Origin of the sequence: Nocardioides sp. YR527 (assembly GCF_900101045.1) — a bacterium.
GTDB lineage: Bacteria > Actinomycetota > Actinomycetes > Propionibacteriales > Nocardioidaceae > Nocardioides.
On record NZ_FNFN01000008.1, the window covers coordinates 1 to 114,010 of the forward strand.

At 70.3% G+C, this 114,010-nt stretch carries 106 protein-coding genes (1 of these 106 cut by a window edge); 58 read left to right on the forward strand and 48 right to left on the reverse strand.

Features of this window, described 5'->3' with window-relative positions; translation table 11 throughout:
* The first annotated feature begins 258 nt into the window (after positions 1-258).
* The 4 genes from BLT25_RS22575 to BLT25_RS22590 all read left to right on the forward strand — a co-directional run bounded on the left by BLT25_RS22575 (position 259) and on the right by BLT25_RS22590 (position 2,733).
* A complete protein-coding gene (locus BLT25_RS22575; RefSeq protein ID WP_091050862.1) occupies positions 259-639 on the forward strand; it encodes an ATP-binding protein in 381 nt (126 codons plus the stop codon).
* Positions 640-688: 49 nt separating this feature from the next.
* The gene (locus BLT25_RS22580; protein ID WP_256328741.1) at positions 689-1,438 is read left to right on the forward strand and encodes a SigB/SigF/SigG family RNA polymerase sigma factor; all 750 of its coding nucleotides are present in this window, start codon (positions 689-691) and stop codon (positions 1,436-1,438) included.
* Between the two features lie 214 nt (positions 1,439-1,652).
* Complete coding sequence (locus BLT25_RS22585; protein WP_091050867.1) at positions 1,653-1,913, forward strand: hypothetical protein; 261 nt, start codon at positions 1,653-1,655, stop codon at positions 1,911-1,913.
* A gap of 22 nt (positions 1,914-1,935) precedes the next feature.
* A complete protein-coding gene (locus tag BLT25_RS22590) occupies positions 1,936-2,733 on the forward strand; it encodes a hypothetical protein (protein WP_143033830.1) in 798 nt (265 codons plus the stop codon).
* Here the strand turns inward: BLT25_RS22590 and BLT25_RS22595 are convergent.
* The gene (locus BLT25_RS22595; protein WP_091050873.1) at positions 2,730-3,101 is read right to left on the reverse strand and encodes a hypothetical protein; all 372 of its coding nucleotides are present in this window, start codon (positions 3,099-3,101) and stop codon (positions 2,730-2,732) included. The genes BLT25_RS22590 and BLT25_RS22595 overlap by 4 nt on opposite strands.
* Positions 3,102-3,394: 293 nt before the next feature.
* Here BLT25_RS22595 and BLT25_RS22600 point away from each other — a divergent pair, with 293 nt between their 5' ends.
* Positions 3,395-3,649 carry a WhiB family transcriptional regulator gene (locus BLT25_RS22600; protein WP_008362075.1) on the forward strand — a complete coding sequence of 85 codons (255 nt, stop codon included), beginning with the start codon at positions 3,395-3,397 and terminating at the stop codon, positions 3,647-3,649.
* Positions 3,650-3,685: 36 nt separating this feature from the next.
* Here the strand turns inward: BLT25_RS22600 and BLT25_RS22605 are convergent, their stop codons facing one another.
* Positions 3,686-5,176: a sensor histidine kinase gene (locus BLT25_RS22605; RefSeq protein ID WP_091050876.1), complete on the reverse strand. Its 1,491-nt coding sequence runs from the start codon at positions 5,174-5,176 to the stop codon at positions 3,686-3,688.
* A gap of 84 nt (positions 5,177-5,260) precedes the next feature.
* On the opposite strand from BLT25_RS22605, the gene BLT25_RS22610 reads away from it, so the two are divergent.
* Together BLT25_RS22610 and BLT25_RS30725 are read left to right on the forward strand one after the other, a co-directional pair.
* Positions 5,261-6,100, forward strand: a complete 840-nt coding sequence (locus BLT25_RS22610) for a DUF2785 domain-containing protein (protein WP_091050877.1) — start codon at positions 5,261-5,263, stop codon at positions 6,098-6,100.
* A 91-nt stretch (positions 6,101-6,191) separates the two neighbouring features.
* Entirely contained in the window at positions 6,192-6,266 is a 75-nt protein-coding gene (locus tag BLT25_RS30725; protein ID WP_369797015.1) for a 50S ribosomal protein bL37, read from the forward strand.
* 89 nt (positions 6,267-6,355) lie between these two features.
* Here the strand turns inward: BLT25_RS30725 and rsrA are convergent, their stop codons facing one another.
* The 5 genes from rsrA to BLT25_RS22635 all read right to left on the reverse strand — a co-directional run bounded on the left by rsrA (position 6,356) and on the right by BLT25_RS22635 (position 9,502).
* The gene (rsrA, locus tag BLT25_RS22615; protein ID WP_091050880.1) at positions 6,356-6,619 is read right to left on the reverse strand and encodes a mycothiol system anti-sigma-R factor; all 264 of its coding nucleotides are present in this window, start codon (positions 6,617-6,619) and stop codon (positions 6,356-6,358) included.
* Positions 6,616-7,233: a sigma-70 family RNA polymerase sigma factor gene (locus tag BLT25_RS22620; RefSeq protein WP_091051406.1), complete on the reverse strand. Its 618-nt coding sequence runs from the start codon at positions 7,231-7,233 to the stop codon at positions 6,616-6,618. Before BLT25_RS22620 ends, rsrA begins: the two co-directional genes overlap by 4 nt.
* Before the next feature lie 118 nt (positions 7,234-7,351).
* Positions 7,352-7,990, reverse strand: a complete 639-nt coding sequence (locus tag BLT25_RS22625; RefSeq protein WP_091050883.1) for an alpha/beta hydrolase family protein — start codon at positions 7,988-7,990, stop codon at positions 7,352-7,354.
* Position 7,991: 1 nt separating this feature from the next.
* Positions 7,992-8,735: an SOS response-associated peptidase gene (locus BLT25_RS22630; RefSeq protein WP_091050884.1), complete on the reverse strand. Its 744-nt coding sequence runs from the start codon at positions 8,733-8,735 to the stop codon at positions 7,992-7,994.
* Positions 8,736-8,779: 44 nt separating this feature from the next.
* The gene (locus BLT25_RS22635; RefSeq protein ID WP_091050887.1) at positions 8,780-9,502 is read right to left on the reverse strand and encodes a hypothetical protein; all 723 of its coding nucleotides are present in this window, start codon (positions 9,500-9,502) and stop codon (positions 8,780-8,782) included.
* A gap of 292 nt (positions 9,503-9,794) precedes the next feature.
* On the opposite strand from BLT25_RS22635, the gene BLT25_RS22640 reads away from it, so the two are divergent.
* The 5 genes from BLT25_RS22640 to BLT25_RS22660 all read left to right on the forward strand — a co-directional run bounded on the left by BLT25_RS22640 (position 9,795) and on the right by BLT25_RS22660 (position 16,168).
* The gene (locus BLT25_RS22640) at positions 9,795-12,290 is read left to right on the forward strand and encodes a sigma-70 family RNA polymerase sigma factor (RefSeq protein WP_176884190.1); all 2,496 of its coding nucleotides are present in this window, start codon (positions 9,795-9,797) and stop codon (positions 12,288-12,290) included.
* Between the two features lie 65 nt (positions 12,291-12,355).
* Entirely contained in the window at positions 12,356-13,681 is a 1,326-nt protein-coding gene (gene aroA / locus BLT25_RS22645) for a 3-phosphoshikimate 1-carboxyvinyltransferase (protein WP_091050892.1), read from the forward strand.
* Between the two features lie 4 nt (positions 13,682-13,685).
* Positions 13,686-14,708: a ribosome small subunit-dependent GTPase A gene (gene rsgA, locus BLT25_RS22650; RefSeq protein WP_091050894.1), complete on the forward strand. Its 1,023-nt coding sequence runs from the start codon at positions 13,686-13,688 to the stop codon at positions 14,706-14,708.
* 98 nt (positions 14,709-14,806) lie between these two features.
* Positions 14,807-15,679 carry an inositol monophosphatase family protein gene (locus BLT25_RS22655; RefSeq protein WP_091050896.1) on the forward strand — a complete coding sequence of 291 codons (873 nt, stop codon included), beginning with the start codon at positions 14,807-14,809 and terminating at the stop codon, positions 15,677-15,679.
* Between the two features lie 54 nt (positions 15,680-15,733).
* Positions 15,734-16,168, forward strand: coding sequence for a CBS domain-containing protein (locus BLT25_RS22660; RefSeq protein WP_091050899.1), 435 nt, complete (start codon positions 15,734-15,736; stop codon positions 16,166-16,168).
* On the opposite strand, the gene BLT25_RS22665 is transcribed toward BLT25_RS22660, so the two are convergent.
* Complete coding sequence (locus tag BLT25_RS22665; RefSeq protein WP_091050901.1) at positions 16,101-17,321, reverse strand: MFS transporter; 1,221 nt, start codon at positions 17,319-17,321, stop codon at positions 16,101-16,103. The two genes, BLT25_RS22660 and BLT25_RS22665, sit on opposite strands and share 68 nt — an antisense overlap.
* A 184-nt stretch (positions 17,322-17,505) precedes the next feature.
* Here BLT25_RS22665 and BLT25_RS22670 point away from each other — a divergent pair, with 184 nt between their 5' ends.
* The 3 genes from BLT25_RS22670 to BLT25_RS22680 are packed head-to-tail and all read left to right on the forward strand — an operon-like array spanning position 17,506 to position 21,207.
* Positions 17,506-18,201 (forward strand): response regulator transcription factor, encoded by a 696-nt coding sequence (locus BLT25_RS22670; protein WP_256328742.1) that lies wholly within the window; start codon positions 17,506-17,508, stop codon positions 18,199-18,201.
* Complete coding sequence (locus BLT25_RS22675; protein WP_091050906.1) at positions 18,198-20,828, forward strand: DUF4153 domain-containing protein; 2,631 nt, start codon at positions 18,198-18,200, stop codon at positions 20,826-20,828. The genes BLT25_RS22670 and BLT25_RS22675 overlap by 4 nt, the downstream gene beginning before the upstream one ends.
* A 4-nt stretch (positions 20,829-20,832) precedes the next feature.
* Positions 20,833-21,207, forward strand: coding sequence for an FKBP-type peptidyl-prolyl cis-trans isomerase (locus tag BLT25_RS22680; protein WP_091050909.1), 375 nt, complete (start codon positions 20,833-20,835; stop codon positions 21,205-21,207).
* A gap of 64 nt (positions 21,208-21,271) precedes the next feature.
* Here BLT25_RS22680 and BLT25_RS22685 read toward each other — a convergent pair whose 3' ends face one another.
* Both BLT25_RS22685 and BLT25_RS22690 read right to left on the reverse strand, forming a co-directional pair.
* Positions 21,272-21,514, reverse strand: coding sequence for an RNA-binding S4 domain-containing protein (locus BLT25_RS22685; RefSeq protein WP_091050911.1), 243 nt, complete (start codon positions 21,512-21,514; stop codon positions 21,272-21,274).
* A gap of 17 nt (positions 21,515-21,531) precedes the next feature.
* Complete coding sequence (locus BLT25_RS22690) at positions 21,532-22,809, reverse strand: DUF445 domain-containing protein (protein WP_091050914.1); 1,278 nt, start codon at positions 22,807-22,809, stop codon at positions 21,532-21,534.
* A gap of 250 nt (positions 22,810-23,059) precedes the next feature.
* Between BLT25_RS22690 and BLT25_RS22695 the strand changes: the two genes are divergently transcribed.
* The 10 genes from BLT25_RS22695 (at position 23,060) to BLT25_RS22740 (ending at position 33,622) form a co-directional block, all read left to right on the forward strand.
* Positions 23,060-23,359 (forward strand): hypothetical protein, encoded by a 300-nt coding sequence (locus BLT25_RS22695; RefSeq protein ID WP_091050916.1) that lies wholly within the window; start codon positions 23,060-23,062, stop codon positions 23,357-23,359.
* A 100-nt stretch (positions 23,360-23,459) separates the two neighbouring features.
* Positions 23,460-24,308: a nitrilase-related carbon-nitrogen hydrolase gene (locus tag BLT25_RS22700; protein WP_091050918.1), complete on the forward strand. Its 849-nt coding sequence runs from the start codon at positions 23,460-23,462 to the stop codon at positions 24,306-24,308.
* Positions 24,309-24,317: 9 nt separating this feature from the next.
* Positions 24,318-25,748: a dihydropyrimidinase gene (hydA, locus tag BLT25_RS22705; RefSeq protein WP_091050919.1), complete on the forward strand. Its 1,431-nt coding sequence runs from the start codon at positions 24,318-24,320 to the stop codon at positions 25,746-25,748.
* Between the two features lie 4 nt (positions 25,749-25,752).
* Positions 25,753-26,778, forward strand: a complete 1,026-nt coding sequence (locus tag BLT25_RS22710) for a TIGR03842 family LLM class F420-dependent oxidoreductase (RefSeq protein WP_091050922.1) — start codon at positions 25,753-25,755, stop codon at positions 26,776-26,778.
* Positions 26,779-26,780: 2 nt separating this feature from the next.
* Positions 26,781-27,659: an ABC transporter permease gene (locus BLT25_RS22715; protein ID WP_091050924.1), complete on the forward strand. Its 879-nt coding sequence runs from the start codon at positions 26,781-26,783 to the stop codon at positions 27,657-27,659.
* Positions 27,656-28,561 (forward strand): ABC transporter ATP-binding protein, encoded by a 906-nt coding sequence (locus BLT25_RS22720; RefSeq protein WP_091050925.1) that lies wholly within the window; start codon positions 27,656-27,658, stop codon positions 28,559-28,561. The genes BLT25_RS22715 and BLT25_RS22720 overlap by 4 nt, the downstream gene beginning before the upstream one ends.
* On the forward strand, positions 28,558-29,325 hold the full coding sequence (locus BLT25_RS22725; protein ID WP_091050928.1) for an ABC transporter permease: 768 nt from the start codon (positions 28,558-28,560) through the stop codon (positions 29,323-29,325). Before BLT25_RS22720 ends, BLT25_RS22725 begins: the two co-directional genes overlap by 4 nt.
* Positions 29,326-29,395: 70 nt before the next feature.
* Entirely contained in the window at positions 29,396-30,529 is a 1,134-nt protein-coding gene (locus BLT25_RS22730) for an ABC transporter substrate-binding protein (protein WP_091050930.1), read from the forward strand.
* Positions 30,530-30,761: 232 nt separating this feature from the next.
* The gene (locus tag BLT25_RS22735) at positions 30,762-32,099 is read left to right on the forward strand and encodes an aspartate aminotransferase family protein (RefSeq protein WP_091050932.1); all 1,338 of its coding nucleotides are present in this window, start codon (positions 30,762-30,764) and stop codon (positions 32,097-32,099) included.
* 23 nt (positions 32,100-32,122) lie between these two features.
* Positions 32,123-33,622, forward strand: a complete 1,500-nt coding sequence (locus BLT25_RS22740) for a CoA-acylating methylmalonate-semialdehyde dehydrogenase (RefSeq protein WP_091050934.1) — start codon at positions 32,123-32,125, stop codon at positions 33,620-33,622.
* Here BLT25_RS22740 and BLT25_RS22745 read toward each other — a convergent pair.
* A complete protein-coding gene (locus tag BLT25_RS22745; protein ID WP_091050936.1) occupies positions 33,619-33,813 on the reverse strand; it encodes a hypothetical protein in 195 nt (64 codons plus the stop codon). The genes BLT25_RS22740 and BLT25_RS22745 overlap by 4 nt on opposite strands.
* A 77-nt stretch (positions 33,814-33,890) precedes the next feature.
* Here BLT25_RS22745 and BLT25_RS22750 point away from each other — a divergent pair, with 77 nt between their 5' ends.
* Positions 33,891-35,132 carry an FAD-binding protein gene (locus BLT25_RS22750; protein WP_091050938.1) on the forward strand — a complete coding sequence of 414 codons (1,242 nt, stop codon included), beginning with the start codon at positions 33,891-33,893 and terminating at the stop codon, positions 35,130-35,132.
* 12 nt (positions 35,133-35,144) lie between these two features.
* Here BLT25_RS22750 and BLT25_RS22755 read toward each other — a convergent pair whose 3' ends face one another.
* The 6 genes from BLT25_RS22755 to BLT25_RS22775 all read right to left on the reverse strand — a co-directional run bounded on the left by BLT25_RS22755 (position 35,145) and on the right by BLT25_RS22775 (position 40,886).
* On the reverse strand, positions 35,145-35,435 hold the full coding sequence (locus BLT25_RS22755) for a chorismate mutase (protein WP_201451241.1): 291 nt from the start codon (positions 35,433-35,435) through the stop codon (positions 35,145-35,147).
* Between the two features lie 43 nt (positions 35,436-35,478).
* Positions 35,479-35,847, reverse strand: coding sequence for a thioredoxin (trxA, locus tag BLT25_RS22760; RefSeq protein ID WP_091050942.1), 369 nt, complete (start codon positions 35,845-35,847; stop codon positions 35,479-35,481).
* A gap of 105 nt (positions 35,848-35,952) precedes the next feature.
* On the reverse strand, positions 35,953-36,093 hold the full coding sequence (locus BLT25_RS30010; protein WP_176884193.1) for a hypothetical protein: 141 nt from the start codon (positions 36,091-36,093) through the stop codon (positions 35,953-35,955).
* Positions 36,094-36,164: 71 nt separating this feature from the next.
* The gene (locus tag BLT25_RS22765; protein ID WP_091050944.1) at positions 36,165-38,372 is read right to left on the reverse strand and encodes a DEAD/DEAH box helicase; all 2,208 of its coding nucleotides are present in this window, start codon (positions 38,370-38,372) and stop codon (positions 36,165-36,167) included.
* 329 nt (positions 38,373-38,701) lie between these two features.
* Positions 38,702-39,460, reverse strand: a complete 759-nt coding sequence (locus BLT25_RS22770) for an alpha/beta hydrolase family protein (RefSeq protein WP_091050947.1) — start codon at positions 39,458-39,460, stop codon at positions 38,702-38,704.
* A 43-nt stretch (positions 39,461-39,503) separates the two neighbouring features.
* Positions 39,504-40,886, reverse strand: a complete 1,383-nt coding sequence (locus BLT25_RS22775) for an NAD-dependent succinate-semialdehyde dehydrogenase (RefSeq protein WP_091051408.1) — start codon at positions 40,884-40,886, stop codon at positions 39,504-39,506.
* A gap of 134 nt (positions 40,887-41,020) precedes the next feature.
* Here BLT25_RS22775 and BLT25_RS22780 point away from each other — a divergent pair, with 134 nt between their 5' ends.
* Positions 41,021-41,869 carry an acyl-CoA thioesterase domain-containing protein gene (locus tag BLT25_RS22780; protein WP_091050948.1) on the forward strand — a complete coding sequence of 283 codons (849 nt, stop codon included), beginning with the start codon at positions 41,021-41,023 and terminating at the stop codon, positions 41,867-41,869.
* A 55-nt stretch (positions 41,870-41,924) separates the two neighbouring features.
* Here the strand turns inward: BLT25_RS22780 and BLT25_RS22785 are convergent, their stop codons facing one another.
* Complete coding sequence (locus BLT25_RS22785; protein WP_176884194.1) at positions 41,925-44,135, reverse strand: Eco57I restriction-modification methylase domain-containing protein; 2,211 nt, start codon at positions 44,133-44,135, stop codon at positions 41,925-41,927.
* Positions 44,136-44,249: 114 nt separating this feature from the next.
* On the opposite strand from BLT25_RS22785, the gene BLT25_RS22790 reads away from it, so the two are divergent.
* Complete coding sequence (locus BLT25_RS22790) at positions 44,250-45,365, forward strand: MGDG synthase family glycosyltransferase (RefSeq protein WP_256328743.1); 1,116 nt, start codon at positions 44,250-44,252, stop codon at positions 45,363-45,365.
* On the opposite strand, the gene BLT25_RS22795 is transcribed toward BLT25_RS22790, so the two are convergent.
* From BLT25_RS22795 to BLT25_RS22805, 3 genes are all read right to left on the reverse strand, one after another.
* Positions 45,362-46,270 carry an amidohydrolase family protein gene (locus tag BLT25_RS22795; protein WP_218131453.1) on the reverse strand — a complete coding sequence of 303 codons (909 nt, stop codon included), beginning with the start codon at positions 46,268-46,270 and terminating at the stop codon, positions 45,362-45,364. The genes BLT25_RS22790 and BLT25_RS22795 overlap by 4 nt on opposite strands.
* A gap of 14 nt (positions 46,271-46,284) precedes the next feature.
* A complete protein-coding gene (locus BLT25_RS22800) occupies positions 46,285-47,127 on the reverse strand; it encodes an RNase H family protein (protein ID WP_091050955.1) in 843 nt (280 codons plus the stop codon).
* Positions 47,128-47,367: 240 nt separating this feature from the next.
* Positions 47,368-49,218: an AMP-dependent synthetase/ligase gene (locus tag BLT25_RS22805; RefSeq protein ID WP_091050957.1), complete on the reverse strand. Its 1,851-nt coding sequence runs from the start codon at positions 49,216-49,218 to the stop codon at positions 47,368-47,370.
* 184 nt (positions 49,219-49,402) lie between these two features.
* On the opposite strand from BLT25_RS22805, the gene BLT25_RS22810 reads away from it, so the two are divergent.
* The 10 genes from BLT25_RS22810 (at position 49,403) to BLT25_RS22855 (ending at position 60,815) form a co-directional block, all read left to right on the forward strand.
* Positions 49,403-50,578 (forward strand): 4-hydroxybenzoate 3-monooxygenase, encoded by a 1,176-nt coding sequence (locus tag BLT25_RS22810; RefSeq protein WP_091050959.1) that lies wholly within the window; start codon positions 49,403-49,405, stop codon positions 50,576-50,578.
* A complete protein-coding gene (locus BLT25_RS22815; RefSeq protein WP_091050962.1) occupies positions 50,579-51,757 on the forward strand; it encodes an MFS transporter in 1,179 nt (392 codons plus the stop codon).
* A 96-nt stretch (positions 51,758-51,853) separates the two neighbouring features.
* Positions 51,854-52,519, forward strand: coding sequence for a DUF2470 domain-containing protein (locus tag BLT25_RS22820; protein WP_091050964.1), 666 nt, complete (start codon positions 51,854-51,856; stop codon positions 52,517-52,519).
* Positions 52,520-52,604: 85 nt separating this feature from the next.
* The gene (locus tag BLT25_RS22825) at positions 52,605-53,645 is read left to right on the forward strand and encodes an AurF N-oxygenase family protein (protein ID WP_091050965.1); all 1,041 of its coding nucleotides are present in this window, start codon (positions 52,605-52,607) and stop codon (positions 53,643-53,645) included.
* Positions 53,646-53,688: 43 nt separating this feature from the next.
* Positions 53,689-55,146, forward strand: coding sequence for an NADP-dependent phosphogluconate dehydrogenase (gene gndA, locus BLT25_RS22830; protein WP_091050968.1), 1,458 nt, complete (start codon positions 53,689-53,691; stop codon positions 55,144-55,146).
* Positions 55,147-55,212: 66 nt separating this feature from the next.
* A complete protein-coding gene (locus BLT25_RS22835) occupies positions 55,213-55,968 on the forward strand; it encodes a class I SAM-dependent methyltransferase (RefSeq protein ID WP_091050970.1) in 756 nt (251 codons plus the stop codon).
* 82 nt (positions 55,969-56,050) lie between these two features.
* Entirely contained in the window at positions 56,051-56,494 is a 444-nt protein-coding gene (locus BLT25_RS22840; RefSeq protein ID WP_091051413.1) for a MarR family winged helix-turn-helix transcriptional regulator, read from the forward strand.
* Positions 56,495-56,594: 100 nt separating this feature from the next.
* Complete coding sequence (locus BLT25_RS22845; protein ID WP_091050972.1) at positions 56,595-58,964, forward strand: MFS transporter; 2,370 nt, start codon at positions 56,595-56,597, stop codon at positions 58,962-58,964.
* Between the two features lie 6 nt (positions 58,965-58,970).
* On the forward strand, positions 58,971-59,789 hold the full coding sequence (locus BLT25_RS22850; RefSeq protein ID WP_091050974.1) for a YceI family protein: 819 nt from the start codon (positions 58,971-58,973) through the stop codon (positions 59,787-59,789).
* 135 nt (positions 59,790-59,924) lie between these two features.
* On the forward strand, positions 59,925-60,815 hold the full coding sequence (locus BLT25_RS22855) for a LysR family transcriptional regulator (protein ID WP_091050976.1): 891 nt from the start codon (positions 59,925-59,927) through the stop codon (positions 60,813-60,815).
* Here BLT25_RS22855 and BLT25_RS22860 read toward each other — a convergent pair.
* Positions 60,812-61,756 (reverse strand): AraC family transcriptional regulator, encoded by a 945-nt coding sequence (locus tag BLT25_RS22860; RefSeq protein WP_091050978.1) that lies wholly within the window; start codon positions 61,754-61,756, stop codon positions 60,812-60,814. The genes BLT25_RS22855 and BLT25_RS22860 overlap by 4 nt on opposite strands.
* Positions 61,757-61,956: 200 nt before the next feature.
* On the opposite strand from BLT25_RS22860, the gene BLT25_RS22865 reads away from it, so the two are divergent.
* Complete coding sequence (locus BLT25_RS22865) at positions 61,957-62,532, forward strand: flavin reductase family protein (protein WP_091050980.1); 576 nt, start codon at positions 61,957-61,959, stop codon at positions 62,530-62,532.
* Between the two features lie 34 nt (positions 62,533-62,566).
* Positions 62,567-64,165: a 4-hydroxyphenylacetate 3-hydroxylase family protein gene (locus BLT25_RS22870; protein ID WP_091050982.1), complete on the forward strand. Its 1,599-nt coding sequence runs from the start codon at positions 62,567-62,569 to the stop codon at positions 64,163-64,165.
* Positions 64,166-64,216: 51 nt separating this feature from the next.
* On the opposite strand, the gene BLT25_RS22875 is transcribed toward BLT25_RS22870, so the two are convergent.
* Positions 64,217-64,552: a hypothetical protein gene (locus BLT25_RS22875; protein WP_091050985.1), complete on the reverse strand. Its 336-nt coding sequence runs from the start codon at positions 64,550-64,552 to the stop codon at positions 64,217-64,219.
* 57 nt (positions 64,553-64,609) lie between these two features.
* Here BLT25_RS22875 and BLT25_RS22880 point away from each other — a divergent pair, with 57 nt between their 5' ends.
* Complete coding sequence (locus BLT25_RS22880) at positions 64,610-65,068, forward strand: MarR family winged helix-turn-helix transcriptional regulator (protein ID WP_091050987.1); 459 nt, start codon at positions 64,610-64,612, stop codon at positions 65,066-65,068.
* A gap of 47 nt (positions 65,069-65,115) precedes the next feature.
* Here the strand turns inward: BLT25_RS22880 and BLT25_RS22885 are convergent, their stop codons facing one another.
* Both BLT25_RS22885 and BLT25_RS22890 read right to left on the reverse strand, forming a co-directional pair.
* Entirely contained in the window at positions 65,116-66,225 is a 1,110-nt protein-coding gene (locus BLT25_RS22885; RefSeq protein WP_091050990.1) for an NAD(P)-dependent alcohol dehydrogenase, read from the reverse strand.
* A 16-nt stretch (positions 66,226-66,241) separates the two neighbouring features.
* The gene (locus tag BLT25_RS22890) at positions 66,242-67,687 is read right to left on the reverse strand and encodes an aldehyde dehydrogenase (RefSeq protein WP_091050992.1); all 1,446 of its coding nucleotides are present in this window, start codon (positions 67,685-67,687) and stop codon (positions 66,242-66,244) included.
* 154 nt (positions 67,688-67,841) lie between these two features.
* Between BLT25_RS22890 and BLT25_RS22895 the strand changes: the two genes are divergently transcribed.
* Both BLT25_RS22895 and BLT25_RS22900 read left to right on the forward strand, forming a co-directional pair.
* Positions 67,842-68,735, forward strand: coding sequence for a helix-turn-helix domain-containing protein (locus BLT25_RS22895; RefSeq protein ID WP_143033831.1), 894 nt, complete (start codon positions 67,842-67,844; stop codon positions 68,733-68,735).
* Positions 68,736-68,860: 125 nt separating this feature from the next.
* On the forward strand, positions 68,861-69,619 hold the full coding sequence (locus BLT25_RS22900) for an SDR family NAD(P)-dependent oxidoreductase (protein WP_091050994.1): 759 nt from the start codon (positions 68,861-68,863) through the stop codon (positions 69,617-69,619).
* Positions 69,620-69,631: 12 nt separating this feature from the next.
* Here BLT25_RS22900 and BLT25_RS22905 read toward each other — a convergent pair whose 3' ends face one another.
* On the reverse strand, positions 69,632-69,979 hold the full coding sequence (locus tag BLT25_RS22905; protein WP_091050996.1) for an ArsR/SmtB family transcription factor: 348 nt from the start codon (positions 69,977-69,979) through the stop codon (positions 69,632-69,634).
* Positions 69,980-70,068: 89 nt separating this feature from the next.
* Between BLT25_RS22905 and BLT25_RS22910 the strand changes: the two genes are divergently transcribed.
* The gene (locus BLT25_RS22910) at positions 70,069-71,394 is read left to right on the forward strand and encodes an NAD(P)-binding domain-containing protein (protein WP_091050999.1); all 1,326 of its coding nucleotides are present in this window, start codon (positions 70,069-70,071) and stop codon (positions 71,392-71,394) included.
* Here BLT25_RS22910 and BLT25_RS22915 read toward each other — a convergent pair.
* Positions 71,381-71,797: an arsenate reductase ArsC gene (locus BLT25_RS22915; RefSeq protein WP_091051001.1), complete on the reverse strand. Its 417-nt coding sequence runs from the start codon at positions 71,795-71,797 to the stop codon at positions 71,381-71,383. The genes BLT25_RS22910 and BLT25_RS22915 overlap by 14 nt on opposite strands.
* Before the next feature lie 33 nt (positions 71,798-71,830).
* Positions 71,831-72,478: an arsenate reductase/protein-tyrosine-phosphatase family protein gene (locus tag BLT25_RS22920; protein ID WP_256328744.1), complete on the reverse strand. Its 648-nt coding sequence runs from the start codon at positions 72,476-72,478 to the stop codon at positions 71,831-71,833.
* Between the two features lie 70 nt (positions 72,479-72,548).
* Here BLT25_RS22920 and BLT25_RS22925 point away from each other — a divergent pair, with 70 nt between their 5' ends.
* Positions 72,549-73,241, forward strand: a complete 693-nt coding sequence (locus BLT25_RS22925; RefSeq protein ID WP_091051005.1) for an MIP/aquaporin family protein — start codon at positions 72,549-72,551, stop codon at positions 73,239-73,241.
* On the opposite strand, the gene BLT25_RS22930 is transcribed toward BLT25_RS22925, so the two are convergent.
* The 7 genes from BLT25_RS22930 to benA all read right to left on the reverse strand — a co-directional run bounded on the left by BLT25_RS22930 (position 73,228) and on the right by benA (position 83,909).
* Positions 73,228-73,956, reverse strand: coding sequence for an alpha/beta hydrolase family protein (locus BLT25_RS22930; RefSeq protein WP_091051008.1), 729 nt, complete (start codon positions 73,954-73,956; stop codon positions 73,228-73,230). The two genes, BLT25_RS22925 and BLT25_RS22930, sit on opposite strands and share 14 nt — an antisense overlap.
* A complete protein-coding gene (locus BLT25_RS22935; RefSeq protein ID WP_091051009.1) occupies positions 73,953-75,191 on the reverse strand; it encodes a benzoate/H(+) symporter BenE family transporter in 1,239 nt (412 codons plus the stop codon). The genes BLT25_RS22930 and BLT25_RS22935 overlap by 4 nt, the downstream gene beginning before the upstream one ends.
* The gene (locus tag BLT25_RS22940) at positions 75,188-77,851 is read right to left on the reverse strand and encodes a helix-turn-helix transcriptional regulator (RefSeq protein WP_218131455.1); all 2,664 of its coding nucleotides are present in this window, start codon (positions 77,849-77,851) and stop codon (positions 75,188-75,190) included. The genes BLT25_RS22935 and BLT25_RS22940 overlap by 4 nt, the downstream gene beginning before the upstream one ends.
* Before the next feature lie 20 nt (positions 77,852-77,871).
* The gene (locus tag BLT25_RS22945; protein ID WP_091051012.1) at positions 77,872-79,167 is read right to left on the reverse strand and encodes an MFS transporter; all 1,296 of its coding nucleotides are present in this window, start codon (positions 79,165-79,167) and stop codon (positions 77,872-77,874) included.
* Between the two features lie 70 nt (positions 79,168-79,237).
* Positions 79,238-82,003 (reverse strand): benzoate 1,2-dioxygenase electron transfer component BenC, encoded by a 2,766-nt coding sequence (gene benC / locus BLT25_RS22950; RefSeq protein WP_091051015.1) that lies wholly within the window; start codon positions 82,001-82,003, stop codon positions 79,238-79,240.
* 8 nt (positions 82,004-82,011) lie between these two features.
* Complete coding sequence (benB, locus tag BLT25_RS22955; protein WP_091051018.1) at positions 82,012-82,539, reverse strand: benzoate 1,2-dioxygenase small subunit; 528 nt, start codon at positions 82,537-82,539, stop codon at positions 82,012-82,014.
* A 2-nt stretch (positions 82,540-82,541) separates the two neighbouring features.
* Complete coding sequence (gene benA, locus BLT25_RS22960; protein WP_091051021.1) at positions 82,542-83,909, reverse strand: benzoate 1,2-dioxygenase large subunit; 1,368 nt, start codon at positions 83,907-83,909, stop codon at positions 82,542-82,544.
* Between the two features lie 196 nt (positions 83,910-84,105).
* Here benA and BLT25_RS22965 point away from each other — a divergent pair, with 196 nt between their 5' ends.
* From BLT25_RS22965 to catC, 4 genes are read left to right on the forward strand one after another with little or no spacing between them, the layout of a single operon-like run.
* On the forward strand, positions 84,106-85,017 hold the full coding sequence (locus tag BLT25_RS22965) for a LysR substrate-binding domain-containing protein (protein ID WP_091051023.1): 912 nt from the start codon (positions 84,106-84,108) through the stop codon (positions 85,015-85,017).
* Positions 85,014-86,117, forward strand: coding sequence for a mandelate racemase/muconate lactonizing enzyme family protein (locus tag BLT25_RS22970; protein ID WP_091051026.1), 1,104 nt, complete (start codon positions 85,014-85,016; stop codon positions 86,115-86,117). Before BLT25_RS22965 ends, BLT25_RS22970 begins: the two co-directional genes overlap by 4 nt.
* Positions 86,118-86,153: 36 nt before the next feature.
* The gene (gene catA / locus BLT25_RS22975) at positions 86,154-87,029 is read left to right on the forward strand and encodes a catechol 1,2-dioxygenase (protein ID WP_091051029.1); all 876 of its coding nucleotides are present in this window, start codon (positions 86,154-86,156) and stop codon (positions 87,027-87,029) included.
* The gene (gene catC, locus BLT25_RS22980; RefSeq protein ID WP_008361945.1) at positions 87,029-87,307 is read left to right on the forward strand and encodes a muconolactone Delta-isomerase; all 279 of its coding nucleotides are present in this window, start codon (positions 87,029-87,031) and stop codon (positions 87,305-87,307) included. The genes catA and catC overlap by 1 nt, the downstream gene beginning before the upstream one ends.
* Here catC and BLT25_RS22985 read toward each other — a convergent pair.
* Complete coding sequence (locus BLT25_RS22985; RefSeq protein WP_091051031.1) at positions 87,304-90,510, reverse strand: BTAD domain-containing putative transcriptional regulator; 3,207 nt, start codon at positions 90,508-90,510, stop codon at positions 87,304-87,306. The two genes, catC and BLT25_RS22985, sit on opposite strands and share 4 nt — an antisense overlap.
* Before the next feature lie 252 nt (positions 90,511-90,762).
* Between BLT25_RS22985 and BLT25_RS22990 the strand changes: the two genes are divergently transcribed.
* Positions 90,763-91,803: an isopenicillin N synthase family dioxygenase gene (locus BLT25_RS22990; RefSeq protein ID WP_091051033.1), complete on the forward strand. Its 1,041-nt coding sequence runs from the start codon at positions 90,763-90,765 to the stop codon at positions 91,801-91,803.
* Here the strand turns inward: BLT25_RS22990 and BLT25_RS22995 are convergent.
* The 7 genes from BLT25_RS22995 to BLT25_RS23025 are packed head-to-tail and all read right to left on the reverse strand — an operon-like array spanning position 91,787 to position 100,881.
* On the reverse strand, positions 91,787-93,859 hold the full coding sequence (locus tag BLT25_RS22995; protein ID WP_091051036.1) for an MMPL family transporter: 2,073 nt from the start codon (positions 93,857-93,859) through the stop codon (positions 91,787-91,789). The two genes, BLT25_RS22990 and BLT25_RS22995, sit on opposite strands and share 17 nt — an antisense overlap.
* Before the next feature lie 49 nt (positions 93,860-93,908).
* Positions 93,909-94,907: an SDR family NAD(P)-dependent oxidoreductase gene (locus BLT25_RS23000; RefSeq protein ID WP_091051038.1), complete on the reverse strand. Its 999-nt coding sequence runs from the start codon at positions 94,905-94,907 to the stop codon at positions 93,909-93,911.
* On the reverse strand, positions 94,904-96,250 hold the full coding sequence (locus BLT25_RS23005; protein ID WP_091051041.1) for a TIGR01777 family oxidoreductase: 1,347 nt from the start codon (positions 96,248-96,250) through the stop codon (positions 94,904-94,906). The genes BLT25_RS23000 and BLT25_RS23005 overlap by 4 nt, the downstream gene beginning before the upstream one ends.
* Positions 96,247-97,596, reverse strand: a complete 1,350-nt coding sequence (locus BLT25_RS23010; RefSeq protein WP_091051044.1) for a cryptochrome/photolyase family protein — start codon at positions 97,594-97,596, stop codon at positions 96,247-96,249. Before BLT25_RS23010 ends, BLT25_RS23005 begins: the two co-directional genes overlap by 4 nt.
* Positions 97,593-98,861, reverse strand: a complete 1,269-nt coding sequence (locus BLT25_RS23015) for an SAM-dependent methyltransferase (RefSeq protein ID WP_091051046.1) — start codon at positions 98,859-98,861, stop codon at positions 97,593-97,595. The genes BLT25_RS23010 and BLT25_RS23015 overlap by 4 nt, the downstream gene beginning before the upstream one ends.
* Positions 98,858-99,613, reverse strand: coding sequence for a DUF1365 domain-containing protein (locus BLT25_RS23020; RefSeq protein ID WP_256328745.1), 756 nt, complete (start codon positions 99,611-99,613; stop codon positions 98,858-98,860). Before BLT25_RS23020 ends, BLT25_RS23015 begins: the two co-directional genes overlap by 4 nt.
* Positions 99,610-100,881, reverse strand: coding sequence for an NAD(P)/FAD-dependent oxidoreductase (locus BLT25_RS23025; protein ID WP_091051050.1), 1,272 nt, complete (start codon positions 100,879-100,881; stop codon positions 99,610-99,612). The genes BLT25_RS23020 and BLT25_RS23025 overlap by 4 nt, the downstream gene beginning before the upstream one ends.
* 103 nt (positions 100,882-100,984) lie before the next feature.
* Here BLT25_RS23025 and BLT25_RS23030 point away from each other — a divergent pair, with 103 nt between their 5' ends.
* On the forward strand, positions 100,985-101,422 hold the full coding sequence (locus tag BLT25_RS23030; protein ID WP_091051053.1) for an SRPBCC family protein: 438 nt from the start codon (positions 100,985-100,987) through the stop codon (positions 101,420-101,422).
* Positions 101,423-101,430: 8 nt separating this feature from the next.
* Positions 101,431-102,330, forward strand: a complete 900-nt coding sequence (locus BLT25_RS23035; RefSeq protein ID WP_091051056.1) for a MerR family transcriptional regulator — start codon at positions 101,431-101,433, stop codon at positions 102,328-102,330.
* On the opposite strand, the gene BLT25_RS23040 is transcribed toward BLT25_RS23035, so the two are convergent.
* Positions 102,327-103,505: a dipeptidase gene (locus tag BLT25_RS23040; protein ID WP_091051059.1), complete on the reverse strand. Its 1,179-nt coding sequence runs from the start codon at positions 103,503-103,505 to the stop codon at positions 102,327-102,329. The two genes, BLT25_RS23035 and BLT25_RS23040, sit on opposite strands and share 4 nt — an antisense overlap.
* 135 nt (positions 103,506-103,640) lie before the next feature.
* Here BLT25_RS23040 and BLT25_RS23045 point away from each other — a divergent pair, with 135 nt between their 5' ends.
* The 5 genes from BLT25_RS23045 (at position 103,641) to BLT25_RS23070 (ending at position 110,166) form a co-directional block, all read left to right on the forward strand.
* On the forward strand, positions 103,641-104,699 hold the full coding sequence (locus tag BLT25_RS23045) for an Lrp/AsnC family transcriptional regulator (protein WP_091051061.1): 1,059 nt from the start codon (positions 103,641-103,643) through the stop codon (positions 104,697-104,699).
* Between the two features lie 22 nt (positions 104,700-104,721).
* Positions 104,722-105,105, forward strand: coding sequence for a DoxX family protein (locus BLT25_RS23050; RefSeq protein WP_091051063.1), 384 nt, complete (start codon positions 104,722-104,724; stop codon positions 105,103-105,105).
* Between the two features lie 728 nt (positions 105,106-105,833).
* A complete protein-coding gene (locus tag BLT25_RS23060; protein WP_091051067.1) occupies positions 105,834-107,108 on the forward strand; it encodes an HNH endonuclease signature motif containing protein in 1,275 nt (424 codons plus the stop codon).
* 105 nt (positions 107,109-107,213) lie between these two features.
* Positions 107,214-107,792, forward strand: a complete 579-nt coding sequence (locus tag BLT25_RS23065) for a hypothetical protein (protein ID WP_143033832.1) — start codon at positions 107,214-107,216, stop codon at positions 107,790-107,792.
* Positions 107,793-107,940: 148 nt separating this feature from the next.
* Positions 107,941-110,166 (forward strand): MBL fold metallo-hydrolase, encoded by a 2,226-nt coding sequence (locus BLT25_RS23070; RefSeq protein ID WP_091051071.1) that lies wholly within the window; start codon positions 107,941-107,943, stop codon positions 110,164-110,166.
* 10 nt (positions 110,167-110,176) lie between these two features.
* Here BLT25_RS23070 and BLT25_RS23075 read toward each other — a convergent pair whose 3' ends face one another.
* Positions 110,177-110,626: a MarR family transcriptional regulator gene (locus BLT25_RS23075; protein WP_091051075.1), complete on the reverse strand. Its 450-nt coding sequence runs from the start codon at positions 110,624-110,626 to the stop codon at positions 110,177-110,179.
* Between the two features lie 60 nt (positions 110,627-110,686).
* On the opposite strand from BLT25_RS23075, the gene BLT25_RS23080 reads away from it, so the two are divergent.
* Positions 110,687-111,271 (forward strand): hypothetical protein, encoded by a 585-nt coding sequence (locus BLT25_RS23080; RefSeq protein WP_091051078.1) that lies wholly within the window; start codon positions 110,687-110,689, stop codon positions 111,269-111,271.
* 16 nt (positions 111,272-111,287) lie between these two features.
* On the opposite strand, the gene BLT25_RS23085 is transcribed toward BLT25_RS23080, so the two are convergent.
* The 3 genes from BLT25_RS23085 to BLT25_RS23095 form a co-directional block, all read right to left on the reverse strand.
* Positions 111,288-112,058 (reverse strand): enoyl-CoA hydratase/isomerase family protein, encoded by a 771-nt coding sequence (locus tag BLT25_RS23085; RefSeq protein WP_091051081.1) that lies wholly within the window; start codon positions 112,056-112,058, stop codon positions 111,288-111,290.
* A gap of 76 nt (positions 112,059-112,134) precedes the next feature.
* Positions 112,135-113,484 carry an ATP-binding protein gene (locus tag BLT25_RS23090; RefSeq protein WP_091051083.1) on the reverse strand — a complete coding sequence of 450 codons (1,350 nt, stop codon included), beginning with the start codon at positions 113,482-113,484 and terminating at the stop codon, positions 112,135-112,137.
* Positions 113,481-114,010, reverse strand: partial view of a response regulator transcription factor gene (locus BLT25_RS23095; RefSeq protein WP_091051086.1) — the 3' portion only. The gene runs 148 nt beyond the window's last position; 530 of the gene's 678 nt are visible here — the last part of the coding sequence; its start codon lies off the right edge, out of view — the gene reads right to left on this strand; its stop codon occupies positions 113,481-113,483. Before BLT25_RS23095 ends, BLT25_RS23090 begins: the two co-directional genes overlap by 4 nt.

The following is a 114,010-nucleotide window of genomic DNA, read 5'->3' on the forward strand; positions in this document are numbered from 1 at the left end:
GCTCGCCGGCGCCGCCGGCACCAAGGGCACCCTCGACCTCGAGACCGCCGACAAGCTCCTCGCCAAGATCGACGAGATCGCCGAGATCTTCTGGGCGACCAAGAAGGCCTGAGGAACGAAGGCCTGAGCTTTCTCGAAGCTCGGCCCCGCGCACCACAGCCGCTCCGTTCCCGGAGCGGCTGTGGTGCGTTAACGGGGCGGCGAGACCGGTCTCGTTGCATAATCATCGGGACTCCCACAGAAGGACTGACAACCCAGATGCCCCAGGTCGAGCTGCGCCTTCCCGCAGAAGGCGCTTACGTCTCCGTGCTGCGTACGACGACGGCCGCGCTGGCCGCGCGCCTCGACTTCACGCTCGAGGACATCGAGGACCTGCGGATGGCGGTCAGCGAGGCGGCGGCGATCTGTCTGGAGTGCGCCGCGGAGGCCGCTGACCTGGACGTCGTCTTCGACCTCGGCGAGGACACCATCGGGGTCACCGTGACCACGACCCGCGATGTCGAGGCGGAGATCGACGAGGAGAGCTTCGCCTGGCAGGTGCTCACCACCCTGGCCAGGGAGGTCACCGCCACCCCCGACGGTGATCAGCTCAGGATCTCCCTGGTCGCGGGAGCGACCCCGCTTGGAGCCGCGCGCTGACATGGCGCAGGAGACGATTCGGTCGTCGAGGTCCAGGAGCACCCGCGAGGTGGATGACGCCCGCACACGCTCCCGGGAGCTCTTCAGGGCCCTCGCCGGGCCGGACCTACCCGATGCGGAACGGACCGCCGTCCGCGACGAGCTGGTCCACCTCAACATGGCGTTGGTCGAATACTGCGCCTCGCAGTTCTACGGTCGCGGCGAGCCGCACGAGGACCTCGTCCAGGTCGGCGTCGTCGGCCTCCTCAACGCCGTGGACCGCTACGACCTCTCCCGCGACGTGGAGTTCTCGACGTACGCGGTGCCCACGATCCTCGGCGAGATCAAGCGCTACTTCCGCGACAGCCGGTGGGCCGTCAGCGTTCCCCGTCGCCTTCGCGATCTGCAGCAGAACCTCCGCGACGCCACCGCCGAGCTCTCCCAGGAGCTCGGCCGCTCCCCCACGGCCCGCGACCTCGCCACCCGGCTCGGGGTCAGCCTCGAGACCGTCGTGGAGGGCCTGGAGTCCAGCAACGCGTACGCAGCGCTGTCCCTCGACTCCGAGAGCGACGAGACCGCGCCGATGCTCGACTCGCTGACCGCCCACGACCTGCGCCTGGACGACGTCGAGGTGCGGGAGTCGATCAGGCCCGTGCTCGACAGCCTCTCCGCCCACGAGAAGCAGGTGCTGATGCTGAAGTTCTTCCGCAACAAGACCCAGACCGAGATCGCCGCCGAGCTCGGGGTCTCCCAGATGCAGGTCTCCCGGCTGCTCAACCGATCGCTCCTCCAGCTGCGCAAGGCGCTGGAGGAGGACTAGCGCCGTACCCGAACAGCTCGGGCCGACCTGCCGCCGATGACGCCGTCAGCAGCGCCACGATGATCCAGGTCAGCTGCACGACCGTTCTGACTCTCCACCAGCGACGTCTCGGACGCCCGGATGAGGACTTTGGCGCTGTGCCAACGGCGACCTTCGGCACTGTATGGAGATCTCGAGCACTGCCTAGCGTGATCAGTGATCGTAGGAGGTCGCCATGGAGGAATTCTTCATCTGGGGAGCGTTCTCCGTCGTGGTCGCAGCGTTCTGTGTCTGGAAGACGCAGGCAGCGCGGATCCTCGTTGGCCCCTTCTTCGGTGCGATGGACCTGGGTAGCCACGGAGAACTCATTCTCACGAACCCAGAGACGTGGACGCCAGCACGGCAGATAGAGGATTGCTCAAAGGTCGAGGAGGCCAGCTCCTCTTCGATGACCCAGCGGCGGGTGCGTGAGGGCAATGCGAACGCCGCGGAGTGAGGGCCTCCGACCGTCCGCCGCGGTGAGCCCCAGGACCCGACGCCTCTGCGTCGCCGTTGCTGCGCTGGCGTTGGTCGCGGCCGTTCCCACGTTCTTCGTCGACGGAGTTCTCAACGGGCCGCCCGTGATGAACGGCTCCGCACGCGGCACGGCGCTCACCATGTTCGCCCTGGCGCTTCCTGTGCTCGCGGTCGGCGTGGTCACCTCGATCCTCGGCTCGGTCTGGGGGCGGGCCGCGCTCATCGGCGCGCTCGGCTACCTCACCTACAACGCCACCCTCCTGGTGTACGCCACCCCGTTCAACGAGCTGTTCCTCGCCTACGTCGCACTGCTCGGGCTATCGCTGTGGTCGCTGGTCAGCGCGTTGCTCGACCCTCTGCCGGTCCTTTCGCCTGACAGCAGGCTGCCAGCGCGTGGGATCGCCGCGTTCATCCTGACCGTGGTCGCCCTCAACGCACTGGCCTGGCTGCGGTTCGTCGTACCCGATCTGGGAGAGGATCCGCCGGACTTCCTGGCCGGGACCGGCCTGACCACCAACCCGATCTATGTACAAGACCTCGTGGTCTGGCTGCCAGCCCTGGGGGTCGTGGCCGTGCTGCTCTGGCAGCGCCGGCCCGCCGGCATCTTCCTCTGCGGAGCCGGGCTGTTCTTCTGGGAGATCGAGGCAATCGGTGTCGCGGTCGACCAGTGGTTCGGTCACCGCGCCGACCCTGCCTCAGACGTGGCGACCCAGGGTGGCGTCGTGTTGTTCGTCGTGCTTGCCGGGGTGACCCTCGTCCCGCTGGTCCTATGGATACGCGCGGTCCTGTCGCGGCCCTAGCGCTCCTCGAGCGCGGCGATGCTCGGCGGCGCGAAGATGCCGACGAGGGCGACGACCGCGACCAGCGCCAGCCCGCCCGCGATCGCGAGGTCCTCACGCAGGTTCCAGGCCAGGCCGAGCACGATCAGCTGGACGAGCACCAGCGGCGCCCGCGCCCACGACTCCAGTCGCCAGAGCATGTAGGAGCACCAGCCGATGCCGGCGGCGCAGAGCAGGAAGAACAGTCCGCCCGCGATCGCGGTCGTGAGCGAGGCGGCGTCGGGGATGCGTACGAACTCCAGCGCTCCCCACACCAGCATCGCCGCGGTCTCGACGCCTGCGGCGATCAGGGTCAGCAGGAGAGTCCAGGGGCGGTGCGGCGCGGTCACCTCAGCAGCCTAGAACCCTCGCCAAGCGTCAGAAAATCCGCAGTAGCATACACGACCGGATTTTCCGGTAACTCACCGCGTTACCGAATTGTCTAGCCCCAGGAAGACTGAGTGTTACGGTCCGGTGACGAACCAGACACTGGTTAGGGGTTGTTTCGGCGTCCATTTCTTGGAACTCTAGAGACCAGCACGCACGTGAAGACATTCACACATCCCCGCCACGTGCCGACTCGCAGGGTCTCGAATCACCAGGGCCTTGCCCATCCTACGTCAGAAAGAGGGTCTACCCAGCCATGGATTGGCGCCACCGTTCGGCTTGTCTCGATGAAGACCCGGAACTGTTCTTCCCCATCGGAAACACCGGTCCGGCCATCCTCCAGATCGAGGAAGCCAAGCAGGTCTGCCGGCGTTGCGACGTCCGGGAGCAGTGTCTTCAGTGGGCTCTTGAGGCCGGTCAGGACCACGGCGTGTGGGGTGGACTGAGCGAGGACGAGCGTCGTGCGCTGAAGCGCCGCAACGCCCGCTCCCGTGTCCGCACCGCCGTCTGACCAACCCCTAGAGGCCATCAACCCCTAGCGATCCACCTAGAGCTCCAACGGCAGCTCGACCGCAGCTCTCGCCCCATGGCCGTCCGGCCGGGGCCCCAACGAGAGCCGGCCCCCGAGCTCGCCTTCGACGAGAGTCTTCACGATCGACAACCCCAAGTTTGTCGATGTGTCGAGACTGAACCCGTCGGGTAGTCCATGACCGTCATCCTCGATGGTCACCTGGAGATGCCCGGCGGGTTGCTGTCGTACGGACATCACGATCTTGCCGGTCTCGGGATCGCCCGGACCGTTGCCGCGGTACCCGTGCTCGACCGCGTTCTGCAGCAGCTCGGTGACGACCATCGCCATCGGCGTGGCCACCTCCGAGGGCAGCGACCCGAACGAGCCCTCTCGGCGTACCCGCACGGCGACGCCGACCGAGGTGACCTCTCCCACCATGGAGGCGAGCCGATCGGCGATCTCGTCGAACTCGACGGTCTCCTCGACGGCCTGCTGGGAGAGGATCTCGTGGACCAGTGCGATGGACCCGACACGCCGTACGGCCTCGTTCAGCGCATCCTGTGCGACACCGGAGTCGACCCGGCGAGACTGCATCCGCAGCAGGGCGGCCACGGTTTGTAGGTTGTTCTTCACTCGATGGTGGATCTCGCGGATCGTGGCGTCCTTGGTGACGAGCTCACGATCGCGTCGACGCAGGTCGGTGACGTCGCGCAGCAGCACCAGCGCACCGATCGCCTCGCCACGTGGCCGCAGCGGGATCGAGCGCATGATGATCGCCATCACCCCGGTGTCGATCTCGGTGTCGCGGTGCGCCCGACCGCCGAGGACCGCGCTCAGCGTCTCCTCGTCGGGGCGCTTGCGCGGCGGCACCAGGGCCCGGGTCATCCCGGCCAGGGACTGGCCGGCGAGGTCGCCGGAGAGCCCCAGCCGGCGGAAGACCGAGAGCGCGTTGGGACTGGCGTAGTCGACGACGCCGTCGGCATCCACCCGCACGAACCCGTCCCCGACCCGAGGGGTGTCGGTGTGGTCGCTGCGCTGGCCGACCGCCGGGAAGTAGCCGTTGGCCACCATCTGGGTCAGGTCGGCGGCGGTCTGCAGGTAGGACAGCTCGAGCTTGGACGGCGTGCGTACGCCGAGCAGGTTGGTGTTGCGGCTCAGCACCGCGATGATGCGGCCGGCCCGGCGTACGGGGATGGTCTCGACCCGCACGGGAAGGTCGTCGCGCCACTCCGGGTCGCCCTCACGAACGAGCCGGCCGGCGTCGACGGCGTCGTCCAGGGTGGCGTGACGCCCCTTCGGCACGAACATGCCGACGATGTCGTCGACATAGGCCGTGGGACCGGTCGTGGGACGCATCTGACCGGCCGCCCAGAAGCCGTTCCCGGACTTGTCCGGCAGCCACAGCACCAGGTCGGCGAAGGAGAGGTCGGCCAGGATCTGCCAGTCGGCCATGAGCAGCTGAAGCCACTCGACATCATCGTTGTCGAGCTCGGTGTGGCTCTGGGCGAGCTCGCTCAGGGTAGGCACGCCGACAGCGTAGATGTAGACCTTGGTATGCGCATTGCGCGGGTCGGTGGTCGGCGCGTGGCCGGGTTTGGCAGGATGTTCCCCATGTCGGAGGCGTACTGGCGCGAGGTTCATTCAACCGGTCTCGCCGTACCCACCGACCGGCCGCTGGGTGACCTCACCATCGAGCTCACCCGGATGCTCGGCGACCCGGATCCGGACGTACGCAGCGGGCTGGCCGTGCCGGCCCTGTCGACGTGGATCCAGCGCGGCGTCTACGACGACCTGCTCGGGGGTCTGGGCGACGGTATGGCGGCCGGGCTGGTGGTCGGTCTGGGCGACTCGGGCAACAACGGCGTCTTCCGCCGGGCGTCCTCGGTCGAGGCCCTGGCCGAGTGCATCGCCCGCGACAACGCCCGCTCGCTGGTGCGTGCGGAGAAGGTGCTGGAGTGGGGCGACCGGATCGCCACCTGGCTGCTGCGCGAGCGCGACCTGCGGGCCTTCGTTCCTGAGCGTGGCTGGGCGCACGCGGTCGCCCGCGGCGCCGACGCGCTCGGCACCCTGGCCGCCTCCGAGCACCTCGGCAAGCCCGAGCTGACGGTGATCCTCGACGTGGTCGCCGACCGGGTGCTCGCCCGCGGGGACACCATCTACGCCCACGGAGAGCCCGACCGGCTGGCCGCAGCCACGATGTCCGTGCTGCGCCGCAACCTGGTTCCGCTCAACATCATGGAGCCGTGGATCAACCGGATCGTCACCGTCGCCACCGCCACCCCGGAGACGCCCGACCGTGACCCGTTCCTGCTCACCGGCAACGCCGAGGCCTTCCTGCGGGCCCTCTACATCCAGCTCGCGCTCAGCAACGACATCCCGCAGATCCGCGGCGACCTGCTGCTGGTCGTCGTCGCGGCCCTGAAGAAGTCGAACGCCACGTACCTGACGTGACTGCGGGTCGAGATTCGCCCTCCCGCGCATGGTTTTGAGAGACTGTCCCGAGGCCCCTCGGGGTCCACGTACCCCAATGGAGGAGATCATCATGGGCAAGACTGGCCGCAAGCGCCGCGCGCGCCGCAAGAAGGGCGCGAACCACGGCAAGCGCCCCAACGCCTGACCGCTGACCCTCGTCACGAGGTCAGAGCAGTCAAGAGACGCAAGAGCCCCAGCCGATCGGCTGGGGCTCTCGTCGCGTCTGTGGCCGGTTCAGGACCTCGTGCGGAGCTCCTGGATCTGGACCATGATCTTCGCGCGCAGCTCGCCCGGGGCGACCTCGGTGCACGAGCGCGCCACGACCGCCTTGACGATGCGCTGCTGGTCGTAGGTCTCCAGGCAGGGGTTGCAGCTCTGCAGGTGGAGCTTGACCTGGTCGGCGTCGGCCGCGGCGAGCTCGTTGTCGATCAGGAAGACGATCTGCTCGAGGAAGTCCGCGCAGTCGGTGGGTGAGGCGTCATGTTTGTGGGCACTCATGACGCACCTCCACGAGCGCCGGTGAGGTCGTTGGTGCGAACGTAGTCGGAGAGAAGATCGCGCAGCTGGCGCCGGCCGCGGTGAAGCCGCGACATCACGGTGCCGATCGGGGTTTCCATGATCTCGGCGATCTCCTTGTAGGCGAATCCCTCGACGTCGGCGAGGTAGACAGCGAGCCGGAACTCCTCCGGGAGACGCTGCAGGGCGTCCTTCACCTGAGAGTCGGGCAGGTGCTCGAGCGCCTCCATCTCCGCGGACTTCAGACCGGTCGAGGTGTGCGACTCGGCCCGCGCCAGCTGCCAGTCCTCGACGTCCTCGGACATCGACTGCTGCGGCTGGCGCTGCTTCTTGCGGTAGGTGTTGATGAAGGTGTTCGTGAGGATGCGGTAGAGCCAGGCTTTCAGGTTGGTGCCGGGCTTGAACTGGTGGAAGGAGGAGTAGGCCTTGGCGAACGTCTCCTGCACCAGGTCTTCCGCGTCGGACGGGTTGCGGGTCATCCGCATCGCCGCCGAGTAGAGCTGGTCGAGGAAGGGCAGCGCGTCCCGTTCGAAGCGCAGTGCACGCTCCTCGGGTGTCTCTGTGGCCAGGTCGACCTCTGCGTCGTTGTCGCTCATCACGTCCCAGGGTACGCGCGCGAGCAGCGGGGCGCTCATCTGCGACACATTCGCGGCGGGGCGTTCGAGCAGGATGGTCATGTCGAGTGAACGCCACGGCGGCCAATAAACATTCCCGCTAGACGATGACCTCGCGGACCAGCCACTCCAGGGTGGACTCGACCAGGATCGCGTCGGCGTCCGCCTGCGTGATCGGGCCGCGCTTGCCGACGACGAGGGAATGGTCCGCTCCCGGGATCGGGGTGACCTCGATCCCCTCCGGGAACTCCTCGGGCTTGCCGAACCTGTCCCGGGTGCCCTGCAGCACGAGCGTCGGCACCCTGGACTCCAGCAGCTCGTAGGCACGCGAGATGCCCGGCTTGGCGATCGGGTGCAGCGGGAAGGCCAGGCACAGCGCCCCCGCGGCGCCAAAGCCGCGCGCCGTACGGACCGCCGAGCGGGCCCCGGCGGAGCGGCCTCCGACCACCAGCGGGGTGCGCACCCGCATCCAGTTGGCGGCCAGGGTCAGCGCCGTGTCGAGCGACTTGGGCGGCGTGGCCACCGGCTTGCCCTTGACGCGCCAGGGCTGCTCGAAACGGACCACGGTGATCCCCTGGGCCGGCAGCGCGTCGTTGAGCGCCATCAGGTCGTGGGTGTCGATGCCGTTGCCGGCACCGTGTGAGAGCAGCAGCGTCGCCTGTGGTCGCCGCGCCCGGCGGGTGTAGAGCCGCCCCTGTCCGTAGGGCGTGTCGATCATCTGCGTCGTGGTTCCACCCATGTCATCCCCAGGCTTCCTCGATCGGCAGCGGCTCGACGAGCTCACGGCCGTTGTTGCGTACGTTGCTCACCAGCGTCGAGACCGGGTAGGCCTCCAGCCGGCCGGGCGCCGCCGGGGTCAGCAGATCCAGATCGCCCGGACGCGTCGGGTCGAGCCACTGGTCCCAGCGCTCGGGTTCCACCATGAGCGGCATCCGGTCGTGGATGCGGCCCAGCGCATCCTCGGCCTCGGTCGTGATCACGGTGCACGACCACAGCCAGCGCGCTGGGTCGTCCTCGGCCTTGGCGGGGTCTGGCCAGAGCTCGTAGAGGCCGGCCATCGCCAGCACGCCGCCGTCCTTCGGGGTGATGAAGTAGGGCTGTTTGCGCGGCTTGCCTTTCGCGTCCTTGGCCTCGGTGGCGTACCACTCGAAGTAGCCGTCGGCCGGCAGCAGGCAACGCCGCTTGGCGAACGCCCGTCGATAGGCCGGCTTGTCGCCCACCGTCTCCATCCGGGCGTTGATCATCCGGTTGCCGATCTTGACGTCCTTGGCCCAGGACGGGACCAGGCCCCAACGTACGGAACGGAGCTGGCGCTCGCTGGAGGCTGCTTCCTCGCGCGGCGGGCGCTCGAGGACGGCATAGACATCGTCGGTCGGGGCCACGTTGTAGCTCTCGGTGAGCGGCTCCTGCAGGCGCAGCTCATCGATCTCGAACTCCTCGGCCAGCTCGTCGGGTTGGCGGCTGGACGCGTAACGACCGCACATACGTTCACCTTAGCGCCGGGGGCCGGTGGTGTTCGGAGGTATTTCTAGGCTCCGCGGGCGAGCTCGTCGAGCAGGTGGCCCGCCGACCTGTCGTTCTCGGGGAGTCCTTCGATCCAGATCCGGTCGGCGCTGTGCTCGACCATCCGCTTGAGGAGGCCGAGCCGCTTGACCAGCGTCTCGTCACGCGGGGCGACCACGACCATCCGGCTGTGGCCGACCTGTCCGACGGCAGCCGCGGTCGCGAAGACCGACCGGGCGGTCTGGCCCAGCAGCGACATCCGGCGGGCGGTGGCGATGCTGTCGGTCTTCCCGCCGGGGGCGCCCGGGAGATGGGCGTCGGTGACGACCAGCGCGTGACTGCGCGCCGTGGCCTCACGGTAGAGGTCCGAGATGCGTTCTCGCAGGTGCGCGAGGGTGGCGAGACCGGTGAGCGGGTCGGCGCAGGAGATGGTGTGCAGGTAACCCAGCGTCGCCTCGCTCCAGGCGACGGACAGCGCGTGCACCTCGACGAACGCCGGGTCGCGGTCGTCCACGGTCTGCGTGGTCATCCGAAGATCCTCGAGGCTCTCCCCCAGGGGCACACCTGACTCGGCAAGGTCGTGGCCGACGACCCAGCAGGCCTCGGCGACGTAGTTGCTGTGCTCGGCGAGCGCCTCGGCGACGGCCTCGAAGCGCGGCGGGAGCGCCGCGCGCTGCCCGTCGGAGAGCTCTGTGATCTCAGGCGAGGTGGGTGCAGGCGCACGCCGACCTCGGGAGAACAGCCGCACGACTCACCTCTTTTCTCGTGTTTCCTGGCGTTGGTGTCGTTCCTTGTCCGAAGTTGCTGGGTCGTGGATACAGTGGTGCGCGCGCAACCGATCGCGCTGCACATGGACTTGACGTACCAAATCAGCAACCATGACGCGGTCGAGACCCACATTTTCTGGGTTTCGCGAAAACTTGTTGTCAGATCCGGGGAGAGGGGCGTGACGTGCGGGCTTCCGCGGTCGTTAGCACAACGCATGTCTCCCGTTGGCGCAACCCGCGTCATACCTCCGTCCTTCTAACGTCTCTGGTGCTGTGAGCGAATCGACCCCCACCTCTCTACCTACCCTCGACGCCCCTGGCGACGCCGAGCTGATCACCGCTGTCCGTGGTGGTGATCTGGATGCGTACGGGACGCTGTTCGAGCGCCATGTCGAGGCTGCCCGCCGCCTCGCCCGCCAGCTGGTGTCGCCCGGCGATGCCGACGACCTCGTCTCCGAGGCGTTCGCCAAGGTGCTCAACGTGCTGCAGCGGGGCGGCGGCCCGGACCTGGCGTTCCGCGCCTATTTGCTGACGTCGTTGCGCCGGCTCCACGTGGACAAGATCCGCGCCGCCTCGAAGCTGACCACCACCGACGACCTGACCCCGTTCGACCCGGGCGTGCCGTTCGAGGACACCGCAGTGTCGGGCTTCGACAACCAGGCCGCCGCGAAGGCGTTCCAGCAGCTTCCGGAGCGCTGGCAGCAGGTGCTGTGGCACACCGAGGTCGAGGGCCAGAAGCCGGCCGAGATCGCGCCGATGCTCGGCATGTCGGCCAACTCGGTCTCCGCGCTCGCCTACCGCGCGCGCGAAGGCCTCAAGCAGGCGTTCATCTCCATGCACGCCCAGGACGCGGGCGAGGAGGCGTGCGCGACCACCCGTGCCAACCTGGGCGCCTACATCCGCAACGGCCTGTCCAAGCGTGACTCGACGAAGGTCGACGACCACCTGCAGGACTGCCGCCCGTGCACCGCGATCTACCTCGAGCTCACCGAGGTCAACTCCGGGATGGGCGCTTGGCTGGCTCCGGCCCTGCTCGGCGCCGCGGGCGCGGGCTACCTCGCCGTCGGAAGTGGCGTCGCCGCCAAGGGTGGCGTGCTGTTCTTCCTCGGTCGGGCCAGGGACTGGGTGCTGGGCGATCCGGTGGGACGTACGGTCGGGGTCGGCGCCGGTGTCGCCACGGCGGCTGCCGCGGCGGTGGTCGCCGGCTTCGCTCTCACCGGCGGTGACCCGGCTCAGAACGAGCCGGTTGCCGATGAGCCCGCCGCCGAGGCACCGGCCGTTGCCGACCCGGCTCCCGCTGACCCGGCAGCACCGCCGGCCGCACCGCCGGCCGCGCCACCCGCGAAGCAGCCCGCTGCCCCTCCTGCCGACCAGCCCGCTGCCCCTCCTGCCGACCCGCCCGCCGACCCGGCACCTGCTCAGGCGCAGCAGGCGCCGGTCATCAGCGCCCCGATCGCCGACGTGAAGGGCACGCCGGGCGGCAAGTCGGTCATCGACCTGACCCAGGGGGCCACCGACGCCAACGGCGACCCGCTGACGGTCAAGTCGGCCTCCGTCGCCGCGCCGGCGCACGGCACCGTCACCAAGGGCGGCAGCGCGCCGTCAGGCGGTAAGGGCGGCAGCGTCAGCGGCGCCGTCTTCGCTGGCCTGCGGATGGCCGGCGAGCCGATCACCACGGTGACCTACCAGGCCGACAAGGGCTGGCGCGGCACCGACACCATCGAGTACGTCCTGACCGACGGCAACGGCGGCGACGTCGCCGGCTCGGTCGATGTGATCACCCCCAACGCGCGACCGAAGGCCGTCGGTGACAGTGCGACCGCTCCCTACACCGGCAGTGAGCCCGAGCCCACGCCGATCGACGTGCTTGCCAACGACACCGACGACAACAACGACGCCCTCGAGCTGGTCGAGATCACCGAGGCACCCACACACGGGTCCGCGACCATCGAGAACGGCACGGTCGTCTACACGAGAGACCCGGCCCCCGACGGTGCCACCGACTCCTTCAGCTACCGGATCTCGGACGGACACGGCGGCAAGGACGTCGCCACGGTGGACCTCACCCTCGAGCAGGCGCCTGAGCACGACGCCGGGATCGCGCTGGATCACCTGGCCTACGACGGGTACGAGCACGTCCAGGTGACCGCCGACGGCATTCCCGAGGGCGACTTCACCGCGACCTTCCGCTACCGGGCGACCGGCGTCGCCCAGCCCTACCCGGAGGGGTCGAACCCGCAGTCGATGTGGGCCTGCTCGCAGCTGAGCCCGCCGGCCGTTCCCCAGGGCGGCGTCGTCGAGGGTGAGTGCACGCTGACCAGCACCGACAACGGCCAGGGCGTGCTCCACTTCGACTTCACCACCGACGGCGCGTGGACGTTCGAGGCGAGCCTCACCGCGGTGGGCTATGCGGACCCGGAGCCGGGTAACGACACGGTCGGAGCCTCGGGCGAAGGCTCCGCGGAGCCCACGCCCACCCCGACCGTCCCCCCGACCCCGGACGTACCGCAGGTGCCCACACCACCCGGGACCCCTGACGTACCGCAGGTGCCAACACCACCCGGGACCCCTGACGTGCCCCAGGTGCCCACGCCGACCGGCCTCCCCGGCCTGCCCGACCTCCCGAGCACGACCGGCAACCCGTCCGCACCGGGCAGTAGCAACAGTCCGGTCGAGGACCCCGACGACGAAGCCTCCGAGTCGGAAGCCAACGCCAGCACGAGCGGCCTGACCTGGAAGGGCTTCCTCAAGGCGATCGGCCTCGGCTGACATCAGACACCCTGACCGACGGACGCGCTGAGGTTCGGCAGGTCGCAGACACTAAAGTTGGACCTGTGACTACGACGACCGACCGTGCCGCTGACCCTGCCAACGGGCCGGCCGACCCCTGGCCGGCGCCCCGAGCGCACGGTCCGGTGACGGCGACGGTGTCGCTGCCCGGCAGCAAGTCGCTCACCAACCGAGCGCTGGTGCTCGCCTCGATCGCGGAGGGGCCCAGCGTCGTACGTCGTGCGCTTCGGTCCCGCGACACGCTGCTGATGGCGGCAGCGCTGACGTCGTTGGGGTCGCAGGTGGACACCTCGGAAGACGACTGGGTCGTGACGCCTGGGGCGTTCGGTGCCGATGCCGATGTCGACTGCGGGCTGGCGGGGACGGTGATGCGTTTCGTACCTCCGGTGGCCGCGCTCTCCACCGGCACGGTCGCCTTCGACGGCGACCCGCACATGCGCAAGCGGCCGGTCGGCGAGGTGCTGCGTGCGCTTCGCGATCTCGGCGTGGACATCGACGGGGACGGGCTGCCGTTCGCGATCCACGGCGCCGGTGCCGTGCCGGGTGGGACCGTGGTGGTCGACGCCTCGGCCTCGAGCCAGTTCATCAGCGCGCTGCTGCTCGCAGGGGCGCGCTACGAGAACGGTGTGGACATCCGCCACGAGGGCAAGCCCGTGCCCTCGCTCCCCCATATCGACATGACGGTCGCGATGCTGCGTGAGAACGGGGTCGCGGTCGACGACGCTGACGCCAACCGGTGGACCGTGGCACCAGGACCGATCCAGGCGCTGGACCGCACCATCGAGCCGGACCTCTCCAATGCGGCTCCGTTCCTGGCCCTGGCCGCGGTCTCGGGTGGCACCGTGACCGTGCGCGACTGGCCGGAGGCCACCGACCAGCCGGGCGACCAGCTGCGCGAGGTGCTCTCGCTGATGGGCTGCGAGGTGCGCATCACCGACGACGGGCTGACCGTGACCGGGCCGGAGCGGCTCACCGGGATCGACCTGGACATGCACGACATCGGCGAGCTGACCCCGGCCGTCGCGGCGCTGTGCGCGCTCGCATCGACGCCTTCTCACCTGACCGGCATCGGCCACATTCGGGGCCACGAGACCGACCGGCTCGCCGCGCTCGCGCGCGAGCTGGGCGCGCTCGGGGCCGACGTCACCGAGCACCCCGACGGGCTGACCATCCGCCCCGCGACGCTGCACGGCGGCGTGTTCCACACCTACGCCGACCACCGGATGGCCCATGCCGGCGTGATCATCGGGGCTGTCGTCGAGGACGTACTGGTCGAGAACATCACCACCACCTCCAAGACCTTCACCGACTTCGCGCCCTTCTGGGCCCAGCTGTTCGTCTCGGGCTCCGCTTCGACAGGTTTGATCTGACGCCATGGCGAAGGCACAGCGGCGCTACGGGACCGAGGACGTCGAGCACTACGACCGTCCCCGGCGCCGCACCCGGCCGCGGACGAAGGACCGGCCCAGCTATGACGACGCCGACCTCGGACGAGTGATCACCGTCGACCGTGGTCGGTTCACGCTGGTCATGGACGAGGCCCCCGATGTCGAGGTGTGGGCGGTCAAGGCCCGCCCGCTCGGCCGCAAGGGCGTGGTCGTCGGCGATCGGGTGAAGGTCGTCGGCGACACCTCGGGCGCGGAAGGGGCACTGGCGCGGATCGTCGAGCTCGAGTCCCGGGAGACCGTGCTGCGACGTACGGCCGACGACGACGACCCCGTCGAGCGGGTCGTGGTGGCCAACGCCGACCAGCTGGTGATCGTCACCGCGATCGCCGACCCCGAGCCGCGCACGGGGTTCATCGACCGCGCTCTGGTGGCTGCCCTGGAGGCGGGCATCGACCCGCTGCTGTGCATCACCAAGGCCGACCTGGCCGACCCGGAGTCGCTCGTCTCGATCTACCGGTCGCTGGGGGTGCCGTGGGTGGTGACCCAGCAGGGCGGGGACATGAGCGCACTGCAGGCCAGGCTCGAGGGACGTACGTCGGTCCTCCTCGGCCACAGCGGGGTCGGCAAGTCGACGCTGGTCAACGCCATCGTTCCCGACGCCGGGCGCGAGGTCGGGCACGTCAACGCCGTGACCGGGCGAGGACGGCACACCTCCACGTCGGCGTTGATGCTGCGGCTTCCGGACTCTGCCGACGGTGGGGGCTGGATCATCGACACCCCGGGGATCCGTACGTTCGGGCTGGCTCACGTCGAGCCGGAACGGCTCATCGTCTCCTTCCCCGATCTGCAGGAGGCGACGGCGGAGTGCCCGCGCGGCTGCTCGCACGCCGCGGATTCGCCGGAGTGCGGGCTCGACATCGCGATCGAGGACGGCAGGCTCGATCCGGAACGGGTCGCCTCGTTCCGGCGCCTGCTCGAGGCGCGGTCGGTGCCGACGTACGCGCTCTGACCTGGTCTGGTCCGCCATGCCCCGGGCGGTGTTTTCGTGGGGAACCGGTTACCAGGGGAGGGTTCGCTCCGACGGCGGAGCCACTAGAGTGGACCTTCGTGGCGAGCACTCCTGACTTCAACGACGACCTGCGGCTGGCGCACCTGCTGGCCGACGACGCCGACTCGCTGTCGACGTCGCGGTTCAAGGCGCTCGACCTGCACGTCATGACCAAGCCCGACCTCACTCCCGTCTCAGACGCGGACAAGGCCGTGGAGGAGTCGATCCGGCGCACGCTCTCTCGCGCGCGTACGCGGGACGCGATCACCGGCGAGGAGTCGGGATCCTCTGGCTCGTCCAGCCGCCGCTGGATCGTCGACCCGATCGACGGCACCAAGAACTTCGTGCGCGGCGTGCCGGTCTGGGCAACCCTGATCGCGCTCGCGGTCGACAACGAGGTCGTGATGTCGGTCGTCTCCGCGCCCCAGCTCGGGCGGCGCTGGTGGGCGGCGAAGGGCCAGGGCGCCCACACCGGCAAGTCGCTGATGAAGTCGACCCGCTGCCAGGTCTCGGACGTACGCCGCCTGGAGGACGCCTCGATGTCCTACTCCTCGCTGCACGGCTGGGAGGAGCGCGAGCGGCTCGAGGACTTCCTGGCGCTGATGCGCAGCTGCTGGCGCACCCGTGCCTACTCCGACTTCTGGTCCTACATGCTCGTCGCCGAGGGCGCTGTCGACATCGCGGTGGAGCCGGAGCTCGAGCTCTACGACATGGCCGCGCTGGACATCATCGTGCGTGAGGCCGGCGGCCAGTTCACCTCGCTGGCCGGCGACCCGGGACCGTGGGGCGGCAACGCGCTGGCCACCAACGGTCACCTGCACGACGCCGTGCTCTCGTTCCTCGGCGGGCTGCCCGACGGCAACAACGACGCCGACTGGCCGGCCGCGCAGCCGGGGTCGGTCACCGCCTTCCGCCGTCCTGGGACCGAGTAGGCGTTCCGGAACAGACCCTGGCGTGACGTGCGTCACGGCCGCTACCGTTGGTGCATGAAGATCGCGGACGTACTCACTCGCAAGGCGATCGCAGAAGTCGTCACGATCGCATCAACCGCCACCGTGCGTGACCTGCTCGGGGTGCTTTCCGAGCACGGCATCGGGGCCTGTGTCGTCAGCGGAGACAGCACCGCCGTCGCCGGGATCGTCTCCGAGCGCGACGTGGTCCGGCGCCTCCACGAGAACGACGCGCTGCTCGCCGCCGAGGTCTCCTCGATCATGACCACCGAGGTCGAGACCTGTGTCCCCGAGGCCACCATCGACGAGATCCTGGCGATCATGACCAAGCGGCGGATCCGGCACATGCCGGTCGTCTCCCCCGACGGCGGCCTGGTCGGCATCGTCAGCATCGGCGACCTGGTCAAGCACCGCATCGACCAGCTCGCCTTCGAGCGCGACCAGCTCGAGGCGTACGTCCACCAGACGTAGCTGCCAGTCCGATGGCAGCAGCGGCGACCAGGGCGGTCATGGGCCAGCCGAACCACTCGACAGCCGCGACACCACAAGCGGTTCCGATGCTGCCACCGACGAAGTAGACCAACATGTACGCGCTGTTGAAGCGCGCCGGCGCCGCCGGGTCGATCGCCAGGACGGTGCTCTGGTTGGCGACTTGAGCGGCGAACAGCCCGGCGTCGAAGATCGCAAGGCAGATCAACGTCACCACCGTGTTCGAGAGACTGAACCCCACAGCAACCGCGGCCGCTCCGGCGAGGCTGAGGCCGACCACGATCACCCGCCGAGCGCCCACCCGGTCTGCCCACCTCCCGGCGACCTGGGTGGACAGCAGACCCGACAGGCCCGCCAAGGCGTACAAACCGATCTGTTCGGCCGGCAAGGAGTACGGGGGCTCGGACAGAGCGACAGCGATGCCGGCCCACACCGTGCAGAACGCGAAGAACCACAGCGAGCCCCGCAGAGCGGCAGCACGCAGAACGGGGTGCCCCACGATCAGTCCCGGCACCGACCGCAACGAAGCGAGATAGCCACGCTCGCCGGCCGCTGTCGCGTGGGGCAGCACCAGGACGCACCCCATGGCGATGACTCCGCAGGCGGCGGCGAGCACGAGCAGCATCGCGCGCCATCCGAGCTCGTCGGTCAGCCAGCCACCGACGATTCGACCGGCGAGGATCCCCACCGAGATGCCGGCAGTCACCGTCCCCAGAACGGTGGCGCGCCGTCCCGCCGGCGCCAGCCGCCCTGCGAATGAACTCAGACCGGCCCCGACGGACGAGCATGCCCCGACCACGACCATCACCGCCCCCAGGAGCGTCACGGTACCTGCGGCAGCGCTGACGGCGAGCCCGAGCGCCAGAACCCCGAACTGCGCCGCGAGAACGCGTCCCGGCGGGAGCCGGTCGACCAGTGGCACAAGAAGTGCGAGCCCCAGCATGTAGCCGACGGGGCCGCCGGCAAGAGCCAGTCCGATGGAAGCGACGTCCGTATCGAGCGATTCGGCCACCGTCGTGATCGCGGGCTGCATCGGGTAGATGGTCGAGGTCCCGAGCGCGGCCGCCAGCGCCATGAACACGATCGTGGGGACGCTGAGCCGCACCGGCACCTGTGCCTCGGTATCGATCTGCATGCTGCCACCGTAGGGAGCCGAATCTCCCGACACCGGCGGGAATGCGACGTCACCGTCGTGCCGGAGCCACCCCGGCCGCCGGCGCCGAGTCGACGCATCCGGATCGCGGCACATGCCCCTTCCTTCACAGGACCTGCACAACTTCTGCAGCCTTTCCGGCGACTCGGGCTTCTAGCCTGGGCATGTGCCAGAACAAGTGACGCGCCGGGTCCTCGTCGTCGAGGACGAGCCGGTCATCAACCAGGCCGTCTCCGACCGGCTCGCGGCGGAGGGGTACGACGTCGTCCGAGCGTGGGACGGCCCCGGGGCGGTCTCCTGCTTCGAGTCGACTGCTCCCGACCTGGTCGTGCTCGACGTGATGCTGCCCGGCTACGACGGCCTCGAGGTGTGCCGCCGGATCCAGGCCGTACGCCCCGTGCCGGTCCTCATGCTCACCGCGCGCGTCGACGAGGCCGATGTGCTCGTCGGGCTCGGCGTCGGGGCCGACGACTACCTGACCAAGCCGTTCCGGGCCCGTGAGCTGGTCGCCCGGGTCAACGCGCTCCTGCGGCGGGTGGAGCGGGCCGCCGAGCTGGCGGGGGCGCCGCGGCGTACGGCTGAGATCGGCGGGCTGCGGATGGATCCGGCAGCCCGACGTGTGTGGGTCGACGAGTCCGAGGTGAGGCTGACCCCGACCGAGTTCGACCTGCTGGTCTGCCTGGCGGCCGACCCGGGCGCCGTGGTCACCCGCGAGCGGCTGCTCTCCGAGGTCTGGGGCTGGAACGACGCCTCGGGCACGCGCACCGTCGACAGCCACGTGAAGGGGCTGCGGGCCAAGATCGGATCCGAGCGGGTGCGGACCGTGCACGGCGTCGGCTACGCGCTCGAGGCCGGCGAATGACCCCGTTGGAGCGGGTCTCCTCGATCAAGGTCAAGCTCGGTCTCCTGGTCGCCGCGAGCGCCCTGGTCGCGGCGATCGTCGGCTCGGTCGGGCGGGTCGCCGGGGTCTCGCCGTGGATCTCGATCCCGGTCACGATCGGGATCGCGCTCGCCGTCACCCAACTGCTGGCCGCGGGGATGACCTCGCCGCTGCGGCAGATGACGCGTGCGGCGCGGCGGATGGCGCGGGGTGACTACTCGGTCTCGGTGCCTGCCGTCGGTGCCGACGAGGTCGGTCAGCTGGGGCGTGCGTTCAACACGATGGCCAGCGACCTCGGCGCCGTCGACCGCCAGCGCCGCGACCTGGTCGCCAACGTCTCCCACGAGCTGCGTACGCCGCTGGCCGCTCTCACCGTCGTGCTGGAGAACCTCGTCGACGGCGTCGGATCCGACCCGGCCGCGCTGGAGACCGCGCTCGGCCAGGCCGAGCGTCTGAGCCGGCTGGTCGAGGACCTGCTCGACCTGGCACGTGTCGATGCCGGCAAGGCACCGCTGAGCACCGCCTCGGTCGAGCTCGGCCCACTGCTGGAGGCCTGCGTCGCGGAGACGCGGGTCAACGGACGGCCGGTCACCTACGAGATCGACGTACCGGCCGACCTGGTCGTCGACGCCGACCCCGATCGCCTCAGCCAGCTCGTCGTCAACCTGCTCGACAACGCCTCCCGGCACAGTCCGCGCGGCGGCATCGTCACCGTGCGGGCCGGAGTCGACGGCGAGCGCTACCACCTCGAGGTCCTCGACTCCGGACCCGGCATCCCGTCCACCGACCGGGGACGCGTCTTCGAGCCCTTCGGCACGCTCAGCGCCTCCGGCGAGGGCGGCGGGACCGGGCTCGGGCTCGCCATCGCCCGATGGGTCACCGACCTGCACGGGGGATCCATCGCCTTTCTGGACCCGCTTCCCGGCGCCTCGGGCGCCCGGGTGCGCGTCGACCTTCCGCTGCGGCCACCGGCACGAACTCTCGCCAGTCATCTCACCCCCACCCACGAGGAGATCCAGATGCCCACCACTCCCGCGGCGGCCGATCCCGCCGATCCCGCCGAGCCGGCCGTGCCGGCCGTGCCGGCCGTGCCGGCTGCTCCCACCGAGACAGCGCCCAAGCCTGCGTACGGCGCCCCGTCCGTCCTCGACGACATCTTCGGCGCCTACTGGCCCGACTCCGCTGTTCCGGGCAGGTTCGGGCTCTTCATCGGCGCGGTGGTCGCCGGTCTGCTCGGCGGGCTGCTGATCCCCGACCGCAACGCCGGGCTCGGCACGGTCATCGTGATGCTGGCGGCCGGCGGGGTCGTGATGCTGGCGAACGAGAAGCGTCGAAGCTGGTTCCCGGTCGTCTGCTACGTCCTGTTCGCGCTGCTCTCCTCGGTCGCGGTGCTCCGCGACGCCGAGTGGCTGGTCGCGCTGTGCCTGCTCACGGCGGTCGCGGTGATCCTGTGCGCCTCCACCCAGGCGAAGACCCTGCTCGGGATCGTGCTGACCGGGATCTCCTGGCCGCTGGCCGGGCTGCGCGGGATCCCGTGGCTGGGCCGCACGCTGACCAGCGTCTCCGGCAAGGGTCACGGGGCCGCGGTCGCCCGCACGACGGTGCTCTCGCTGCTCGGCCTGGTGATCTTCGGGCTCCTGTTCACCACCGCCGACGCGGTGCTGGGCAGCTGGGTCGACCGGTTCGTGCCGGACGTACGCCCTGACACCGTCGCAGCCCGGATCTTCATGACCGTCTTCGTCTTCGGGGTTGTGATGGGCGCTGCGTACCTGGCCGTGAACCCGCCCCGGATCGACCGCGGCGAGCGTACGTCCCAGCCCGTCGCGAACCGCTACGAGTGGCTGGCTCCGGTCGGTGTCGTGGTGGCCGTCTTCGCCGCGTTCCTGGCCGCCCAGGCGGCCGCGGTCTTCGGCGGCGAGGACTACCTGCGCGAGACGACGGGACTGACCTACGCCGAGTACGTCCACCAGGGGTTCGGTCAGCTCACCGTCGCGACCGCACTGACCCTGCTGGTGATCTGGGCGGCCGCGCGCAAGGCACCGGTGGAGACCACGGCCGACCGGCTGTGGCTGCGGATCGCTCTCGGGCTGCTCGCTGCCGAGGCCCTGGTCGTCGTCGGGTCGGCGCTGTACCGGATGCACCTCTACCAGGAGGCGTACGGCTTCACCCAGCTCCGCCTGCTCGTCGACGTCTTCGAGGCCTGGCTGGGTCTGCTGGTGATCGCCGGGCTCGTCGCCGCGGTGACCGGCAAGGCCATCGGCGGCGGTCTCTGGCTCGGCCGGTTCGCGCTGGTCAGCGGGGCTGTCGCGCTGCTCGGGATCGCCGCGATCAACCCGGACGCGTGGATCGCCGAGCACAACGTCTCGCGCTATGAGAAGACCGGGAAGATCGACACCGACTTCCTCGCCGAGCTCAGCGACGACGCGGTGCCGGCCCTGAATGAGCTCCCCGACGACCTGCGCAGCTGTGTGCTCGGGACCAATGACCGCGACGGCGACTGGCTGGAGTGGAACCTCGGCCGCGAGCGTGCCGACGGCCTGACCCCGGTCTACCCCGGGACGGCCGACACGACGGTGGTGTGCCCCAGCGAGAATCGATACGTAGACTGAATTCATGAGCCAGAAGCCTGAGATCGACTTCGTCGACCCCACCCCTCCGACCGACCTCGTCATCAAGGACATCACCGTCGGTGACGGCGAGGAGGCCACCGAGCGCGACCGCGTATCGGTCCACTACGTCGGCGTCGCGCTGTCCACCGGTGAGGAGTTCGACGCGTCCTACAACCGCGGCGAGCCGCTCGACTTCCGCGTCGGCATCGGCCAGGTCATCCAGGGCTGGGACCAGGGCATCCTCGGCATGAAGGTCGGCGGCCGCCGCCAGCTCGTCATCCCGCCCCACCTGGGCTACGGCGACCGCGGCGCCGGCGGCGCGATCAAGCCCGGCGAGACCCTGATCTTCGTCTGCGACCTGGTCAAGGTCGAGAAGTAAGCAGCTCGTACGCAGCGAGGCGGTGACCCTTCGGGGTCACCGCCTCGCTCTCGTCCGGCCGGATTCACCAGGGGACGTCGAAGTCGGCCTCGTCGGAGACGCGGGCAGCCTGACCGGCGTACTCCACGACGTCGCCGAGGCGGAGCTGGCGGCCGCGGCGGAGCTCGGTCTCACCGTTGACCGTCACCTCGCCGGCGGTGATCGCCGGGCGCGCCTCGGAGCCGGTCTCGACCAGGTTGGCCAGCTTCATGAACTGACCGAGGCGGATGACCTCGTCGGTGATGGGTACGTCGAAGGGTTCGCTCACGCGACCATCCTCCCCCATCACCCCATCAGGACGGCGACGGTGTGGATGATCACGCCGACGAGGCCACCGACGATGGTGCCGTTGATGCGGATGAACTGCAGGTCGCGGCCGACGAAGAGCTCGATGCGGCGGGCGGCCTGCTTGCCGTCCCAGCGCTGGATGGTGTGGGTGATGACGGTGGTCGCCTCGCGGCCGTAGCGCTTGACGACGTAGACGGCCACGTCGGAGGCGAGTGCGTCGTAGCGGCGCTGGAGGGTCTCGTCGAGGACGACCTTCTGGGCGTAGCGGACGACCTCGTCCAGGGCGCGGCGACGGACGACGCCGTCGGGGTCGCGCAGGGACGTGGTGAGCGCACGGCGCAGCGCGTCCCAGATGGAGATGGCCGTGTTGATGACGCCGGGGTGGTCGAGCACCCGCTCCTTGAGCCGCTCGGCGCGCTCCATGGTGGCCTCGTCGTGCTGCAGGTTGTCGGCGAGGTCGGCGAGCATGGCGTCGATCGCCTTGCGGGCGCGGTGCTCGGGGTCGTCGCGGATGTCGGCGATCCAGCGGACCAGCTCGACGTGGATGCGGGCGGTCACCGGCTCGCGCAGCACCTGAGGCGTCCACCACGGCGCCCGCTCGCCGAGCACCTCGGTGACGATCTCCTCGTTCTCCTCGAGCCAGCCGTGCAGCTCGACCAGCGCCAGGTCGACCAGGCCGTGGTGGACGCCGTCGTCCAGGGCCGCCTGCAGGGTGCCGCCGAGCAGTGGCGCGATCTGCTCCTCGCGCAGGCGGGGTACGAACCCGTCCTGGATGATCTCGACGATGTGCCGGTTGCTGATCCGGGAGAGTCCGTCGGCGACCACGGTGGAGACCTCGTCGACGACCCGCTTGGCGTTGGGTTCCTCCGAGAGCCACAGCGCGAGCCGCAGCGACGGCATGGCGACGCCGAGCCGCTCGCGGATGGTCTCCTCCTGGAGGAAGTTGTCCTGGACGAACTCCTCCAGGCTGGCGCCGAGCTCGTCCTTCCGCTTCGGGATCAGCGCGGTGTGCGGCACCGGCAGCCCCAGCGGGTGACGGAACAGCGCGGTGACCGCGAACCAGTCGGCCATCGCGCCGACCATGGACGCCTCGGCGCCCGCGTTCACGAACCCCCAGAACCCGTCCAGCCGCAGGGTCAGCAGGTAGACGATGGCGGCCACGACCAGAAGCCCGGTGGCGACGATGCGCATGCGGCGCAGTGCCTGGCGGCGTACGACATCGGCCTCGGTCTCGACCATCAGGCCGCCGATGCCGGCGCCCCCAGGAGAACTCATGGGCTCAATTGTGCCGGGTCGCCCCACGCGAGGCGATCTGCAACACCAGAACCGGCATTTCTATAGGCTACTCACGGGTTGGCCCACAGGTCAGTTACAAAGCACCCAAGGGCGTCACCGATCCCTTCCCCTGCTCGTTGGAGTGGGCGAGAGTGCCTCGGGGGAGGCACACGTCCCACCGAGGAGATACATGTCGTCGCACAACGCGAACGGTGTGGGTTCGCATCTGTTCGACTCGTCGAGGAGCGCTATGTCGTTGACCACCGCCGCCAAGGTGGAGGTTCTCAGCGTCCTCGTCCGCGCCGGCCGGGAGGCCCGCGCCCCACTCACCCCGCACGACTGCAATACCGTGGTCGAGACCAGCGCCCACCTCGCCGAGATCGCGCCGACCCTCCCTGAGGGCACGCCCGGCGAGCGCGCCCGCGCGACCCGCTCCGCGATGGAGCTGTTCCTCTCCGTCGACTGCCCCCAGCTCGCGCCCGAGCTCCGCGAGGAGCTCGCCCGGGCGGTCGAGCACGTCGTCGTACGTCATCCGGCGACCGCGGCCTAGCGCCACAAACTTTCACGCACCACCTCGTTCCGATCAAAAATGCCGTCGTGGCCCCATGGGCCGCGGCGGCGTGCTTGTATTGAAGGAGGGAGGTAGTTGCATGACCATCGTCAGAGCCGCAATCAGCCAGACCACCTGGACCGGGGACAAGGCCTCCATGCTGGACAAGCACGAGGGCTTCGCGCGTGAGGCCGCCGCGCAGGGCGCCCAGGTGATGTGTTTCCAGGAGCTCTTCTACGGGCCCTACTTCGGGATCACCCAGGACAAGAAGTACTACCGCTACGCCGAGCCTGCCGACGGCCCGATCGTGCAGCGCTTCGCGAGCCTGGCCAAGGAGCTGGGCATCGTGATGGTGCTGCCGATCTACGAGGAGGCCGACACCGGCATCTACTACAACACCGCCGTGCTCGTCGACGCCGACGGCACGATCCTCGGCAAGTACCGGAAGAACCATCTGCCGCACGTCGAGAAGTTCTGGGAGAAGTTCTACTTCCGCCCCGGAAACATGGGCTATCCCGTCTTCGAGTCCGCGGTCGGGAAGGTGGGGATGTACATCTGCTACGACCGCCACTTCCCCGAGGGCTGGCGCGAGCTCGGGCTCAACGGGGCACACATGGTCTTCAACCCCAACGCCACCAAGCCCGGGCTCTCCAACCGGCTGTGGCAGATCGAGGGCCCAGCCGCTGCGGTCGCCAACGGCTACTTCGTGCTCCAGCCGAACCGGGTCGGCCTGGAGGACAACGAGTACGGCCCGGAGGCGGTCAACTTCTACGGCACCTCCCAGGTGATCGACCCTCGCGGCAACTTCGTCGGTGAGCTCGGCTCGGGCGAGAAGGAGGAGCTGCTCGTCCGCGACCTCGACATGAACATGGTCCAGGAGATGCGCGACGACTGGCAGTTCTACCGCGACCGGCGGCCCGATTCGTACGCCGCCATCCCCCGACCCTGAGGAGGGCCCATGACCACGCTCATCACGGGCGGCACGGTCGTCTCCGCGACCGGGCGCACCCAGGCAGACGTGCTCGTCGACGGTGAGAGGATCGTCGCGCTCATCTCCCCCGGTGCCAGTCCTTTCGGCACGATCGAGGCCGACGTCACCATCGACGCGACCGGGAAGTACGTCATCCCCGGCGGCGTCGACGCCCACACCCACATGCAGCTGCCGTTCGGCGGCACCAACGCCTCCGACACCTTCGAGACCGGCACCCGGGCCGCGGCCTGGGGCGGCACCACGACGATCATCGACTTCGCGGTGCAACGCTACGGAGAGCGCGTACAGGACGGGTTGGCGCACTGGCACGAGCTGGCCGCCGGCAACTGCGCGATCGACTACGGGTTCCACCAGATCATCGGCGGGGTCGACGACGACGCGCTCAAGGCGATGGACACGCTCGTGGACGAGGGGATCACCTCGTACAAGCTGTTCATGGCCTACCCCGGTGTCTTCTACTCCGACGACGCCCAGGTGCTGCGGGCGATGCAGAAGGCGACCGACCACGGGCTGCTGACGATGATGCACGCGGAGAACGGACCGGCGATCGACGTGCTCGCCGCCCAGCTGGCCGAGTCCGGCAAGACGTCTCCCTACTACCACGGCATCGCGCGCGCCTGGCAGATGGAGGAGGAGGCCACCCATCGGGCGATCATGCTCGCCGATGTGACCGGAGCTCCGCTCTACGTGGTGCACGTCAGCGCCAAGCAGGCGGTCGCACAGCTGGCCGCGGCCCGTGACCACGGGAAGAACGTCTTCGGCGAGACCTGCCCGCAGTATCTCTACCTCTCCCTCGAGGACCAGCTCGGCGCGAGGTCGCAGGAGTGGGGCGACTTCGAGGGAGCCAAGTGGGTCTGCTCGACCCCGCTGCGCTCGCGCGAGGAGGGTCACCAGGACGCGATGTGGCAGGCGCTGCGCACCAACGACCTGCAGATGGTCTCCACCGACCACTGCCCCTTCTGCATGAAGGAGCAGAAGGAGCTCGGCAAGGACGACTTCCGGGCCATCCCCAACGGGATCGGGTCGATCGAGCACCGCGTCGACCTGCTCTACCAGGGCGTGGTGACCGGGCAGATCACGCTCGAGCGGTGGGTCGAGCTGATCGCGACCACGCCGGCGCGGATGTTCGGGCTCTACGGCCGCAAGGGTGTCATCGCGCCGGGGGCGGACGCCGACATCGTCGTCTACGACCCGAACGGTCACACCTCCATCGGGATCGGGGACGGCCGGACCCATCACATGAACATGGACCACTCCGCCTGGGAGGGCTACGAGATCGACGGACACGTCGACGTGGTGCTCTCGAGGGGGTCCGTCGTCGTCGCCGATGGCGAGTTCAAGGGCACCAAGGGCCACGGCAGCTACCTCAAGCGCGACCTCTCCCAGTACCTGGTGTGACGTGATGGACTTCGGTGTCGTCCTCCAGACCAACCCGCCCGCCTGGCGGGTCGTCGACCTGGCGAAGCGGGCCGAGGCGTACGGCTTCGACTATGTCTGGACCTTCGACAGCCATCTGCTGTGGATGGAGCCGTACGTCATCTACAGCCAGATCCTCGCCGAGACCCGCACGATCAAGGTCGGCCCGTTCGTGACCAACCCGGCGACCCGCGACTGGACGGTGACCGCGTCGGTCTTCGCGACCCTGAACGAGATGTACGGCAACCGCACCGTGTGCGGGATGGGGCGCGGCGACTCGGCGGTGCGGGTGCTCAACGGGAAGCCGTCGACGATCCGGGAGATGCGCGAAGCGACCCGGGTGATCCGCGAGCTCGCCAACCGGCGCCCGGTCGAGGTCAACGGCACCACGTTGCAGTTCCCGTGGGCCAAGCGCTCCGAGCTGGAGGTGTGGATCGCGGCCTACGGCCCGCTCGCGCTGAAGGCGGCCGGGGAGGTCGGCGACGGGTTCATCCTGCAGCTGGCCGACCCCGACATCACCGAGTGGATGATCGGAGCGGTCAAGAAGGCCGCCTCCGATGCCGGCCGCGACCCGGAGTCGCTGACCTTCTGCGTGGCCGCGCCCGCCTACGTCACCGACGGGTCGCCCGAGGCACTGGATCATGCCCGCGAGCAGTGCCGCTGGTTCGGCGGGATGGTGGGCAACCACGTCGCCGACATCGTGTCGAAGTACGGCAGCGGTGCCGTCCCGCAGGCGCTCACCGACTACATCAAGGACCGCGAGGGCTACGACTACAACGAGCACGGGCGGGCGGAGAACACCCACACCCAGTTCGTGCCCGACGAGATCGTCGACCGGTTCTGCCTCCTCGGGTCGGTCGAGGAGCAGGTCGCCAAGCTCGAGCGGCTCAAGAGTCTCGGGGTCGACCAGTTCGCCGTCTACCTGCAGCACGACGCGATGGACCAGACCCTGGCGGCGTACGGCGATCTGGTGATCCCGCGGGTCAACCGCCCCGTGACTGCGAAGGCGTAAGCGTGGGGCGCGTTGTCACCGGGGTCACCCGGACGGTCGATGGACTGCTCGGGCTGGCCCTGGTCGTGGCGCTGTGGGAGGCCTACAAGCGGTTCGGCCCCGAGGCCGGCTGGGGCATCGGGGAGGCGCGGATCCTGCCGCGGGCGACCGACCTGGCGATGCCGCACGTGTGGGAGATGGCCACCCGGCTCCTCGAGCCGGAGACCTCCGCCTCGACCTCCTCACCGCTGTGGCTCGTCGTCCTCCAGGCGGCCCTGGTGTCACTGGGGATCGCCTGCGTCGGGCTGCTCGTCGGCACCGTCGTCGGACTTGCGCTGGCGCTGGCCATGGACCGGTTCCGGCTCGCCGAGCACGGCCTGCTGCCGTGGATCGTGCTGTCCCAGACGGTGCCGCTGATCGCGTTCGCGCCGATGGTGAAGTCGTGGGGCTCCAACATCTCCATCGGCACCTGGGAGTGGCCGGCGTGGATGTCGGTCGCGGTGATCGCCTCCTATCTCGCCTTCTTCCCGATCGCCGTCGGAGCGCTGCGCGGGCTCCAGTCACCGACCGTCCAGCAGCGCGAGCTCTTCCGGACGTACGACGCGGGCTACTGGCCCACGGTGCGCAAGGTCAAGCTGCCCGCCGCCGTGCCCTACCTGCTCTCCTCTCTGCGGCTGGCAGCGGCCGCCGCCGTGGTCGGGACGGTGGTGGCGGAGGGTTCGATCGCCTACCTGGACGGCATCGGGCGCAAGCTGATCGGCTACGGCGGGCAGGCCTCCGGCGACCCGGCGAAGGCCTGGGCGCCGATCTTCGGCGCGGCCGTGCTCGGGCTGCTCGCCGCCGGGGTGGTCTGGCTCATCGGCGTCGCGCTGCGGCGCTACCGGCGGGGCGAGGCGACATGATCGACGACGGGAAGGCGACCGTGAGCACCGACTCCCCCTCGACCGCACCGCCCTCGGAGAACGGCGAGGAGCGCACCACCGGCGCCGTCTCGCTGGCCGGGGTAACCAAGCAGTTCCCGAGCAAGCAGGGCCAGGTGCACGCGCTGGCCGACATCGACCTGAGCGTCGCACCCGGCGAGTTCGTCTCGCTCATCGGGCCCTCGGGCTGCGGCAAGTCGACACTGATGCGGCTGGTGGCCGATCTCGAGAGCCCGACGGCGGGGACCGTGCAGGTGTTCGGCAAGACCGCGGCGCGTGCCCGCAAGGACCAGGACTACGGGATCGCCTTCCAGCAGGCGGGGCTGTTGGCGTGGCGTACGGTCGCCGACAACATCGCGGTGCCGCTCGAGCTGCACAAGGTCTCCAAGCGCCGACGGCAGGAGCGGGTCGCCGAGCTCGTCGCCCTGGTCGGGCTGGAGGAGTTCACCGGGCACTACCCCGACCAGCTCTCCGGCGGCATGCAACAGCGGGTGGCGATCGCCCGGGCTCTGGCCGAGCAGCCCCGGCTGCTGCTGATGGACGAGCCGTTCGGCGCGCTCGACGAGATGACCCGCGAGCGGCTCCAGACCGAGCTGTCCCGGCTGGTCCGCGAGACCGGCGCCGCGGTCGTGTTCGTGACCCACTCGATCCCGGAGGCGGTCTTCCTCTCCGAGCGGGTCGTGGTGATGTCGCCGCGGCCGGGCCGGATCACCCGGATCGTCGAGACCGGGCTCGGTCCCGAGGTGGTCCGCAACGAGGGGCTGCGCGAGTCGGAGCGCTTCTACGAGCTGGTCACCGAGGTCCGCGAGGCGCTGCACGCCGGACCCGTCTCCGGACCCGTCTCCGGGCCCGTCTCCGGACCCGTCTCCGGAGCGGGCTCATGACGCTGTCGCCCACGCGCCTGATCGCCCCACTGGTCGTGGGGCTCATCGGCCTGACCCTGTGGACGCTCACCGTCGACGTGCTCGGCATCGGCACCTTCTTCCTCCCCGGTCCCGGTGAGGTCGTCACCGCACTCGGTGAGAGCTGGGCGCCGATCCGCGCCGCCTTCTGGGTCACCGCCGCCAACGCGCTGTGGGGCCTGGCCGTCGGCGGGGTCCTCGGCGTCGCGCTCGCCGGCGTGGCCGCCACGACCAGGCTCTTCGACGGCATGCTCGGCCCCCTGGTCGCGATCATCGCGGTCATCCCGATCGTCGCGATCGCGCCGCTGCTCTACACGATGCTCGGCACCGACCAGGAGACCCCGCGGCGCATCATCGGCGCGATCGCCGCCTTCGTACCGGTCTTCGTCAACACCCTCCGCGGCCTGCGGCAGACCACTCCCCTGCAGCGCGATCTGATGAGGACGTACGCCGCCGGGCCGGTGCAGCGCTTCCGCACCGTGACGCTGCCGGTCGCGGTGCCCTACACCCTCACCGGACTGCGCCTGGCCGGGTCGCTGGCCGTCATCTCGGCGCTGGTCGCGGAGTACTTCGGCGGGGTCAACAACGGTCTCGGCAGCGCCATCAAGAACGCCGCGACCTCCAACCATGCCCGGGCATTCGCGTACGTCGGGGGCGCGATCGTGCTCGGACTGCTGGTCTTCGCGCTCACGGCCGCACTGGAGCGGCTCGCGCGCAGGGCCTATCCGTCAGGAGAGAGCCGCTAGGCGGCGTACGGCCTCCTTCTCGCAGTGTGGCGCGGAGGTGGTCCCGACAAGCTCGACCACCGGAGGAGAAATGAACAGTCTCGTACGACAAGGACTCGCTGCCGCGGCCGCCGTGGCACTGACGTTGGGGCTCGCCGCGTGCGGCGGCTCCGGGAGCGAGGGTGACGGCGAGGGCGACCTGGCCCAGGTCAAGCTGCAGCTGCAGTGGCTGCCGCAGTCCCAGTTCGCCGGCTACTACGCGGCGTTGGACCAAGGCTTCTTCGAGGACGAGGGCCTCGAGGTCGAGATCATCCCCTCGGGTGGCGACATCGTGCCGCAGGACGCCCTGGCCAACGGCGACGTCGACTACGCGGTCGCCTGGGTGCCGAAGGTGCTGGGCTCGATCGAGGGCGGCGCCAACCTGACCAACGTCGCCCAGATCTTCCAGCGCTCGGGCACGCTGCAGGTCTCCTGGGCGGACTCCGGTATCGAGTCCGTCGCGGACTTCGAGGGCAAGAAGATCGGTTCGTGGGGCTTCGGCAACGAGTGGGAGATCTTCGCCGCGATGGCCGCCGAGGGGCTGGACTCCAAGTCCGTCTCGATCGTCACGCAGGACTTCAACATGAACGCGTTCCTGCAGGGCGACATCGACGCGGCACAGGCGATGACCTACAACGAGTACGCCCAGCTGCTGGAGGCCGAGAACCCCGAGACCGGGGAGCTCTATCAGCCTGCCGACTTCAACGTCATCTCCTACGAGGACACTGAGGGCGCGATGCTCCAGGACGCGCTGTGGGCCGACACCGAGCGGCTCTCCTCCGACGCTGACTACGAGGAGACGACCGTCAAGTTCCTCAAGGCGGTCGTCAAGGGCTGGGCCTACGCCCGCGACAACGCCGAGGACGTCGCCCCGACCATGGCCGAGCACGAGTCCACCTGGGGTCCGTCTCACGAGCTGTGGATGCTCAACGAGACCAACAAGCTCATCTGGCCGGCCGAGAACGGGGTCGGGGTCATCGACGAGGCGGCCTGGAAGCAGACCGTCGACGGCGCGCTCTCGGCGACCAACGAGAAGGGCGAGAAGCTGATCACCAAGGCGCCACCGGAGACGGCCTACTCCAACGAGTACATCGAGAAGGCGCTCGACGAGCTCGGCGACGAGGTCGACACCCAGGGCAGCGACTTCACGCCCATCGAGGTGGAGGTCACCGTTGGCGGCGCGTGATTCAGTTGTACATGGCACCTAAATGTAACGAAAACGTAGCCGTCGACCTGATATACCGTCGTAATCAGTACTCCGGTTCGGCGGCTACGTTGCCGTTTCCGGCGTAGAGTGAGAGACGACCTGAGCGAGGTCGAGCGGCGAGCTTGCTCGTCCGCTCGTGCCGAGCGAGGGAGTAAGCGCGCGAAGCGCGCAATCCAGATCCATGTCCGCCCACGCACCCCAGGGGACAGCCTTGACCAGCGCCGAAACCACGTCAGCGGGGGTCACCCCCGACCCCGCCCTCGATGCCCGCGCCTACGATCTCGACCGGGCGCACGTCTTCCACTCCTGGTCCGCCCAGGCGTCGCTGAAACCGCTGGTCATCGCCGGCGGCCAGGGTTCGCGGGTGTGGGACCACTCGGGACGTACGTATCTGGACTTCTCCTGCCAGCTGGTCAACACCAACATCGGCCACCAGCACCCCAAGGTGGTGGAGGCGATCAAGAAGCAGGCCGAGACGCTGACCACGATCGCGCCGACGACCGCCAACCTGACCCGTGGCGAGGCCGCCGAGCGGATCACCGACATCGCGCCGGTGGGCTTCAACAAGGTCTTCTTCACCAACGCCGGCGCCGACGCGGTCGAGAACGCGATCCGGATGGCGCGCCTCCACACCGGCCGCGACAAGGTGCTCTCGACCTACCGCTCCTACCACGGCAACACCGGTGCGGCGATCGTCGCGACCGGCGACTGGCGCAGGATCCCGAACGAGTACGCCCGCGGCCACGTCCACTTCTTCGGCCCCTACCTCTACCGCTCGGAGTTCTGGGCGACCACGCCGGAGCAGGAGTCCGAGCGCGCGCTGCGCCACCTGCGGCGGGTCATCGAGTCCGAGGGGCCGGCATCGATCGCGGCGATCCTGCTCGAGACCATCCCCGGCACCGCCGGGATCATGATCCCGCCGCCGGGCTACCTTCCCGGGGTCAGGGCGCTGGCCGACGAGTTCGGGATCATGCTCATCCTCGACGAGGTCATGGCCGGCTTCGGCCGCACCGGCGAGTGGCTCGCCCTGGACGCCTACGACGTCGTCCCCGACCTGATCACCTTCGCCAAGGGGGTCAACTCCGGCTACGTACCCGCCGGCGGGGTGATCATCTCCGACCCGGTCGCGGCGACCTTCGACGACCGGGTCTTCCCCGGCGGGCTCACCTACTCCGGCCACCCGCTCGCGATGGCGTCGATCGTGGCGACCATCGAGGCGATGAACGAGGAGGGCATCGTCGACAACGCCGCGACGATCGGCACCGACCACATCGCCCCCGGCCTCGCCTCGCTGGCCGAGAAGCACGACGTCATCGGCGAGGTACGCGGCACCGGGGTCTTCTGGGCCCTCGAGCTCGTCACCGACCGCGCGACGCGCGAGCCGCTCCCGGCCGCGACGATGGGCCGGATCAAGTCCGAGCTGATCGCCCGCAACCTGATCCCGTTCACCATGGAGAACCGCATCCACGTGGTGCCCCCGTGCGTCGTCACGCCCGACGAGGTCGCCGAGGCGATCTCGATCTACGACGACGTGCTCGGCACCCTGTAAGCAGCTCAGTAAGGACGCATGACATGACCGACCTCCCCATCCTCGACCACTGGATCGGCGGGGCCACCAACCCCGGCACCGGCACCCGCCTCGGCGACGTCTACAACCCCGCCCTCGGCACCGTCCAGAAACGCGTACGCTTCGCCGCGGCCGCCGATGTCGACACCGCCGTCTCCGCGGCCAAGAAGGCGTTCGAAGAGTGGAGCGAGACCTCGCTGACGCGGCGTACGGCCGTGCTCTTCAAGTTCCGCGAGCTGCTCAACGCCCGCAAGGGCGAGCTCGCCGAGATCCTGACCGCCGAGCACGGCAAGGTGCTCTCCGACGCCGCCGGCGAGATCGCCCGCGGGCTCGAGGTCGTCGAGTTCGCGTGCGGACTCTCCCACCTGCTCAAGGGCACGGTCTCCGAGCAGGTCTCCTCCGGCGTGGACGTGACCACGCTCAAGCAGCCGCTCGGCGTGGTGGGCATCATCAGCCCGTTCAACTTTCCCGCCATGGTGCCGATGTGGTTCTTCCCGATCGCGATCGCGGCCGGCAACGCGGTCGTGGTCAAGCCCTCGGAGAAGGACCCGACCGCGTCCAGCTGGATCGCGGAGCTGTGGTCCGAGGCAGGCCTGCCCGACGGGGTCTACAACGTCGTGCACGGCGACAAGGAGGCGGTCGACGCGCTCCTCGACAACCCCGACGTCGCCTCGATCTCCTTCGTCGGCTCCACCCCGATCGCCCGCTACGTCTACGAGCGCGGCACCGCCGCCGGCAAGCGGGTCCAGGCGCTCGGCGGCGCCAAGAACCACATGCTCGTGCTGCCCGACGCCGACCTCGACCTGGTCGCCGACTCGGCGGTCAACGCGGGCTTCGGGTCAGCCGGCGAACGCTGCATGGCGATCTCCGTCGTGCTCGCGGTCGACTCGGTGGCCGACAGCCTGATCTCGAAGATCACCTCGCGGATGGCCACGCTCAAGACCGGCGACGGCACCCGGGGCACCGACATGGGGCCGCTGATCACCGGCGCCCACCGGGACAAGGTGGCTGCGTACGTCGACGTGGCCGCCACCGACGGGGCCGAGGTCGTCGTCGACGGACGCGGGATCGAGGTCGACGGCGACCCGAACGGGTTCTGGGTCGGACCGACGCTGGTCGACCGGGTGCCGACGACGTCGACCGTCTACACCGAGGAGATCTTCGGCCCTGTGCTCTCGGTCGTCCGCGTCTCCGGCTACGAGGAGGGCCTGGAGCTGATCAACTCCGGTCAGTTCGGCAACGGCACCGCGATCTTCACCAACGACGGCGGCGCCGCCCGGCGGTTCCAGCGTGAGGTGCAGGTCGGAATGGTCGGTGTGAACGTACCGATCCCGGTGCCTGTCGCCTACCACTCCTTCGGCGGCTGGAAGGCGTCGCTGTTCGGGAACGCGAAGGCGTACGGCCCCGCGGGACTGGACTTCTTCACCCGGGAGAAGGCGGTCACCACCCGGTGGCTGGACCCCTCGCACGGCGGGATCAACCTGGGGTTCCCGCAGAACTCCTAGGCCCAGTAGTCGTAGTCGTCCTCGGGGCTGCCTGCGTCGTGCTTCTGCTCGGCGTAGTCGGCCTCGTCGACGTCGTCCGGCGTCGAGGTCACCGTCTCCTCGGCGTCCAGCGGCGCCTCGTCGTCGACGGTCTCCTCCACGACGTCGGTCGCCTGCTCCTCCAGGTCTGCCTCTGCTGCGTGCTCGGTCATCCATCCTCCCCAGGTCGACGTGCTCGCAGTCCAGTAGACCACCGGCCACCAGCGCGTGTCATCGCTACGATCCGTCTATGCGCCCTGCCTCCGAGGCCTGCGGATCGACGTGGGCTCGCAGCTATGACTACACCGCGCGCGAGCTCGTGCGACCACGTTCCGTCGAGGACGTACGCGACCTCGTGCTGCGCGAGCCGCGGCTGCGCGCACTGGGGTCTCGGCACTCCTTCACCGACCTCGCGGACACACCGGGGGTGCTGGTGTCGCTCGACGGCCTGGAGGAGTCACCGAGCCTGGTCGGCGATGTCGTCCGAGTGCCTGGCGGGATGCGCTACGGCGAGCTCGCCGCCTGGCTGCAGGAGCGCGGGCGGGCGCTGCCCAACCTCGCCTCGCTCCCCCATATCTCGGTCGCCGGCGCGGTCGCGACCGGCACGCATGGTTCGGGCGTCGGCAACGGCTCGCTGGCCACCTCCGTGACCGCGTTGGAGATCGTCGACGGGCGCGGCGAGCTGGTGCGCCTCTCGGCCGGAGAGCCCGACTTCGCCGGGGCCGTGGTCGGCGTCGGCGCCCTGGGGATCGTGACCCATCTCGAGCTGCTGACCTCGCCGACCTACCAGGTCGCGCAGACGGTCCACGAGGGTCTCACCTACGCTGACCTGCGAGAACACCTCACCGAGATCCTCGGCGCGGCCTACTCGGTGTCGATCTTCACCCGGTGGACCGACGAGCCGGACGGGTCCGTCGGCCGGGTCTGGGTGAAGTCGCGCTCGACGACGCCGGAGATCCCCGGGACCGTGCTCGCGACCGGGCCGCGGCACGTCGTCCCCGGTCTCGACCCGGCGCCGTGCACCGAGCAGCTCGGCGTACCGGGCCCATGGCACGAGCGGCTGCCCCACTTCCGGCTCGACTTCCAGCCGAGCGTCGGCGCTGAGTTGCAGAGCGAGTACCTGGTGCCGCTCTATCGCGCCCAGGAGGCGGTCGATGCCGTCCGCTCGCTCGCCGACCGCGTCCGGCCGCTGCTGCAGGTGGGCGAGATCCGCGCCGTCGCCGCCGACGACCTCTGGCTCTCCCCCGCCTACGGCACCGACTCGTTGGCGCTGCACTTCACCTGGAAGGCCGACCCGGTCGGCGTAGGAGCGCTCCTGCCCGATCTGGAGCAGCGCCTTCCGACAGGCACCCGGCCGCACTGGGGCAAGCTCTTCGCGACCACCGACCCCGGCGCGGAGTTCCCGCGCTGGGATGACTTCCGGGACCTCGTACGCCGCTTCGACCCGGACCGCCGGTTCTGGAACGCCTGGCTGGACCGGGTGCTCGGCTGAGGCTCTGGCCGCTCAGTCCTCGACGAACTGGCGGTGGTTGCGGATCACCTCGGCGATGATCACGTTGAGGATCTTCTCGGCGAACTCGGGGTCGAGGCCGGCGTCGTCGGAGAGCCGACGGAGTCGCTCGATCTGGACGGCCTCGCGACTGGGGTCGGCCGGCGGGAAGCCCGCGCGCGCCTTCAGCCGGCCGACCTGCTCGGTGCACTTGAAGCGCTCGGCGAGAAGGTGGACTAGGGCGGCGTCGAGGTTGTCGATGCTGCCGCGCAGGCGCAGGAGCTCGTCGTGGGCGTCTTCGGTCACAGCGCTATCAAACCCGATGCGAGCACCGGAGCACCGACGAGTCTTACTCGCCGGACTCCTTCGAGGACTGCTCCGCGAGCGCCTTGTCGATGTCGAGGTCGACGACGGCGTCGATGACCTGCTTCAGGGCGGGCGCCGGGAGCGCACCGGGCTGGGAGAAGACGAGGTTGCCCTTCTTGAAGGCCATCAGCGTCGGGATCGAGGTGATGTTGGCGGCACCGGCGAGCGCCTGCTCGGCCTCGGTGTCGACCTTCCCGAAGACGATCTCGGGGTGCTCCGCAGAGGCGGCGTCGTAGACGGGGGCGAACTGGCGGCACGGGCCGCACCAGGACGCCCAGAAGTCGACGAGGACGATCTCGTTGTCGGTGACGGTGCTCTCGAAGTTCTCTGCGCCGAGCTCGACGGTGGGCATGGGGCTCTCACTTCCGGTCTGGGTGGGTGCGCGCCGGATCAGCGGGCACGTACGTCTCAACGCACGTGCCCCACTGAGGATTCCCCGTGCGGATTCCTGGCGGGATCAGGGAAGGCGCTTGGCCTTCGGCCCGATCTGCCGCTCGATGCGGCTGCGTGGCTGCCCGGTCAGCTTGGCGACGATCGGAACCCGGTACACGTATCCACCGACAGCCGCTGCGATGACCAGCAAGATAATCCAGAACATGTGGTCCAGCCTACGCCGCACCACCCAGGCCCCACCTCAGGATTGTCCCTGAGATGAGGCCCGGATCGGTGTCAGGCGGCGCGCCGGCCGCGGCGGCCGGACTCGCGCTTGCGGAGGGCGTCGGTGAGCAGCGAGACCAGGGCCTCGAGCTGCACGTCGGCGGAGTCGGTGACCTCCTCGTCGGAGCCGTCCAGGGCACGAGCCGCGAGGCCTGCCTTGGAGTCGATCAGCTCGGCGATCCGGGTGTCGATCGTCTGCGAGGCGATGATGCGCCAGGCGGTGACCGGCTCGGTCTGGCCGATGCGGTGGACGCGGTCGATCGCCTGGGTCTGCTCGGCGTCGGTCCAGGAGAGCTCGGCCAGGATCAGGTTGGAGGCGGCCTGCAGGTTCACGCCGACACCGGCGGCGGTGAGCGAGCAGACGATGATCTTGACCTCGGGGTCGTTCATGAACTCGTCGATGGCCTTCTCGCGCGCCTTGGAGGTCTGGTCGCCGCGGATCGTGGAGTAGCGGATGCCGCGCTCCTCGAAGAGCTTCTGCGCGGTGTCCATCACCTCGATGTGCTTGGCGAAGAAGACGACCTTGCCGACGTTGCGCGCCAGCTGGGCGGCGTAGTCGGCGGCCAAGGAGGCCTTCGCGCGACCGATGCGGCGCATCATGCCGAAGACGTTCTCGCCGGTAGAGGCGTCCTGGTCCTCGCGCTCCCAGGTGGCGACGCGGCGGATCAGCTCGAGGTCGAGCTCGCCCGGCGCCGGCTTGGCACCGGTCACCCGGGTCTCGATCGCGGTGTCGTAACGCTGCATCATCCGCTTGGCCAGCTCGGCCTCGGCAGCCCGGATCGAGCGGCCCTCGGCGTCGTCGAGCTCGACCGGCAGGTCGGCCACGCGGCGCGCCGGGATGTCGCTGGCGACGTCGATCTTGCGGCGGCGCACGATCCCCTGGTTGACGACGACCCGGCGGGCGGCGCCGTAGAAGCTGTTGTCCTGCGGGGTCAGCCCGGTCTCCTCGAGCCCCTCGAGCAGGCCGCCGCGCGGCTTGACGTCGTCGATCCAGCCGAGGAACTGCCAGATCGCCCGGAAGTCCTCGATGTCGTTGATCAGCGGGGTGCCGGTCAGCGCCATCAACAGCGGGTTGGCCGTACGCTGCCGGATCTTCTCCGAGAGTGCCAGCACGTGCTGGGAGCGCTGGGAGGACTTGTTCTTGATGAAGTGGGCCTCGTCGACGACCATGCCCTTGAAGCCGAACTCGCCGAGCCATCCGACGTGGCGGTCGAGGATCTCGTAGTTGACCACGACGATGTCGGCGAAGCCGTCGATGTCCTCGCCGTTGCCATGCACGACGGTGGCCTTCTTGGACGGCGTCCAGAGGTCGACCTCGCGCGCCCAGTTGGCCTTGACGACATTGGGTACGACCACGAGCAGCGGGTAGGCGTTGGCCGCTTCGGCGGCCAGCAGGGCCTGCGCGGTCTTGCCGAGACCGGGCTCGTCGGCCAGCAGGTAGGAGCGGTGGCCCTCGGCCGCCGAGGCGACCAGCTGAGCCTGGTGGTGCATGAGCTCACGGGTGCCGGGCGCGTCGATGTGGCCGGGGCCGTAGGCCGGCGGCTCGGGCAGCGGCATGCAGGACGGCCCGGAGTCGGCGTACTCGAAGCTTCGGAACAGCGGCCCGAGGAGCTCCCAGCCGGAGAGGCGGCGGGCGTGCACCGGCGGGCGGGCGTTGGTGAAGTCGGGCACCAGGAACGGGTTGGAGAGCTGGCGCTGGACGACGCTCGTCGGGACCACGCGCTTGTCGGGGACCACGACGGCGGGCGTCTCGTCCTCGTCCTCCTCCTCGTCCTCCGGCACGTCGACGCCACCACGGGCCATCAGCTCGTGCTTGAGGTCGACGGCGGCCTCGGAGATCTCGGCGTCCTCGGCGAGGAGCTCGAACAGGCGCGAGTCCATGGTCGCGGTCTTGGCGAGGATCGTGGCGATCCCGTCCAGACGCTTGAGCTGCTCGGCACGGCGGCCCTCGTTGAGGGTCTCGTCCTCGAGCACGCGGTGGCGCTCGTCTCGGGCGAGGAGCGCGACGACCTGGAACTTGGTCCGTACGTCGGGCATGGCCGAGCGGCGCTGCACGGCCGACTCCACCTCGCGGACCACCTGCGCGAGCACCGGAATGATGCCCTCGTTGTCCTTGTGGACGCCCTTGCGGCGACCGTTCTGCCCGGACTTGCCGGCATTGCCGTTGCTACGCGAACGGCCGGACCGGTTGTTGCGCCGGGTAGCGGCTCCCTGAGCCAACTGAATCCTCCTTGGGGCCACGCACGGGTGAGTGGCATGTCCAAATGCCGACCCTCATCGGCCGGTCGCCCTCCCAGGGCTCACGCAGATCGATGGCAGACGACTGACGACCGCGTACAAACAGCGGATACGCGCGATCGGCGCCTCATCGACCGGGCCAGTGACTCGTTCGGTCCCCACGACGAACGTCCACGAGCCGGGCGCTTGCAGCGAGTGTAACCCCACCCACACCGGTTAGCGGAAGTCTCGTTCCGCGTTTTCTGTCAATTGATCAAACACTGGTGTCGGACGGGCCTCCGAGGAGCCCTGGAACTGGCGTTCCCTGCGACTCAGTCGATCAGGTACTGATCCGCCCAGGCCGAGATGATCCGGGCGGCGCGCTGGGCCTGACCCCGCTTCGTGAGGAGGTGGTCGGAGCCCTCCAGCGACACGAAGGACCGCGGGTGGCGGGCGGTGTTGAAGATGTCGGAGGCGTTCTCGATGCCGACCGTGGTGTCGGTGGGGCTGTGCATGACCAGGAGCGGCTTCTTGAGCTGCATGATCTTCTGGCGCAGGTCGGCGCGGCGTACGTCATCGACGAACGCCTTGCGCAGGGTCAGCGACTTGCCGCCGGCCATCCACGGGGACTCGCCGTCCTCCAGCACCCGGGAGAGCACCGCGTCGTAGTTGTGCTCGACGTGGGCCGGCTGGAACGGCGCACCGACGGTCGCCACGGCGTCGACCCCGACCGCGTCATGGGCCGCGGCCAGGACCGCCGCGCCGCCGAAGGAGTGGCCGACGAGCAGCTCGGCCGTGGTGCCACGCTCGGCCATGAATCGGGTGGCCTCGACGGTGTCGGCGACCTTGTGGGTGAACGAGCCGTCGCCCCAGTCGCCCTCGGAGTCACCGAGACCGAGGTTGTCGAAGCGCAGCATCCCGATGCCCTCGGCGGCGAGCTGCTTGCAGATCCGCGCGGCCGCCGGCGATTCCTTCCCGAGGGTGAAGCCGTGGCTGAAGACACCCCAGCCACGGACCTCCCCCTCGGGCAGGTCGATCAGACCGGCCAGCATGGGTCCGGACGTACTCTTGAAGGTCACCTTCTCAGCCACGCCCAGGATTCTCTCAGAATCCGGCGCGACTGCTCTGGTCTGCTCAGCGCTCGACGTAGAACAGACGCTTGTTGAGGAACTCGTCGATCCCGAGCGGGCCGAGCTCGCGGCCGAAGCCGGAGCGCTTGGTGCCGCCGAAGGGGACGTCGGCGCCCTCGCCGGCCGGCGTGTTGACGTTGGCCATACCAACCTCGAGCTGCTGGGCGACGGCGATCGCGCGCGCCTCGTCGGTCGAGAAGACCGCGCCGCCGAGGCCGTACTCCACCGCGTTGGCCAGATCGACGGCCTCCTCGTCGGTGCTCACCTTGTAGACGACCGCGACCGGGCCGAAGAGCTCCTCGGTGTAGGCGCGCATCTGCGGGGTGACACCGGTGAGGACTGCGGGGGCGAAGAAGGCGTCGGGGCCGTCGGAGATCTCGCCACCGGCGTGGAGCGTGGCGCCCTTGTCGACGGCGTCCTGGATCTGCGCGCGGAGCGCCTCGGCCGCCTTGCGGGCCACCAGCGGGGAGTAGACGGTGTCGTCGCCGTCCTCGCCCTCGAGCGGCTTCATCGCGGAGGCACGCTTGGTGAGGGCCGCTACGAAGTCGTCGTAGACGCCCTCGTTCACGATCATCCGCTTGTTGCCGTTGCAGACCTGGCCGACGTTCTCCATCCGGGTCGCCCAAGCGGTCTCGGCGGCCTCGTCGATGTCGTCGGAGTCGAGGATGATGTAGGGGTCGGAGCCGCCGAGCTCGAGGACGACCTTCTTCAGGTTGCGGCCGGCGGCCTCGGCGACCGCCGTGCCGGCACGCTCGGAGCCGGTCAGCGAGACCGCTCGGACCCGCGGGTCGCCGATCATCGTGGCGATCTGCTCGTGGGTGGCGTAGAGGTTCTGGTAGACGCCCTCGGGAAGCCCTGCGTCCTCGAAGATCTTCGCGATCGCTACCGAGGAGCGCGGGCAGTTCTCAGCGTGCTTGAGGATGACGGTGTTGCCGGCGACCAGGTTGGGCGCGGCGAAGCGGGCGACCTGGTAGTAGGGGTAGTTCCACGGCATGACACCGAGCACCGGGCCGAGCGGGAGACGCTGGATGACCGCCTTGCCCTCGTGGCCGGGCAGGTCGGTCTCCGCGAGCAGCTCGGGGCCGTGGTCGGCGTAGTAGGCGGTGATCTCACCGGAGAACTCGGCCTCGCCGGCCCCCGAGGAGGCCTTCTTGCCCATCTCGGTGCGGATGATCGAGCCGAGCTCCGCGGCCCGCTCGGTGAAGAGGTCCGCGGCGCGCTTCACGATCGCGGAACGCTCCTCGATCGGGGTCGAGCGCCAGGCTGCGTACGCCTTCTTGGACCGCTCCAGCGCCTCCTCCACCTCGGCGTCGGTGGCGAACGGGAAGGTCTCGATCACCTCGCCCGTTGCGGGGTCGGTCACCTGGTAGGGAGGCGTGGTGCTCATCGTCATCCTCTTCGATCGTGGCTGCTTGTGGTGCGATGGTACGTGGTTTCAGGGCGCTTTTGATGACGGAACCGTTACTCTTTACCGGTTTTCGCAACTGAATCCGAAGTTAGGACACGTTCTATTATGTCCCTATGGAACTCGCATTCTTCCGGCGCACCGATGACGGTTTCGAGCCTACGCCGATGGCTCGCAGCATGTGGGCCGAGGACCACATGCACGGAGTGGCCGCCAGCGGCCTGATCGCCCGCGGCCTCGAGGACCAGATCGAGGAGCTCGGACGTGCCTCGGAACTGGTGCCCTCGCGTTATCACGTGGACCTGTTCCGACCGCCGCGGATGGTGCCGACAACGATCCGCACCAGGGTCGTACGCAACGGCCCGCGCATCGCGCTGCTCGACGCCGAGATGGTCCAGTCGTCCGAGGACGGCTCGGAGCGGGTCGTGGCGCGGGCGACCTGCACCTACCTGCTCGCCGGCGACAACCCGGCCGGGGAGGTCTGGTCGGCGACCGAGCGAGCCACTCCCCCGCCGCTCGAGGTCGCGCCGCCGACCTCCGAGCCGCACGTACCGTTCTTCGTCTCCGACAACGCCTGGTCCGACGACTTCGGCAAGCACCAGAACGCCGGGCGCCACGTCACCTGGCAGGTTGCCGTACCGACCGTCGCCGGCGAGCCGATGACCCCCTTCCAGACCGTTGCCTCCATCGCCGACGCGACCTCGATGGTCACCAACTGGGGCAGCAACGGCGTCGAGTGGATCAACACCGACATCTCACTCGCCCTCGCCCGGCGACCGGCAGGGATGGAGGTCGGCCTCGCCACCATCGACCACGTCGCCCACGAGGGCATCTCCGTCGGCACCGCCGAGGTCTTCGACCGCGAGGGCACCATCGGCACCGCCACCGTCACCGCGCTGGCCAACGCCAAGCGCACCGTCGACTTCACCGCTCCCGTCGAGGGTGGCCCCGCCACCCCCGTCTAACCCTGCCGAGGCGTCACCCCGGTCGGCCGAGGCGTCACCCGCGTCGGCCGAGGCGTCACCGTGGTGACGTCTCGGCCGACGTAAGTGACGTCTCGGCCGACGCTTGTGCCTTCTCGGCGAGGGCGAGGTTGTGGGCGACGAGGGCCGCCATGAGGGCGCGCTGGCGGGTCGGGGTGAGACCGAAGCCGGAGGCGGTCAGGTCGGGGGTGGCCAGGGACTCGTCGATGCCGTGGAGGCGGGCGGTGGCGTGGTTGACGTCGGCGATGGCCTGGCGGAGGTCGGTGGTCGCGGGGTCGCGGGTGTCGGGGTCGCCGACGAGATTGAGTACGCCGGTGATGCCGATCCGGCGTTCGTCGCCGACCCGGTCCAGGGCGGCCAGGAGCGCGACGCCGGCCGGGCGGAGCGGTCCGAGGTCGGCGGGGAAGGGGTAGGTCGCACGCAGGCGCGAGGGGTTGTACCGGTAGGCGGTGTTGAGCATGGTGCCACCGGCACGTACCGCCCACACGCGGTGAAGGTCGGAGGCCAGGAACGCGTACGCCGCCGCATCCTGCGTCGGGTAGACGACCAGCCCGTTGGAGAAGACGTGATCGGCTCCGACCAGGACGGGCCACAGGTGCTTGCTGTGCTTGCTGAAGGCGATGACGTGGGACAGTCCGGCGGCGTCGCGATAGAGCTCCTCGACGGGGCTGAGGAAGCCCCACCAGCGCTCCTTGAGCTGCGGGTACTTCACGAACTGGCGGCGGCGCTCGGCTCGCACCTTGGAGCGCACCAGCCGCGCGAGCGCGCGGTCCTCGGCGAGCTCCTCGAGGCCCAGCTTGCCGACGTCGAGCACGAAGCGCGAGGCGGTCGAGCCGCACGGCGTCACCAGGTCCTCGCCGCTGAGATAGGGCCGCACGGTGTGTGCGAGCGGACCGCGTCCGAGAGCCTCCGCCTCGGACGGCGTCAGGACGAGCGAGCGACCGAGTACGATCGTGCCCTGATAGCCGTGAGGTAGCGGTACGTCGAGCTCCAACCGCGCCGGCTCCGGAAGCGAGAAGCCGTCCTCGAGCGTCCCGGTGATCGCCGGTACCGAGCGCCCGTCGAGCCACGCGCTGTCGAGCGGACGCGTGGTGAGCCAGATCTTCGCGAAGCGCACCCCGGCGGTCGGCCACGGGGCCGACCGCTCCGCCCGGGCGACCTGCCAGCCGCGGTCCAGGAGCGCGCCGAGGCCGTAGCGCGCGGTGTCTCCCTCGCTGATCGAGTCGGTCGTGATCAGCCCGATCTCGCCGCGGCTGAGAGCAGCGGCCCGGAGCAGGAAGTAGATGACGTAGTCGGCCCGCCTCGTGGTGCCGGCGGCGAGCGTGTGCGCGAGGTAGTCGCGCAGCTCCTGGCCGATCGCGTCGCGCACCCGCTTCACGCCGAGGTAGGGCGGGTTGCCGACCACCGCGTCGAAGCCACCGCGCGCCATCACCTCGGGCGCGGCCAGCGCCCAGTGGATCGGCCGGACGGCGGGAACGGGCAGGCGCCGGCTTCGACCCAGCGCCGCATAGGCCTCCTCGAGCCGTCTCCCCGGTCGACCGCCCAACGGCAGCGCGACCGCGACCATGGCATCTGCGTACGCCTTCGGGTCACCGACCCCCGCAGGCAGCTCGTCGGTGTCGACGAGCCCGACCAGCGAGTTGCCGCACAGGATCCGGTCGTCGAGGAAGGTCAGCGGGAGTGAGGGGTCCTCGCAGAGCAGCCAGAGGGAGAGCTTGGCGATGTCGACCGCGATCGGGTCGATGTCGGCACCGTAGAGGCAGCGAGTGACGATCTCAGCCACAGGTCGCTCGCACGACGACGCCAGATATCGGGCGGAGGCGAGGAGGAAGACGCCGGTCCCGGCGGCGATGTCGACCACGGCCGCGTCGGCGGAGGCGACCGGTGCCAGGGCGTGGGCGACGACCTCGTCGGCGAGCTCGGGCGGGGTGTAGTGGGCGCCGTTGTCGCGCCGCGAGGCGACCTCGAGCAACGCCTCGTAGACGTAACCGATCTCCTCCAGAACCAGATCATCGACTGCGGCCCCATCCAGGAACAGATAGTTCGACAGCAGATGATCCGGCTTCGGACCGTCCGAGCACGACAGCAGCCCCGCGGCGTCCAGCGCAGCATCGGTGAGCTCCATCCCCCGTGCCCGAGCGAACCCCGCCAGGACGCTGCGCATCACCGCAGCCACCGCCGAGGGGCCACCACCCAGCTCGGCGACCGCCGACCGCGCTCGAGTGCGCAGTGCCCGGGGCGTGATCACAGGATGAACCATAGAACGCCGGCAGGTTCGGGGAGACGAACCGATGATGAAGAGTGGCGCACCGGGGTGCCCACGTTCACCACGACGTCACACCGTGCGTACAGAATCCGGCGCATGTCCATCGACTCGGAGCGGCTCGGGCCCCTCCTTCACATCCGGCCCGGCGCGGCACCCCGCGTGGCCATCGTCTCCGCGAGCTACGGCGCGGGCCACAACTCGGCCTCCCGGGAGATCTCACGAGCGCTCGGGGAGGCCGGATGCGACGTCGAGATCTTCGACTTCGTCGACCTGATGCCCTGGCGGCTCGGGCACGGGCTGAAGGTCGGCTACAAGATGCAACTCCAGGTCAGCCCCGACTCCTGGGGTGCCACGATGAGTCTGGTCATGCCGGGACGCCGGCTCCACAATCCGTTCAACCAGTTCCTTCGGCTCTCCACGCGCAACCTCACCGAGGCCATGCGCGGCGTCGATCTGGTCATCTCCACCCACCCGTTCTGCTCCCAGGTCATCGGTCACCTGCGCACCAGCGGACAGCTCACCGTGCCCGCGGTCACCTACCTGACCGACGCCGCGGTCCCGGCGCTGTGGATCAACCCCGGCATGGACCTCAACCTCGCCATCCACGAGGTCGCCGCACGCGAGGCGCGCATGCTCGGCGGCAACGCGGCCGTGGTCCAACCGCTGGTCCCGCCGGGGGCGGCGTACGTCCCGGGGCAGGTCTTCCCCGACCCCCTCGCGGACCTCGACCTGAAGGGCCCGCGGGCGCTGGTCACCGGCGGCTCGCTGGGCGCCGGCGCGCTCGAGCAGACCGCCCTCGACATCCTCGAGCACAGCGACATGACCCCGGTGGTCCTCTGCGCGACCGACCCCTGTCTCAAGCGCCGCCTGGAGCGGATCCCCGGTGTCGTCGCACTCGGCTGGCGCACCGATGTACGCGCGCTGATGGCGACCAGCGACTGCGTCGTCCAGAACGCCGGCGGCTTCACCTCGCTCGAGGCCCTGGCCTCGGGTACGCCGGTGATCACCTACCGCTCGATCTCCGGCCACGGCGCCGCCAACTCGGCCAACCTGGACCGCGCCGGGCTGATCCCGTGGGCCCGCGACGAGCTCGAGCTCGCCAAGCACCTGGTCGTCGCCGCCGAGTCGCCGCGGTTCAACCGGCTCGCGCTCGGCGTCCCCGACATCGTCCAGATCCTCACCGACAGCTACGACGAGACCGCCGTCGCCTAGTCCGAGGGCAACCCGAAGAGCCGCGCGGCGTTCTCGCGGAGCACCCCGCGCGCCCATTCGTCTCCGAGCCCGAGCCCCAAGACCCCGTCGACCGCCTCGAGATAGGGATAGGGGATGTTGGGGAAGTCGCTCCCGAACAGCACGCGCTCGCCCAACGCCTTCAGCCGCGGCAGCTCGTCGGTCGGGAACGGCGTCGTCGCCTCGGTGAACGCGGTGAAGGCCATGGTCGTGTCCAGGTGCACGCCGTCGTACTTCTCCGCCAGGTCGAGGAACCGCGAGTAGTCCGGCAGCCCCATGTGAGCGACGATCAGCACCAGGTCCGGATAGCGTCCGAGCAACGCCTCCATGCCGGTCGGTCCGGTGAACCGACCCGGAGCGGGCCCGTGCCCGGAGTGGATCACCAGCGGCGTACGCGACTGCGAGAGCACCTCCCAGACCGGGTCGAGCAGCGGCGAGTTGGGGTCGTAGTCGCCGACCTGCACGTGCGCCTTGAAGATCCGCGCGCCCGCCTCGACTGCCTCGCGCACGTAGTCACCGGCCCCCGCCTCCGGGTAGAACGTCGCCGACTGCAGGCAGTCCGGCTTGTCCGCCGCGAACTCCGCACCCCACTGGTTCAGCCACGCCGCCATGCCGGGCTTGTGCGGATAGGTGAGCGCCGAGAAGTGACGTACGCCGAGATCCCGCAGCACCCGGAGCCGCTCCTCCTCGGAGTGCCGATAGGCGATCGGCCACGGCCGCCCGGTCAACGGCCCGGCCGAGTCGAAGTAGGCCCACACCTTGTCGAGCATCCGCTCGGGCAGGAAGTGCGTGTGCACGTCGAAGATGCCGTCCAGGCTCAGCGCGTCGAGCCGCGCGCGGAGCTGCGCGGGCTCGTCGGGGGCGATGGCGACCGCAGGAGGAATCACGCAGCCGAACCTACCTACCCGGCGAACGTCTCCGCGATCGCCCGTGCCCTCCCGGGCACCTCGTCGGCGGTCAGCCCCCACGTCCCCTCGGCGAAGCGCCGGGCGAGCTTGGCGAGCGAGTCGGCGCCCTCGTTGAGCGCCTCACCGACGTGGCCGCGCACCCACTCGAAGGAGAGCCGATCGGACTCGCGGCACAGGTCGTCGTGCATCCGGGTCAGGCCGGCGAGCTCCGCGCGGTGCTCGGTCTCATAGCCCTTCGGCATCGACAGCTCACCTCGGAGCCAGTCCTCGATCATCGCGAGCGCGACCCGGGAGTCGGTCCGGATGGTCAGCGTGCGGCGGGGCAGCGCCCGCACCGCCTCGGCGATCGCCTGCAGCTCGGCCAGGACCACCAGCGACTGCGGGTCGCGGATCCGGGCGTTCGGGACCTGCCGGCCGAAGCCGTGCTGGCCGTCGCCGGCGAGCCAACCCCAGCCGATGAATCCGCGATGCGCCGACCCGTCGGTCGCCACCACCAGCGGCGGCAGCGGGCCGGCCCGATGGATCGCCAGTGCCTCCACCGCCTCCGCACGGATGCCGGCGTCCGATTCGGCGAACGGCACCACGGTGACCCCGGGATAGGCGTCCGCGATCTCGTCGGTCAGCATCCAGAACCGCGAGTTGGACGGCAGCGCGACCACGACCTGCACCGGCGCGAGCGACTCCAGCGAGTCGTACGCCGCTCCGACCGCCGCGATGATCGCGTCCTCGATCCCGCGGGCACCCAGCGATCCCGCCGCGTGCAGCCCCGGACCGACGACAACCCAGTCCCACTTCTCGGCGTCACTGCGCTCCTTGACGACGATGAAGCAACGCATTGCTGACCTCCTGACCCGCCCGAACAAGTCGCTCACGACGTTACCGGGCGGCCCCTGAGAAAGAGACCGCGGCGTCAGGATCCGGACGCCAGCGACCGGACGGTCAGACGAGACCGAGCTCCCGGGCGCGCACGCCACACAGCGCGGCGGCCCCTAGCGTGGCCGGGTTGTGAAGCTGAGGGTGAGCTATGGACCACTCTCAGCTTCACAACCCTGTGGCTCTGCGCCTAGGGCCACCGCTCACTCCTGGGTGTAGAGCCCGTCGATGACGTCGGCGTACTTCTTGCTCACCACGCGCCGCTTGAGCTTCAGGGTCGGGGTGAGCTCCTCGGACTCGGCGGTCCACTCCTCGCCGAGCAGCTCGAAGGCCTTGACCTGCTCGGGACGCGACAGCCGGGCGTTGGCCGCCTCGACGGCCTGGCCCACCGCACCCCGGATGACCGGGTGCTGAGCCAGCTCGGCGAGCGAGCCGGCCTCGACGCCGAGCTTCTGGGCGACCACGGGAGCGATCTCGCCGTCGAGGGTGAGGACGGCCACGACGTACGAGCGACCGTCACCGACCACCATCGCGTGGCCGACCAGCGGGCTCTCCTTGAGGAGGTTCTCGATGTTGGAGGGGGCGATGTTCTTGCCCGCGGAGTTGATGATCATCTCCTTCTTGCGGTCGACCACGGTGAGGAAGCCGTCCTCGTCGAGCGATCCGATGTCGCCGGTGTGCAGCCAGCCCTCGGAGTCGAAGAGCGCAGCGGTCGCATCGGGCCGCCCGACGTAGCCCGGCGTCATGATCGGGCCACGGAACAGGATCTCGCCGTCATCGCCGATGCGCAGCTCGATCCCGGGCTGGGCGCGGCCGACGGTGCCGAGCCGGAAGGCCTCCGGCCCGTTGCCGGTGGCCGCCCCGGTGGTCTCGGTCATGCCGTAGACGTCGTAGATCTTCAGCCCCAGGCCGGCGAAGAACCTCGCCACCTCGATCGGCATCGGTGCGGCCGCGCTGGCCGCCCACTCGACCTTGTCGAGACCGAGCAGTGCGCGCATGATCGAGAGGACCGCCGCGTCGGCCTGTTCGAACTGTGCCTGCAGCTCGGGCGAGGTGGTCTGCCCGAGCTGCTGCGACTCGACGTAGGCCAGCCCGACCGCCATCGCCTTCTCGACACCGGCCTTCTTGGCCTCGTCGGTCTCGGCGGCGAGCAGCGCGGTGACGCCGGTGCGGATCTTCTCCCACACCCGCGGCACCCCGAAGAAGCTGGTCGGGTGCACCTCCTGGAGGGTGCCGAGCAACAGCGCGGGGTCCTGGACCAGGTAGACGTGGCCGCCGTTGAACTGCGGGATGTAGAGGCTGAGCACCCGCTCGGCGATGTGCGCGAACGGCAGGTAGGAGACGAGCACCCCCGGCTCCTCGACGCCGGAGACCGTCAGCGAGCTGGTCGTCTCGAAGACGATGTTGCGGTGGGTGAGCACCACACCCTTCGGCTGACCGGTCGTGCCCGAGGTGTAGAGCATCGTGACCGTGTCGTCGGGGGTCACCGCGGCACTGCGCGCGTCCAGCTCCCCGCCGACCTCGGCCAGCGCGGCCGCGCCCGAGGCCACGAAGTCGTCCCAGGCGACCGCCCGCGGGTCGTCCTCCACGGCGGTGTCGATGGTGACGACGCGTACGATCTCCTCGCGCTTGAGCCCGAGCGCCCAGCGGGCGACGTGGTCGTCGGTCTCGAGCACGACGATCCGCGGGTCGGCGTGCTCGGCGACGTAGCCCACCTGGTCGGGCGCGAGGGTGTTGTAGATGCTGATCGGGACACCCCCGGCGAGCACCGTGGCCATGTCGGCGACGACGTGCTCGATGCGGTTGGCGGCCATGATCGCAACCGACTCCCCCGGCTGGAGACCGGCCGCGATGTAGGCGGCGGCCAGCTCGCGGGCGCGCTGGTGCAGCTCGCCCCAGGTCAGCGTGCGCCATCCCGTGCCGTCAGAGGTGTGCCGGTCGGAGAAGGCCGGCTCGGCGCCGCGGGCTGCGACCACCTCGGCGAGTACGTCGACCATGGTCTGGTCGCCGATCTGGGACTCGAGGGCGGCACGGACGGCGAGGACGTCGGGCATCGGAACGCTCCTTCTGTGGTTTGTGACTCGGGTCACAATCGGGGTGCCTCGACCGTAGGGACGAGTCGGCGCGGGCACAAGAGCCCATCCGCGCTATTCAGGGATCCACCCCCGGCGGTGCCGTTTCCATTCAGCGGAAGAACGCTCTGGCGGTAGCCGCCCGGACAGGAGTTGACTCACCCCCATGGCAGAAGAACGTACGCAGGTTGTGATCGTCGGCGCCGGCCCCGCGGGGATGCTGCTGAGCCATCTCCTCGCCGCCGACGGGGTCGACTCGGTCGTGGTCGAGACCCGGTCGGAGGAGTACGTCGCGGCTCGCATCCGTGCCGGGATCCTGGAGCAGTCGAGCGTCGATCTGCTCACCGAGGTCGGCCTCGGCGACCGGCTGGCCCGCGACGCCGACAAACACCGCGGGATCTACCTGCAGTGGCCCGAGGAGCGCCATCACCTCGACTTCGTCGACCTGGTCGGCCGGGCGGTCTACGTCTACGGCCAGACCGAGGTGCAGAAGGACCTGATCGACGCCCGCAAGGCCGGCGGGCAGGTCGTCCACTACGAGATCAGCGACACCGCACTGCACGACCTCGAGTCCGACCGGCCCTCGGTCACCTTCACCGATGCCGCCGGGCTCCCCCAGCGGATCCGGGCGGACGTCGTCGTCGGCTGCGACGGCTCCTTCGGCCCCAGCCGCGCCGCGATCCCGGCCCGGGAGAGCTGGGACCGCACCTACCCCTACAGCTGGTTCGGCATCCTCGCCGACGTCGCGCCCTCCACAGACGAGCTGATCTACGCCTGGCACCCCGACGGCTTCGCACTGCACTCGATGCGCTCGGAGAGCGTGTCGCGGTTCTACCTCCAGGTGCCCAACGGCACCGACCCGGCGACCTGGTCCGACGACCAGATCTGGGACGCGCTCGCCGCCCGGCTCGGCCACGGCCAGAACGGCTGGACGCTCCAGCCGGGAACGATCACCGACCGCAGCGTCCTCCCGATGCGCTCGCACGTCTCGACGCCGATGCGCCACGGCCGGCTCTTCCTGGCCGGCGACGCCGCCCACATCGTCCCGCCGACCGGCGCCAAGGGGCTCAACCTCGCGGTCGCGGACGTCGCGCTGCTGGCGCCCGCGCTCACCGCGCTGCTCAAGGGTGACCCGCGACTGGCCGACAGCTACTCCGAGACCGCGCTGCGCCGCGTCTGGCGCTGCACCCACTTCTCCTGGTGGATGACGACGATGCTGCACACCGCCGAGGATCCGTTCGACACCCAGCTCCAGCTCTCCCAGCTGCGCTGGGTGACCTCCAGCGAGCACGCCGCCGCCGGTCTCGCGGAGAACTACGCCGGTCTGCCGATCGGATTCTGAGTGGCCCGCGCCACCGGGTTCGGGTACGGCCTGCTCGCGGCGATCCTGCTCGTAGGTCTCAACCTGCGCGGCTCGATCGCCGCGGTCTCGCCGGTGCTTCCCGACATCCGCGCCGACCTGCACATATCGTCGGCGACCGCCGGGCTGCTGACCAGCCTCCCGGTCCTCTGCTTCGCCCTCGGAGCGCCCGGCGCCGCATGGCTGGGCCGCCGGCTGGGGATCTACCGGGCGCTGCTCGTGGGCTGCCTGGTCATCGCCCTGGCCACCGCCGTCCGCCCGTACGCCGGGGTCTGGCTGCTCCTGGCCGCGACCGTGGTCCTCGGGCTGGCGATGACGGTCGGCAACGTCTTGATGCCCGTCGCGGTCAAGCGTGACTTCGGGTCGGCCGCGGGCCGGATCACCGGGGTCTCGACCGCCTCGCTCTCGACCGGCGCGGCGCTCGCGGCCGCGTTGACCGCGCCGCTCGCGGGGTGGCTGGGCTGGCAGGACGCGCTGGCGGTGTGGGCGGTCATGGCCGTGGTCGCGGCCGCCGCACTGGCCGGGCCCGCCGCCCGGGAGCACCGCTCACCGGCATCCGTGGCACCGCGCCGGCACGGAGAGGGCGCGAAGCTGCGTACGAGTCCGGTGGCATGGGCGATCACCGCATTCCTCGGCCTCCAGTCGGTGACCTACTACGCGGTGACCGCGTGGATGCCGACACTGCTGCGCGACATCGCCGATCTGAGCCTGGCCGACGCCGGGGTGGCGATGTCGCTCTTCCAGGTGCTGGGCATCCCCGGCACGCTGCTGGTGCCGGCGCTGATCCACCGGGGGCGCGACCAGCGGGCGCTGGGCGTGGTGATCGGCGCGGGCTGGCTGGTCGTGGTGCTCGGCCTCGTCCTCGCCCCCGGCCTCTGGCTGGTCTGGTGCGTGACCGGCGGGATCGTGCAGGGCATGGGCATCTCCTACGCCTTCACCATCCTGGTGCTGCGCAGCGCCGACGGTCACGTCGCGGCCCGCCTCTCGGCGATGATGCAGCTGCTCGGCTACAGCGTCGGCGCCTCCGGGCCGTTCCTGGTCGGCCTGATCCAGGGCGCCACCGGCTCCTGGATCCTGGCGATGGTCCCGCTCTGGATCGCCGCGGCCGGACTGGTGGTCGCAGCGATGGTGGCAGGACGGGACCACCTGGTCAGGGCGTGACCAGACAGTCCCGAACGGCACCACGATGTGAGCGACGGCTCTTGCTCGATCGATCCGATTCGTGTTTAGGTAAGCCTTACCTAAACAGGAGGTGCCATGGATTCGACCGCCAGCATTGCCCGCAGCATCCTGTCATGCCCCCGTGGCGGCAGCGTGGTGATCGACGGGATCCCCTACTCGATGGAGGAGCTGGAGATGCAGGGCTTCGCCGACGACGGCGGCCGCCCGACCTTCCTGTGCCCACCCGAGCAGCGGATGGCGTACGCCGGGCGCCGGGGCAGCCATGTCGTGCTGGTCCTCCAGGGCGTGCTCGGCAACGGCGAGGCGGTCCGCCTGACCGGGGCCTTGCGGTGGCTGCGTACCGATGCCTGCACGTGCTGCGAGACGGAGTGGGAGGAGGTCGTCATGGACGTCTCCAACGTCATGCTGGTCCGCCGCCGCGGCGAGGCGGTCCCGATCCCTCTCGACGCCTTCACCGACGGCGACCTCGATCTGAACGACGGCGTGCTCCACCGCAACCAGGACCACCTCAACAACCATCACGGCAACGAGCTGCGCGAGGCGGTCGCGACCCGTTCCTACATCCCGGTCGACACCATCCTCGCCGCCCAGATCACCGGGCTCTGCGCCGACGGCTTCGAGTTCCAGTGGGTCGACGAGGGCGGGGCTCACAGCGCGCGGACCACGTTCGACCAGCCGGCCCGGACGCCGGAGGACCTCGTCGCCGGCGTCCGGAAGGCCCTCGCCGCCGAGATCTGCTGAACGGGACACGCGCGCCGAACCTGTTTCCTGGTACACAAATCCCATGTACCTTGATGACGTATCAACGTCGTGCAAGGAGGCTCGGATGGTTGTGCAGACACTTCGCTCGATCGGTGGCTACGTGGGTGCGGTCGCCGGCACCCCCGTCCGGATGATCACGCCGACCAGGCCCCTGCCGCGCCGGGAGTACGACCAGACGCTGCGTACGTTGTCCGAGGCGTCGGTCGAGATGTACTTCAACGCATTCAAGGACGTCGACTGGGACGCGCCCGAGATGGCCGTGCCCGAGGACGACGAGCGCTGGATCCTGCCCACGCTCGACCTGCTCGGCGCCCACCCGTGGTACCAGTCGCTGCCCAGGGCACGGCAGATCGAGGTCGGCCGGCACCGCCTCACCGCGATGGTCAAGACCGGCTCCCAGTTCGAGCAGCTGCTCCTTCTCGGCGGCACCCAGTTCCTGATGGGCGTCGACAACGGCGACCCCGAGTTCCGCTACTTCATGCACGAGCTCACCGAGGAGACCCACCACATCCAGATGTTCCAGGAGTTCACCAACCGGGTCTGCCCCGACGTCGCGGGCGCACCGGGTTGGCTGATGCGCGCCATCCCGCTCGTGGGACACCTCGGCGGCCTCTACCCGGCCCTCTTCTTCGCCATCATCCTGGCCGGCGAGGAGCCGATCGACCACGTGCAGAAGGAGGCCATGCGCGCCGGCGGAACCCACCCGCTCCTGGACCAGATCATGGCCATCCACATCGCCGAGGAGGCCCGCCACATCGGCTTCGCGCACGCCTGGCTCGAGGAGCACGCCCCCTCGCTCAACCCGGTCTCGCGCCTGGCCCTCGGCGTCCTCACCCCGCTCGCGATGCGCCTGGGCTCCGACGCGATCATCATCCCCTCGCGCGCCGACCGCGAGCTCATGGGACTGCCCGACTCGGTCGTCCGCGAGGTCTGGGGCACCGGCGCCGAGGCCGCCGCGTTCCGCCGCCACCTCTTCGCCGACGTCCGGATGCTCTTCGACAACCTCGGGCTGCGTACGCCGCTGACGCGGTGGTCCTGGAAGGTGCTCGGCGTGGATGGACGGCCGGCGCGTTTCCGCGCCGAGCCGCCCAGCGCAGCCGCTTGACGAGCAGAGTTGAATGGCATCACCGACTCAACCGAGGAGCACGATGCCGAACAACGACAATGGCCGCGCGAACATCGGCGTGGTGGGCCTGGCCGTGATGGGGTCTAACCTGGCCCGCAACCTCGCCTCCCGCGAGGGCAACGCGGTGGCGGTCTACAACCGCACCTACGCGCGCACCGACGAGCTCATCACGGAGCATCCCGAGGCCGGCTTCATCGCCTCCGAGACGATCGACGACTTCGTGGCGACGCTGGCCAAGCCGCGTACGGCGATCATCATGGTCCAGGCGGGCAGGGGCACCGACGCGGTGATCGAGCAGCTGGCCGAGCGGTTCGAGCCGGGCGACATCATCGTCGACGGCGGCAACGCCAACTTCAACGACACCATCCGCCGCGAGCGCGAGCTGCGTGAGCGCGGCCTGAACTTCGTCGGCACCGGCATCTCCGGCGGCGAGGAGGGCGCGCTCAACGGCCCCTCGATCATGCCCGGCGGCTCGGCCGAGGCCTGGAAGACGCTCGGCCCGATCCTGAAGAGCATCGCCGCGGTGGCCGAGGGCGAGCCGTGTGTGACCCATGTCGGCACCGACGGCGCCGGCCACTTCGTGAAGATGGTCCACAACGGCATCGAGTACGCCGACATGCAGCTGATCGCGGAGGCCTACGACCTCCTCCGGCGGGTGGGCGGGCTCTCGGTGGAGCAGCTCGTCGACGTCTTCAAGGACTGGAACACCGGCGACCTGGAGTCCTACCTGATCGAGATCTCCGCGGAGGTGCTCGCCCAGAAGGACGCCGAGACCGGACAGCCGCTCGTGGACGTCATCCTCGACGAGGCCGGCTCGAAGGGCACCGGCGTGTGGACGGTGCAGAACGCCCTCGGCCTCGGCATCCCGGTCTCCGGCATCGGCGAGGCCGTCTTCGCCCGGGCGGTCTCCTCCAAGCCGGCCCAGCGCGCCGCTGTGCGGGCCTCGGTGACCGACCGCCCGAAGGCGGCCACGGTCCCCGACACGTTCGTGGAGGACGTACGCGCGGCTCTGTACGCCTCGAAGGTGGTCGCCTACGCACAGGGCTTCGACCTGATCGTGGCCGGGGCGAAGGAGTACGGCTGGGACATCGACCTCGGCGCACTCGCCAAGATCTGGCGAGCCGGCTGCATCATCCGGGCCCGCTTCCTCAACCGGATCGTCGACGCCTACGCCACCGCACCCGACCTGGAGACGCTGCTCGTCGACCCCTACTTCGCCGACGCGGTCGCCTCCGGCGAGGAGGCGTGGCGACGCGTCGTCGGGATCGCGGTGGCCTCCGGCGTACCGGCACCGGGGTTCTCCTCGGCGCTCGCCTACTTCGACTCGCTGGCCGCCGACCGGCTCCCGGCCGCACTCATCCAGGGCCAGCGGGACTTCTTCGGCGCGCACACCTACAAGCGCGTCGACAAGGACGGCACCTTCCACACGCTGTGGTCCGACGACCGCTCGGAGATCCCGACGACGCCCTCGACCCACTAGCCCGACCCAGGGGAGATACCGAACTTGGGGCTGTCGGCGTAGCGAACGGCGAACCTAGCCTGAAGCATGGGATTCGACGTCGCGGCGGAGAGGTATGCCCGTTTCATGGGGCGCTACGCCGAACCCCTCGCACCGCACTTCGCCGACTTCGCCCGGGTCAGCATGGGCCAGCGGGTGCTCGACGTCGGCTGCGGACCAGGCACGCTCACCCGCCACCTCGTGACCCTCACCGAGGCCCACCTGGTGGCCGCGATCGACCCCTCACCGCCGTTCATGGAGTCGGTCGCACGGCAGCTGGCCCGGGTCGATGTGCACACCGGCGTGGCCGAGGCACTCCCCTTCGCCGACAACTGGTTCGACGTCTCGCTGGCCCAGCTGGTCGTGCACTTCATGACCGACCCGGAGGCGGGGATCAGGGAGATGGTCAGGGTGACCCGGCCGGGCGGCACCGTCGCGGCGTGCGTCTGGGACGCCGACACCGGCGCCGTCGCGCCGTTCTGGGCCTGCGTGCACGAGATCGACCCGGAGGCCGAGGACGAGGCCTTACTCGCCGGCACCCGGATGGGTGACCTCGAGCAGATGTTCAGGAAGGTCGGACTCCGCAACGTCGAGCCCAGCGGCCTGGTCATCCGCGTCACCCACCCGACCTTCGAGGAGTGGTGGAACCCCTACACCTTCGGGGTCGGGCCGGCCGGCGACTACGTGAGCTCGCTCGACGACGCCGGTCGTACCGCGCTCGAGGAGGTCGCCCGGCGCCGGCTCGGGAACGGCCCGATCACCGTGACCGCGACCGCATGGGCAGCCCGCGGCACCGTCGCCTGAGCAACACGCCTGCGCCCTGCACGATTTGCATCGGACCCCTATCCTCCATATGGTTGTAAAAGTCAACCAACTTGGAGGGATGATGATCGGGCACGCGACGTACCAGGAGCTGATCCATCAGCTCAGCGAGGTCGGAGCCGTACGGAAGGGCCTCGTCCGCAGGCTTCCGCCCGAGCTGACGGCCGGCTCCGCGGGGGTCCTGACGATGCTGCGCCAGCACGGCGACATGACCATGAGCGAGCTCACCGAGCTGCTCGCCGTCGACATCTCGGTGACCAGCCGGCATGTGGCGTGCGTCGCCGACCAGGGCTGGATCGAGCGCTCCCCCAACCCGACCGACGGGCGCTCCCGCATCCTCTGCCTCACCGACGCCGGGCGCGATCTGCTCGACAGCGCCTCCCAACAGCTCGCCGACCTCATCGCAGACCGGCTCAGCGGCTGGGACGAGCGGGACGTGCACGAGCTCGTCCGGCTCGTCACCAAGCTCCGCGACAGCCTCGGCCACTGCAGCACCTCAAGCAACTAGACCACCAGAAAGGAAGTCCATGGCAACGACGACAGCCGAACGGACTCACGCCGGTCCACCGGGAGGCCCGTCCGAGGGCTCGCCCACCTCGCACGGTGAGATGTCTCACCGCGAGATCATGGAGGCGCTCTCGGGCCTGCTGCTCGGCATGTTCGTGGCGATGATCTCCTCCACGATCGTCTCCAACGCCCTGCCCGAGATCATCGCCGACATCGGCGGCGGGCAGTCGGCCTACACCTGGGTGGTCACCGCCTCCCTGCTCACCATGACGGCCACCACCCCGCTGTGGGGCAAGATGGCCGACCTGTTCAGCAAGAAGCTGCTCATGCAGCTCGCACTGGTCCTCTTCGTAGCGGCCTCGGCCGTCGCCGGCCTGGCCCAGAACCCGGGTGAGCTCATCGCCGCGCGGGCCATCCAGGGCATCGGCATGGGCGGTCTGACCGCTCTCGCCCAGATCATCATGGCGGCGATGATCTCGCCGCGTGAGCGTGGCCGCTACTCGGGCTACCTCGGTGCCGTCTTCGCCGTCGCCACCGTCGGCGGCCCGCTGATCGGCGGCGTCATCACCGACGCCGACTCGCTCGGCTGGCGCTGGTGCTTCTACGTCGGCATCCCGTTCGCGGTCCTCGCCTTCATCGTGCTGCAGAAGACCCTGCACCTTCCGGTCGTCCGCCGGGACAACGTGAAGGTCGACTGGGCCGGTGCGTTCTTCATGGCGGCCGGCGTCTGCCTGCTGCTCGTCTGGGTCACCTTCGCCGGTGACAAGTACGACTGGGCCTCCTGGGAGACCGCGGCCATGGTCGGCGGCTCCGTGCTGCTCCTGCTGATCTTCGTTCTCGTCGAGTCGAAGGCCGCCGAGCCGATCATCCCGCTGCGGCTCTTCGCCAACCGCACGATCACGCTCTCCTCGCTCGCCTCGCTCTTCGTCGGCGTGGCGATGTTCGCCGGCACGATCTTCTTCAGCCAGTACTTCCAGCTGGCCCGCGGCGAGTCGCCGACGATGGCCGGCGTGATGACGATCCCGATGATCGCCGGACTGTTCCTCTCCTCGACCATCTCCGGCCAGATCATCACCCGCACGGGGAGGTGGAAGGCCTGGCTCGTCGTCGGCGCCGTCCTCATCGTCGGCGGGCTCGGGCTGCTCGGCACGATCCGCTACGACACCGAGTACTGGCACGTCGCCGTCTTCATGGCGATCCTCGGCCTCGGCGTCGGCATGACGATGCAGAACCTGGTCCTCTCCACGCAGAACCAGGTCGCGCCCGCCGACCTCGGCGCGGCCAGCTCGATGGTCACCTTCTTCCGCAGCCTCGGTGGCGCGATGGGCGTCTCCGCGCTCGGCGCGCTGATGGCCCACCGGGTCGCCGACTACGTCCAGGACGGCCTGGCCGACCTCGGACCGCGCTACGCCGCGCTGGCCCAGGGCACCTCGGGCGAGATCCCGGACATCGACAAGATCCCCGAGCCGCTGCGGTCGGTGCTGGAGAGTGCGTACGGGCACGGCATCGCCGACATCTTCATGATCGCCGCGGGGGCAGCCGTCATCGCGCTGGTGTTCGTGGTGTTCATCAAGGAGGTCCCGCTGAAGACCAAGGGCGGACTCGCCCAAGCTGCCGCGGAGGCTGCCGAGGTCGACCGCCCCGCAGCGGTCGCCGAGGCCGTCGCCGGGGTGCCCGAGCAGCACGCCGACGCCCCCGCGCCGGTCGCCAACGGGATCGCGCTGCACGGCTTCGTCCGCGGCTCCGGAAGCATCCCGATCCCGCACGCCGCGGTCACGCTGATCTCGCTCGCCGGGCGCCAGCTCGGCCGCTCGGTCGCCCACGCCGACGGCTCCTACGCGGTCGACGCGCCGGGGACGGGGACGTACGTGCTGATCGCCTCGGCCGACGGCTTCCAGCCGCAGGCCTCCACGGTGGTCGTGGGCGGTGAGCCGGTGGCGTACGACCTCCTGCTCAGCGGCACCACGGGCCTCAAGGGCATCGTGCGTGGCGGCGAGGACGGCGCACCGATCCAGGACGCGATGGTGATCGTGACCGACGTACGCGGCGACCTGCTCTCCACCGGCACGACCCTCGCAGACGGCACCTTCTTCATCGACGAACTGGTCCCGGGAACGGCGACGGTGGCGGTGAACGCCGAGGGCTACCGCCCGCGCGCGGTGCCGATCGAGATCGGCGCCACGGGTCTGACCCGGATCGAGGTGGAGATGGTCACCGGCGCTCGCCTGACCGGTGTCGTCAAGGCGGCCTTCGGGCCCCTCGCCGACGCTCGGGTGACGCTCGTCGACGCGGCCGGCAACGTGGCCGGGACCGCGACGACGGGTGCTGACGGGGCGTACGCCTTCGCCGATCTGGACAGCGGTGACTACACGGTCCTGGCGACCAGCTACCCGCCGGCAGCCGGCGCCGTGAGCCTCACCGGTCACGGCGTGGACGGCCACGAGATCGTCCTCACCCACCCCGAGGACTGATCCGCGATGGCACTGACCGCACAGGTCCGCACCCGCGACGGCTGGGCCGTGGCGCACGCGGTCGTCACCCTCACCGACACGGCCGGCGGTCAGGTGCTGCGCGCCGAGGCCGACGAGGACGGTGTCGTCACCGACGACACCGTCCTCGCCCCCGGGCCGTACGTCGCGATCGTCACCGCGATCGGCTGGTCCCCTGCCGCGGCGACCGCGATCGTCACGGCCTCGGGGAAGGCTGCGCTCGGCACCGTCACCCTGACCCGTCAGGGAGACACCTCGCTCCCGACCCCGGGCCCGTGGACGATCGACCCGGCCCACTCCACCGTCGGCGCGGTCGCCCAGCACTTGGGCATCTCCAGCGTGCGCGGCCGGTTCACCGAGTTCTCCGGTCTCGTCGAGATCGCTCCCGACCATCTGGAGAAGTCGCGCGTCGAGGCGGTCATCCGGGCCGCCTCGATCGACACCGGCAACCGGATGCGCGACGACCACCTCCGCAGCGGTGACTTCCTCGATGTCGAGGCGTTCCCCGAGATCGTCTACCGCTCCACCGGCCTCACCCCGGCCGGATCGGACCGCTGGACCGTCCACGGGGAGCTCTCGATGCACGGGCAGACCCGCGCCATCGACCTCGACGTCGCCTACCTCGGCACCGGCCCGGACGCCTGGGGCGGCACCCGGGCGGCCTTCCGCGCCACCGCTCAGCTGCGCCGGGAGGACTTCGCGATGAACTACAACCAGGCCGTCTCCGCCGGCATCGCCGCCATCGGCACCACCCTCAAGGTGGAGCTGGACATCCAGGCCGTCCAGGGCGACTCGCTCCCAACCTGAGCCGAGACGTCAGCTGCGTCGGCCGAGTTGGCACCGGAATGCCATCTCGGCCGACGTACGCGACGTCTCGGCCGACGGGGGTGACGCCTCGGCAGGCTGGTCACCGTCCGACTGAGACTCTGCGAATATGAGTGCATGGAGCTGCGCCATCTTCGCTACTTCGTCGCCGTCGCCGAGGAGCGCCACTTCGGCCGGGCGGCGCAGCGGCTCCACATGGCGCAGCCGCCGCTGTCGCAGCAGATCCGCCAGCTCGAGGCCGAGCTCGGGCTGACCCTGCTCACCCGGACCACGCGACGGGTCGACCTGACCCCGGCCGGTGCTGCGTACCTGGAACGGGCGCGGGAGATCCTCGGTGCCGTGGAGGCAGCCGCCCACGAGGCCGCGAGCATCGCCTCGGGGCGGCGTGGACGGCTGCTGATCGGGTGCGTCGGGTCGGCGACGTACTCGCTGCTCCCGGAGCTCGCCCGCACCCTGCGCACCGAGCTGCCCGAGGTGGAGTTCGGGTTCCGGGGCGAGATGCTCTCGCCGGACCAGGCCGCGGCACTCACCGACGGGACCCTCGACCTCGGCCTGCTCCGGCCCCTGCCCACGGGCAACTCCGGCCTCTCGATCACCCACCTGCGCCAGGAGGACCTGCTGGTGGCGATGCCGAAGGACCACCGGTTCGCCGGCCGTCGCCGCGTACGCATCCCCGACCTCGACGGCGAAGGCCTGGTCATCCACGCCGGGAGCGGCCGCTCGGCGATGAACGCGATGATCCAGGAGCTCTTCGACTCCGCCTGGATCCGCAGCCACATCACCCACGAGGTCGCCGAGACCTCCACCCTGGTCACCTTCGTGGCCGCCGGCCTCGGCGTCGCCATCGTCCCCGAACCCACCGCGGCCCTCGCCGTCCCGGGCGTGGTCTACGTGCCACTCTCGGGAACCCCCGGCGTCGAGCTCGTCGCCGCCACCCGTGCCGGCGACGAGAGCCCCCTGCTCACTCGCGCGCTGGCCATCCTGCGGGGCCTCAGCGTCGCCGCCTAGCGGCAGCGCAGGGTCTGCGAAGGGGCTACGCCGTAGGTCTGGCGGTAGGCGGCGGCGAAGCGGCCGAGGTGGGTGAAACCCCAGCGGTAGGCGACCTCGGCGACCGTGTCGCCGCGGCTGGCGAGGAGGTCGGCGTGGACGCGTTCGAGGCGGATCTCCTGCAGTTTCTGCGTCGGTGTGCGGCCCAGATATCTCTGAAATCCCTGCTGGAGGCGGCGGATGCCGACGTCGGCCTCGCGGGCGAGATCGGAGACGGCCCATTCGCGCGCCGGGTCGGCCTCCATGGCCTCGACGACGCGGGAGACGATGCGGGGCCGGACGGAGCCGACGGCGGGCTCCTCGGGGAAGCAGGCGGCGACGAAGGCGGCGGTCAGCGTGCCGGCCAGCCGGCGACGCACCCGCTCGTCACCGACCAGCGCAGGGTTGCGCATGGCCTCGGTGCCGAGCGAGCCGAGCAGGCCGATCCAGGCGCGGGCGCCGTCGGCGCGCAGGTCGAGCTGGGCGGGCAGCCGGTCGGTGTGCAGGCCGACCAGGGCCGCGACCTCCTCGACCAGGTAGTCACGGTCGACCCGCATCCCGACGATGGAGCAGTCGGCCGACCAGCGGGTCATCTTGGTCGGCCGGTCGGGAGGGCACACCGTTGCCTGCCCGTCGAGCGAGAGCACATGGGCGCCACCGACGTTGGCCTCGAGCACACCGCTGCGCGGGACGTTGACCGCCCAGGCACCGGGGTGGTCCGACTCCACCGACACCTCCGCGCCCCAGCCGATCCGGGTCAGCCGCACCGGCCCGAGGTCGACGGCACGCAGCTCGGCGGGGCGGGCGGGCCGGCCGCGCATGGTCAGGGCATGCGGGAAGTAGGCCCGGGAGACCTCGTCGGAGAAGGTCTCCATGTCGCCGGACGACCCGGACGACGCGGTGAGAGTGCCGGTCACGCTCATCTGCCACCCCCTAGTGACGTCCTTCACAGTAACAGCGCATCCGCCCGTCGCCGAGAGCGTCCGGAAACGATCTGAAACCGGGTGCGCATTCCGGACAACCCCTTCGCCGAGCGGATCGCCGCCCGCACGATCCGGATCTAGCGTCGTCCTCCAACGTGACCGCCGCCACACATCCGCGGCCCCGACGAAGGAGGAGCTCCATGGACCCACGCACCCTGCGGTCGACCTTCGGCCGCTTCGCGACCGGCGTCACCGTGATCACCTGCCGCACCCCCGACGGGGCGCACCACGGTGCCACGGTGACGGCCTTCACGCCGATCTCGCTCGACCCTCCGCTGGTGCAGGTCGCCCTGACGCGTACGTCCAAGGCGGCTGCCTACCTCGAGGGCGCCGCCTTTGCGGTCAACATCCTGGCCACCGACCAGAGCGACGTCGCCATGCACTTCGCCGGCCGCCCCGGCAGCGACCCGCTCCCCTGGCGCGAGGGCGCGACGGCGCCGCGGCTGGGCGGGACGGCCGCGACGCTGGTGTGCCGCCCGTGGCGTGCCGACGACGGCGGGGACCATCTGCTCTTCCTCGGTGAGGTCGTCGAGGTGATCACCACCGACCGCAAGCCGCTGCTCTTCCACGACAGCGCCTTCCACCAGATCGGCAATCCCTCCTCGGAGGTCGTCTGGCTCGGCTGCCAGGACGACCCGAACACCGGCTGGTTCGACGCCACCGCGTCGTTCACCGCCATCGAGGCCCCCGCGATCCCGCGATCCACCCACTACTGACGCCAGCCAACTACAACCAGTCCAAGGAGACACGATGAGCGACACCCTCGCCCCCGAGACCCAGTCCGAGAACGGGCTCCCCGACGGCCCGCCGACCGTCAACCCGGCCGCCGGCTCGCCCGCGAACAAGCAGGCCAACTTCGCCTCCCGGCCGATGACCGGCGAGGAGTACATCGACAGCCTCAAGGACGGCCGCGAGATCTATCTCAACGGCGACCGCGTCAAGGACGTCACCACCCACCCGGCCTTCCGCAACCCGATCCGGATGACGGCGCGCCTCTACGACGCCCTCCACACCGGCGACCACGTGGACGAGCTGACGGTGCCGACCGACACCGGCAACGGCGGCGTCACGATGCCGTTCTTCAAGACCCCGACCTCCTCGGCGGACCTGCTCAAGGAGCGCGACGCGATCGCGCGCTGGGCGAAGATGACGTGGGGCTGGATGGGCCGCAGCCCCGACTACAAGGCCAGCTTCCTCGGCACGCTGCACGCGAACAAGGAGCTCTACGCCCCCTTCGAGGCGAACGCCGAGCGCTGGTATCGCGAGTCCCAGGAGAAGGTCCTCTACTGGAACCACGCGATCATCAACCCGCCGGTCGACCGCCAGCTGCCGCCGGACGAGGTCGGCGACGTCTACATGAAGGTCGAGAAGGAGACCGACGCCGGCCTGATCGTCTCCGGCGCGAAGGTCGTCGCGACCGGTAGCGCCATCACCAACTACAACTTCATCGCCCACTACGGCCTCCCGATCCGCAAGAAGCAGTACGCGCTCATCTGCACCGTCCCGATGGACGCGCCCGGCATCAAGCTGATCTGTCGCACGTCCTACACCCAGCAGGCGGCCCAGAACGGCACCCCGTTCGACTACCCGCTCTCGAGCCGGATGGACGAGAACGACACCATCTTCATCTTCGACAAGGTGCTGGTGCCGTGGGAGAACGTCTTCATGTACGGCGACGTCGACCGGATCAACGCCTTCTTCCCGCAGTCCGGCTTCCTGCCGCGGTTCACCTTCCAGGGATGCACCCGCCTCGCGGTCAAGCTCGACTTCATCGCCGGCCTGCTGATCAAGGCCCTCGAGACCACCGGTTCGGGCGACTTCCGCGGCGTCCAGACCCGCGTCGGCGAGGTCATCGGCTGGCGCAACCTGTTCTGGTCGCTCACCGAGTCGATGGCCCGTGACCCCGAGCCGTGGATCGGCGACGCGGTCATCCCGAAGCTGGAGTACGGCCTGACATACCGGATGTTCATGATCCACGGCTATCCGCGGGTCAAGGAGATCATCGAGCAGGACGTCGCCTCCGGCCTGATCTACCTGCCCTCGGGCGCCGCCGACTTCAAGAGCCCCGAGGTCCGCCCCTACCTGGACAAGTACGTCCGCGGCTCGAACGGCATCACCGCCGTCGACCGGGTCAAGGTCATGAAGGCCCTGTGGGACTCGATCGGCACCGAGTTCGGTGGCCGCCACGAGCTCTACGAGCGCAACTACTCCGGCAACCACGAGAACGTGAAGGCCGAGCTGCTCTTCGCCGCGCAGAACCGCGGCGACGTCGCCAAGATGACCGGCTTCGCCGACCAGTTCCTCTCCGAGTACGACCTCGACGGCTGGACCGTGCCCGACCTGTTCTGAGCACGACCCCACTGATCGGACGGCGCCCCTCCTGCCCCGGGGGCGCCGTCCTCAGCTCAGCACGAACCAGAGGCCCACGGCGGCGGGCAGGAGCCCGAGGATCAGCCACGGCGTGAACGGACTGCGCCGGTGGATGAGGAAGCCGCCGGCCAGACCGAGCACCCCGAAGGCCCCCGCGATCACGCACAACCCGATCCGCGAGCTCTGGTAGACCGGGTCGATCGCCACCGCCCCGATGGCCATCCCGACCGCCAGGTGGGCGACGGTGAACACGACGAGCACGGACGCGACCCACTGCTTCACGTGAGTCAGCGACTTGTCGTTGACGGGCCGGATCGGGTTGTCCGGGTCCATCAGGTGGCGTGGTCGTCGCGGTTGCTCGTTCACGATCCAATTCTTACCAGGCGAACTGTTTGTGCACAAACTATTGGTACGCTAACTCACATGCCGACGAAGAAGGACCCGCTCTCGGAGATCGAGAACCCCCTCGCCCTCGATCAACAGGTCTGCTTCGGCCTCGCCGTCGCCGCCCGCAGCGTCATCGCCCTCTACCGGCCCCTGCTCGAGCCCATGGGCCTGACCCACCCGCAGTATCTGGTCATGCTGGCCCTGTGGGAGGAGGAGCCGCTCCGCGTCTCCGAGCTGAGCCGGAAGGTCCAGCTCGACCCCGGCACCCTCTCCCCGCTGCTCAAGCGACTCGAGGCCCAGGACTACATCCGGCGCGAACGCAACAAGTCCGACGAGCGCTCGCTCGCCGTCGTCCTGACCGAGCGCGGACGCGCGCTGCGCGACGACGCCGAGAAGATCCCGCCGGCCATCGTCGAGCGCCTCGACATGAGCGTCGAGGAACTCATGGAGCTCCACCGCCGGCTGCTGGAGGTCATCGCCGCGGCGACCAGGTGAGTGGCGCCCACTGAGTCGGGTCGACCTGGCCGCCACGTCGACCCGACTCAGTGGGCGCCGAAGGTGAGCACCGGCTTGAGCACTTCACCGGTCTCGGCGTCGTGCACGGCCTTCTCGATGTCGGCGAAGTCATAGGTCCGCACCAACCGGTCGAACGGGAACCGACCCTGCTGGTAGAGGTCGATCAGGCGCGGGATGAACTCCTGCGGGACGCTGTCGCCCTCGACGATCCCGGTGACGCTGCGCCCGAAGAGCAGCGTGGACATGTCCAAGGAGGCCTCGGTGCCGAGGGCGGCCGCGCCGATCAGACCGCAGGTGCCGCCCTGGTTGAGGCAGTCCACGGCCTGTCGCAGCAACGCGGGCACGGCGGTGGTCTCGATGGTGTAGTCGACCCCGAGGCCGCCGGTGAGCTCCTGGATGGTCGCCACGGTGTCGCCGTCGGCCCCGTCGATGATGTCGGTGGCCCCCAGCTCCCGTGCCAGCTCCAGCCGCTGGGGCTTGATGTCCACCGCGATGATGCGGGAGCAGCCGGCGACGACGGCTGCCATGACGGCACTGAGCCCGACGGCGCCGGCGCCGAAGACCGCGATCGTGCTTCCCTCCTCGGGCGAGAGGGAGTTCAGCACTCCGCCGGCGCCCGTCTGGATGCCGCAGCCGAGCGGCCCCAGCAGCTCCAGCGGAACCGACGGGTCGACCTTGACGACGTTGCGCTCGGTCGCCAGGGCGTACGTCGCGAAGGAGGACTGCCCGAAGAACATCCCGCTGACCTGGTCGTCCCCGCGGCGCAGCGGGCTGGACCCGTCGCCGGGGCGTACCCCGGAGAAGTTGTGGGCGAAGAACTGGTCGCAGTAGGCCGGCCGGCCCGACGTACAGGTGCGGCAGCTGCCGCAGGAGTTGAAGCTGAGCACGACGTGGTCGCCCGGGGCGAGGCTGGTGACACCCTCGCCGACGGCCTCCACGACGCCCGAGCCTTCGTGCCCGAGCACGGCGGGCAGCGGGACGGGATACCACTGGTCCCGGACGATCAGGTCGGTATGGCAGACGCCGGAGCCGACGAGCCGGACCCGGACCTCTCCGGCGCGAGGCTCCTCGAGGTCCAGCTCCGTCAGGGTGAACGGGGCACCCTTTCCCTCGGTGAGGGCAGCGGTGATGCGCATGTGTCGTTCCCTTCGATCAGCGGTAGATGGTCTGCAGCTGCTGGTAGGCGGCAAGGCCTTCGGGGCCGAGCTCGCGGCCGAGGCCGCTGCCCTTGACGCCCCCGAAGGGAGCGGCCGGGTCCGGGATGTACCGGTTGACGCCGATGGTCCCGGTCTGCACGCGGCGAGCGACCTCGGCACCGCGTCCGGGGTCGGAGGTCCAGACCGTGCCCCCGAGCCCGAAGTCGGAGTCGTTGGCGATGCGTACGGCGTCGTCCACCCCGTCGTAGGAGATGACCGTCAGAACCGGGCCGAAGATCTCCTCCTGCGCCACGGTGGCGTTGTTGTCGAGACCGGCGAAGACCGTGGGCTGCACGAAGTAGCCGCGGTCGAGGTCGCCCGGCCGGCTGCCGCCGGTGGTGATCCGGCCGCCTTCGCTGCGACCCTTGGCGATGTAGGACTCCACCCGGTCGCGCTGGCGGGCGGTGGCCATCGGCCCGATCTGGGTCTCGGGCGAGGACGCCGGACCGACGGCGAGGCTGCCGGCGAAGGCGGTGAACGCCTCGACCACCTCGTCGTACCGGTTGCGCGGCGCGAGGACCCGGGTGCCGAGGAAGCAGGTCTGGCCGTTGTTCAGCAGGGTCGAGGTGAACAGGCCCTGCCCGATCTCGGCCAGGTCCAGCTGCGCGTCGTCCAGCACGATCGCCGCCGACTTGCCGCCGAGCTCGAGCGTGACGGGGCGCAGCAGCCGGCCACACTGCTCGGCGATCGCCCGGCCGGCGGCCGTGGAGCCGGTGAAGGCGACCTTGTCGACGCCGCGATGGGCAACCAGGTACGCACCCACCTCGCGGCCCGCCGGGACGATGTTGATCACCCCCGCGGGGATGCCGGCGGCCTCCACCGCCTCGGCCAGCAGGTACGCGTCGAGCACGGTCTCGGGGGACGGCTTGATCACCAGCGTGCAGCCTGCCGCCAGCGCCGGGGCGAGCTTGAACATCGTCAGGGCCTGCGGGAAGTTCCACGGCACGACGGCCGCGACGACGCCGACCGGATGGCGGCGTACCTCGATGTCGCCGCCGAACATGCCGGGCCGCACCTCGGTGAACTCGGACGTCGCGGCGAGCCCGGCGTAGTAGCGCAGCACGGCGCTCGGGTAGCCGACCTCGAGCTGACGGGCGACCGCGACCGGCATGCCGTTCTGGGAGCTGACCCGCTCCACGAACGCGTCCGCCCGGGCGTCCAGCTCCTCGGCAAGGCGCTCCATCGCCTGGGCCCGGCGCGCCGGCTCCCATCCCGACCACACGCTCGGGTCGTCGAAGGCGCGACGGGCCGCGTCCACCCCCGCATCCACGTCTGCCTCCTGGGCCTCCGGCACCTGACCCGCCACCTGCTCGGTGCTCGGGTTCACCGGGGTGATCACCTTGTCGCTGCTCGGGGCGACCCATTCACCGCCGATGAAGAGCGACTCGTACGTCAGGCTCATGTTGGTCTTCCTCTCCGTGGTCCTCGCCTGGTCGGCGTCGGTACGTCCGTTAGCCTTGTGTCTCGCGTCACAGTCGCGTTGACCGCGCGCGCCCCGGTGTTTGACGGTTCGCGCCAACGACGTCCGGAAACAGGCACGGAGAGGAGACGAGGCCATGACTGCGATCGCCGCACCGCGCTGGCGCGAGCAGATGGACGCCACCTTCGGCCTCTCGCTGCCGGCACCGCCGATCGGAGCACGCGGGCTGGTGCGCCACCGGACGCTCGGACACATCGATGCGTTCCGGGTCGCCGGCACCCCGCAGCTGCTCCGGCGTACGCCGCATGCCATCCGGTCCGCCGAGAGCGCACCGCTGAAGGTGTGCGCCGTCCGTGCGGGCGAAGTGGTCCTGCGCCGCGACGACCTGCCGGACCTACGGCTGGGCCCCGGCGACATCGCGCTCTACGACACCGGGAGTCCCTACGAGCTGCGCCTGATGAATCGGTGGAACTGCACCGTCATGACGATCGCCCGCGACGACCTGGCGTTGCCGTCCCGCACGCTGTGCCACGCACTCGAGCACCAGCTCCCGGGCCAGGGACCCGGAGCGGTGCTCACCCAGCTGCTCGAGTCAGCCGTCGACGACGCCTTCGCCCGCTCGGACACCGCGATCCTCCTCGGCCACGCCAGCGTCGACCTGCTCACCGGGCTGGCCTACGAGCTGGATGCGCCCACCGCCCCGGACCATGCCCTCCGGATCGCCGTCCTCGGCCACATCCGCGAGCACCTCGGCGACCCCGACCTCGGCGTCACCTCGATCGCCCGCGCTCACCGCATCTCCCCGCGTACGCTGCACCGGCTCTTCGCCGAGGAGGAGTGGACCGTCTCGGAGACGATCCGAAATCTACGTCTCGACGCGGTCCGGTCCGACCTCGTCAACCCGAACCTGGCCGGCCGCAGCATCATGGCCATCGCCGCCGCGCACGGCTTCTTCGACCAGTCTCACCTCACCCGCGCGTTCCGGACCCGGTTCGGCACCACCCCGGCCGCGGCACGCCGCGAGGCGTGAGGTGACGGTCGCGGAGGCATAGATCACTCCCGCGACAGGAAGAGGACGGACCCCCGCCAGCGTTATTTGAATGTTGGATCAAATGACGCCCGGACCCTGGCCCGGACAGACGCGAGGAGGAACACATGACGTTCGACAACAAGGTCGCCCTGGTGACCGGCGGCGGTAGCGGGCTCGGGGAGGCGATCGCGAAGGAGCTCGCCGGACTGGGCGCGAAGGTCGTGGTCACCGACATCAACCTCGAGGGTGCCACCAGGGTCGCCGACGAGATCAAGGCGAAGGGCGGCGAAGCGACCGCTCTGCGGTCCGACACCTCGAAGGTCGAGGACGCGGAGAGCTCGGTCAAGTTCGCCGTCGAGACGTACGGAAAGCTCAACTACGCGGTCAACAACGCCGGGATCGGCGAGCCGCCGGCACCGGTGGGCGAGCTGGTCCCCAGCGACTGGGACCGCGTCATCGGCATCGACCTCTCCGGGGTCGCCTACGGCCTGCGCTACCAGATCCCCGAGCTGCTCAAGACCGGCGCCGGCGAGTCCGCGATCGTGAACATGGCCTCGATCCACGGCGAGGTCGCCGCGCTGGGCAACCCGGCCTACACCGCCGCGAAGCACGGGGTCATCGGGCTCACCAAGAACGCTGCCGCCGAGTACGGCCCGGCCGGACTGCGGATCAACGCGGTCGGCCCCGGCTACATCGAAACCCCTGCCGTCAAGGCCGTCTCCGCTATCGAGGGCGCTCACGAGGCCCTGGTCGCCAAGCACCCCCTGGGCCGCCTCGGCCGCCCCGAGGAGATCGCCACCGTCGTCCGCTTCCTGCTCTCCGAGGACGCCTCGTTCGTCACCGGTGCGTACTGGAAGATCGACGGCGGCTACACCACCGTCTGACTCCGGCGCCCCTCAACGAGACGCCAGCGCGCCCGCGAGGGAATCGAGGACGCCGGGGACGATGGAGAAGTAGGCCCACCTGCCGCGTTGCTCGCGGGTGACGAGTCCGGCTTCGACCAGCAGCTTCATGTGATGGGAGACCGTCGGCTGGGAGAGCCCGACCGGCTCGATGAGGTCGCAGACGCAGGCCTCCTTGTCCTCGGCGGCCGCGATGATCGAGAGCAGCTTGACCCGGTTGGGGTCGCCGAGCGCCTTGAACATCCGTGCCAGCGCCTCGGCCTGGCTGTCGTCGAGAACGCCCGACGTCACCGGCGAGCAGCACGCGACGGCGGCGGACGGAAGCACGGGAAGAACGGTCATGAGGACGAGTCTACCGAATGATATTGACGAACGTCGATATGAGTCATAAGGTCGCCGTCATATCGACGTTCTTGAATCTGAGGAGCATCATGACCGACCTTCCCGTTGCCGTCATCGGCGCCGGCCCCCAGGGCCTCGCGGCCGCTGCCCATCTCCTCGAGCGCGGCCTCACGCCGCTCGTGCTCGAGCAAGGGAGCGAGCCCGCGGCAGCCGTCGCCGAATGGGGTCACGTACGTCTCTTCTCGGCGTGGCCCGAGCTCGTCGACAAGGCCGCCGGCCGGCTTCTGGAGCCGACCGGCTGGGCCGCGCCGACGTCTGGTTACCCGACCGGGGCGCAGTGGCGCGAGCGCTACCTCGTCCCCCTGGCCGACGCGCTCGGTGACCACGTCCACTACGGAGCCACGGTCACCGGCGTCTCCCGCAAGGGCCGCGACCGCCTGGTCGACGCCGACCGCGCCGAGCAGCCGTTCGTCCTGCACGTGACCGGCACCGACGGCACCGAGGAGCGCATCGAGGCGCGGGCCGTCATCGACGCCTCCGGCACCTGGCGCCGGCCCAACCCGGCTGGTGCCGACGGGCTCCCGGCGCTCGGGGAGCGTGCCGCACACGCCGCGGGGGCTCTCGGCTACGCCGTCCCGGACCGCGCCCACCCCGAGGCGTACGCGGGCCGGCACACGGTCGTGATCGGCGCGGGCGACTCCGCGTTCAACGCCGTCAACGAGCTCACCGCCATCGGCAAGGACCACCCGGGAACGAGGATCACCTGGGCGATCCGTCGCGCGGTCTCGACGAACACCTTCGGTGGCGGCGAGGCCGACGAGCTCCCGGAGCGGGGCGCCCTCGGCGTACGCGCGAGGAAGGCGGTCCAGGACGGCTCGGTCGAGCTGGTGACCGGGTTCCGCACAGAGCGGGTCGACGGCGCCACCGTCGTCGCCGAGGACGGCCGCGCGATCGAGGCCGACCAGGTCGTCGTCCTCACCGGCTACCGCCCCGACCTCGGCTTCCTGAGCGAGATGCGCCTCGATCTCGACCCGACACTGGAGGCGCCGCGCAACATCGCGGTCCAGATCGACCCCAACCTGCACTCCTGCGGATCGGTCAGCGCGACCGGCGCGAAGGACCTCGCCCAGCCCGAGACCGACCTCTACCTCGTGGGGATGAAGTCCTACGGTCGCGCACCGACCTTCCTGGCGATGACCGGCTACGAGCAGGTACGCAGCGTGGTGGCCGAGCTCGCCGGAGACCACGACGCAGCCGCCCGGGTGGAGCTGGAGCTCCCCGACACCGGGGTCTGCGGCGGCGCCGGGGTCTTCGACGACCCGGACAGCACCAAGAGCGGCGGCGGCTGCTGCGGAACCCCCGCACCGAGCGAGGAGATCTTCACGATCAGCCGGGCGCCGATCACTCTCTCGTGATCGAGCGGGCGGGTGTCACGCCGAGCTCACCGAGCAGGGCGAGCACCCGCTGCTCGATCTCGTCACGGATGCCGCGCACGTGCTCGATGTCTCCACCCTTCGGATCGGTGACCTTCCAGTCCTCGTAGCGCTTGCCCGGGTAGAACGGGCAGGCGTCGCCGCAGCCCATGGTGATGACGGCGTCGGCGCTGCGTACGACCTCGTCGGTCCACGGTTTCGGGAACTCCCCGGAGATGTCGATCCCCAGCTCGGCCATGACCTCGACAGCGACCGGGTTGATCGCCGCTGCCGGCGCCGAGCCTCCGGACCAGCCGATCGCCTGGTCGCCGGCGTAGTACTGAAAGAAGCCGAGCGCCATCTGGGAGCGGCCGGCGTTCTCGACACAGAGAAACAGCACATTCATCGAAGGCTCTCCTTGCGTGGGGGACGTGGGGGTTCAGGAGTCGAAGCGGGAGGCAAGCGCCTTGATGCGGTGCTCGAGCTGGGTATAGGCGGCATCGAAGGCCTCGGGGCCCTTGTCCACGGGATCGGGGATCGACCAGTGCAGCTCGCCGGGAACCTTCGGCGTCTCGTGGGCGCGGTCGCACACGGTGATCACCAGGTCGTCGGGATCTAACACGTCATCCATCTGCCGAGGCTCCACGATCGGGAGGTCGAGGTCGTGGCGGGCAGCGGCGTCGACCGTCGCCGGATTGATGCGGTCGGCCGGATGCGTGCCGGCCGAGACGGCCGGGATCGCGCTGTTCTGACGCCACAGCGCCGCGGCCAGATGGGATCGCGCCGAGTTGCCCGTGCACACGAACAGGACACGCCTGGGCACCGCCACGGGGGACGCGGTGCCCAGGCTCTCGAGCGCGTCCTGCTCGAGGTGCAGGTACGTGCGTCTCCCGTCGCCCTCGGAATGATGACGGGACACGACGCCTGCGCTCACCAGCGCCTGGACGTGGTGGGCAAACAAGTTCGACGGGACATTGAGCATCCCGGCGAGCTCTGTGGGGGAGGCATCACTCGTCTGGAGGCTGTCGACGATGCGCAGCCGCACCGGATCGCCGAGCGCCGCATGAATCCTGGCCCGACGGTCCAACCCGGCCTGTCTCTCAACCTCCATTGACTCAATATTGACTGAGTAATCACGCCACGTCAAGAATGCCGGAGTGAACTCATCCCTCCCCCGCCGCCTTCTCGCCGAGCTCCTCGGCACAGCACTGCTCGTCGCCGTGGTCGTCGGATCGGGCATCGCCGCGCAGCAGCTCTCTCCCGACGACGTCGGCCTGCAGCTCTTGGAGAACTCCTTGGCGACGGTGTTCGGGCTGGCCGCGCTGATCCTGATGTTCGGCCCGGTCTCGGGCGCGCACTTCAACCCGGCGGTCTCGCTCGCCGACTGGTTTCTCGGCCGCCGACCGGGCACGGGGCTCTCGCTCCCCGAGGTCGGCGCCTACTCGATCGCGCAGATCCTCGGAGCGATCGGTGGCGCGGCGCTGGCCAACGTCATGTTCGACGTCGACCAGGCGATCTCGACCAAGGACCGTGCCACCGGTGGCCATCTCGTGGCCGAGATCGTCGCCACGGCGGGCCTGATCGTGCTGATCTTCGCCCTCGTACGCAGCGACCGCGGCGCTCTGGTGGCGCCGGCCGTCGGTGGCTACATCGGCGCTGCTTACTGGTTCACCAGCTCCACCTCGTTCGCCAACCCGGCGGTCACGATCGGCCGGGTCTTCTCCGACACCTTCGCCGGGATCGCGCCCGGCTCGGTGGCGCCGTTCGTCCTCGCGCAGCTCGTCGGAGCCGCTCTCGGCGTACTCCTGATCCTGGCTCTCTACCCCGCCGTCGAGGTCAGACGGCGCTGACCGCGGTGAGCAGGTGCGGCCAGGCGGTCGAGGCCGGGTCGCCCCAGGCGGCGTGGTCGGCGTCGTCGACCACCTCCAGGCGTACGTCGGGGTGTGCTGCCGCGTAGCGCTCGGAGATCGCGAGCGGGACCACGGTGTCGGCAGCGCCGTGCAGGATCCGCACGGGGACCCGAGGAGCGAGGCCGAGCGGGTCGGCGGCGGCGTACGTCTCGGGGTCCTCGGACGGGGTGCCGCCGAGGAACTCCTCGACCGCGCCGTCACCGAGGCCGTCCTGGCTCATCGCGGCCAGCGCCGCGGCCGGGGCCAGAGCCACGACGCCTGTGACCAGGGTGCCTTCCCGGGCAGCCGCCCACAGGGCGAGCTGGCCGCCGGAGGAGTGTCCGACGAGGGTGATCCGGCGGGGCGCGTCGTTGTGGATGGTCCACTCCCGGCCGCTGAGCTGGATCGACTCGATCGCGGTCTCGACGTCGTCGAAGGCCTGCCGCCACTGGCCGGGTCCGTGCCGGTACTCGACCGTCGCGGTCAGATGGCCCGCCTCGGCCAGCGCCCGGCCCGCGGACCAGGTGCGCATCCGGTCGGAGTCGCGCCACATCCCGCCGTGGAGCAGGAGCACGAGCGAGTCGGTCGCCTCGGCCGGCTCGAAGACGTCGGCGACCTGACGAGCGGTGGCGCCGTAGCGCATCGTCGCGTCGGGGTAGGTGTCTGTCAGAGTCATGGGTTCTCCTCGCGGTTGCGGCTGTTTCGGCTGTCATGGTCGAGCAGCACGCTGACCGCAACACCGACCACCAGCCCCCAGAAGGCGGAGCCGATGTTGAAGACGGTGATGTCGGCGACGGTGACCAGGAAGGTGACCAGCGCGCCGGTGACGTAGGGCCCGCTGAAGGCGGTCTGGAAGGCGCCCTGGAGCGGCTTGAGCATGGCCAGGCCGCCCAGCACCGCGACGTACGCCTCGGGCATGGTGGTGATGACCCGCACCATGCCGGGGGCGAGCAGGCCGAACCCGATCGCGAGTACGCCGCACCAGATCGCCGCGGCATAGTGCCGCCGTCGCTCGCCCGAGGCGGTGACCAGCGCGTTGGTCGGTCCGGCCAGGCAGGTGGACACGCCGCCGAAGGGAGCCGCGACCAGGGAGGTCACCCCGCACCAGCCGGTCACCTGGTTCATCCGCGGGTCGTGGCCGGCGGCCCTCAGGACCGCCATGCCCTGGCCGTTCTGGACGACCAGGACCGTGATCAGCAGCGGGATGGTGAGCTCGACGAAGGCGGAGCCGGTGAAGACGGGGGTCGTCCAGACCGGCTCGACCAGCCAGCGGCCGGAGACCTCGACGGCCGGTCGGTCGGCGAGGCTCACCGCGACCGCGCCGACGGCGAGCGCGACCAGCACCGCCGGGAGCCAGCGCGCCAGCTTGGGAATCGCGCTGACGGCGACGAAGGCGATCACCATCGGCCCGGCGATCGCCAGGTCGCGGTCGACGGCGAGGACCAGATCGGTGCCGAAGCGGAGGAAGACACCGGCCACCATCGCCATCACGATCGGCATCGGCAGCAGATGCATGACCCGGTCGACCTGACGGGTCAGGCCCAGCGCGACCAGGAGCAGCGCCGCCATCACGAAGCCGCCGACCGTCTCCGGCCACGTGGTCCCGGCGGCCATCGCCTGGCCGACGACCACGGTGCCGGGGATGGTCCAGAAGTAGACGAGCGGCTGCCTGCTCCAGCGTGAGGCGATGATCGTCAGCACACCGTTGAGGCAGAAGACCGCGCTCACCCAGGAGGCGACGACACCGGCGGAGAGCCCTGCTCCCTGGCCGACGGCGAGGATGACCGCGACCGGGCCGGTGCAGGAGAACAGGAACCCGATGAAGCCGTTGACCAGCTCGTGACGGCCCAGGTCACGCCTCAGGCCGGGCCGGGTCTCGCGGACGTCGAAGTCGTCGAGGTCGGTGCTCATGGCTCCTCCGTCGGCTCGGCCGCCATCGCCGCGAGCTCGGTCCGGCTGCGCACGCCGAGCTTCGCGTAGATGCGGGTCAGGTGGTACTGCACGGTCTTGGGCGAGACGAACAGCTGCGCGGCGACCTCGCGGTTGGAGAGCCCCGAGGCGACCATCTGCGCGACGGTCTCCTCCTGCGGGGTCAGATCCACCGGCCCGCGCTGGCCGCGCGGCGCCCGCACTCCCCCGGCGCGCAGCTCCCGCTGGGCGGCGTCGACGTACGTCAGCGCCCCGAGCCCGTCCCACAGATCGCGCGCCGAGGAGAGCAGCGCCTCCGCGTCACGACGGCGGCCGGCACGGCGCAGCGCCTGCCCGTAGGCGAAGGTGACCCGGGCGCGCTCGTAGCGCAGCGGCAGCCCGTCGAGGAGCTCGAGCGCGCGGTCGAAGGTGTCGCGGACGCCGGCGAGGTCGCCGCGAGCGCCGTGCCAGCGGCCGCGGGCGGTGGCCAGCCTGGCCTGGGCGGAACGGTGCTGCTCCTGGTGGGCGCGGGTCTCGTGCGGGCGGAGGAAGTCGTCTGCCTCGTCCAGCCTGCCCTCCGCGATCAGCGCGGCGGCGTACGTCTCGGCCCACGGCCAGATGGCCGGCTCGGTCAGCGCGCTGCCGGCCGGGGCCTGGGTGAGCGGCTCGAGGATGCGGAGGACGGCACGGAAGTCGCTGCGCGCCTCGGCGAGGTGGGCGCGGGCGAGCAGCGCGGGCACGCGCATGATCTCGTAGCCCTGCGCCCCGATCTCGGCGGCGCGTGCGGTGCGGGCGGCCTCCTCCCAGGTGCCGCGCAGCAGGTGGGTCTCGGTGGCCGTCCACTCCAACAGCGGGGTGACCAGGGCGATGCCGGACTCGGCGGCCAGCGCCCGGCCGGCCGCGACCGTCTGCAGCGCCGCCTCGCCCTCACCGGTCAGGAACTGCACGCGCGCCAGCCAGGCCAGGGCCCACATCGAGATCCGGGTCGAGCCGCCGAGGACGCGTGGGTCGGTGACCCCCTCCAGGCGGCTGCGGGCCTCGTCGGGCTCGTCGGAGAGTACGCCGAGCCAGCCTCGGCCCATGGTGACCCGCTGGGTCTGGGCGCTGTGCCCGACGCGGCGGGCGGCCAGGGCGTACGCCTCGTGGGCGTCCCCGAACCGGCCGGCCATCGCCAGGCCGAGCCCGCGGATCGCCGCCGCCTCGACGCCCGCCGCGGAGTCCCGGCCGGCCAGCGAGATCGCCCGGTCGGCCCAGGTGACCAGCTCGTCGCCGCGGCACAGAGCCAGCGAGTGCAGTACGTGCCGGGTGGCGATCAGCGCGGCGGTCTCCGGCTCCCGGTCGGCGTTGACGATGTCCCAGGCGCGCTTGAGCCGCACCTCGGCCTCGGTGGCGCGGCCGCGCAGGATCGCCAGATAGGCGAGCACGGCATCGCGCAGCGGCGTCTCGCGCAGGCTCTCGACGACAGGGACCAGCGCCGCGGCGCCCATGCCGTCGCCGGCCGCGACCAGGGCGTCGACGGAGCGGATCAGCCGGTCGTCGCGCCGCACGGGGTCCTCGGTGAGCCGGCTGGAGTCACGGTAGAGGGCCGCGGCCTCCGCCCAGGCGCCCTCGTCACCGCGGCGCTGGGCCAGCCGGGCGACCTCCTCGGCGAGCTCGGCGTCGGGCAACGGGGTGGCGGCGACGAGGTGCCGGGCCCGGCGGACCTCGTCGTCGACGATCGCGGCGGCGCGCTGGTGCGCGTCGGCGGCCCGGCGAGCGCCCATCGTGGCCAGCACGGCGACGCCGACCAGTGGCGTACGCCATCGGGGGCGGTGGTCGCGGGTGGTCTCCGCCAGCCCGGCCGCGGCCAGGGCGTCGACCGCGGAGAGCGGGTCCTCGAGGCCCGCGAGCGCCGCGGCCTGACCCAGCGACGCGTCCTCTCCCAGGATCGCGAAGGCCTCGGCGAGGGCACGACCGTCGGCACCGCAGCCGGCGAGGGCGAGCTGCACCTCGTCGCGTACGTGGACCGGGGCCGGCAGCTGGGTGTCGGGCCGCGCCCAGCGGGTCGGCGGCAGCTCGTCGAGCAGAGCGACCGCGTCGCGCGGGCTGCCCGCAGTGTGGCGGGCGAGGACCTCGGCCATCGACGGGTGCAGGACCCGTCCTCGCAGCGAGGCCAGCTCGCCGACCGCGGCCGCGTCCAGCCCCTCGATGCGTACGGTCTCGGCTGCGATCTCGCCGAGGAACGCGGTGCTGCGGGTCGCCGCGAGTACCACCAGCACCGGTGCGCCGCGGTGCCGGCGCAGCGCGGAGGCGATCGCCTGCAGCGAGAACGTGTCGGCGAGGTCGGCGTCGTCGACCAGGACCAGTCCGGGCTCCTCATCCACCCCCACTGCGCGCGCGACCAGGGCATCGGCCGCGGCGACCGGGTCGGCCGGGGGGATCTCGCCGAGCAGCTGGCGCAGCACCGCCCCCGGTGAGTCCTGCTCCCACGCACCGGCACGGGCCTTCAGCGACGCCGTCGCGACCCGGTCGGCCAGTCCGCGCAGCAGCGCGGTCTTGCCCAGCCCCGGGTCTCCGAGGACCAGGACGGCGGCGGAGCCGGAAGTGCGGGTGCGGGCCAGCCGCGAGGTGAGCTCGACGAGCTCGTCCTCGCGACCGACACACCCAGCTCTCTCTATGAGCACGGTCACACCCTAGGCCCCCTTCAGGCCGGTACGCCGTCGTCGAGCGTGACGCTCACGACGGTCTCCTGCGGGGACCGCGGCACCGCCACGGTCACGACGGCACCGAGCACCGCGACACCGGCGAAGATCTGGAAGGCGGTGGTGCCGCCCACCCCGGCGGCGACCAACGCCCCGCCGATGATCGGTCCGACGATCCCACCCAGCCGGCCGAACCCGGCACACCAGGCGACGCCCGCGCCGCGGGCCCTGGTCGGGTAGTAGTTGGCGACGAGCCCGTAGATCAGCACCTGCGTACCGATCGTGCCGACGCCGGCGATCGCTACGGCCGGGAACAGGACGGTGAGCGGCAGCCCGAGGGGCAGCAGCAACAGCATCAGGCCGGCGAGCACGAAGGTCGTCGAGACCACCTTCTTGGCCCCGGTGCGGTCGGCGACGTACGAGGCGAGGAGACCGCCGAGGATGGCGCCACCGTTGAGCACCAGCAGGAAGGTGAGCGCGTACCCCTTGCCGTAGCCGTTGTCCTCCATGATCTTCGGCAGCCAGGTGTTCAGGCCGTAGGTGAGCAGCAGACCGGAGAAGCTCATCAGGCCGAGCACCAGCGTCGGGAACGCGAGCGGGCGGCGCGCCAGGGCGCTGAAGCCGACCGCCTCCTGGGCGGTGTCGGTCGCCGCGACCCGGCCGCGGGAGTCGAGCCACAGCTGCGACTCGGGCAGCTTGGCGATCGCGAAGGGCAGCAGGAGCACCAGCGGGGCGGCGCCGATCGCCATCAGGATCCGCCAGTTGGAGCCGCTCGGATCGATGATGAGCGCCATCACGGAGGCGGTCACACCACCGGCGGGGATGCCGCTGTAGACGATCGCGTTGAGCCGGTTCTTCCGCTCCGGCGGCGCGAACTCGGCGACCAGGGCGCCGACGGTCGCCAGGATCGCGCCGAGCCCGATGCCGGTGAGGAAGCGCAGCGTGCCGAAGACGGCGATCGACTGCGCGAACGCGGTCGCGGCCATCCCGAGCGAGAACCAGGTGATGCTGGCGAGCACCACCTTCCGGCGGCCGATCCGGTCACTGACCGCGCCGGCGCTCAGCGCGCCCACGAGCACGCCGACCAGCGCATAGCTGCCGAGCGTGCCCGCCTGGCCCGCGGAGAGCTGCCCGATCTGCGAGGGATCGGCCATCAGGGTCGGCAGCACCGTGCCGTAGACCACGAGGTCGTAGCCGTCGAACATCAGGGCCAGCGCGGAGAGCGCGACGACCCAGGTGAGCTGGCGCGCTGTCTTGGCCCGGGCGATTTCGTCGGTGTTTGCTGTGTTGTCGGGCATGGGTGATCTCCATGGGTGACGCGAGCGTGCTCGCGAAGGGAGGGACGGCCCCGAGAGAGGACCTGGTGGCTCAGCCGAGGTCACCGCCGGCGACGGGAAGAACCGTGCCGGTGATGTAGGAGGCTTCCTCGGAGGCGAGGAAGCAGATCGCGGCGGCCTGCTCGTCGAGCGTGCCGTAGCGGTGCATCAGTGAGGTCTCGAGGGTCTGGTCGATATGGGCCTGGAACCAGGCCTTCTCGTCGTCGGTCTGCGGCGTTGGTGTGCCCCGGGAGATCCGGCGTGGCGGAGCCTCCGTACCTCCCGGGGCCGTCGCGGTGACCCGGACACCTGAGCCGGCGTACTCCAGCGCGAGCGAGGCGGTGATCGCGTTGATCCCGCCCTTCGCCGCGGAGTACGGGATCCGGTGGATGCCGCGGGTCGCGGCCGAGGAGACGTTGACGATGACGCCGTCGCCGCGCTCGACCATGTCCGGCAGCGCGGCCCGGCAGGCGTAGAGCGTCGTCATCAGCGACCGGGTGATCTCGGCGTCGATCTGCTCAGGCGTGAACTCGGTGAACGGCTTGAAGTTGATCGCGCCGCCGACGTTGTTGATCAGCACGTCGATCCGGCCGTACGCCTCCAGCGCCCGCTCGACCAGTGCGGCCGCGCCCTCGTAGTGCTCGAGGTCGCACTCGACCGCGAGAGCGTTCCCGCCCTGGCCGGTGAGCTCGTCGCTCACCTCGGCGACCAGCGGCGAGCGGTCGGCGAGGACCACCTTGCCGCCCTCGGCGGCCACCCGTCGGGCGACCTGCGCGCCGATGCCCTGGGCCGCGCCGGTGACCACCACGACCTGGCCGGCGAACCGGCTGGGGGTGATGAAACGCGGCCGGTTCGCGGCGGCCGACTCGGCCATCGCCCGCCGCATCGTCTCCTTGGACCGCTCGCTGTGGGCCTTGATCAGCTCGCGGGCGGCCGCGCGGTCACCGCGCTCGAAGGCCTCGACGATGTCGAGGTGGTCCTGGGTGCACTGCGGGTGGCACCAGGTGGCGTTGCGCAGCACGTCCTCCATCCGGCCCTTGACCCCGAGCGCCTGGTAGGCGGCCAGCAGGTGGCTGTTGCCGGTGAGGGTGAACAGGTAGTCGTGGAACGCGGCGTTCGACTCGGTGTAGCCGTGGGCGTCGAGGAACCGGTCCCCGTCCACGTACGGCAGGGTGGACTCGGCGAGCAGCCGGTAGCCGGCCAGCTTCTGGGAGTCGAGCCGCCCGATGGTGAGATCGAGCGCCCCCACCTCCAGCGCCGCCCGGGCCTCGAAGATCGCGTCGGACGCGGAGATGTCGGGGTGCTCCTCACCGATCGTGTAGCCGTCCTCGGTGGTGTCCTCGCCGCCCTTGCTGGTCGAGCCGGGCTCGCGAGGGACGAGCGAGTCCGTGTCGAGACCAACAGAGTCGTCTCGAGCGAAGATCTCCTGGCCGCCGATACGACGCGCCTCGGCGGAAACGATCAGGTCCTCGACCGTGTTGGTCTCGACACCGGCCACTGCGTGTCCGGGCTCGACCAGCGGAGGAAGCACCAACTGCCCAGCGATGCGGCGAATCCGGTCACCATCGTCGGTCGAGCCGCCGGAGCCGCTAGGCGGAGGCCCCGCCGGGTCAGGCACAGTGAGACCAACAGATTCGTCTCGAGCGAACGTCTCCTGACCGCCGATGCTCCGTGCCTCGGGGGACTCGATCAGGGTCTCGGCCGTGTTGGTCTCGACACGCTCGCTGGCGCTCGCGGCTCGACCGGCGGTCGGGGCTGCCGATGCCTCGGTGGCGGGGACGGCGAGGGCGAACTTCTCGTAGTAGAACCCGGTGGGCTCGAGGCCGGCGCCCGAGACGTGGGTACGCACCGCCTCGACCATCGGCGGCGGGCCGCACAGGTAGATCGCGACGTCGCCGCCGTGCAGGTCGTCCTCGCCGATCAAGCTCGTCACGTAGCCCTTGTTGGCCGCGGACGAGTCGGGGTCGGAGACACAGTGGTCCCAGCTGAACCCGGGCAGCCGCGAGACCAGCTCCGCGACCTCGTCGAGCATGACCAGGTCGTCGTCGGTGCTGACGCCGTAGACCAGGCGCCCGCCGCGGTCGCAGCCGTCGACCTCCAGCTGGCGCAGCATCGAGAGCACCGGTGCGAGCCCCGTGCCACCGGCCAGCATCAGCACCGGCCGGCGCGCCTCGCGCAGGAAGAAGGACCCGTTCGGCCCGGTGAAGGTGACCTCGTCACCGACGGCGGCGCGCTCGGTCAGCCAGGTCGACATCGCACCGCCCGGGGTGAGCTTGACCAGGAAGACGAGCCGCTCCTCGTGCGGGGCGTTCGCGAAGGAGTACGAGCGGGTCACCTCGGTGCCCGGGACAGCGATGTTGACGTACTGGCCCGGCAGGAAGGCCAGCTCGCCCCGGTTGGGGATGTCGATGGAGAGCTCGACCGTGGTCGGGCTCAGCCGGTCCAGGCCGACCACGGCGCCGGTATAGCTCGCGGCGCCGGTCTTGGCGACCTCGGAGGTGGTGGCGATCTGCAGCGCGAGGTCCGAGCGCGGCTTCATCGAGCACGGCAGGGCGTACCCCTCGGCGGCCTCCGCCTCGGAGAGCGCGTCCTCGATGTAGGTGCCGCCGTCGTACTCCCCCGACTCGCACAGCGCCTTGCACGTCCCGCAGGCGCCGTCGCGGCAGTCCAGCGGGATGTTGATCCGCTGCCGGTAGGACGCGTCGGCGACGGTCTGGTCCTCACGGACGGTGATGAACCGGGTCACCCCGTCCTCGAAGGAGAGGGCCACCTGATGCGTGGCGACCCCGGTGGTCGGCTCGGTCTCTGTTGCAGTCATCGCGCGCCTCAGACGTGGTAGATGTCGACGACGTGGTGGATGTAGTCGTTCTTCAGCACCACGGTCTTGCGGCGGATCTGCGGCTGCTCGCCGGAGAAGTCGATCGTGTAGAACGACGTGCCGTAGTAGGGGTCGACGGTCTTGTAGCGGAAGTACATGGTGTGCCAGTTGAAGCGCACGTCGACCAGGTCGCCGCGGCGCTCGATCACCTCGACGTTGCTGATGTTGTGCGACGTACGCGGCTCGGGCAGCGAGGTGGCCGAGGACCGCTCCGTACGGATCCGGAAGACCCGGTCCTCCAGCCCACCCTTGTTGGGGTAGTAGATGAGCGACATCTCGGTCTGCGGGTCCTCGGTGAGGAGGTCGGCGTCGTCCCAGCAGGGCATCCAGTAGACGACGTCGTCGGCGTAGCACTCGAGCCACTTCTCGAACTCGCGGTCGTCGAGGAAGCGCGCCTCGCGGTAGAGGAACTGCTCGATCGAGTTCTGGGTGATCAGCTTCGCGCCGGCAGGAGCGGTGTTCTGCGTGAGCGTCATGGTCAGTTGCCCTTCTCGTTCGCGATGGCCGCGCGCATCTGCTCGGTCCACTGCGCGTGCATGACCGGGTAGAGACCCTCGTCCTCGTTCTTCGCGCCGGCCGAGATCACGCCCGGCATCTCCAGCGCCTCGGCGACCTCGTCGGGTCCGGTGTGCCAGTGCTCGGCGCCGCGGCTCATGTCGTTCCACGGCGCGGCGGAGGCCTGGTAGGTCAGGAAGCAGGACCGGAACTCCTCCAGGTCGTCAGGCGTGGCCATGCCGGAGGCGTTGAAGAAGTCCTCGTACTGCCGGATCCGCCAGGCGCGGGACTCAGGGCTCTCGCCCTTGGGGGCGATGCAGTAGATGGTGACCTCGGTCTGGTCGACCGAGATGGGGCGGAAGTGACGGATCTGGGTCGAGAACTGGTCCATCAGGTACACGTTCGGATAGAGCAGCAGGTTGCGCGAGCCCTTGACCATGAACTCGCCCTTGGCCTCGCCGAACTTCTCCTTGAGCGTGTCCATCTGGTCCCACAACGGTCGGTCGGCGGGGTTGGCCGCCCAGGTCCACAGGCACAGGTGGCCGTTCGGGTAGGACCAGTAGCCGCCACCGGCCTTGCCCCAGCTGCCGGCGTCGACGGTCTTGGTGGTGTTCTTCGACTCGCCGGTGTTGCGTCGCGAGGTCGTGGCGGCGTAGTTCCAGTGGGTGGCGGTGACGTGGTAGCCGTCGGCTCCGTTCTCCGCCTGGACCTTCCAGTTGCCGTCGTAGGTGTAGGTCGAGGACCCGCGCAGCACCTCGAGCCCGTCGGGCGACTGGTCGACGAGCATGTCGATCACCTTGACGGTGTCGCCGAGGTGCTCCTCGAGCGGAAGTACGTCCTCGTTGAGCGAGCCGAACAGGAAGCCGCGGTAGCTGTCGAAGCGGGCCACGTGGGTCAGGTTGTGCGAGCCTTCCGTGTTGAAGCTCTCGGGGTAGCCCGCGTCGTCGGGGTCCTTGACCTTGAGCAGGGTGCCGTCGTTGCGGAACGTCCAGCCGTGGAACGGGCAGGTCAGCGTCATCCGGTTGTCGGTCTTGCGCCGGCACAGCATCGCGCCACGGTGGGCGCACGCGTTGATCATGCAGTGCAGCTCGCCGTCCTTGTCACGGGTGATCATGACCGGCTGCCGCCCGATGTAGGTGGTGAAGTAGTCGCCGGGGTTGGGCACCTGGCTCTCGTGGGCGAGGTAGATCCAGTTGCCCTCGAAGATGTGCTTCATCTCGAGCTCGAAGACCTCCTCGTCGGTGAAGATCCGGCGGTTGGCGCGGTAGATACCGGCCTCGCGGTCCTCGACCACGGCGTCCGACAGGACGTTCTCGATGTGGCCCAGGCTCTCGGTGAGCGGTGCGGTCATGGTTATGCCTCCAACTGGTGACGGTCACCACACCTTCGCAAGCAGTGGCGGCCGTCACACCAGGCGAATGCCCAGTTCCGACCTAGGCATCCATTGATCATTCGAATCAATCAATAGGCGCCAGTTTCGTCCTTGTTGTTTATCTATCGCAGGCCTAGTGTGGCGATCGTCACCACGTTTCCGAGGAGCGCTTTTCATGGAGCTACGCCACCTGCGGTACTTCGCAGCGGTTGCCGAGACCTGCCACTTCGGGCAGGCCGCGGCGCAGCTGCACATCGCCCAGCCGGCGCTCTCCCAGGCGATCCGCCAGCTCGAGTCCGAGCTCGACGTCACCCTGTTCACCCGGACGACCCGCCAGGTCTCCCTCACCCCGGCCGGCGAGTTCCTGCGCACCGAGGCCGCGCGGGTCTTGGCCGCCGTCGACGACAGCGTCCGAGGCGTACGCCGCATCGGGGCAGGCCGCCACGGCCTGGTCCGCCTGGGCCTGACCGGCACCGCCTCGTTCTCGCACCTGCCCGGCATCGCCCGGGTGGTCAAGCGCGAGCTGCCCGAGGTGGCGCTCGAGATCCACGCCGACCTGCTCACCCCGGCCCAGTGCGAGCGACTGCAGAGCGGCGCGCTCGACCTCGGCGTACTGCGGCCGCCCGCCACCGGCGAGGGTCTGACCCTGCGCACCCTCGAGGTCGAGCCGCTCGCGCTCGCCATCCCCGTCGACCACCGGCTCGCCGTCGAGCCCGTCGTAGCCCTGGCCGACCTGCGCACCGAGCCGTTCATCGCCTACAGCGCCCGCGACTCGGCGGTCAACGAGGCGGTCCTGCGCAGCTGTCGCGAGGCCGGGTTCGTGCCGCGCCGCGAGCACGAGGCACCCAGCACCGCGGTCCTGCTGGCGCTGGTCGCCGCGGGCCTCGGCGTGGCGGTCGTCCCGGCCTCGGTCCGGGCCCTTCCGCTGGAGGGCGTGGTCTTCCGCGACCTGCTCGACGCGGGCAGCGTCGAGCTCTCCCTCGCCTACCGCACCGACGACGACAACCCCGTCGTCGACGCCGTCATCGAGATCCTCGAGGCCGCCGACCTGTTCACCGCACCCCGTCTGGAAGTTCCCCGATCATGAAGATCACCAAGATCGAGGCGATCCCGTTCGCCATCCCCTACCGCAAGCCGTTGCGCTTCGCCTCCGGCGAGGTCCACACCGCCCAGCACGTGCTCGTCCGGGTGCACACCGACGACGGTGTCGTGGGTGTCGCCGAGGCGCCGCCGCGGCCGTTCACCTACGGCGAGACCCAGGCCGGGATCATCGCCGTCATCGACCAGCTCTTCGCCCCGCAGCTCGCCGGGCTCACCCTGCTCGAGCGCGAGACGGCCCGTGCCCTGATGGAGCGCACCGTCGGCAACCCGACCGCGAAGGCCGCCGTCGACATGGCGATGTGGGATGCCCTGGGCAAGACCCTGGACCTGCGGGTCGTCGACCTGCTCGGCGCCTTCACCGACCGGATGCGGGTCTCCCACATGCTGGGCTTCGACACCCCCGAGGCGATGGTCGCCGAGGCGGAGCGGATGCGGGAGACGTACGGCATCTCGACGTTCAAGGTGAAGGTCGGCCGCTCCCCCATCGAGCTCGACACCGCCGTCGTCCGTGCGCTGCGCGAGCGGTTCGGTGCCGAGATCGAGCTGTACGTCGACGGCAACCGCGGCTGGACCGCGGCCGAGTCCGCCCGCGCGATGAAGCAGATGGCCGACCTGGACCTGCTCTTCGCCGAGGAGCTCAACCCGGCCGACGACGTTCTCGGGCGCCGCTGGCTGGTCAGCCAGGTCGACGTGCCGTTCATCGCCGACGAGTCGGTCCCGACGGCGGCCGACGTGACCCGCGAGGTGCTCGGTGGCTCCGCCACCGCGATCAGCATCAAGACCGCGCGCACCGGCTTCACCGGGTCGCAGCAGGTGCTCCATCTCGCCGAGGGCCTCGGGCTGGAGGTCGTGATGGGCAACCAGATCGACGGCCAGCTCGGCAGCGCCTGCTCGATCGCCTTCGGTGCGGCTCACCGGCTCACCTCCCGCCGCGCCGGTGAGCTCTCCAACTTCCTCGACATGGCCGATGACCTGCTCACCGAGCCGCTCGAGATCCGCGACGGCGAGCTCGCCGTACGTCCTGGTGCCGGCCTCGGGGTCGAGATCGATCCGGAGAAGCTCGATCGCTACCGCACCGACAACTGAACACCTGACCCCACCGCAACACGAGAGGACACACCCATGACCACCGACCAGACCCTCGAGTCCGCCGAGGCTGCCACCGCGGCCGCCTCGGGAGCCTCCGCCACCGAGCGGTTCGCTGCCGACAAGTCGCCCTTCGACGCCGTCAAGGACACCCCGCCCGAGCGCGTCGACGCGCTCGCCAAGCGCGTGCTCGGCGCGATCTACGACACGATCCGCGAGGAGAAGGTCACCTACGACGAGTACAACGCCCTGAAGGCATGGCTGATCCAGGTCGGCAAGGACGGCGAGTGGCCGCTCTTCCTCGACGTCTGGGTCGAGCACGAGGTCGAGAAGGTCGCCACCGAGCACCGCGAGGGCAACAAGGGCACCATCGAGGGCCCCTACTACGTCCCCGCGGCTCCGGAGCAGGGCGCGAACGGCACCATCCCGATGCGCGACGGCGAGTCCGGCACCCCGCTGACCTGGACCGGAAAGATCACCTCCACCGACGGCACCCCGCTCGACGGCGCCAAGGTCGAGCTGTGGCACGCCGACGCCGACGGCTTCTACTCGCAGTTCGCCCCCGGCATCCCGGAGTGGAACCTGCGCGGCAGCTTCACCGTCGGGTCCGACGGCGCCTTCGAGATCCACACGATCCAGCCGGCGCCCTACCAGATCCCGACCGACGGCTCCTGCGGCAAGCTCATCGCCGCCGCCGGCTGGCACGCCTGGCGTCCGGCGCACCTGCACGTCAAGGTGTCGGCCCCGGGTCACGAGCTGCTCACCGCACAGCTCTACTTCCCCGGTGACGAGCACAACGACGACGACATCGCCTCGGCCGTCAAGCCCGAGCTCGTGCTCGCGCCCGTCGCCGGCGACGACGGCTCGGTGAGCGTCGACTACGGCTTCGTGCTCGACCCGGTTCGCGGCTGATGCTCTACCACGTACGCATGGACGTCCGGATCCCGCACGACCTGGATCCGGACGTCCGTGACGACACGATCGCCCGCGAGAAGGCCTACGCCCAGGAGCTCCAGCGCGCCGGGAAGTGGCCGCACCTGTGGCGGATCGCCGGGGAGTACGCCAACTTCTCGGTCTTCGACGTCGAGTCCCACGACGAGCTCCACCAGATCCTCTCCGGGCTACCGCTGTTCCCCTACATGGACGTCCAGGTCACCCCGCTGGCCAAGCACCCGTCCAAGGTCGACTAGAGCCGTTCGAGCACCCGGTCGGCTTCGCCCCGCAACGGGGCGAAGCCGTGCTCGGCGGCCAGCTGACGGCCCCGGTGGGCGTGGACCCGGGCGGCGTCGTCGTCCCCCTCGGCATGGAGCGTCCTCGCCAACCCGATCCGGGCACGGGTCTCGGTGAACGAGGCCACGTGAGCGTGGCTGAGCCGGACCGCGTACTCATAGGTCTCGGCGGCGTCGCGGTGGCTCCCGGTCGCGTAGAGGGCGGCGGCATAGCTGCACGCCGTCGAAGCCACGAAACGTACGTCACCGTGGGCTCGCGCGGTCAGGTGGGCCCGGTCGGCGAGCTCGAGCGCGGCGGTGTGGTCGCCCCGGACGAGGGCGAGCAGGCTGAGCTCCTCGAGCACGTTGGCCTCGGCGAACGGGCTCCGGTTGTGCGTCGCCTGCGCCAGCGCCGACTCCAGCCGTGAGCCCGCCGAGTCGAGCATGCCCAGGGCGCGCTCGGCCGCAGCCAGGGTGGCCAGCTCGAGCGGGGTCGGGGTGCCTTGTGTCTCGCTCAGCTCGACCGCCTTGAGCTGGTTGGCGCGCGCCTCCTCGAAGCGGCCCTGCTCGGTGCAGGTGATGCCGAGAGCCTGATGCGCCCAGGAACGCAGCCCTTCGGTGCCCTCCTCCTCGCCGAGGATCTCGAGCGCCCGCACGTAGGAGGCCTCGGCCTCGCGCCCGGAGTCGGCGACGCGGTAGCGGTGGCCCTCGACGATGGCCGCGAAGGCCCTCCCCTGCGTCCAGTCGCTCGAGTCGAGGAGACGTCGAGCACGGTCCGCCTCCGCCCAGGACTCGTCCATCCGACCGAGGACCTCGAGGACGTCGGAGCGCAGCGTACGCAGGAACGCCTCGGCACGGACCTCGTCCTCGTGCATCGCGGCCTCGGCACCTACCGTGACGAGGTCGAGGTAGGTGGTCACGTCCAGGCGTGTGCGGTAGTGGATCCGGGACTGGTCGACGAGCTTCCATGCGTAGTGGCGCCGGTGCGGGTCGGAGCCGGCCTGTCCCACGAACGCGATCAGCAGCTGCGCCTCGCGGTCGAGCCAGGTGCGGGCCTCGTCGGCCGACTCGAAACGGATCTGCGGCGAAGACTCGATCTCCAGGGCTCGCAGGCGGCCCGGATAGATGGTGTCGGCGGCGCTGACCGTGGTGTCGAGCAGCCAGTCGGCGAGGCGCCCCTGAGCCTGCGGCCGCTCGTCGTCAGCGGCGGCCAGATCGCCGGCGTGGAGCCGGAGCAGGTCGTGGTAGTGGTAGCGGCCGACACCGTCGTCGGCGACCACGGTCTGCAGCATGTTGGCGTCGACCAGGTCCTCGAGCAGCTGCTGCGTGGTGTCCGGGTCGCGGTCGAGGACGGCGCACGCCGGGGCGGGGTCGAAGTCGTAGGCCGAGATCAGCGAGCACAGCCGGAAGGCGCGCTGCGCCTCGGTCGGCATCGCGGCATAGGAGATCTCGAGGCTGGCCGCGACGCTCACCTCGCCGACGGCCAGCTCGGCGAGGCGGTGCGAGCTCGCGGTGAGTCGATCGGCGTAGGTCTCGATCGACCATTCCGGGCGGCTCAGCAACCGGGCCGCGGCGATCCTGAGCGCGAGCGGGAGGCGGCCGCAGGCCAGCGCCAGCGACTCGCTCGCCCGAGGTGCGGCGGCGACGCGCTCCTGGCCGACGATCGCGCCGATGAGGTCGACGGAGGCGTCGGTGCCGAGCTCGCCGAGGTGGATCTGTCGCGAGAGGTCGATCATGCCCGCGAGGGCCGGCAGCCGGTGGCGGCTGGTGATGATCGTCCGGGTGGCCCCGATCCCGGGCAGCAGCGGGATGACCTGGCCGGGGTTGTCGACGCTGTCCAGCACGATCAGCATCCGCCGGTCGGAGAGCTCGCTGCGGAACATCGCCGCGGCGTCGGCGTCGTCGGTCGGGATCTGCTGGCCGGAGAGGCCGAGCGAGCGCAGGAACCGCCTCAGCACCGAGCCGGGTTCCACGGCCTCGCCCGAGACACCGTGGAGGTCGGCGTAGAGCTGGCCGTCCGGGAAGTCGCCGCTCAGCCGGGCCGCCGCGCTCAGCGCCAGCGCACTCTTGCCGGAGCCCGCCGGACCGGTGACCAGCACCGCCGCACCGCCCCCGTCGCCGTCGCAGTCGCCGAGCCCGGCCTCCAGGGTCGCCAGCTCGGCATCGCGTCCGATCAGCACCCGCGCGGCCGGCATCTCGCGAGGTACGTCCCGCCGGCGCGCGCCCTCGACCAGCGTCGGTCGCCTGGCATGCCAGCGTCCTTCCAGCGTGCCTTGATGCACATCCTCGAGCACCGGACTCGGGTCCAGCCCGAGCTCCTCGGCCAGGGCCTTCCGAGCGGTGTCGTAGGCCGCGAGCGCCTCGGCCTGGCGCCCGGCCGCCGCCAGCGTCTTCACGTACGCCGCCCATAGCGGCTCGTCCAGCGGCCGCAGCCGGGCGAGCTCGCCCACGACCGGGAGCGCCTCGATGACCTGGCCCTCCTCCGCTGCCCGGCTCGCCCAGCTGAGCACGACCGCGACGTACTCGTCCTCGACCGCGCCCGAGAGCCACGGCGCCTGCTCGAACCCCTCGGGGCGCCCACGCCACAGGCGCACCGCCTCGGTCAGCGCGTCCACGTCGTCGCTCTCGACCAGCTCCCGGAACCGGACCAGGTCGAGCTCGTCGGCGGAGGCGTCCAGGCGCAGGGTGCTGCCTTCCTGGGTGACCACGATCGGCGCGACGAGGGCACGCAGGCGCCGGAGCAGCTGGGCCATCCGCCGGCCCGCGGCCTCAGAGGTCAGCTCCGGCCACAGCAGGTCGAGCAGCTCGTCACGAGCGACCCTCTCCCCCGGCTCCAGAGCCAGCCGCCTCAGCAGCAGCCCGACCTGGTCGGGCACGTCGAGCGGCGCCCCGTCACGGACGACGACGGTCGGGCCGAGGACGGCGATGCTCGCCTCCGCGCTCTCGGCCGCCTCGCGACCCGGCGTCGGGTCCTCGGCGAACCGGGCCGTCTCCTCCTCGGTGAGGTCCAGCGCATCGGCGAGCGCACGCAGCGAGGACGACCTCGGACGCCTCGTTCTCCCCTGCTCGAGATCCCGGATCGAGGCGACGCTGAGACCCGAGGCGCGGGCCAGCGCACCCTGGGTCAGCGAGCGCGCCTCGCGCATCTGCCGGAGCCAGGGACCGAACGAGCCGTCACGGCGCACCACGGCCTCCGTCGAGGCCCCGAGCCTGGTGAGTCACCACGAAATCCTATCGAGTCGGCCCTCAGCGGTCGATGACGGACTATACGGCGCTCGCCGCGGGCGACTCGTGGTCGACTCGAGCCGAAATAGCGCGGAAACCTCGGCGTTCTACTCTGGTGGCGCCCGAGTTCAACGGACAGCAAGGCCTCCTGGCCGGGAAAGCGGACACCTCCGGGCACGACCACCCGTCTGCTCCGATCGAGGAGATCATCCGTGAGTACCTTCCACGTCCCCGCCGTCGACATCGCTGCGTACGTCCGGGGCGGAACGCCCCAGGAGAGGGCGGCCGTCGCGGCCGCCATCGACACCGCCTGCCGTGAGGTCGGCTTCATCCAGATCCTTGGCCACGACGTCGCGCCGTCGGCGGCCGAAGGCCTGGCCGCGGCCATGGACGACCTCTTCGCCCTGCCGCTCGCGGAGAAGACCCGGTGGCGCCGCCCGGCCGCCGAGAACCGCGGCTACACCCCGCCGAAGTCGGAGACGCTCGCGCTCAGCGCCGGCGTACAGTCCGAGACCCGGATGAAGGACTTCTTCGAGGCCTTCAACGTCGGCTCGTCGGTCTCCGACCACCCCGACGCCGACCTGGTCGCCGCGCACTACGCGGAGAACACCTGGCCCGCCCTGGACGGGTTCCGCGAGCGTATCGACGCCTGGCGCGCCGAGGCCGCCCGGGTCGCACGCACCATGGTCACGATCTTCGAGGACGCGCTCGACCTGGAGCGAGGCACGATCGAGAGCCTCGCGGCCCACCCGATCGAGGTCCTGCGGATGAACAACTACGCCCTCCCCGAAGGCACCCGGGTCGAGGTCGACGAGGACATGATCGGGATGGGCGAGCACACCGACTACGGCATCGTCACGATCCTGTGGGCCGACCGGGTCAAGGGTCTCCAGGTCCTGCACGGTGGCGAGTGGCACGACGTCAGCCCGGCCGAGGGTGCGCTGCTGATCAACCTCGGCGACCTCACGACCCGGCTGACCAACGAGCAGTGGCTCTCGACCCTGCACCGGGTCAAGCCGCCGATCGTCGGTGGCACCATCCAGCGACGCCGGTCGGCCGCGTACTTCTTCGACGGCGACGCCGAGGCGGAGATCGGCCCGCTGCCGGGGTTCGTCGACGACGAGCACCCGCGCCTCTACCGCGACGTCACCGTCGACGAGCACATCGCCGCCAAGCTCGCGGGCTCCCGCGCCGGCGTCGTCAACGCCGCCGCCGGCCGGGAGGCAGCCCGCGTGCTCAGCGCGGGTCGCTGACCATCGGTTCCTCGCTGTGCCGGCGGGCGATCGGGGCTGGCCACCAGATCTTGTCGCCGACCAGGGCGAAGACCGCCGGCACGACCACGGTGCGGACGAGGAAGGTGTCCAGCAGGATGCCCAGACCCACGATCAGGCCCACCTGGGTCAGCGTGATCAGGGGCAGTACGCCCAGCACCGCGAACACCGAGGCCAGCACGATGCCGGCGCTGGTGATGACACCACCGGTCAGCCCGACCGCCATGACGATCGCATCGACGGTGTCGTGCTCGGCGGTCTCCTCCCTCGCACGCAGGACGAGGAACACCGTGTAGTCGACGCCGAGCGCCACCAGGAACAGGAAGGCGTAGATCGGTGTGCTGACGTCGAGCGCGGGGAACCCGAAGACATGGGTGCTCACCCAGGCGCCCAGGCCGAGGGCCGAGAAGGTGGCGATGACACTGATCGTGACGAGCACCAGCGGCGTCACGATCGACCGCAGCACCGCGAAGAGCACCAGCAGCACCACCAGCAGGATCAGCGGCACGACGACCTTGAGATCACGCTCGGCGCCGTTCCGGCTGTCCAGGTCCTTGGCCACGCTGCCGCCGACCAGGGCGCCGGTCCCGGCCAGCTCGCTGCGCATCGTCTCGATCGTCTGGATGCTCTCCGGGGTCGCCGGTGCGTCCTCCAGCGTCGCGGTGATCTTGACCAGGTCGCCGCTCTCGCCGGACGGGCGCGCGCTGTCGACCCCGTCCATCTGGCTCACCTGCGCGAGCACCTCGTCGGCCTGGTCGGCTCCGACCACGATCGTCACCGGATCGGAGGCACCCGGCGGGAAGTGCTTCGAGAGGGTGTCCAGACCGTCGACGGACTCGGCCTCGACACGGAACTGGTCGGTCTGCGAGAGCCCGACCTTCACGCCCAGGAGCCCGGAGGCGAGTACGCCGAGGATCACCGCGGCCACGGCCAGCACCGCTGCCGGGCGGCTCACCACGGTGCGGGCGATCCGGAACCAGACACCGTCCCGGGACTTCTCGTCCTCGCCGTTGCGGGGCACGAACGGCCAGAACAGGCCGCGACCGAACAGCGACAGCGCTGCGGGCAGGGCGAAGAGCGCGAAGAGCAGGGCCACCAGCAGGCCGATCGCAGCCGAGACCCCCAGCGACCGGGTGTTGGGCGCGACGCTGAAGACCAGCGCCAGCAGCGCGAGCACGACCGTGAGGTTGCTGGCCACGATCGCCTCGCCGGAACCGCGCACCGCGGCGGCCAGGGCATCGCGGTGGTGCTCGTGCCGCCGGAGCTCCTCGCGGTAGCGCGAGACCATCAGGAGCGCGTAGTTCGTGCCGGCACCGAAGACCAGCACGCTGGTGATCCCCGACGTCGAGCCGTCGAGCCCGTTGCCGGCCCAGTCCGCGACGATCTGGGTCACCACCGAGGCGGTGCGGTCGGCGACCGCGATCACGATCAGGGGCACGAGCCACAGCACCGGCGAGCGGTACGTCAGGATCAGCAGGATCGCGACGACCGCGGCGGTGACGAGAAGCAGCCGCACGTCGGCGCCCTCGAACGCCGAGGAGATGTCGGCGGCGAAGGCGGCACCACCGGTGAGCTGGACGGTGAGGCCGTCGGGCCGGTCCTCGTCGACCGTGTCCCGCAGCTCGCCGACGAGCTCGGTGAGATCGAGTCCGGTCACGTCGGCATCGACGTCGATCGCGACGATCAGGGCGTCGCCGTCCGTCGCCGGGATCGGCGGCGAGACCTCGTTCCCGGTGATCTCGGCCCAGCGCTGCGACACCTCGGCGACCCACGCCTGGTCCTCCGCGGTCAGCCCACCCGTGCGCTCGACCACCGCGACGGCGGGCAGCACGTCCCCGCCCGGAAAGCTCTGCTGGAGCTCGGCGACCCGGGCCGACTCGGCGTCCGCCGGCAGCGGGTCAGGCGCCGAGCTGGCCGAGCTCAGGGACGATCCGACGAACATCACCGCACCCGCCAGGAGAGCCGTGATCACCAGGACCAGCCATGCCGTGGCCTTTCTCGTGGTGAGTCGGGCGAGAGCTGCTAGCGCGGAGCGCATGGTCGGGCCTTTCGAGTTGTGGTGGGGACTGCGTCGAGTGACATCGGGGCTAAGGCCCGTCCAGGCCGGCGGCGGCCGCCGCCCAGCTCCACAGCGCCTCGGCCTCTCCGCGACCCGGGCGGGTCGCCGACCGATAGCTCGTGGGACGTTGGCGGCGGTCGTGCCAGAAGGTTCCGGACGGCGGGGTGGGCTCGGTGGCCGCGAGCCACACCGCCGTGTCCGCACCCTCCTCGGCCGGGCGCAGCAGCGGTCGGCTCAACGTACGGAAGGCGGGGAGCGATCGGGCGAGGCCCGGTGTGTCCGCCCAGCCGGGGTGCATGACGAAGGTGGAGATCCGGTCCGGCGACCACCGCCGGTCCAGGATCGGTGCCAGCTCCACCTGCATGCGCTTGGACCTCGCGTACGCCACGGCACCCTGGTAGGTGCCTTGCTCGAACTCGGGGTCGTCCACGGGAAGCGGCTGGGTGTACATCCCGCCCGAGGCGACGAAGACCTGCCTGGCGCCGTGCTCCGAGCGGCGCAGGGCGGGCAGCAGCTGCTCGGTCAGCCGGATCGGCCCGAGCACATGGGTGGCGACGGAGAGCTCGTGCCCCTCGACCGACTCGGTCCGCTCGGGCGGCATGACCCCCGCGTTGTGCACGAGCACGTCGAGAGCGGTGCGTCCGCCGTCGCGCGCGCAGAAGTCTTCGGCGAACGCGTCGATCATGGCCGGATCGGAGACGTCGCAGCGCTCGGTCAGAAGCTCGGCGGTCCGCCCCTCGACGCGCAGCACCCGCTCGATCCGGGCGACCGCGGGGGCGGCGCGTTCGGGTGAGCGTACGAGGACGTGGACGCGGGCACCGAGGCGGGCCAGGCCCAGCACGGTGGCCTCGCCGAGACCGCTCCCGCCGCCGGTGACCACGGCGGTCCGCCCTGCCAGCGATCCGGGACGCGGGTCGCTCTCGGCCCAACGACGGCGACGGATCGCGTAGCCGAGGCGGGAGTAGCCCAGCAGGACCGTGCGGTCGAGCACGCGGTCGAGACCCTGGTCCGGCGCTGTCCGGCTCATGCGCGCACGCTCCCGAGGACGTGTCGCAGCGCCTGCTCGGCCTCGACGAACCGGAAGCGGTGCTCGAGCCCGAGCAGCCGTTGCGGGACCACCCGCTGGTTGGCGAAGGCCACCTCCTGGGCTCCCTCCCTGCCCAGGAGCAGGCGGGGGCCGAACGAAGGTGTCGGCAGGACCGCCGGGCGGTGCAACGCCCGCCCCAGGGCAGCGGCGTAGGCACGCTGCCGCAGCGGGGTGGGCGCGACGGCGTTCACCGGACCCGAGAGACCGGGATCCACCAGAGCGCGGTGATAGATGTCGACGAGATCGTCGATCGCGATCCATGACTGCCACTGCTCCCCCGACCCCATCGGGCCGCCGAGGCCGGTGGCGAACAGAGGCCGCTGCAGGCGTAGCGCCCCGCCCCGCGGGCTCTGCACGATCCCGGTGCGCACCAGGACGACCCGCATGTCCGCGTCGACCGCGGCCAGTGCCGCCTCCTCCCAGTCGCGGACGACGTGGGCGAGGAAGTCGTCCCCGGTCGTGGAGTCCTCGGTGAGGACCTCCTCGCCGCGGTCGGCGCCGTAGATCCCGATCGCCGAAGCGCAGACGAAGACGCCCACGCCGGCCTCCGCAGCGGCCCGGGCGAGCAGACGGGTCGGCCCGATGCGAGATCCGCGGATCAGCTCCTTGTGTCTGTCGGTGAAGCGGCCGGCGATGCTGTGCCCGGCCAGGTGGACGACGGCGTCGACCCCGGCCAGCGAGGCCGGGTCGGGGTAGTCCGGGTCCCAGGCGCGCTCGTCGGGCGTGCTCGGGCGGTGGCGCACCAGGCGGACGACGGTGTGCCCGCCGGTGGTCAGGAAGGCCGAGACGGCGCTGCCCACCAGGCCGGATGCGCCGGTGACCGCCACGGTGAGCCGAGGTGTGCCGGCCGCCGAGCGGTGAGCCGCCAGGTCGTCGGCGAGCTGACGCTGCCGGTAGGCGAACATCGGCTCGAGCAGTCTCCTCGGCAGTGTCGTCGTGACCCTGTCGACCACGGCGGTGCCCTCAGCGGCGCTCTCGAAGTCGTGTCGATGGTGCCACGACACCGGCACCAGGAACGGGCGCGAGACCAGGCGGTCGGCGAAGCTCTGCTCGGCGACGTACTCCTCGGGCAGGTGCTGGGCCACCCATCGCCGGCCGGCCGGGAAGTCGAGCACCGCGGTGCCGCCGGCGAGGTCCTGGGCCTCCTCGGCGATCCGGACGGGCTGCCACGGGGGCACCAGCCGCTGGAACGCGCCGGGTCGGCCGTGCCAGTCGAAGACGACGTCGGCCGCGTCCGGCACCGTGTGCCGGAACTCGTGGGTCGTCGTACGCAACAAAGTCATAAGGTCGAGTCCTTCAGCTCTGTCAGCCGGGCCAGCGCCTCGCGGCGCTCCTCGGCATGGTCGACGACGCGTTCAGGGTAGCCCTTGGCGAACCCCTCGGGGTGGCGCCACGGCTCGTGGGCCGCCTCGCCCGGAAGGTGACGAAGCTCGGGTACCCAGCGTCGGACGTAGTCACCCTGCGGGTCGAACCGAAGCCCCTGGGTGACCGGGTTGAAGACTCGGAAGTAGGGCGCGGCGTCGGTTCCGGTCCCGGCCGCCCACTGCCAGCCGTGGGAGTTGGACGCCAGGTCGCCGTCGAGGAGATGGTCGAGGAAGTGTCGCGCGCCGGCCGGCCACCAGATGTGCAGATCCTTGACCAGGAAGCTCGCGACGACCATCCGCACCCGGTTGTGCATCCAGCCCTCCGCGAGCAGCTGGCGCATGCCGGCGTCGACGAACGGGAAGCCGGTCGTGCCCGACTTCCATGCCTCCAACAGCTCGGGGGCATCGTCGTACTGCATGCCTCGCAGGCTGTCCCGCAGGTCACGCCAGGCCGAACCGGGGTCGTGCCAGAGCACGTCGGCGTAGAACTCGCGCCAGGCCAGCTCGGCGACGAAGCGCTCGACATCCTCCGCGGAGGCACCGCTGCCGTGCGCGCCCAGATCGGCGAGCAGCGTACGCGGGTGGATCTCGCCGAACTTCAGGGCCGTCGAGAGGCGGCTGGTCCGGTTGAGGTCGGGCCGGTCCCGGGCCGTGGCATAGCCGGCCAGTTCCTCGGCGCAGAAGTCCTCCCACCGGTGGAGCGCCGCCTGCTCACCGACCTCCTGATCGAGATGGTCGGGATGGTCCGGCAGCGGGTCCGACTCGAGCTTCGTCATCCACTCGACCTGCGGGTCACCGGCGGGCGCCCTCCAGCCATGCTCTCGCCAGGCCCGCAGGAACGGTGTGAAGACGCGATAGGGCGCCCCGGTCGCGTTCCGGACCCTGCCCGGGGTCACGGCGTAGGGGCTGCCGGTGCCGACCAGGCCGATGCCGGCGTCCGCCAGCCGTTGCTCCACGGCCTCGTCGCGGCGCCGGCCGTAGGGGGTCGTCTCGGTCGAGATGTGCACCCGGCTCGCTCCGGCCTCGGCGGCGACCTGGGCCACCACCTCGGCCGGGTCGCCCTGACGGATCACCAGGGCACCTTCCATCTCCTCGCGCAGTGCCGCGAGCGAGGCCAGCAGCCGCCCCCACCTCCGCCCGGAGCCGGCCAGGCGCGGGTCGAGCACGAACAGCGGCACCACGTGCCCGTCGGCGGCCGCGGCCTGCAGGGCGGGATGGTCCCCCAGCCGCAGGTCCCGCCGGAACCACATCACCGACGTCGTCATGAGTGGTCCCGTCCGCCTGCCTCCAGGCGGATCTGGGCGACGTCGATGGCCTCGGCCCGGAAGCCCGCCTCGCAGTAGGCGAGGTAGTACTCCCAGGTGCGGCGGAACTCCTCGTCGAACTCCTCGGACCGGATCGCCGGCCACGCGGCCAGGAAGGCGGAGCGCCAGCGACGCAGCGTCTCGGCGTAGTCGGCGCCGAACCTGTCGGTGCGTGTCACGGTCAGGCCGACGCGGCCGGCCTGCTCGGAGATCGCGGTGGTCGACGGGATCAGTCCGCCGGGGAAGATGTGCTTCTGGATCCACCCGTAGGAGTTCCGGGTCGCCAGGTAGCGCTGGTGCGGCATGAGGATCGCCTGCAGCGCGATGGCGCCGCCGGGACGGACCAGGCGGGACAGGGCGGCGAAGTAGTCGGGCCAGTAGCGCTCGCCGACCGCCTCGATCATCTCGATGCTGACCACGGCGTCGAAGGTGCCGGTGGCGTGTCGGTAGTCCTGCACCACCACCTCGACCATGTCGGTGTATCCAGCATCCTCGATCCGCTCCCTGGCCAGCGCCGCCTGCTCGACCGACAGCGTGATGGTGGTGACCCGGGCACCGCGACGTGCCGCCTCGATCGCGAGGGTCCCCCACCCCGTGCCGATCTCCAGCACGTCGTCACCGGCGCCGACGCCCGCCAGGTCGAGGGCGGCGTTGACCTTGCGCAGCTGCGCTTCCTGCAGGTCCTGGTCGGCGACCGGACGGGTGCGATCGAAGAGAGCCGAGCTGTAGCTGAGGCTGGGGTCGAGGAACGCGGCGAACATGTCGTTGCCCAGGTCGTAGTGGGCCGAGATGTTCTCCCGGGTGTGCTCCACGGCGCCGCGCTGGTCGGCGGGGATCGGCAGGTCGACGAGGCGGCGCAGCCGCAGCATCCAGCCGGGAAGCAGCCCGGAGAGGCGTTCGGCGTACGGCGCCAGCGCGTCCGCGAGGTCGGTGCCCTCGGCCGCATGCCAGTCTCCGGCCGTGTAGGCCTCCCCGATGCCGATCTTCGGGTTCTCCGCGAGCCGTCGGTAGAGCGACTCCGGGCGCTGTACGACGATGCCCGGCCGCCCCTCCGTACGCGACCCGCCCCGCTGGTTGAGCAGGCCGCCGTCCGGGAGCACGACGTCGACCGGGATCCGCCGGGTCACCAGACGCAGAACCTGCTTGGCGACACCGGCTCGTACGCCCGCGGCGGCCGCGGGCTCCCTGTGTACCGGCAGCTCGAGCGACACCGGCTCTGCACTCATGATGTGACTTCCTTCGGTGGGGCGGGACGAGGGACGACGGGCAACCTGCGCAGCCACAGCCGGATCCCGTGGAACCGGATGAGCGCGCTGACCCGATGGGGCATCAGCAGGTGGGTGAGGCTGACCCGCAGCAGCGCACGACGCGTCGCGGGCTCCGGGGTCCCACGGGTGGTCGCGGTGAGCACGCGTACGCCGTCGCGGTCGAGCCCGACGGTCACCGAGACCTGTCCCGGGTCGACCTGTAGCCGGATGTCATAGGTCCCGGCCACGTCGTTGAACGGCGAGACGTAGAAGGCCTTGTCGGTGCTGGCGTGTCCGCGTCGATCGATGTCGAGCAGGTAGGCGTGACGGCCGCCGTAGGTGTTGTGCACCTCGAAGACGACCGCGCGCAGCACACCGTCGTCCGACTGCACCCAGAAGACGGTGAGGGGGTCGAAGACATGGCCCAGAACGCGGGCGTTCGCCAGCATCAGCACCCGGTCGGTCGGCGCGAGGTCGACGCCGCGACCGGCGAGGAACGCGCCGAGGTCGCCCCGGACGCCATGTCCCGACGAACCCCCGTCGAGATGGTCCTCGGCGCGGAACCCGGCCAGTGGACGCAGCCAGAACGGGAGCAGAGGCAGGTCGTCGACGTCGATGAGCCACTGGTAGCTGCGGTGGCGGAACGCGTGCCGCAACGGCACCTGCCTGGTGTGGCTGACCTGGCCGACGACCAGCGCGGGCACCTCGGGAAAGACCGGTGACGGGATCACCACGTCACCCCGAACGCCTCCGCCGCCTCCACCCCGGAGCGGCAGCCGTCCTCGTGGAAGCCCCAGCCGAGGTGGGCACCGGCGAAGGCCAGGCGAGGTCCGCCGGCCGTACGCAGCCGGGCCGCCGCCGCGACCGCCTCGGTGGTGAAGACCGGGTGCTCGTAGCTCATCCGTGCGGTGACCTTGGCCGGGTCGACATGCTCGGTGGCGTTGAGCGTCACCACGTGCTCGTCGTGGTCCTCGAGACCCTGGAGCCGGTTCATCCAGTAACTGACGACCACCTTGTCGGCGCCACCGCCGCACGAGGCGAGGCGATAGTTCCAGGACGCCCGGGCACGGGGCGAGGCCGGCAGCAGGGCGGCGTCGCGGTGCAACCAGGTCTCGTTCCGCGAGTAGCCGATCGCAGCCAGGTCGGCCTTCTCCTCGGGGGTGGCGTCGGCCAAGAGCCTCAGGGCCTGGTCGGCGTGGGTCGCCACCACCACGCGGTCGAAGCGCCTGGACCCGGCCTCCGTACGCACCTCGACCCCGTCGGCGTGCCGCTCCACGGCGGTCACCGGTTCGCCGACACGGACCTCGCCCACCCGCTCGGCGATCTTGTCCACATAGGCACGGGAGCCGCCCACGACCGTGCGCCAGGTGGGCGACCCGGTGACCTGGAGCATCCCGTGGTGGTCGAGGAAGGCGAACAGGTGCCGCGCCGGGTAGGCGGCAGCGTCCTCGTCACCGCAGGACCAGACACAGGAGACGAGCGGCACCGCGAAGTGCTGGACGAAGTAGTCGCTGAACCCGCCCTCGTCGAGGAACTCCCCCCAGGTCAGATCACTGTCGGTCTGGAGGAGGCGGCGGGCGCGGCGGTGGAACCGCGGCACCTGCGCCAGCATGCGTACGAAGCGCGGGTCGCCGATGCGACGGGGGTCGGCCAGGATGCCGCCCAGACCTTTGCCGCCGGCGTAGGAGAGGCCGCAGTCGTCACAGACGATGCTCATGCTCATCTCGGTCGGCCGGGTCTCGACACCGAGCTCCCCGAACAGGCGGATCAGGTTCGGATAGGTGCGCTCGTTCATCACGATGAAGCCGCTGTCCACGCGGAGAACAGCATCGGACGCCGTCGAGACGTCGTGGGTGTGCGCATGGCCACCGAGCCGCTGATCGGCCTCGAAGAGCGTGACGTCATGGCTGCGGCCGAGGAGGTACGCCGCGGTCAGTCCCGAGACTCCACCACCGATCACGGCGACCGTCGACCGTGGTGTGTGGGCCGCTCGGCTCATGGGGATCTCCCTTGTCAGGCAGCGGCACGGCCGCTGGCTAGTTTCGATAATCGAACGTACAATGTTTGTACAAGGTATGTCAAAGGTTTGAAAGGGGCACAAAATGAGGATCGATCGAACCGTGGAGACCTCCGCACCGACTTCCGAGGTGTTCGACTTCCTGGCCGACTTCACCAACACCGAGGAGTGGGATCCGGGCACGGTTCGCACCGATCGAATCTCCGGGGACGGCGGGGTGGGGACGGCGTACGCGAACACCTCTCGCTTCCTCGGACGCAACACCGATCTCACCTATGTGGTGGAGGTCTACGAACCCGGCACACGCGTCGTGCTACGCGGCGAGAACAAGACGGTCGTGGCACATGACACGATGACCTTCGTCCCGACAGCCACGGGCGGCACATCCGTGCGTTACGTGGCCGAGTTCGAGCTGAAAGGCATGGCCAGGATGGTGGCCCCACTGCTGACCCCCGCATTCACCCGCCTGGGTGACTCCGCCTCCGAGCAGATGCGCACGACCCTGGACCGACTGGCCCGGTAGCCGAGCAGATGTACACCATCAAGCACGCGGCACAGCGGGTCGGCATCACCACCGCGACGCTTCGTGCCTGGGAACGCCGGTACGGCGTGATCGCTCCCCACCGGACCGAGAGCGGTTACCGCCTGTACGGAGATCGAGACGTCGCGGTGCTGCGCTCGATGAAGGAGCTCGTGGACCAGGGATGGTCGGCCAGCCTGGCGGCGGCGGAGGCGATCCGGATCGATCGCGCGCAGCCTGCCCACCCGGTCGCCGCGGACACGCGGGGCGACGGAACCGGCCCCGCCCTCGACCTCCCCGAGCGGCTGACGAGCGCCGCGTCAGCGCTCGACACCACCGGCCTGGCCGCGACCCTGGACCAGGTGTTCGCCCTCGGCGGCTTCGAGACGGTGATGACCGACCACGTCTTCCCCGCCCTGGAGGAGCTCGGGGACGCCTGGGCGGACGGGCGGGTCAGCATCGCCGGTGAGCATCTGGCCTCGAACGCGGTGATGCGACGGCTCGCCCTCGCGTACGAGGCGGCGGCCGCCCACGGCCACGGGCCTCGCATCGCCCTCGGGACGGCACCCGGAACCCGCCATGAGATCGGTCTCTTCGCCTTCGCCGTCGCCGCCCGACGCCACGGCATGGACACCGACTACCTGGGCGCGGACCTGCCGGTCGACGACTGGCTCGGCGTCGTCGACGATCCCGCCCTCGCCGCCGCGGTGCTCGTGATCCCCACCACCGCCGACATCATCGCCACCGCCGCGGTGATCACCGCCCTGCACGACCACCGCCCCGATCTCCTCGTGGCTGTCGGCGGAGGACAGCAGAGCCACGCTCCCGAACCCGCCGTACGCCTGGGTCACGACATCGTGGCCGGCGCGAGGACCCTTGCTGCCCTGATCTCCGCGAGGACCTCTCCCTAGTCGGGCAGCGTGGCGCGGAGCACGCGCACGGTGTTACCGCCCATGATCGCCGCCACCTCGGTCTCGTCATAGCCTCGGTCGACGAGCTCTTGGGTGATGGTGGCCAGATCGCTGGTGTCCCAGCCGACGGTGGTGGACCCGTCGTAGTCGCTGCCGAGGGCCGCCGTCTGGATGCCACCGACCTCGACGACATGGTCGATGGCGTCGACGACGGCCTCGACGGTCAGGTCGCACACCGCGGCATCCCAGTATCCGACGCCGACGACGCCGCCGGTCGCGGCGACCCCGCGTACCTCCTCGTCGGTCAGGTTGCGGTTGACGTCGCAGGTCGCCTGTACGCCGCCGTGGCTGAGCACGACCGGCTTGGTCGCCATCGCGAGCATCTCGGCGACCGCGGCGTGGCTGGCATGCGCGATGTCGACGATGATGCCGCGACGCTCCATCTCGGCGAACACCTGGCGCCCGAGATCGGTGAGGCCGCCCTTCTCGACACCGTGCATGGAGCCGGCCACCTCGTTGTCGAAGAAGTGCGTGAACCCCGCCATCCGCATGCCGGCGTCGTAGAGCGTGTCCAGGTTGTCGAAGTCGCCCTCGAGGTTCTGGAGACCCTCGACCGAGAAGAGCGCACCGGTGACCCGCTTCCCGGCCTCACGGTCGGCGATCAGGGCATCGAGGTCGGCACGGGTGCGGATCAGCCGCAGCTTGCCCTCGGAGTCCGCTGCCGCCTTGTCGAGCTTCTGGGCGTGGTAGAGCGAGCGGTCGAGCAGCGATGTCCAGGTGCGGGGCGGCTGGAGCTGGGCGAAGGTCAGCAGCGTGATGTTGTCGGTGTCGCCGGTGTTGCTGTCGTAGTTCTGCCCCTTGGGCGACTTCGACACCGACGAGAACACCTGCAGCGCGACGTTGCCGTCCTCCATCCGGTGCAGGTCCATGTGACCCCGGTCCGAGTGCTCGAGGAGGTCGCGGTCCCACATCAGGGTGTCGCTGTGCATGTCGATGACCTGCAGCGAGTCGTGCAACCGGCGCGTCTCGGGAGTCACCTCCGGCAGGCTGGCCGGACGGATCTTGTTCTGGCCGTTCTCCACGATCCCGGGTGCCAGCGCGAAGAAGCCGACCCCACCGATGACGAGAATGGTGAGTACGGCCAGGAGCAGGCGCTTCGTCCAGCGTCGGGTCATGTTTCTCGGAGTCCTCTCGGGCAGGCTCGGAACGGCCGAGCTCACGGCGGGGACGAGTATCGCGGCGGGCGTGTCGGCGGCCGGTGAATTGGACCGAATCGCTCGTCCGGCAGGGCCATCGGACAGGATGTGACCATGGCGACACTGGATGAGGACGACTTTTCGCTCATCCACGCACTCCAGATCAGGCCACGCGCATCCTGGACCGACCTCGCCACCGCGCTCGGCACCTCCCCTGCGACCCTGAGCCGCCGCTGGGACAGGCTGCGCGCCGACGGCAGCGCCTGGGTCATGGGTCATCCGAGGATCCGGGGGCACGACGGAGCCAACCTCGCCATCGCCGAGATCTCCTGCGTCGGAGGACGGGCGGGCACCCTCGCCCAGGAGCTCGCCGCGTGGCCGATGATCATCACCATCGAGGAGGCCGCCCGCGACTTCGGCCTGATCGTGACGGCCGTCGGTCTCGGCCCCGGCGACATGCCCAAGCTGCTGCTCGACGACCTGTCCGCCCTCCCGGGCGTTCTCGGCGTACGTGCTCACCACGTCGCCCGGCTCCACGTCGACGCGAGCAGCTGGCGGGTCGGCGGGCTCGATCCCGAGCGCGCCCGTACCGTGGCTCGGATCCCGGACCACGCCGGCGCCACGTCCACCCCGGTCAACCCGTGGGCCGAGCCGTACGCCGCCCTCACCCAGGCGCTCATCCGCAACGGCCGCAGCAGCGCGGCCGACATCGCCCGCCAGACCGGCCGGCCGCTGTCGACGACCCGCCGCCAGCTCGGCCAGCTGCTCGGCTCCGACGCCCTCACCTTCCGCTGCGAGGTCGCCCAGGGCCTGACCCCGCTGCCCATCGTCGTGCAGACCTGGTGCCGGGTGCCGGTCGGCTCCGTCGCCGAGTGCGTCATCCGCCTCCGGGCCACCCCCGGCGTACGCCAGGTCGTCGGCCTACCCGGGCCGACGAATCTGCTGATCAGCACCTGGGCCCGCTCGGTCGAGAGCGCGATGCTCCTCCACGAGCACCTCCAGCGCGACCTCGCGCCCCTCGAGGTGGTCGAGTCCGCGATCGTCCTGCGCCAGATCAAACGCCTCGGCTGGAGGCTCGACGACCTCGGCCGCTCCACCGGGACCCTGGTCCCCTACCCGCCGAGCACCGACCGCACGTCACACGACGGGGAGCCGTCTCGTCTCCAGGGGTGAACCCACAGATCAGGAGAGAGACATGCACATCGCCCTTTGGATCATCGCCGGACTGCTGGCCCTCGTCGCCCTCACGGGCGGCATCACCAAGACCTTCGTACCGTTGGACAAGCTGTCCCAGCACGACGGCGCCGCCTGGACCCGCGGCGCCAGCCCGACCTTCGTCCGTACGCTCGGCGTACTCGAGATCCTGGCCGCCATCGGGCTCGTCCTTCCCGCCGTGCTCGGCATCGCGCCCGTCATGGTGCCCGTCACCGCCGCCTGCTGGATCGCTCTGATGATCGGCGCGATGATCACCCACGGTCGTCTCGGCCAGGCCAAGCTGGTGATGGTCAACGTCGCCTACCTCGCCCTGGCCCTCTTCATCGTCATCGGCCGCTTCGGCACCACTCCCTTCACCGCCTGATGCTCGTCGACTCGGCGCATCTGTCTCGTCGACGGGTGCCGAGTCGGCGCATCTGTCTCGCCGACGAGACCGCCTCCGCCGCTGGTCGAGCCGCCCGCCCCGCTGGTCGAGCCGCCCGCCCCGCTGGTCGAGCCGCCCGCCCCGCTGGTCGAGCCGCCCGCCCCGCTGGTCGAGCCGCCCGCCCCGCTGGTCGAGCCGCCCGCCCCGCTGGTCGAGCCGCCCGCCCCGCTGGTCGAGCCGCCCGCCCCGCTGGTCGAGCCGCGAGCGCTAGCGAGCGTGTCGAGACCAACACGGTCGCTTCCGGGTCTGGTCGGGGTGTTTCGACGTTGTTGAGTTCGTCCTGGCAGTTGTCGGGGACTGTTTCTTCTTGGGACCGAGGGCCGCCGACCCTTTCTGGAGGGTGTTCTCGATCTGGTCCGGCGTCAAGGACGCCCTGCGGGCGCCGGCTTCGCCGGCCGCTTCGCGGTCCTGGACTCCGGACCAGATCGAGAAAAGACTTGGCTGGCTATCGGGGCGGCGGCCCGGGTGTGGCGCAGCGGAATCCTGCTGGAACAGTGGGGCTTGCGGGGGTGGAGGGGTGGCCCTTCGGGCCACTTACCATCCACAGAAGCGGGGCCGTTCGCTCACCGCGAAAATAGCGTCTGACCTGCACCTATAGGTGGCTAGGTATCCCCTCGCGGGCGTAGAATCAGACCCATCACGACACACCTCTGAGGGGAGGGATCACGATGAGTCTGGACCGCGACGTCGACCACTGGGGCAGCCACCCCGGTGATGCGATCGACGCTGCTCTTGCTGCCATCGAGTCCTCCCTCCAAGACCTCCTCGCGAGTGATCCTGCCTATTGGCGGACCTCGACGAAGAAGGACCTGCTGGCCCGGCTCGAGATCATCCAGACCCAGCAGGCCGCATTGAGATTGCGGGTGCTCGCCTCGTCCGGTGATATCGCCGAAGAGACCGGCGACAAGGACGCCTCCGCCTGGATGCGCGCCGAGCTCCTCCTCGACAAAGCGGTAGCCAGGTCGCAGATCAAACTCGCCACCAAGATCGCCACGTACGAGCTCGTCGCCGACGGTCTCGCCCAGGGTGTCGTCTCCCCGGACAAGGCCCGGGTGATCACGAAGGTCCTGGACAAGATCGAGGCCGACCCGGTCGCCAGCTCCGAAGACCTGACCCTGGCCGAAAAACTCCTGGTCGACCACGCGACCAGGCTGACTGCGAACGAGCTGGCGATCGTCGGCCGGAAGATCCTGACCGAGATCGACCCCGCCCGGTTCGAGGACGCCGAAGCCCAAGCGCTGCTCGCCGAAGAGGAACGGGCTCAGCAGAGGACCGCGTTGCGGGTGTGGGACAACCACGACGGGACCGTCGGGTTCGACGGTGTGCTGCCGGTCTCGATGGGGATGAGGTTCAAGCGTCTGGTCGAGGCCTACGCCCAGCCCCGCAAACAACAACTCGTCGGCAAGGGTGCCCCGCTGCCGCCGTGGGAGCGGCTGATGGGCCAGGGCTTCGCCCGCCTGTTGGAGACCCTCGATCCCGCAGCGCTGCCCCGCCACGGCGGCGACGCCACCGTGGTCAACGTGGTCATCAGCCTCGAAGAGCTCCGCAAAGACCTCGGCACCGCGACCCTGGGCTACGACGAGACCAACGGGACCACCATCACCGCCGCGGAGGCCCGTCGGATGGCGTGTAACGCGACCATCATTCCCTGGGTGTTGGGCAGCGAGGGTGAGGTCCTCGACGCCGGCCGAGCGAGCAGGTTCTTCCAACCGATCCAGCGCAAGGCACTCCGGCTGCAGGCCAAGTGCTGCCAAGCCGAGGGCTGCGACATGCCACCCGAATGGTGCGACGCCCACCACCTCGACCCGTGGGCGGCCGGCGGCAAGACCGACCTCAAAGACGCGGCTCTGCTCTGTCTCCATCATCACCGCCTGGCCCACGCCCCGGCGTACGTCCATGAGCGGTTGCCGGACGGCACCATCCGGTTCACCCGCCGCCCTTGAATCCGACCATGACCGCGGGCCACTTTCCATCCACAACCCAGCCTCGATCCGAGTTGTCCACAGCCTCGAGGTCGCTCCTTGCTCGGCTCATGCGAGGCGAGAATCGTGGCGCCCATGGGATACCAAACAGACTTCGTCGGATACCTGCAGATACTGCCTGAGCTCAACGAGGACGAACGCGAGCTCGTCACCCGGATCTCCGGCTCGGTCTTCGTCGACCGCCGCGAGACCGGGGTGCGAGCACTCGACAACGACAACGCCGCTGTGCTGGCACTCCAGAGAACGGCACCTCGCGGATGGTCCAACTGGTCGGCGTGCCCGCAGGGCTGCTGTCTGAGCTACGACGGCGGGGACAAGGCGAACCATATGGTGCCTTGGCTGAAGTTCCTCATGTCGACATACCTGACGCCGGGCGCGGCCGCTTCCGGCCGCGATGGGTTCGAGACCTTCACCTGCGATCACGTTGCCAACGGGATGGTGGTCGGTTCCAGAAGGGACAACCGGGAGCTCTATTCGATCACGGCGCGCGACAACGACATCGAGGTCGAGCTGCTCTGGCCGGGGGTCAAGGACTGGAGCAGCTACCCACCGCTTGCCTACCAAGCCGAGATCGACCGCTTCCGCCAGTGGGTGGTCGATCAGCCGGCGGTCGACACTCCAGAGGACTGGCCGCGATGGTCCTAGAACGCCTCCAGCATGCGTGTGACCGTCGTCATACCCGGCCGGCATCACGTCAGTCCGAAACGGGCTTGGACGCCTGTTCCGCGCCGTTTCTAGGCTGCGGATCCAGCGGCCTCCCTCCCGGGAGAGCCATCGCGGAGAGGGCAATCGCATGGGCATGGAGTTCGATCGGCGTTCACTCTTCAAGGTCGGCGCGAGTGTCGCCGGCGGCGGCGCGCTGGCCGCGAGCGGGCCGGGGATCCAGCAGGCGGCAGAGGCCGCCTCGGTCCCCGAGCGAAGGATCACACGCAACGGGGTGGTGGTCGGATTCGTCGTCGGCGAGCCCAAGGTCGTCGACCAGGGCACCCAGGCGGTCGTCGAGGTGCCGGTGCTGGCAGAGGGTGGGAGCCGGCTGGCGGTGACCCAGCGCGTACGGCCCAGCGCCGCCGAGCAGATCGCCGCGGGCATCACCCAAGGCACTCTCGTCGACTTCGTGGTCAAGCGCGGCGAGGTCGTCGTGGACGACGACCAGACCCAGCCCTTCCACACGGTGCTGACCAAGTCGGCGAGGCCGGTCTTCGCGACGCAGAAGTACGGCCCGGAGCTCGCCCCGCGCGACGGCAGCCCGGGAGCGATGGTCGCCGCCGGCTGGGTCTACGCCAAGAGCGCGCGGACCATCACGATCGGCGACGGGCGGCAGGTCACCGAGGACATCGGCGGTCGCCCGCTCCCCCGGCCGAGCAGGCGCTACGAGGAGACCTACCGGGTCGCACCTGATGTCGAGGTCTACCGGGTGGACACGTCGAGCTGGGCTGCCTCGCAGTCCTCGACGTTCGCCGCGGTGCCGGTCACGCGCGACTACGCCTACAGCACAACGAACCGGCAGGCCGTGTTCGTCGTCTTCGACCGCGACTTCCGCGACGCCGACGACGCCCGGGTGCGCCAGATCTTCTACTTCACGCCGCAGGACGTCTCCGACGGCAAGCCGGTGTGGGACGTACCCACGCAGAGCGACCTGCTCACCGACAAGGGCGTCGACCCGGTCTCGGGGCAGCGCTACGTGGACATCGTCGCGACCGGGGTCGCCGCCGCGCCCTACACCCGCAGCACCGAGCCCTTCGAGATCGTGCCCGACACCTTCTACTTCGTCGGCGACAACGAGGTGTCCTGCTACCTGTTCAACACCGACATGGGCACCCGGAACCGCCGCGACAACCGGCTGGTGCTGCTCGACACCGGCTGGCCCAACAGCGGCTACCAGTACTGGAAGAACATCGAGGCGATGGGCTTCGACCCGCGCGACATCGACGACATCATCATGGCCCACGGCCACGGCGACCACTACGGCACCACGGTCGAGCTGGTCACCATGATCGAGAACGCCGGTGGCAGCGTGCGGCTGCACTCCCCGCGCGAGGACATCGTCGGCCTCGGGCAGGACGCCGTCGGCAACACCTGGAATCTACCGCCGGCGCTGCCGGCGAGCGAGACCCTGATCCGCGAGCGCAGCGACTTCCTCGTCTACGACGAGTGGATGGACTTCGGCAACGTACGGCTGATGCCGTTGTGGTCACCCGGCCACACTCCCGGGTCGGCCTCGTTCGTGTTCGAGGTGAAGGACCCTCGCGACGGCAAGCGGCTGACGTTCGGCTACATGGGCGGCTACGGCTGGAGCCCGAAGATCGTCTCACCGACCAACGGCTGGCAGCGACTGGGCTTCCCCTACAACCTCGCCTGGCTCCAGCAGCGCGTCGCACCCGACTACGTCACCGGCCAGCACGCCAACCAGTTCCCGCTGGTCGAGATCTACCAGGCCCTCAAGGCCCACAACAACGACCCGGCCAACCGCGACCGACAGCTCACCATGCTCGACGCGATGGTCCCGGGCGAATGGGTGAACTACCTCGAGAAGAGGTACGCCACCGCCACCAACGCCATCGCCGACACCCAGCCCGGCTACCAGAGCATCGAGACCTACGGCCCCTTCAAGCCCGGCCGCGAGAACGGCGCCCAGGACGTACGCGTCCGGCTGGTCGACGGAGGTCAGGTGCAGCACGGCTACGACCGCGCGCTCAACCGCAACCCGCGGATCCCGCTCCTGGCCGACGGCATCAACATCAAGATCGACAGCTTCGTCCACGACCCCGACGGCTGGTACGTCCAGTTCGAGCTCGATGTCCTCGACTCCTACGGAGGTTTTCTCCCCGGCGTCGGCCCCGTGGAGTCGATCCGCCCCGAGGTCACCGAGATCCTGCGTACGCAGCGTTTCGGGAGCCGCGCAGAGGCGGAGGCCGTGCTCGCCACCGTCAGCGCGGGCGGGACCTACCGCGTCGACCTGACCCCGGCCAGCGCCATCGTCATCCCCACCGACGGCTCCCCCGTTCTCGAGGCCGACTGACGGCGCCGTCTCATCGCTCCTCCGACTCCAGGCGTTCGGTCTCGAGGCGTAACGCCTCGATCACACCGGTGACCCAGCGTCCGATGGCGGCGAGCTCGTCCTGATCGAAGCCCTGGTTCATCTGCTCGATCCGCTGGGCGAGCCCGGCCGCCGTCGGACGCGAGGTCTGCTGGAAGTGTGGTGTGGTGCGGATCCGGAACGACCGGCGATCGCGGGAGCTGCGCTCGCGGCGTACGTAGTCCGCGGCGACCAGCTTGTCGACGATCTTGGTGACGGCCGCGTTGCTCAGCCCGGTGGCGGCGGAGAGCTCCCCGGGGGTGATGCCGTCGGGGTGGCGGGCCACGAGGTCGAGCATCTTGTGCTCGCTGTTGCCGACACCCAGCCGGCGGGCGATGGCCTCGTGGAACATCACCACGTGAAGGCTCAGCTCCGAGCCGAGCCGGTCACCGTCCTCGGACATGCGCTCACGTCCTCACCTAATTTGTTTCACCATAGTGAAATAACAGGCTAGTCTCCGGCCATGAAGATCGAGCTGTCGCCACCCCGGGCGACCACGGAATCCCTGACCTTCGCCGGCGCCCTGCTCCGGTGCTACGTCGCCGCCCTGCTCGTGGGTGCTCCGCTCGCCGCGCTGCTGCTGACCCCGGGACTCATGCGCAGCCGGGTCGCCCTGGTCCCCGGGATCACCTCGTTCGGCATCGCGGGATTCCTGGTCCTGTCGTTCCTGCTGATCGCGGTGGGTCCCCGGCTCTCCGCCCGGGTCGCACCCGGTGCCGGCTGGCGGCCGGGCCTGGTGCGCAAGGTCGGCCCCGCACTCCGCCGCGAGCTGCCTCGTCAGTGGTGGGGCCGGGCCGGTGAGGCCCTGCTGATCTTCGTCGCGTCCCAGCTGACCGGCGGCTTCATCGCCTGGATGATGCCCTACATCTGGGCCGACCCGGCCTCGACCGACGACCACGTGATCTGGGTGCTCCACTACCCCAACTACGCGACGCAGGCGATCTCGATGTACCTCGTCATCTGCCTGGCGGCCGCCTGGTTCGGCACCCGGCTGCGTCAGCTGGCCGTCGACATCGAGTTCGTGGACCACGGACAGCCGGTCTCGTAGCCGGTCCGGCCGACGGCTAGCCCCGCAGCACGGCGCGGAGCCGACCCACCTGGGCGGTCCGCTCGGCCAGCCGCTGCTCGTCAAGACTCCTGGCCCGCGCACCCGCGAGAAGCTCATGCGTACGCCGCACCGCGGTCGCATCGTGGGCGAGGAGCGCTGGGACCAGATCAGCGAGAGTGGCGTCGAGCTCGGCCGGCGACACGACGCTCTGCGCGAGGCCGATCCGCTCGGCCTCCGCGGCGCCGACCTTGCGGGCGGTGGCGCAGATCTCGAGCGCTCGCGAGTAGCCCACGGCCTCGACCAGCGGCTTCGTGCCGGCCAGGTCGGGGACCAGCCCCAGCGCCGGCTCCTTCATGCAGACCCAGGCGTCCTCGGCCATGATCCGCAGGTCGCACGCCAGCGCCATCTGGAAACCGGCGCCGATGGCGTAGCCGTCGACGACGGCGATCGAGATGAACCTCGGGTCGGCCAGCGCCACGAACGGCCGCTGGTACTCCCCGATCAGGTCGACGACCTCCTGGTCGCTCCGCGCCAGCGTCGCGACCAGGCTGCCCTCCACCTCGGTCTGACCCGGGTCGACCAGCGACAGGTCCAACCCGGCCGAGAACGTGCCCCCGGCACCGCGCACCACGACGACCCGCACCTCGTCCGGGAGCGACTCGAGGAACTCCGCGATCGCCGCCCACATCGCCGGATGCTGCGCATTGCGTACGTCAGGACGGTCCAGCAGCACGGTCGCCACCGCACCGTCGATGCTCAGAGCGACACCTGGCTCGTTCACGTTCATGGCTTCGCTGATCCCTTCGGGCCGGAGTACGTCGGACGACGTGCGGCCACCGTAGTCGAGCGGGTCGGCCTCTGGACTAAGGGGCAACCACGGTCGGCGATGCGAGCACCAGATGCACATGGGTGCGGTCGCCGACGTGCTCGACGTCGATCGAGCCGCCGTGCGCCCGCGCGATCTCGCGGACGATCCGCAGACCCTGGCCGGAGGGCCCGGACCGCGGCCAGAAGTCCTCCGGGAGGCCGTCGCCCTCGTCGGTGACCGTGACGACGGCGCCGCCGGACGTGGCGCGGACCGCGACCTCGATGTCGCCGGCGCCGTGCCGGATCGCGTTGTCGACGAGGTTCGACAGTGCCCGGTCGAGGTGGGTGATGTCGCCGCGTACCTCGACAGGTCGCGGCGCCGTCATCTCGATGCCCCGGCTCCCGGCGGCCACCCCGAACCGCTCCACGACACGTGCGGCCAGGGCCACCAGGTCGACCGGGCGCGACTCGACCCGCAAGGACGGACCCTCGGAGCCGGCGCGCTCGAGAAGATCCTCGGCCAGCGCGATCAGGCGTCGCACCTCCTCCTCGACCGAGCTCAGGGCGACCCTCAGCTCCTCGGGCGTCCTCGGCCGGGCCAGCGCGAGCTCGATCTCGGTGAGCATCAGCGCGAGCGGCGTACGCAGGTCGTGGCTGGCATCGGCGACGAACCGGCGCTCCCGCTGCAGACCGTCGTCGAGCCGCTCGATCATGGCGTTGAGGGTGAGCGCCAGCCGGCGCAGCTCGTCGTCGGCCGCCGGAACCGGGAGCCGTTCGCCGGCGCTGCGCGCCGAGATCGTCGCCGCGCGGGCGCGCATCCGCTCGATCGGCCGCAGCGCCGCGCCGGCGACCAGGTAGCCGAGCCCGCCCGCGACGGCGAGGGCGAGCGGACCGGCGATCAGCAGCTGGTTGCGCAGCGTGGTGAGGGCCTCGTCGGCATCCTGTCGCGACGTGCCGACGACCAGGTAGTCCTCCCCGACCGGCCTGACCAGCAGGAGGAGACGCTCCCGCTCCGGGTCGCGCCGTCCCGCCGCTGCCGCATCGTCGTCGAGGACCGTCGCCGTCCGCTCGACCCAGCCAGACCGGCCGGACCGCAGCGAGGCGGCGTCCAGCAGCGGCTCCGCGACGAGCCGCGACGAGACCCGTACGTCACCCCGTGGACCGATCACCTGGGCATGGACCTCGCCGCCGAGGCCGGCGACGGCGTCCCACCGGTCGTGGCCACGCTCCGCCTCGAGCCGATCGGCCTCGGCGGCGACCGAGTCGCGCAGCCGGTCGTCCAGGGCAGCGCTCACCCGGACCTGGACCAGGACGCCCAGGCCGGTGACCGCGACGGCGGTCGCCGCCAGGAAGGCGAGCGCGACCCGGACCCGCAGCGGCCACCACGCCGGCGACCAGCGCGTCACGACGGCTCCGCGACGAGCCGGTAGCCCACGCCACGTACGGTCTGCAGGGTGCTCACGCCGAAGGGCCGGTCGATCTTCGCGCGCAGGTAGCGGACGTAGACGTCGACGACGTTGGAGGTGACGTCGTGGTGATCGCCCCAGGCCAGCGCGAGCAGCTGCTCACGGGTGAGGACCTGGTCGCGCCGGCGCATGAGCGCCTCGAGGAGGGTGAGCTCCCGGGTCGAGAGCGACAGCTCGGTCTCCCCGCGCCAGACCCGGCGCTCGGCCGGGTCCATGTGCAGGCCGCCGACCTCCAGCAGCACCGGCCGCGGCACCGGACCGCGCCGGGCGAGGGCCCGCATCCGGGCCAGCAGCTCCTGGAACGCGAACGGCTTTGCCAGGTAGTCGTCGGCTCCGCTGTCCAGGCCGGCGATGCGGTCCGCCACCGCGGTGCGCGCCGTCAGCATCAGGATCGGGATCCACACCCGCGCAGCCCGCAGCCGACGACAGACCTCGAAGCCGTCGATGTCGGGCAGCATGACGTCCA

Bases quoted from the DNA above. Each gene is read 5' to 3' on its own strand.
- BLT25_RS22575 (WP_091050862.1), top strand. From the start codon at position 259: ATGCCCCAGGTCGAGCTGCGCCTTCCCGCAGAAGGCGCTTACGTCTCC.
- BLT25_RS22585 (WP_091050867.1), top strand. From the start codon at position 1,653: ATGGAGGAATTCTTCATCTGGGGAGCGTTCTCCGTCGTGGTCGCAGCG.
- BLT25_RS22600 (WP_008362075.1), top strand. From the start codon at position 3,395: ATGGATTGGCGCCACCGTTCGGCTTGTCTCGATGAAGACCCGGAACTG.
- BLT25_RS22610 (WP_091050877.1), top strand. From the start codon at position 5,261: ATGTCGGAGGCGTACTGGCGCGAGGTTCATTCAACCGGTCTCGCCGTA.
- rsrA (WP_091050880.1), bottom strand. From the start codon at position 6,619: ATGAGTGCCCACAAACATGACGCCTCACCCACCGACTGCGCGGACTTC.
- BLT25_RS22620 (WP_091051406.1), bottom strand. From the start codon at position 7,233: ATGAGCGACAACGACGCAGAGGTCGACCTGGCCACAGAGACACCCGAG.
- BLT25_RS22625 (WP_091050883.1), bottom strand. From the start codon at position 7,990: ATGGGTGGAACCACGACGCAGATGATCGACACGCCCTACGGACAGGGG.
- BLT25_RS22630 (WP_091050884.1), bottom strand. From the start codon at position 8,735: ATGTGCGGTCGTTACGCGTCCAGCCGCCAACCCGACGAGCTGGCCGAG.
- rsgA (WP_091050894.1), top strand. From the start codon at position 13,686: ATGGCGAAGGCACAGCGGCGCTACGGGACCGAGGACGTCGAGCACTAC.
- BLT25_RS22660 (WP_091050899.1), top strand. From the start codon at position 15,734: ATGAAGATCGCGGACGTACTCACTCGCAAGGCGATCGCAGAAGTCGTC.
- BLT25_RS22665 (WP_091050901.1), bottom strand. From the start codon at position 17,321: ATGCAGATCGATACCGAGGCACAGGTGCCGGTGCGGCTCAGCGTCCCC.
- BLT25_RS22675 (WP_091050906.1), top strand. From the start codon at position 18,198: ATGACCCCGTTGGAGCGGGTCTCCTCGATCAAGGTCAAGCTCGGTCTC.
- BLT25_RS22680 (WP_091050909.1), top strand. From the start codon at position 20,833: ATGAGCCAGAAGCCTGAGATCGACTTCGTCGACCCCACCCCTCCGACC.
- BLT25_RS22690 (WP_091050914.1), bottom strand. From the start codon at position 22,809: ATGAGTTCTCCTGGGGGCGCCGGCATCGGCGGCCTGATGGTCGAGACC.
- BLT25_RS22695 (WP_091050916.1), top strand. From the start codon at position 23,060: ATGTCGTTGACCACCGCCGCCAAGGTGGAGGTTCTCAGCGTCCTCGTC.
- BLT25_RS22700 (WP_091050918.1), top strand. From the start codon at position 23,460: ATGACCATCGTCAGAGCCGCAATCAGCCAGACCACCTGGACCGGGGAC.
- hydA (WP_091050919.1), top strand. From the start codon at position 24,318: ATGACCACGCTCATCACGGGCGGCACGGTCGTCTCCGCGACCGGGCGC.
- BLT25_RS22710 (WP_091050922.1), top strand. From the start codon at position 25,753: ATGGACTTCGGTGTCGTCCTCCAGACCAACCCGCCCGCCTGGCGGGTC.
- BLT25_RS22720 (WP_091050925.1), top strand. From the start codon at position 27,656: ATGATCGACGACGGGAAGGCGACCGTGAGCACCGACTCCCCCTCGACC.
- BLT25_RS22725 (WP_091050928.1), top strand. From the start codon at position 28,558: ATGACGCTGTCGCCCACGCGCCTGATCGCCCCACTGGTCGTGGGGCTC.
- BLT25_RS22730 (WP_091050930.1), top strand. From the start codon at position 29,396: ATGAACAGTCTCGTACGACAAGGACTCGCTGCCGCGGCCGCCGTGGCA.
- BLT25_RS22740 (WP_091050934.1), top strand. From the start codon at position 32,123: ATGACCGACCTCCCCATCCTCGACCACTGGATCGGCGGGGCCACCAAC.
- BLT25_RS22745 (WP_091050936.1), bottom strand. From the start codon at position 33,813: ATGACCGAGCACGCAGCAGAGGCAGACCTGGAGGAGCAGGCGACCGAC.
- BLT25_RS22750 (WP_091050938.1), top strand. From the start codon at position 33,891: ATGCGCCCTGCCTCCGAGGCCTGCGGATCGACGTGGGCTCGCAGCTAT.
- trxA (WP_091050942.1), bottom strand. From the start codon at position 35,847: ATGCCCACCGTCGAGCTCGGCGCAGAGAACTTCGAGAGCACCGTCACC.
- BLT25_RS30010 (WP_176884193.1), bottom strand. From the start codon at position 36,093: ATGTTCTGGATTATCTTGCTGGTCATCGCAGCGGCTGTCGGTGGATAC.
- BLT25_RS22775 (WP_091051408.1), bottom strand. From the start codon at position 40,886: ATGAGCACCACGCCTCCCTACCAGGTGACCGACCCCGCAACGGGCGAG.
- BLT25_RS22780 (WP_091050948.1), top strand. From the start codon at position 41,021: ATGGAACTCGCATTCTTCCGGCGCACCGATGACGGTTTCGAGCCTACG.
- BLT25_RS22790 (WP_256328743.1), top strand. From the start codon at position 44,250: ATGTCCATCGACTCGGAGCGGCTCGGGCCCCTCCTTCACATCCGGCCC.
- BLT25_RS22800 (WP_091050955.1), bottom strand. From the start codon at position 47,127: ATGCGTTGCTTCATCGTCGTCAAGGAGCGCAGTGACGCCGAGAAGTGG.
- BLT25_RS22805 (WP_091050957.1), bottom strand. From the start codon at position 49,218: ATGCCCGACGTCCTCGCCGTCCGTGCCGCCCTCGAGTCCCAGATCGGC.
- BLT25_RS22810 (WP_091050959.1), top strand. From the start codon at position 49,403: ATGGCAGAAGAACGTACGCAGGTTGTGATCGTCGGCGCCGGCCCCGCG.
- BLT25_RS22820 (WP_091050964.1), top strand. From the start codon at position 51,854: ATGGATTCGACCGCCAGCATTGCCCGCAGCATCCTGTCATGCCCCCGT.
- BLT25_RS22825 (WP_091050965.1), top strand. From the start codon at position 52,605: ATGGTTGTGCAGACACTTCGCTCGATCGGTGGCTACGTGGGTGCGGTC.
- gndA (WP_091050968.1), top strand. From the start codon at position 53,689: ATGCCGAACAACGACAATGGCCGCGCGAACATCGGCGTGGTGGGCCTG.
- BLT25_RS22835 (WP_091050970.1), top strand. From the start codon at position 55,213: ATGGGATTCGACGTCGCGGCGGAGAGGTATGCCCGTTTCATGGGGCGC.
- BLT25_RS22840 (WP_091051413.1), top strand. From the start codon at position 56,051: ATGATCGGGCACGCGACGTACCAGGAGCTGATCCATCAGCTCAGCGAG.
- BLT25_RS22845 (WP_091050972.1), top strand. From the start codon at position 56,595: ATGTCTCACCGCGAGATCATGGAGGCGCTCTCGGGCCTGCTGCTCGGC.
- BLT25_RS22850 (WP_091050974.1), top strand. From the start codon at position 58,971: ATGGCACTGACCGCACAGGTCCGCACCCGCGACGGCTGGGCCGTGGCG.
- BLT25_RS22855 (WP_091050976.1), top strand. From the start codon at position 59,925: ATGGAGCTGCGCCATCTTCGCTACTTCGTCGCCGTCGCCGAGGAGCGC.
- BLT25_RS22860 (WP_091050978.1), bottom strand. From the start codon at position 61,756: ATGAGCGTGACCGGCACTCTCACCGCGTCGTCCGGGTCGTCCGGCGAC.
- BLT25_RS22865 (WP_091050980.1), top strand. From the start codon at position 61,957: ATGGACCCACGCACCCTGCGGTCGACCTTCGGCCGCTTCGCGACCGGC.
- BLT25_RS22870 (WP_091050982.1), top strand. From the start codon at position 62,567: ATGAGCGACACCCTCGCCCCCGAGACCCAGTCCGAGAACGGGCTCCCC.
- BLT25_RS22880 (WP_091050987.1), top strand. From the start codon at position 64,610: ATGCCGACGAAGAAGGACCCGCTCTCGGAGATCGAGAACCCCCTCGCC.
- BLT25_RS22885 (WP_091050990.1), bottom strand. From the start codon at position 66,225: ATGCGCATCACCGCTGCCCTCACCGAGGGAAAGGGTGCCCCGTTCACC.
- BLT25_RS22890 (WP_091050992.1), bottom strand. From the start codon at position 67,687: ATGAGCCTGACGTACGAGTCGCTCTTCATCGGCGGTGAATGGGTCGCC.
- BLT25_RS22895 (WP_143033831.1), top strand. From the start codon at position 67,842: ATGACTGCGATCGCCGCACCGCGCTGGCGCGAGCAGATGGACGCCACC.
- BLT25_RS22900 (WP_091050994.1), top strand. From the start codon at position 68,861: ATGACGTTCGACAACAAGGTCGCCCTGGTGACCGGCGGCGGTAGCGGG.
- BLT25_RS22905 (WP_091050996.1), bottom strand. From the start codon at position 69,979: ATGACCGTTCTTCCCGTGCTTCCGTCCGCCGCCGTCGCGTGCTGCTCG.
- BLT25_RS22910 (WP_091050999.1), top strand. From the start codon at position 70,069: ATGACCGACCTTCCCGTTGCCGTCATCGGCGCCGGCCCCCAGGGCCTC.
- BLT25_RS22915 (WP_091051001.1), bottom strand. From the start codon at position 71,797: ATGAATGTGCTGTTTCTCTGTGTCGAGAACGCCGGCCGCTCCCAGATG.
- BLT25_RS22930 (WP_091051008.1), bottom strand. From the start codon at position 73,956: ATGACTCTGACAGACACCTACCCCGACGCGACGATGCGCTACGGCGCC.
- BLT25_RS22935 (WP_091051009.1), bottom strand. From the start codon at position 75,191: ATGAGCACCGACCTCGACGACTTCGACGTCCGCGAGACCCGGCCCGGC.
- BLT25_RS22945 (WP_091051012.1), bottom strand. From the start codon at position 79,167: ATGCCCGACAACACAGCAAACACCGACGAAATCGCCCGGGCCAAGACA.
- benC (WP_091051015.1), bottom strand. From the start codon at position 82,003: ATGACTGCAACAGAGACCGAGCCGACCACCGGGGTCGCCACGCATCAG.
- benB (WP_091051018.1), bottom strand. From the start codon at position 82,539: ATGACGCTCACGCAGAACACCGCTCCTGCCGGCGCGAAGCTGATCACC.
- benA (WP_091051021.1), bottom strand. From the start codon at position 83,909: ATGACCGCACCGCTCACCGAGAGCCTGGGCCACATCGAGAACGTCCTG.
- BLT25_RS22965 (WP_091051023.1), top strand. From the start codon at position 84,106: ATGGAGCTACGCCACCTGCGGTACTTCGCAGCGGTTGCCGAGACCTGC.
- BLT25_RS22970 (WP_091051026.1), top strand. From the start codon at position 85,014: ATGAAGATCACCAAGATCGAGGCGATCCCGTTCGCCATCCCCTACCGC.
- catA (WP_091051029.1), top strand. From the start codon at position 86,154: ATGACCACCGACCAGACCCTCGAGTCCGCCGAGGCTGCCACCGCGGCC.
- catC (WP_008361945.1), top strand. From the start codon at position 87,029: ATGCTCTACCACGTACGCATGGACGTCCGGATCCCGCACGACCTGGAT.
- BLT25_RS22995 (WP_091051036.1), bottom strand. From the start codon at position 93,859: ATGCGCTCCGCGCTAGCAGCTCTCGCCCGACTCACCACGAGAAAGGCC.
- BLT25_RS23000 (WP_091051038.1), bottom strand. From the start codon at position 94,907: ATGAGCCGGACAGCGCCGGACCAGGGTCTCGACCGCGTGCTCGACCGC.
- BLT25_RS23005 (WP_091051041.1), bottom strand. From the start codon at position 96,250: ATGACTTTGTTGCGTACGACGACCCACGAGTTCCGGCACACGGTGCCG.
- BLT25_RS23010 (WP_091051044.1), bottom strand. From the start codon at position 97,596: ATGACGACGTCGGTGATGTGGTTCCGGCGGGACCTGCGGCTGGGGGAC.
- BLT25_RS23015 (WP_091051046.1), bottom strand. From the start codon at position 98,861: ATGAGTGCAGAGCCGGTGTCGCTCGAGCTGCCGGTACACAGGGAGCCC.
- BLT25_RS23025 (WP_091051050.1), bottom strand. From the start codon at position 100,881: ATGAGCCGAGCGGCCCACACACCACGGTCGACGGTCGCCGTGATCGGT.
- BLT25_RS23030 (WP_091051053.1), top strand. From the start codon at position 100,985: ATGAGGATCGATCGAACCGTGGAGACCTCCGCACCGACTTCCGAGGTG.
- BLT25_RS23035 (WP_091051056.1), top strand. From the start codon at position 101,431: ATGTACACCATCAAGCACGCGGCACAGCGGGTCGGCATCACCACCGCG.
- BLT25_RS23040 (WP_091051059.1), bottom strand. From the start codon at position 103,505: ATGACCCGACGCTGGACGAAGCGCCTGCTCCTGGCCGTACTCACCATT.
- BLT25_RS23045 (WP_091051061.1), top strand. From the start codon at position 103,641: ATGGCGACACTGGATGAGGACGACTTTTCGCTCATCCACGCACTCCAG.
- BLT25_RS23050 (WP_091051063.1), top strand. From the start codon at position 104,722: ATGCACATCGCCCTTTGGATCATCGCCGGACTGCTGGCCCTCGTCGCC.
- BLT25_RS23060 (WP_091051067.1), top strand. From the start codon at position 105,834: ATGAGTCTGGACCGCGACGTCGACCACTGGGGCAGCCACCCCGGTGAT.
- BLT25_RS23070 (WP_091051071.1), top strand. From the start codon at position 107,941: ATGGGCATGGAGTTCGATCGGCGTTCACTCTTCAAGGTCGGCGCGAGT.
- BLT25_RS23075 (WP_091051075.1), bottom strand. From the start codon at position 110,626: ATGTCCGAGGACGGTGACCGGCTCGGCTCGGAGCTGAGCCTTCACGTG.
- BLT25_RS23080 (WP_091051078.1), top strand. From the start codon at position 110,687: ATGAAGATCGAGCTGTCGCCACCCCGGGCGACCACGGAATCCCTGACC.
- BLT25_RS23085 (WP_091051081.1), bottom strand. From the start codon at position 112,058: ATGAACGTGAACGAGCCAGGTGTCGCTCTGAGCATCGACGGTGCGGTG.